Origin of the sequence: Candidatus Arthromitus sp. SFB-mouse-Japan (genome assembly GCF_000270205.1) — a bacterium.
GTDB lineage: Bacteria > Bacillota > Clostridia > Clostridiales > Clostridiaceae > Dwaynesavagella.
The window spans coordinates 1,153,431-1,268,773 of record NC_015913.1; the positions used below are offsets into that span (position 1 = coordinate 1,153,431).

At 29.0% G+C, this 115,343-nt stretch carries 106 protein-coding genes, 1 tRNA gene and 2 pseudogenes (2 of these 109 cut by a window edge); 15 read left to right on the plus strand and 94 right to left on the minus strand.

Features of this window, described 5'->3' with window-relative positions; all coding sequences use genetic code 11:
• The 16 genes from SFBM_RS05540 to SFBM_RS05615 form a co-directional block, all read right to left on the minus strand.
• Nucleotides 1-507, minus strand: the beginning of a protein-coding gene (locus tag SFBM_RS05540) for a DUF4214 domain-containing protein (protein ID WP_007440116.1). Its footprint begins 3,792 nt before the window's first position; the window shows 507 of its 4,299 coding nt (coding positions 1-507); its start codon is at nt 505-507; the stop codon falls past the left edge of the window.
• A gap of 130 nt (nt 508-637) precedes the next feature.
• Entirely contained in the window at nt 638-2,095 is a 1,458-nt protein-coding gene (locus SFBM_RS05545) for an ABC transporter substrate-binding protein (RefSeq protein WP_005805690.1), read from the minus strand.
• A gap of 53 nt (nt 2,096-2,148) precedes the next feature.
• Nucleotides 2,149-4,128 carry an NAD-dependent DNA ligase LigA gene (gene ligA / locus SFBM_RS05550; protein WP_014018008.1) on the minus strand — a complete coding sequence of 660 codons (1,980 nt, stop codon included), beginning with the start codon at nt 4,126-4,128 and terminating at the stop codon, nt 2,149-2,151.
• A gap of 17 nt (nt 4,129-4,145) precedes the next feature.
• A complete protein-coding gene (locus tag SFBM_RS05555) occupies nt 4,146-6,341 on the minus strand; it encodes an ATP-dependent helicase (RefSeq protein ID WP_005805686.1) in 2,196 nt (731 codons plus the stop codon).
• 12 nt (nt 6,342-6,353) lie between these two features.
• On the minus strand, nt 6,354-7,070 hold the full coding sequence (locus SFBM_RS05560; RefSeq protein ID WP_005805684.1) for a pseudouridine synthase: 717 nt from the start codon (nt 7,068-7,070) through the stop codon (nt 6,354-6,356).
• Nucleotides 7,071-7,164: 94 nt separating this feature from the next.
• Nucleotides 7,165-7,809, minus strand: a complete 645-nt coding sequence (locus SFBM_RS05565) for a lytic transglycosylase domain-containing protein (protein WP_005805682.1) — start codon at nt 7,807-7,809, stop codon at nt 7,165-7,167.
• A 68-nt stretch (nt 7,810-7,877) separates the two neighbouring features.
• Complete coding sequence (locus tag SFBM_RS05570; protein ID WP_014018009.1) at nt 7,878-9,908, minus strand: triple tyrosine motif-containing protein; 2,031 nt, start codon at nt 9,906-9,908, stop codon at nt 7,878-7,880.
• A gap of 175 nt (nt 9,909-10,083) precedes the next feature.
• Nucleotides 10,084-13,551 carry a BREX-1 system adenine-specific DNA-methyltransferase PglX gene (gene pglX / locus SFBM_RS05575; protein WP_014018010.1) on the minus strand — a complete coding sequence of 1,156 codons (3,468 nt, stop codon included), beginning with the start codon at nt 13,549-13,551 and terminating at the stop codon, nt 10,084-10,086.
• A complete protein-coding gene (gene brxC / locus SFBM_RS05580) occupies nt 13,544-16,723 on the minus strand; it encodes a BREX system P-loop protein BrxC (protein ID WP_005805677.1) in 3,180 nt (1,059 codons plus the stop codon). Before brxC ends, pglX begins: the two co-directional genes overlap by 8 nt.
• 71 nt (nt 16,724-16,794) lie before the next feature.
• Nucleotides 16,795-18,147: a glucose-6-phosphate isomerase gene (locus SFBM_RS05585; protein WP_005805675.1), complete on the minus strand. Its 1,353-nt coding sequence runs from the start codon at nt 18,145-18,147 to the stop codon at nt 16,795-16,797.
• Between the two features lie 55 nt (nt 18,148-18,202).
• The gene (locus SFBM_RS05590) at nt 18,203-18,391 is read right to left on the minus strand and encodes a hypothetical protein (RefSeq protein WP_005805673.1); all 189 of its coding nucleotides are present in this window, start codon (nt 18,389-18,391) and stop codon (nt 18,203-18,205) included.
• A 109-nt stretch (nt 18,392-18,500) separates the two neighbouring features.
• Nucleotides 18,501-19,142, minus strand: coding sequence for a hypothetical protein (locus SFBM_RS05595; protein WP_005805671.1), 642 nt, complete (start codon nt 19,140-19,142; stop codon nt 18,501-18,503).
• Between the two features lie 29 nt (nt 19,143-19,171).
• Complete coding sequence (locus SFBM_RS05600; RefSeq protein ID WP_005805670.1) at nt 19,172-20,353, minus strand: ABC transporter permease; 1,182 nt, start codon at nt 20,351-20,353, stop codon at nt 19,172-19,174.
• Complete coding sequence (locus SFBM_RS05605; RefSeq protein WP_005805669.1) at nt 20,354-21,244, minus strand: ABC transporter ATP-binding protein; 891 nt, start codon at nt 21,242-21,244, stop codon at nt 20,354-20,356.
• Between the two features lie 3 nt (nt 21,245-21,247).
• On the minus strand, nt 21,248-21,802 hold the full coding sequence (locus SFBM_RS05610; RefSeq protein ID WP_005805668.1) for a hypothetical protein: 555 nt from the start codon (nt 21,800-21,802) through the stop codon (nt 21,248-21,250).
• A 4-nt stretch (nt 21,803-21,806) separates the two neighbouring features.
• Nucleotides 21,807-22,283 (minus strand): hypothetical protein, encoded by a 477-nt coding sequence (locus tag SFBM_RS05615; RefSeq protein ID WP_005805666.1) that lies wholly within the window; start codon nt 22,281-22,283, stop codon nt 21,807-21,809.
• 161 nt (nt 22,284-22,444) lie between these two features.
• On the opposite strand from SFBM_RS05615, the gene SFBM_RS05620 reads away from it, so the two are divergent.
• Complete coding sequence (locus SFBM_RS05620) at nt 22,445-23,245, plus strand: hypothetical protein (RefSeq protein WP_014018012.1); 801 nt, start codon at nt 22,445-22,447, stop codon at nt 23,243-23,245.
• Nucleotides 23,246-23,308: 63 nt separating this feature from the next.
• Here SFBM_RS05620 and SFBM_RS05625 read toward each other — a convergent pair whose 3' ends face one another.
• The 31 genes from SFBM_RS05625 to SFBM_RS05770 all read right to left on the minus strand — a co-directional run bounded on the left by SFBM_RS05625 (nt 23,309) and on the right by SFBM_RS05770 (nt 51,505).
• Entirely contained in the window at nt 23,309-23,545 is a 237-nt protein-coding gene (locus SFBM_RS05625; RefSeq protein WP_005805663.1) for a hypothetical protein, read from the minus strand.
• Nucleotides 23,546-23,660: 115 nt separating this feature from the next.
• Nucleotides 23,661-24,206, minus strand: coding sequence for a DJ-1 family glyoxalase III (locus SFBM_RS05630; protein ID WP_005805661.1), 546 nt, complete (start codon nt 24,204-24,206; stop codon nt 23,661-23,663).
• Between the two features lie 157 nt (nt 24,207-24,363).
• Entirely contained in the window at nt 24,364-24,801 is a 438-nt protein-coding gene (dut, locus tag SFBM_RS05635; protein ID WP_005805659.1) for a dUTP diphosphatase, read from the minus strand.
• A gap of 78 nt (nt 24,802-24,879) precedes the next feature.
• Entirely contained in the window at nt 24,880-25,782 is a 903-nt protein-coding gene (locus SFBM_RS05640; RefSeq protein WP_005805658.1) for a hypothetical protein, read from the minus strand.
• 91 nt (nt 25,783-25,873) lie between these two features.
• Entirely contained in the window at nt 25,874-28,756 is a 2,883-nt protein-coding gene (locus SFBM_RS05645; protein WP_007441064.1) for a hypothetical protein, read from the minus strand.
• Between the two features lie 139 nt (nt 28,757-28,895).
• Nucleotides 28,896-29,573 (minus strand): peptidoglycan recognition protein family protein, encoded by a 678-nt coding sequence (locus tag SFBM_RS05650; RefSeq protein ID WP_005805655.1) that lies wholly within the window; start codon nt 29,571-29,573, stop codon nt 28,896-28,898.
• Nucleotides 29,574-29,647: 74 nt separating this feature from the next.
• On the minus strand, nt 29,648-30,952 hold the full coding sequence (locus SFBM_RS05655) for an MATE family efflux transporter (protein ID WP_005805653.1): 1,305 nt from the start codon (nt 30,950-30,952) through the stop codon (nt 29,648-29,650).
• 105 nt (nt 30,953-31,057) lie between these two features.
• Nucleotides 31,058-31,429 (minus strand): FtsX-like permease family protein, encoded by a 372-nt coding sequence (locus SFBM_RS08195; RefSeq protein WP_371137056.1) that lies wholly within the window; start codon nt 31,427-31,429, stop codon nt 31,058-31,060.
• Nucleotides 31,430-33,094, minus strand: a complete 1,665-nt coding sequence (locus SFBM_RS05660; RefSeq protein WP_242821622.1) for an FtsX-like permease family protein — start codon at nt 33,092-33,094, stop codon at nt 31,430-31,432.
• Complete coding sequence (locus tag SFBM_RS05665; protein WP_005805649.1) at nt 33,091-33,855, minus strand: ABC transporter ATP-binding protein; 765 nt, start codon at nt 33,853-33,855, stop codon at nt 33,091-33,093. The genes SFBM_RS05660 and SFBM_RS05665 overlap by 4 nt, the downstream gene beginning before the upstream one ends.
• Nucleotides 33,856-33,967: 112 nt before the next feature.
• A complete protein-coding gene (locus SFBM_RS05670) occupies nt 33,968-34,954 on the minus strand; it encodes a sensor histidine kinase (protein WP_007440217.1) in 987 nt (328 codons plus the stop codon).
• Between the two features lie 55 nt (nt 34,955-35,009).
• The gene (locus tag SFBM_RS05675; RefSeq protein ID WP_014018013.1) at nt 35,010-35,681 is read right to left on the minus strand and encodes a response regulator transcription factor; all 672 of its coding nucleotides are present in this window, start codon (nt 35,679-35,681) and stop codon (nt 35,010-35,012) included.
• A gap of 106 nt (nt 35,682-35,787) precedes the next feature.
• Nucleotides 35,788-35,864, minus strand: a tRNA-Arg gene (locus SFBM_RS05680).
• Between the two features lie 68 nt (nt 35,865-35,932).
• On the minus strand, nt 35,933-36,265 hold the full coding sequence (locus SFBM_RS05685) for a hypothetical protein (protein ID WP_005805643.1): 333 nt from the start codon (nt 36,263-36,265) through the stop codon (nt 35,933-35,935).
• A 66-nt stretch (nt 36,266-36,331) separates the two neighbouring features.
• Nucleotides 36,332-37,090: a flagellar hook-basal body complex protein gene (locus tag SFBM_RS05690; protein WP_007440219.1), complete on the minus strand. Its 759-nt coding sequence runs from the start codon at nt 37,088-37,090 to the stop codon at nt 36,332-36,334.
• Between the two features lie 32 nt (nt 37,091-37,122).
• Entirely contained in the window at nt 37,123-37,884 is a 762-nt protein-coding gene (locus tag SFBM_RS05695) for a flagellar hook-basal body complex protein (RefSeq protein WP_007441066.1), read from the minus strand.
• A gap of 12 nt (nt 37,885-37,896) precedes the next feature.
• The gene (locus tag SFBM_RS05700; protein WP_014018014.1) at nt 37,897-38,142 is read right to left on the minus strand and encodes a hypothetical protein; all 246 of its coding nucleotides are present in this window, start codon (nt 38,140-38,142) and stop codon (nt 37,897-37,899) included.
• A 49-nt stretch (nt 38,143-38,191) separates the two neighbouring features.
• Nucleotides 38,192-38,980, minus strand: a complete 789-nt coding sequence (locus SFBM_RS05705; RefSeq protein ID WP_005805639.1) for a FliA/WhiG family RNA polymerase sigma factor — start codon at nt 38,978-38,980, stop codon at nt 38,192-38,194.
• A 48-nt stretch (nt 38,981-39,028) separates the two neighbouring features.
• On the minus strand, nt 39,029-39,763 hold the full coding sequence (locus tag SFBM_RS05710; RefSeq protein ID WP_005805637.1) for a hypothetical protein: 735 nt from the start codon (nt 39,761-39,763) through the stop codon (nt 39,029-39,031).
• A gap of 7 nt (nt 39,764-39,770) precedes the next feature.
• Nucleotides 39,771-41,309: a flagellar biosynthesis protein FlhF gene (gene flhF, locus SFBM_RS05715; protein WP_014018015.1), complete on the minus strand. Its 1,539-nt coding sequence runs from the start codon at nt 41,307-41,309 to the stop codon at nt 39,771-39,773.
• Nucleotides 41,299-43,389 (minus strand): flagellar biosynthesis protein FlhA, encoded by a 2,091-nt coding sequence (gene flhA, locus SFBM_RS05720; RefSeq protein WP_005805633.1) that lies wholly within the window; start codon nt 43,387-43,389, stop codon nt 41,299-41,301. Before flhA ends, flhF begins: the two co-directional genes overlap by 11 nt.
• A 21-nt stretch (nt 43,390-43,410) precedes the next feature.
• Complete coding sequence (locus SFBM_RS05725; RefSeq protein ID WP_005805631.1) at nt 43,411-45,255, minus strand: EscU/YscU/HrcU family type III secretion system export apparatus switch protein; 1,845 nt, start codon at nt 45,253-45,255, stop codon at nt 43,411-43,413.
• Nucleotides 45,256-45,528, minus strand: coding sequence for a flagellar biosynthetic protein FliQ (locus SFBM_RS05730; RefSeq protein WP_005805629.1), 273 nt, complete (start codon nt 45,526-45,528; stop codon nt 45,256-45,258). It abuts the gene before it with no gap.
• Nucleotides 45,528-46,265: a flagellar type III secretion system pore protein FliP gene (gene fliP / locus SFBM_RS05735; RefSeq protein ID WP_014018016.1), complete on the minus strand. Its 738-nt coding sequence runs from the start codon at nt 46,263-46,265 to the stop codon at nt 45,528-45,530. Before fliP ends, SFBM_RS05730 begins: the two co-directional genes overlap by 1 nt.
• Nucleotides 46,266-46,271: 6 nt before the next feature.
• Entirely contained in the window at nt 46,272-46,559 is a 288-nt protein-coding gene (locus tag SFBM_RS05740) for a flagellar biosynthetic protein FliO (RefSeq protein WP_005805625.1), read from the minus strand.
• Between the two features lie 8 nt (nt 46,560-46,567).
• Nucleotides 46,568-47,017 (minus strand): flagellar basal body-associated FliL family protein, encoded by a 450-nt coding sequence (locus tag SFBM_RS05745; RefSeq protein WP_005805624.1) that lies wholly within the window; start codon nt 47,015-47,017, stop codon nt 46,568-46,570.
• 4 nt (nt 47,018-47,021) lie between these two features.
• Entirely contained in the window at nt 47,022-47,732 is a 711-nt protein-coding gene (locus SFBM_RS05750) for an OmpA/MotB family protein (RefSeq protein ID WP_005805622.1), read from the minus strand.
• Between the two features lie 25 nt (nt 47,733-47,757).
• Nucleotides 47,758-48,549 carry a motility protein A gene (locus SFBM_RS05755; RefSeq protein WP_005805620.1) on the minus strand — a complete coding sequence of 264 codons (792 nt, stop codon included), beginning with the start codon at nt 48,547-48,549 and terminating at the stop codon, nt 47,758-47,760.
• A gap of 166 nt (nt 48,550-48,715) precedes the next feature.
• Nucleotides 48,716-49,132, minus strand: a complete 417-nt coding sequence (locus SFBM_RS05760; RefSeq protein WP_005805618.1) for an acyl-CoA thioesterase — start codon at nt 49,130-49,132, stop codon at nt 48,716-48,718.
• 19 nt (nt 49,133-49,151) lie between these two features.
• Entirely contained in the window at nt 49,152-50,450 is a 1,299-nt protein-coding gene (gene purB / locus SFBM_RS05765) for an adenylosuccinate lyase (RefSeq protein WP_014018017.1), read from the minus strand.
• A complete protein-coding gene (locus SFBM_RS05770; RefSeq protein ID WP_014018018.1) occupies nt 50,447-51,505 on the minus strand; it encodes a Gfo/Idh/MocA family oxidoreductase in 1,059 nt (352 codons plus the stop codon). The genes purB and SFBM_RS05770 overlap by 4 nt, the downstream gene beginning before the upstream one ends.
• 135 nt (nt 51,506-51,640) lie before the next feature.
• Between SFBM_RS05770 and SFBM_RS05775 the strand changes: the two genes are divergently transcribed.
• Nucleotides 51,641-52,909 (plus strand): adenylosuccinate synthase, encoded by a 1,269-nt coding sequence (locus SFBM_RS05775; protein WP_005805612.1) that lies wholly within the window; start codon nt 51,641-51,643, stop codon nt 52,907-52,909.
• Between the two features lie 31 nt (nt 52,910-52,940).
• On the plus strand, nt 52,941-53,219 hold the full coding sequence (locus SFBM_RS05780) for a glutaredoxin domain-containing protein (protein ID WP_005805610.1): 279 nt from the start codon (nt 52,941-52,943) through the stop codon (nt 53,217-53,219).
• A gap of 315 nt (nt 53,220-53,534) precedes the next feature.
• On the opposite strand, the gene scpB is transcribed toward SFBM_RS05780, so the two are convergent.
• The 8 genes from scpB to SFBM_RS05820 all read right to left on the minus strand — a co-directional run bounded on the left by scpB (nt 53,535) and on the right by SFBM_RS05820 (nt 61,342).
• Complete coding sequence (gene scpB, locus SFBM_RS05785; protein ID WP_007439932.1) at nt 53,535-54,086, minus strand: SMC-Scp complex subunit ScpB; 552 nt, start codon at nt 54,084-54,086, stop codon at nt 53,535-53,537.
• A complete protein-coding gene (locus tag SFBM_RS05790) occupies nt 54,079-54,840 on the minus strand; it encodes a segregation and condensation protein A (RefSeq protein ID WP_005805605.1) in 762 nt (253 codons plus the stop codon). The genes scpB and SFBM_RS05790 overlap by 8 nt, the downstream gene beginning before the upstream one ends.
• An 85-nt stretch (nt 54,841-54,925) precedes the next feature.
• Nucleotides 54,926-56,161 carry a restriction endonuclease subunit S gene (locus tag SFBM_RS05795; RefSeq protein ID WP_005805603.1) on the minus strand — a complete coding sequence of 412 codons (1,236 nt, stop codon included), beginning with the start codon at nt 56,159-56,161 and terminating at the stop codon, nt 54,926-54,928.
• 137 nt (nt 56,162-56,298) lie between these two features.
• Entirely contained in the window at nt 56,299-57,510 is a 1,212-nt protein-coding gene (locus SFBM_RS05800; protein WP_005805602.1) for a D-alanyl-D-alanine carboxypeptidase family protein, read from the minus strand.
• 90 nt (nt 57,511-57,600) lie between these two features.
• Nucleotides 57,601-58,905: a pyrimidine-nucleoside phosphorylase gene (locus tag SFBM_RS05805; RefSeq protein ID WP_005805600.1), complete on the minus strand. Its 1,305-nt coding sequence runs from the start codon at nt 58,903-58,905 to the stop codon at nt 57,601-57,603.
• 8 nt (nt 58,906-58,913) lie between these two features.
• Nucleotides 58,914-60,086: a phosphopentomutase gene (locus tag SFBM_RS05810; RefSeq protein WP_005805598.1), complete on the minus strand. Its 1,173-nt coding sequence runs from the start codon at nt 60,084-60,086 to the stop codon at nt 58,914-58,916.
• Between the two features lie 21 nt (nt 60,087-60,107).
• The gene (locus SFBM_RS05815; RefSeq protein WP_005805596.1) at nt 60,108-60,725 is read right to left on the minus strand and encodes a hypothetical protein; all 618 of its coding nucleotides are present in this window, start codon (nt 60,723-60,725) and stop codon (nt 60,108-60,110) included.
• 83 nt (nt 60,726-60,808) lie between these two features.
• A complete protein-coding gene (locus SFBM_RS05820) occupies nt 60,809-61,342 on the minus strand; it encodes an NUDIX hydrolase (protein ID WP_005805594.1) in 534 nt (177 codons plus the stop codon).
• A 302-nt stretch (nt 61,343-61,644) separates the two neighbouring features.
• On the opposite strand from SFBM_RS05820, the gene SFBM_RS05825 reads away from it, so the two are divergent.
• Both SFBM_RS05825 and SFBM_RS05830 read left to right on the plus strand, forming a co-directional pair.
• Nucleotides 61,645-61,944: a hypothetical protein gene (locus SFBM_RS05825; RefSeq protein WP_005805592.1), complete on the plus strand. Its 300-nt coding sequence runs from the start codon at nt 61,645-61,647 to the stop codon at nt 61,942-61,944.
• A 181-nt stretch (nt 61,945-62,125) separates the two neighbouring features.
• Nucleotides 62,126-62,914, plus strand: coding sequence for a hypothetical protein (locus tag SFBM_RS05830; RefSeq protein ID WP_014518763.1), 789 nt, complete (start codon nt 62,126-62,128; stop codon nt 62,912-62,914).
• Between the two features lie 341 nt (nt 62,915-63,255).
• Here SFBM_RS05830 and SFBM_RS05835 read toward each other — a convergent pair whose 3' ends face one another.
• From SFBM_RS05835 to SFBM_RS05895, 13 genes are all read right to left on the minus strand, one after another.
• A complete protein-coding gene (locus SFBM_RS05835) occupies nt 63,256-66,336 on the minus strand; it encodes an AAA family ATPase (protein ID WP_005805587.1) in 3,081 nt (1,026 codons plus the stop codon).
• Between the two features lie 16 nt (nt 66,337-66,352).
• Nucleotides 66,353-67,513 (minus strand): exonuclease SbcCD subunit D, encoded by a 1,161-nt coding sequence (locus tag SFBM_RS05840; RefSeq protein WP_005805585.1) that lies wholly within the window; start codon nt 67,511-67,513, stop codon nt 66,353-66,355.
• Nucleotides 67,514-67,523: 10 nt separating this feature from the next.
• Nucleotides 67,524-68,768 (minus strand): competence/damage-inducible protein A, encoded by a 1,245-nt coding sequence (locus tag SFBM_RS05845; RefSeq protein ID WP_005805583.1) that lies wholly within the window; start codon nt 68,766-68,768, stop codon nt 67,524-67,526.
• Nucleotides 68,769-68,851: 83 nt separating this feature from the next.
• A complete protein-coding gene (locus SFBM_RS05850; protein ID WP_005805581.1) occupies nt 68,852-70,210 on the minus strand; it encodes a sensor histidine kinase in 1,359 nt (452 codons plus the stop codon).
• Between the two features lies 1 nt (nt 70,211).
• Entirely contained in the window at nt 70,212-70,874 is a 663-nt protein-coding gene (locus SFBM_RS05855; RefSeq protein WP_005805579.1) for a response regulator transcription factor, read from the minus strand.
• A gap of 152 nt (nt 70,875-71,026) precedes the next feature.
• Nucleotides 71,027-71,911, minus strand: coding sequence for a PepSY domain-containing protein (locus tag SFBM_RS05860; RefSeq protein WP_007439718.1), 885 nt, complete (start codon nt 71,909-71,911; stop codon nt 71,027-71,029).
• A gap of 148 nt (nt 71,912-72,059) precedes the next feature.
• On the minus strand, nt 72,060-73,259 hold the full coding sequence (locus SFBM_RS05865) for a glucoamylase family protein (RefSeq protein WP_005805576.1): 1,200 nt from the start codon (nt 73,257-73,259) through the stop codon (nt 72,060-72,062).
• A 103-nt stretch (nt 73,260-73,362) separates the two neighbouring features.
• Nucleotides 73,363-76,689, minus strand: a complete 3,327-nt coding sequence (locus tag SFBM_RS05870; RefSeq protein ID WP_014018019.1) for a GH36-type glycosyl hydrolase domain-containing protein — start codon at nt 76,687-76,689, stop codon at nt 73,363-73,365.
• A 110-nt stretch (nt 76,690-76,799) separates the two neighbouring features.
• Complete coding sequence (locus tag SFBM_RS05875; protein ID WP_005805573.1) at nt 76,800-78,506, minus strand: ABC transporter ATP-binding protein; 1,707 nt, start codon at nt 78,504-78,506, stop codon at nt 76,800-76,802.
• A gap of 121 nt (nt 78,507-78,627) precedes the next feature.
• Entirely contained in the window at nt 78,628-79,596 is a 969-nt protein-coding gene (locus tag SFBM_RS05880; RefSeq protein WP_014018020.1) for a siderophore ABC transporter substrate-binding protein, read from the minus strand.
• Between the two features lie 22 nt (nt 79,597-79,618).
• Nucleotides 79,619-80,374: an iron ABC transporter ATP-binding protein gene (locus SFBM_RS05885; RefSeq protein WP_005805569.1), complete on the minus strand. Its 756-nt coding sequence runs from the start codon at nt 80,372-80,374 to the stop codon at nt 79,619-79,621.
• Nucleotides 80,368-81,348, minus strand: coding sequence for an iron chelate uptake ABC transporter family permease subunit (locus SFBM_RS05890; protein WP_005805567.1), 981 nt, complete (start codon nt 81,346-81,348; stop codon nt 80,368-80,370). The genes SFBM_RS05885 and SFBM_RS05890 overlap by 7 nt, the downstream gene beginning before the upstream one ends.
• Entirely contained in the window at nt 81,338-82,297 is a 960-nt protein-coding gene (locus tag SFBM_RS05895; RefSeq protein WP_014018021.1) for an ABC transporter permease, read from the minus strand. Before SFBM_RS05895 ends, SFBM_RS05890 begins: the two co-directional genes overlap by 11 nt.
• 163 nt (nt 82,298-82,460) lie before the next feature.
• Between SFBM_RS05895 and SFBM_RS05900 the strand changes: the two genes are divergently transcribed.
• The 5 genes from SFBM_RS05900 to SFBM_RS05920 are packed head-to-tail and all read left to right on the plus strand — an operon-like array spanning nt 82,461 to nt 87,427.
• Nucleotides 82,461-83,420, plus strand: a complete 960-nt coding sequence (locus tag SFBM_RS05900; RefSeq protein WP_005805563.1) for an ABC transporter substrate-binding protein — start codon at nt 82,461-82,463, stop codon at nt 83,418-83,420.
• A gap of 2 nt (nt 83,421-83,422) precedes the next feature.
• Nucleotides 83,423-84,406, plus strand: a complete 984-nt coding sequence (locus SFBM_RS05905) for a FecCD family ABC transporter permease (RefSeq protein WP_005805561.1) — start codon at nt 83,423-83,425, stop codon at nt 84,404-84,406.
• Complete coding sequence (locus SFBM_RS05910; protein WP_005805559.1) at nt 84,407-85,417, plus strand: FecCD family ABC transporter permease; 1,011 nt, start codon at nt 84,407-84,409, stop codon at nt 85,415-85,417. It begins immediately after the preceding gene.
• On the plus strand, nt 85,417-86,205 hold the full coding sequence (locus SFBM_RS05915) for an ABC transporter ATP-binding protein (protein ID WP_005805558.1): 789 nt from the start codon (nt 85,417-85,419) through the stop codon (nt 86,203-86,205). The genes SFBM_RS05910 and SFBM_RS05915 overlap by 1 nt, the downstream gene beginning before the upstream one ends.
• A complete protein-coding gene (locus SFBM_RS05920; protein WP_005805557.1) occupies nt 86,195-87,427 on the plus strand; it encodes an MFS transporter in 1,233 nt (410 codons plus the stop codon). Before SFBM_RS05915 ends, SFBM_RS05920 begins: the two co-directional genes overlap by 11 nt.
• A 14-nt stretch (nt 87,428-87,441) precedes the next feature.
• Here SFBM_RS05920 and SFBM_RS05925 read toward each other — a convergent pair whose 3' ends face one another.
• The 5 genes from SFBM_RS05925 to SFBM_RS05945 form a co-directional block, all read right to left on the minus strand.
• Nucleotides 87,442-88,143, minus strand: coding sequence for a queuosine precursor transporter (locus tag SFBM_RS05925; protein ID WP_005805555.1), 702 nt, complete (start codon nt 88,141-88,143; stop codon nt 87,442-87,444).
• Nucleotide 88,144: 1 nt separating this feature from the next.
• Nucleotides 88,145-88,840, minus strand: coding sequence for a hypothetical protein (locus SFBM_RS05930; protein ID WP_005805552.1), 696 nt, complete (start codon nt 88,838-88,840; stop codon nt 88,145-88,147).
• 115 nt (nt 88,841-88,955) lie between these two features.
• The gene (locus SFBM_RS05935) at nt 88,956-91,031 is read right to left on the minus strand and encodes a DUF262 domain-containing protein (RefSeq protein ID WP_005805550.1); all 2,076 of its coding nucleotides are present in this window, start codon (nt 91,029-91,031) and stop codon (nt 88,956-88,958) included.
• Between the two features lie 115 nt (nt 91,032-91,146).
• Entirely contained in the window at nt 91,147-91,536 is a 390-nt protein-coding gene (locus SFBM_RS05940) for a cupin domain-containing protein (RefSeq protein WP_005805548.1), read from the minus strand.
• A gap of 173 nt (nt 91,537-91,709) precedes the next feature.
• Nucleotides 91,710-92,252 (minus strand): ADP-ribosyltransferase, encoded by a 543-nt coding sequence (locus SFBM_RS05945; RefSeq protein WP_005805546.1) that lies wholly within the window; start codon nt 92,250-92,252, stop codon nt 91,710-91,712.
• Between the two features lie 346 nt (nt 92,253-92,598).
• Here SFBM_RS05945 and SFBM_RS05955 point away from each other — a divergent pair, with 346 nt between their 5' ends.
• Nucleotides 92,599-93,267, plus strand: coding sequence for a manganese catalase family protein (locus SFBM_RS05955; protein WP_005805543.1), 669 nt, complete (start codon nt 92,599-92,601; stop codon nt 93,265-93,267).
• A gap of 59 nt (nt 93,268-93,326) precedes the next feature.
• On the opposite strand, the gene rbr is transcribed toward SFBM_RS05955, so the two are convergent.
• From rbr to SFBM_RS08065, 18 genes and pseudogenes are all read right to left on the minus strand, one after another.
• The gene (gene rbr / locus SFBM_RS08305; protein WP_438825413.1) at nt 93,327-93,983 is read right to left on the minus strand and encodes a rubrerythrin; all 657 of its coding nucleotides are present in this window, start codon (nt 93,981-93,983) and stop codon (nt 93,327-93,329) included.
• 120 nt (nt 93,984-94,103) lie between these two features.
• Nucleotides 94,104-94,505, minus strand: a pseudogene (locus SFBM_RS08310) (flavin reductase family protein); the annotation flags it as partial.
• 290 nt (nt 94,506-94,795) lie between these two features.
• Nucleotides 94,796-96,130, minus strand: a complete 1,335-nt coding sequence (locus SFBM_RS05965) for an MATE family efflux transporter (RefSeq protein ID WP_014018022.1) — start codon at nt 96,128-96,130, stop codon at nt 94,796-94,798.
• Between the two features lies 1 nt (nt 96,131).
• Nucleotides 96,132-96,563, minus strand: a complete 432-nt coding sequence (locus tag SFBM_RS05970) for a MarR family winged helix-turn-helix transcriptional regulator (protein WP_007440908.1) — start codon at nt 96,561-96,563, stop codon at nt 96,132-96,134.
• A 314-nt stretch (nt 96,564-96,877) separates the two neighbouring features.
• Nucleotides 96,878-98,344, minus strand: coding sequence for a catalase (locus tag SFBM_RS05975; protein WP_005805537.1), 1,467 nt, complete (start codon nt 98,342-98,344; stop codon nt 96,878-96,880).
• Nucleotides 98,345-98,421: 77 nt separating this feature from the next.
• The gene (locus SFBM_RS05980) at nt 98,422-98,850 is read right to left on the minus strand and encodes a Fur family transcriptional regulator (protein WP_005805536.1); all 429 of its coding nucleotides are present in this window, start codon (nt 98,848-98,850) and stop codon (nt 98,422-98,424) included.
• A gap of 496 nt (nt 98,851-99,346) precedes the next feature.
• On the minus strand, nt 99,347-99,880 hold the full coding sequence (locus tag SFBM_RS05985) for a biotin transporter BioY (protein WP_005805534.1): 534 nt from the start codon (nt 99,878-99,880) through the stop codon (nt 99,347-99,349).
• A gap of 508 nt (nt 99,881-100,388) precedes the next feature.
• Nucleotides 100,389-100,601, minus strand: a complete 213-nt coding sequence (locus SFBM_RS05990; RefSeq protein WP_014018023.1) for a hypothetical protein — start codon at nt 100,599-100,601, stop codon at nt 100,389-100,391.
• A 288-nt stretch (nt 100,602-100,889) separates the two neighbouring features.
• On the minus strand, nt 100,890-101,198 hold the full coding sequence (locus tag SFBM_RS06000; RefSeq protein WP_005805531.1) for an alpha/beta hydrolase: 309 nt from the start codon (nt 101,196-101,198) through the stop codon (nt 100,890-100,892).
• A 165-nt stretch (nt 101,199-101,363) separates the two neighbouring features.
• Nucleotides 101,364-101,816, minus strand: a complete 453-nt coding sequence (locus SFBM_RS06005; RefSeq protein WP_041568924.1) for a hypothetical protein — start codon at nt 101,814-101,816, stop codon at nt 101,364-101,366.
• A gap of 273 nt (nt 101,817-102,089) precedes the next feature.
• Complete coding sequence (locus SFBM_RS06010) at nt 102,090-102,656, minus strand: DNA-3-methyladenine glycosylase I (RefSeq protein WP_014018024.1); 567 nt, start codon at nt 102,654-102,656, stop codon at nt 102,090-102,092.
• 213 nt (nt 102,657-102,869) lie between these two features.
• Nucleotides 102,870-103,763, minus strand: coding sequence for an NAD(P)/FAD-dependent oxidoreductase (locus SFBM_RS06015; RefSeq protein ID WP_014018025.1), 894 nt, complete (start codon nt 103,761-103,763; stop codon nt 102,870-102,872).
• A gap of 575 nt (nt 103,764-104,338) precedes the next feature.
• Complete coding sequence (locus tag SFBM_RS06020) at nt 104,339-104,824, minus strand: CPBP family intramembrane glutamic endopeptidase (protein ID WP_014018026.1); 486 nt, start codon at nt 104,822-104,824, stop codon at nt 104,339-104,341.
• Nucleotides 104,825-104,852: 28 nt separating this feature from the next.
• A pseudogene (locus tag SFBM_RS06025) lies at nt 104,853-105,290 on the minus strand (hypothetical protein); the annotation flags it as partial.
• Entirely contained in the window at nt 105,287-105,721 is a 435-nt protein-coding gene (locus tag SFBM_RS06030) for a DUF7768 domain-containing protein (RefSeq protein WP_014018027.1), read from the minus strand. The pseudogene SFBM_RS06025 and the gene SFBM_RS06030, both read right to left, overlap by 4 nt.
• Nucleotide 105,722: 1 nt before the next feature.
• A complete protein-coding gene (locus tag SFBM_RS06035; protein ID WP_014018028.1) occupies nt 105,723-106,502 on the minus strand; it encodes a phage antirepressor KilAC domain-containing protein in 780 nt (259 codons plus the stop codon).
• A gap of 63 nt (nt 106,503-106,565) precedes the next feature.
• Entirely contained in the window at nt 106,566-107,108 is a 543-nt protein-coding gene (locus SFBM_RS06040) for an RNA polymerase sigma factor (protein ID WP_014018029.1), read from the minus strand.
• A 303-nt stretch (nt 107,109-107,411) separates the two neighbouring features.
• On the minus strand, nt 107,412-107,555 hold the full coding sequence (locus SFBM_RS08065) for a hypothetical protein (RefSeq protein ID WP_014018030.1): 144 nt from the start codon (nt 107,553-107,555) through the stop codon (nt 107,412-107,414).
• Nucleotides 107,556-107,913: 358 nt separating this feature from the next.
• Between SFBM_RS08065 and SFBM_RS06045 the strand changes: the two genes are divergently transcribed.
• The 4 genes from SFBM_RS06045 to SFBM_RS06060 all read left to right on the plus strand — a co-directional run bounded on the left by SFBM_RS06045 (nt 107,914) and on the right by SFBM_RS06060 (nt 112,950).
• The gene (locus SFBM_RS06045; RefSeq protein WP_014018031.1) at nt 107,914-108,747 is read left to right on the plus strand and encodes a hypothetical protein; all 834 of its coding nucleotides are present in this window, start codon (nt 107,914-107,916) and stop codon (nt 108,745-108,747) included.
• Nucleotides 108,748-108,767: 20 nt separating this feature from the next.
• The gene (locus SFBM_RS08210; RefSeq protein ID WP_014018032.1) at nt 108,768-111,578 is read left to right on the plus strand and encodes an ATP-dependent DNA helicase; all 2,811 of its coding nucleotides are present in this window, start codon (nt 108,768-108,770) and stop codon (nt 111,576-111,578) included.
• Complete coding sequence (locus SFBM_RS06055) at nt 111,562-111,774, plus strand: helix-turn-helix domain-containing protein (RefSeq protein WP_014018033.1); 213 nt, start codon at nt 111,562-111,564, stop codon at nt 111,772-111,774. The genes SFBM_RS08210 and SFBM_RS06055 overlap by 17 nt, the downstream gene beginning before the upstream one ends.
• 132 nt (nt 111,775-111,906) lie before the next feature.
• On the plus strand, nt 111,907-112,950 hold the full coding sequence (locus SFBM_RS06060) for a restriction endonuclease PLD domain-containing protein (protein ID WP_014018034.1): 1,044 nt from the start codon (nt 111,907-111,909) through the stop codon (nt 112,948-112,950).
• 21 nt (nt 112,951-112,971) lie between these two features.
• Here the strand turns inward: SFBM_RS06060 and SFBM_RS06065 are convergent, their stop codons facing one another.
• The 3 genes in view from SFBM_RS06065 to SFBM_RS06075 are tightly spaced (each overlapping or abutting the next) and all read right to left on the minus strand, a layout consistent with a single transcriptional unit that may run on beyond the window.
• A complete protein-coding gene (locus SFBM_RS06065; protein ID WP_014018035.1) occupies nt 112,972-114,210 on the minus strand; it encodes a DNA cytosine methyltransferase in 1,239 nt (412 codons plus the stop codon).
• On the minus strand, nt 114,188-115,315 hold the full coding sequence (locus tag SFBM_RS06070) for a DNA cytosine methyltransferase (RefSeq protein ID WP_014018036.1): 1,128 nt from the start codon (nt 115,313-115,315) through the stop codon (nt 114,188-114,190). The genes SFBM_RS06065 and SFBM_RS06070 overlap by 23 nt, the downstream gene beginning before the upstream one ends.
• On the minus strand, nt 115,308-115,343 hold the 3' end of the coding sequence (locus SFBM_RS06075) for a helix-turn-helix domain-containing protein (RefSeq protein ID WP_014018037.1). It continues 186 nt past the right edge of the window; the window shows 36 of its 222 coding nt (coding positions 187-222); the start codon falls outside the window, past its right edge — the gene reads right to left on this strand; its stop codon occupies nt 115,308-115,310. Before SFBM_RS06075 ends, SFBM_RS06070 begins: the two co-directional genes overlap by 8 nt.

Sequence of the window (115,343 nt, forward strand, 5' to 3'; positions counted from 1 at the left end):
AAATTTTCCTTTCTCATCATTTTCCAATCTTTTACCATAAATTTCAATTCCATCTATAAAAATTAAATTCTTTCTATCATACCTAAATATAACATCGCAAGAATTAATTCCAATATCATGAACTCCAAAACTATTTTCCAAATATTTAAACTTCGATATTTGACTAGTTATTTCATGTGATGATATATCAATTAGTGAAACTTTTAATTCGTACCCAACATTATTTTGCAATTCATCATATATAAAAAATTGTTTATCAATTTTATTAATTTTAACCTCATCTCCAGAGATCAAATTTTTCAAACTCACATTATCTATTTCATATCTATCATTACCCGATACAATTTGCAAAAAATTTCCACCATTAACTATGTAAATAGGAACACCTATATTATCTGATGCATAACTCAGTTTAACACTTAAATTAAAACAGGACATCATAAATAAAAAAACGAACAATCCAAAATATATCATAAATTTCATTGTTGTCTTAAATAAATTATTCACCCAAATTAACCCCCCACCGAATTTATTAAAACCATAGATATTAGTTTTAAAAATTTTTTAATAATTTATTCATATTAACAAAAAAGAGATCCTTAAACCAAATGGCTAAAGATCCCTGTCAATATTAATTTTATGTTATATTATTTATTACAATTGTTCCATTACCATCAATGTTATCGCTCAAAGTTATATTTGATAATATCAAATTCGGCTTATCAAAATTTATACTCTTTACATCTGATACGATATCTTCCTTAGAAATTAAAATATCATAGCTATCTTCAGTTAAATTATTTTTTATATATTCATCATCAAATGCAATAACATTGCTTGACAAATTAAACTCCTCATACAAAAAGTTTTTCAAACTCCTAGCAAGCTCTATATAATTATCATCAGAATACGTAACTATTTTTAAAGTCGTCTTCTCTTCAAAATTATATTTCTCAAGTTCCTTCCTCAAATACTCAACATTAAATTTATATTTATTTAAACTATCTCCATTAATTCCATTTATGTGTCTTATATCCTTAACATCAACTATAAAATTCAAGAAATTTCCTTTTTCAATCTTCTCTTCCTCATTTTTAATTACATTGCCATCTTCATCTTTTTGCTCATCTTCAATATTTTTTGATACCTCTGCTATACTTTCATCACTTATATATTTATCCAAATCAAAAATCATTTTAGAATCCTCATTATGTACATAATAAATTTGGTCAGAATCAAAATAATCAGAAATAGAATTGTACGCCGTATCAAGTACAAAATTCAGTTTACCAGATTTATAAGATTCAAGTGCAAACTCTCGAGTTGGAAACGCTTCAATTACTACATCTTTATCTCTTGAAATAGAATACAATTTTCCATCCGATGTCTTGTAATTATTTAAATAATAATATTCATTCGGACTTAAGACTATTTTTAAATTCCCATTATGATCATTCTTAACAGAGGATATCTTATACGCACCTGAATAAGATATGTACTCATAGAAATCTTTATAATTATACAAATATTTAAAATTTTCCCTCAAAGAAAATTTATCCTTTGTTAAATTTTTCAAAAATAATTCATCCATCTGTTTAAGCTTAATAACAAGAACATTATCTTTTAAAGACTCAATTCCAACATGCTCAAAAAGTATTTCACCTTTATAGTATTCATCCACGCCAACAATAAATTTTAATTCATCATAATAAAATTTATCTTTATCCTTATCTAAAATATCCTTAAAGAAATTCAAAAAATCCTGTGATGTTATTTGCTTACCCGTACTCATATAAGCATCATTTCTTATATAAAATCTATACTCAAGTCCATCACTAGAAATTGTATATCTCTCTGCAAGTCCAGATGAAATATCCCCATCGGGTGTAAGATTCACAAGCCCCTCAAATAAATTCCCAAGCATAACATTACTCACATAATTATTATCAGATAGATATACTAAATTTTCAGGAAGATTAACAACTCCAATAGATAAACCTGTCTTATCTAATATTAAATCTTTCTTCTGAAAAACATTAAACGCTAAATTAAAAATCAAAAAAACTATTAACAAAATTACTTTTATTATCCTCATAAAACACCCACTAAAACTTTAAGATATATAAGGATAATTCCATATTTCAAATTTTATATTCCTATTTTTTCAATGATCTCATTAAATTCATCTTCAGAAATCATATTTAAATTTAATGATTTTGCTTTAGATAATTTACTTCCCGCATTCTCACCAAAAATTACATAATCAGTTTTCTTACTAACAGATTCTGAAATTCTCGCACCTAATTTCTCCAAAAGTTCTTTAATATCTTTTCTAGATAAATTTTTAATCGTTCCTGTAACAACAACTATTTTCCCATTAAATAAATTATCTTGAACTTCAACTTCTTCCTCATATTTAAATTTAACTCCAAGCTCAATTAGCCTTCTAATTTCTTCTCTAACTCCCTCATTATTTAAAAATTTAAATATGTCATCCAAAATAACATCACCAATTCCATATATTTTATCTAGCTCTTCTCTTGTTACACTCATTATTCTATCAAGTGTCTTATATTCCTTAACTATATCTTTTGAAGTTTTAAGCCCAACATTTTTAATCCCAAGTGCATAAATAAAATTATATAAATTACATTCCTTACTCTTCTCAATCGATCTTAAAATATTATTTGCTTTCTTCTCTTTAACTTTATCAAGAGTCAATAGATCATCAAATGTTATTTCATAAAGATTTGAAATTCTTTTAACACACAATTTCTCATAAAATTGATCAGCAAGTTTCTCACTAAATCCTTCAATATTCATTGCATCTCTTGAGGCAAAATGAACAATAGATTTAACAATTTGAGGTCTACAAGAAATAGTATTCGTACAATAAAGATGAACTCCATCACGACTAAGAGGAGATTTACAAGACGGACAAATCGTTGGTATTTCTATTTCCTCCAAACCTTCTCTGCCTAATCCTTTAATAATCTCTGGAATAACATCATTTGATCTTCTTATTAATACATCACAATTAAGTTTTACATTTTTCCTTACAATATCATCTATATTATTCAAGGTTGCACGCTTTATTGTGATTCCAGAAACATCAGTAGGCTCAAGTATGGCAGTGGGCGAAACCCTCCCACTACGTCCAACATTCCATTCAACTCCAATAAGCTTAGTCATAACCTCTTCAGCCTCAAACTTGTACGCTATAGAAAATTTCGGATGCTTAACTGTATATCCAAGTATACTTCGAAGATCCAATTCATTTACGGAAACTACAACACCATCAATATCATAATTTAGATTATCCTTCAAAGACTCAATCCTTTTTATTTCTTCCTTTACCTCATCAAGAGTCTTACATAATTTAAATTCAGGATGCTTAAACTTATTGTCCTTTAAAAAGTTTAGTATCTCAAAATATGTAGAAAATTTCCCCTCATCATAATAAGCAACATCATAAATAAATGTATCTAATTTCCTTTTCTTTGTTTCATTAACGTCTAAATTCCTCAAAGCTCCTGATGCACCATTTCTTAAATTCTTAAGAGGTATATTAGCAACCCTATTGTATTTTTCAAACTCTTCTTTTGTCATAATAACTTCTCCACGAATCTCAAAAGACCCCATATCATTTATTGATAATGGAATACTTTTTATAGTTTTCGCTTGTTCAGTTACATTTTCTCCGATTTCACCATTTCCTCTCGTAGACGCCTTTATAAATTCTCCATTTTCATAAATAAGATTTATACTTACCCCATCAAATTTTTGTACAACTATATAAGAAGGACTCCCCAAATTATTTTCATTTGATGCCTTAAGGTTCTTATTGTGCCAAAGCTCCAAACTTTCAAATGATGTAACCTTATCAAGACTCCACATTTTTGCTTTATGTACTGACTTTTCAAATTTATCTAGAACAACATCTCCTACTCTTTGCGTGGGAGAATTTTTTAAAATATACTTAGTTTCATTTTCAAGTTCTCTGAGTTCATCATAGAGCTTATCATATTCACTATCCTCAATTTTAGGATCATCAAGCACATAGTACGCATAGGAACTTTCATTTAAATATAAAACAAGTTCATGTATCCTCTCTATTTTATTTTTCAAAATCTCCTCTCCCAATCCTAAACAAATTCAATCGGTGCATTATTTAATGCAAGTTTCTTAATTCCATTATTATCGAAAGCAACTATAACTTTTGGACTTTCTGGATCATCTTCAACCTTGACAACCATACCCAATCCAAAATTTTTATGTTTAATTTTCATCCCTATCTTAACATCATCTTTTGAGACATCATTACATTTTTTTGAAATATCATTATCAAGTGGATTATAACTAAATTTCCCAAAACTTCTTGATGGCATAGACTGAGAAAGAGTAATCTCTTCACCTTTAAAATTAATATTCAACATCAAATCACTCGGAACTTCTCCTAAAAATTTAGATTTAGTTCTAAATCCAGTTTCACCATAAACCATTCTCATATTCGCATATGTAAAATAAAGTATATCTTTAGCTCTCGTTATACCAACATAACAGAGTCTTCTTGATTCCTCCATCTCATCAATTTCATCAAAACACTTATTACTTGGAAAAATTCCATTTTCCATACCAACCATAAACACAACGGGAAACTCTAATCCTTTTGATGAGTGAATCGTCATAAGCGTAATTGAAGAGGATTTTTCATCATATTTATCGGTTTCACTAACAAGTGAAATATTCTCAAGAAAATCTTCAATATTACTTCCAATATTCAATTGTTCAAAATTTACAGAAGCATTTATAAACTCCTGAATATTTTCAAAACGAGTATCTATATCAGAATCTTTCGACTTCTTCAAAGCATCAATGTAACCAATTTTATCAAGCATTAAACGAATAAATTCCGACGGATTTAAATCAATATATTTTCTAATTTCTTCAATAGATTTAGCAAAATTCTTTATAATATCTTGTGTTCTAAGGCTAATAGTTTCAATATCAGCACATGCAACCATTGAATCAAACAAACTAATACCATTTCTCTCAGCATATTCTAATAATTTGGACAAAGTTGTATCACCAATACCTCTTTTCGGTTCATTTATAATTCTCCTAAGACTTATCTCATCACTAGGATTAACTATTGTTTTTATGTACGCAATTACATCTTTAATTTCTTTTCTTTCATAAAAACGCATAACTCCTACAAGCTTATAGGGTATTTGATTCTTAACACATATTTCTTCAAACATTCTTGATTGTGAATTTGTTCTATACAAAATTCCAAAATCACGATATTCATATCCTCTTGAATTAATAATCCTAAAAATTTCATTAATAACAAATAAAGCTTCTTCTTCTGCACTACTTGCTTTAAATAATTTAATCTTCTCTCCCTCGTTATTTGTCGCCTTTAAAATTTTCTTCTTCCTTTTAATATTATTTAAAATTACTTTATTCGCAGCATCTAATATATTTGACTTCGATCTATAGTTTTTTTCAAGCTTAATTATCTTAGTATTCTTGTAATCTTTTTCAAAATCCAAGATATTATTTATATCTGCACCCCTCCACTGATAAATACATTGATCATCATCCCCAACAACACAAATATTCTTATTCATATCTGCAAGCATCTTAACTAAATAATATTGAGCATAATTTGTATCCTGATACTCGTCAACCATAATATATTTAAATTTGGACTGATAAAAACTCAGAATTTCGGGAAACCTTTCAAATAATTCAATCGTTTTAAAAATCAAATTATCAAAATCTAATGAATTATTTTCGAATAATTTTTTCTCATAAATTTCATAAATTTGTGCAATTAATTTCTCTCTGTAATTATCTGTATTAGAAATAGCTTCAATTGGTTTTATAAATTGATTTTTGTAATTAGAAATCCTTCTCAAAACTTCTGATGGTTCAATATTCTCCTGATTAATCTTAAGAATATCCATACACTGTTTAACAAGAGTTTTTTGATCTGAAAAATCATAAATAGTAAATGAACTTGTATAACCAAGCTTATCAATTTCTCTTCTTAAAATACGAACACACAAAGAATGAAAAGTTGATATCCACATATTATCAGAAATTTCACCAATCAATGATCTAACTCTGTCCTTCATTTCCTTTGCTGCCTTATTTGTAAAAGTGATAGCAAGTATTTGATAACTATTAATTCCTAAATTTTTTACCATATGAGCAATTCTATATGTAATTGTTCTAGTCTTACCTGAACCTGCACCGGCTAAAATAAGTAATGGCCCATCTATAGTTGTAACAGCACTATATTGCTCCTCATTTAATAACTCCCTTAACTCCATAACTCTACTCTCCTAAACCATTTTTAATAGATTAATCTCTTCAATCGTTAAATGCCTATACTCTCCTTCTTTTAAATTTTCATCAAGCCTTATTCCACCAAACTCTATTCTCTTCAAATATGTAACCATGAATCCAAAAACTCCAAACATCCTCTTAATTTGATGAAACTTACCCTCAATCAAAATAAGTTCACACTCTGACTCACCCTCATAAACTTTAAGTATTTTTAACTTCGATGATTTACACTTTATACCATCTTCTAAAACTATACCATCACTAAATATTCCAACAAATGAATCGTTTAAACATCCATTTACCCTTACAAAATATTTCTTTTCAACATGACGTTTAGGAGATAAAACCCTATGACACATATCTCCATCATTTGAAATAATTAAAAGTCCAACTGTATCCTTATCGAGTCTTCCTATTGGATAAGGATCTAGAATCTTATCTCTTTCATCTATAATTTCCAAAACTGTCCTATCAAATTTATCGTAAACTGCTGAAACAAATCCAGAAGGTTTATTCATCATCAAATAAACAAACTCTTTATACAAAACCTCTTCACCTAGCACACAAACCTTATCATTATCTACATCAATATGTACAGATGGCTTATTTACAATTTCTCCATTAACACTAACACTATTTTGATGTATCAACTTTTTAACTTCTTTCCTACTGCCATAACCATTATTAACAAGAAAATTATCTAATCTCTTCATAAATCCATTACTCCTATTTATTTCTAGAGAATATTTTACTACAACAGAAGTAAATTTTTAATAAAAAATTAAAAGTAGCCTTTATAAGGCTACTTTAAAAACCATTATTATAATAGTGAATAATATTTGTAACATGTATACGAGTTTCCTTAGGAAGCATAGAAACATCTTCCAAAGACCTAAATCCACTTTTATCTAGAGCATTTCCACCACAATTATAGGCTGCAACTGCTCTAACTATATCCCCACTATACCTCTCTATCATTCCTTTTAAATGCTTAGTACCTGCATCAATATTCTCATAAATATCATACGGATCTTGAACATTAAATTTTTTTATAGTATTTGGCATAATTTGCATAAGTCCGATAGCCCCAGCATGTGAAACGCATCTGGGATTAAAATTTGATTCTTGCTTAATAAGAGATCTTATAAGTTTATCATCAACACCATATTTCTTAGAAGCTATCATTATCGCACTATCTACCTCATTATATATCGTGTTTTTATCATTCTCCTGATATGAATCACAATCAATCTCAACACATTCAAAATTCTTAGTTATATTAACCCTATAAAATTTTTTTGATAAATAAGATTGGCTCACCTCATCATTTGCCTCAACTACAACACTATTATAAGTCATATCTGATGCTGAAGTATTATGTACATTATTAAAAGCCACTTGTGATATTAAAAGTCCCACGGCACAAGCTACTTCAATGCTCTTCGCACCCATATATAGAAAATTCCTCCTAAATAATTTATATTAGTTTAGTCATTTAGGAAGAATTTATTCATTTATTTTTAAGTTACATTAAATTCATATATATCATAATCTTCATAGTTGCAATTCTTATACTCACTCTTTGTGAGAACAAGTAACTTATATTGACCTTCTTTAAACGGAATAAAACTATAAGTATTCTTCCTACTATAGGTCTGTACTCTCCTCCACATGCCTTGTTCCATTAAATAAAATTCATATCCAATATCACGTCCACCCTTTGTATTTACAACAAAGAATATAGAATTATTGACAAGTAAATAATCATCTTTGGCCTCACAAATAATTTTTGTATTAGTAATTGGAAATGAATCCTGAACATATATACGAGCTTCTTTTAATGTATCGTACTCTAACTTTGAACTTTTATTTTTAGCCATAACAGAAAGCGTATACTTTCCTTTAACTGTAGGAACATAATCAAAAGATATATCATCTTTAAATTGAGTTTCAACTATTACTTGATCATCAATAGACAAAACATATTTAAATAAAGTTTGTTTAGTATTCTGAGCGATTACATTAAATATTATCGGTTCTCCTACAACGTAGCACTCCTGATTTTTATAGAGAATATAATCTATCTTCGCAGGATAATAATCCCATACCTTAAAGTGAAGTATTGTAGATACATCATACTCCTGAACTGAGAACATATCCTTAACCCTTATTTCAAGCTCATAATACCCTTGCTCTTGGGGCATAAAAGTCAAAAAGTTTTTATCACTATACTCTATATATCCAACTTCTCTATTCTCTTTTGTAATTATAAAACTATATTGTAATTTCAACCCGCCCTCAGCTTTAACAATAATACCTATAGGTTTATTCTTCACGTGCTTATTATACGAATCTATTTGTACATCCAAAATTTTCACTACTTGAGAAATGTATGGCAATACCTCAAAATTCATTTCAGTATACACATCATAACCTTGTGGTGTACTTTCATCTCTTACATAAACCTTAACATTGTAATTACCCGAAATTTTTGGTACCCATTGATAAAAATTTTCTCTTAAATAACCACTTTCTTCAATAAAAGGTTCATCATCACTGCTTGGCCCATTTATTACATACTTGTACAATAAATTCTTTCCACCTTCAACCTGAATATTAAAAGTTATAGGATGCCCTGTATAGTGTGGAGAACTTAAATTAGCAGATAGTTCTATTATTTTTATCTCATTATAGGGTTTAACATCATATATAATAATTGCCCTATCATCGTAATTATTTATGGAGTAAAGATCCTTTACAAGCACAAGCAATCTAAACTTACCGTACCCATTTTCAATAAATGAAACTATACTTTTAGTGGAATAATCCTGTACTACTTCTGCTTTACCTTCTTCATTAACCACTAAAAATTTGTATAAAACAGTTTTATTCTCTTCATTACTTACATCACACTGAAAGATTAGTTCTTCACCCGAAATAAGTTCCTTGCTTAAACTTTTCAAAGACTGTATCTCAATCTTACCGACATCATTAACATAAAACTTTACAGTTGCAAAATCATCAAAATTATTTTCAGAATCCTGCTTCCTACACTGCACAAGTATCTCTTTTTCTCCTACCTCATTCAGAGTCAAAATAAGCTTATCATCATGTGTATATTCTTTTAATAATTCCCATCCATATTGACCATTTATCCAAAATTTATAAAGACTTGGTGAGTATGACGAGTCAACACTCAAAACTAATTGTTCACCAACTGAATAAATATCTTTATCCAAATGTAGTGATTTTATTATTTTTTCATCTTCAAAATCTTTACCAATTATATAATTTTCTCTAGCTATATAATCAAATGCTTTCTTACTTGAAATATTTTTAGCCTGAACCATAACTATATAATTTCCATACTCTGAAGGAATCCACACGGCCTCTTGTTTCGTAGAAAAATCCTGTATAGTATACCAAACACCATTAATTCCCACACAAAACCTGTATACTAATTCCTCATCTAATCCCGAAACCTTTATATTTATTGACACATTCTTATCTTGTGGAGACGCTAAGCTAAAATCTATCAATAATTCATTCACAGTTTATCCCCCTTGCAGCACGTAAGCATAAATATAACCATCATATATTTCGTATTTCTTAAAATTTTCAAATTTATTTTACTAAAACTATAATATATTTAAGTCAATTATACTTTATTTAATATTATGTATTCAACTAAAAACATAGTAAATTTACCAAAATTTAGCATTATAATTATTTAAATATATTTTGATTATAAAAATCACCCTCCTTTTGTAATTTTTCGTAAATATTTGAGATCCCATCCTCCAAATTTATCTCTATAAATTTTTCACTTATACATTTAATTATTTGATTATATTTCTTACATTCTTCAAGTTTTAAAATTAAAGTTTCTTTATATTTCTTAGATTTCAAAAATTTCTCATTTTCATATATATTTTCAAATCTTAATATTTCCTCTTCATACTTATGTTCTATAATATCTAAGTAATTTATCTTAAATTTTAGAAAATCTTCGCTCGAAAACCTATGAATATAAGTTAAAGCATTAATACCATTATTTTTACCTGAACAAAATTCAAAATAAATCGGACATTTGTTATAAATCTTTGAATGATTTTTAAAAAAATCCTTTAAGAAATACTGAACAATATTTTCTCTATAACTTCCACCCTTAAATCCAAGAGAGCTACAAACAAATCTTAAATTCTCATCAATAAACTCCTTATCAAATACAATTTCTAAAAACTTCAAAAATAAATTGTAAATATCATTTTTAAAATATTCCTCTGTAGAAATTATTAAAATATTATCTTTTTCTGGGTAAAATTTTTCATAATCCCTTTTAAAAATATTATCTACATTATCTATAACCTTCTCATAATCAAGCGAATATCTTCCAAACACACATCCAACAAAATAACTCAAGAAACTCTCAACAAATTTTTTCTCATCAATCTTTCTTATAGATACATTTCCATCTTCAACTTCGTAAGAAACCTCATCTGAAAATCCATAAATTTCTTTGAAAATAAAATTTATTCTCTCCTCATTTCTCTTAACCTCCTCGAACATGGTTTCAACTTCTCTATAAAAATTATCATAAGAATCTTTAAGTCTTCCACTTATCTTAAATTCAATTGATGGATGAACTTTAAAATCCCAAGATGTTTCATAAAAATCCCATTCTTTTTTGCACAAATAAATATTTCTATTAGCAAGCTTTGTTATATCATCTAAATATGAATCATCCATTATAATCGGAAGATCTCCAATATTACCTATTTGAAAATTAACTGTCGGTGCTATAGAAGATAATAGATAAAAACAAACATTTGAACACAAAAAAGCTAAAATATATTTTTCATACTTTTTATCTGGAAAAAGAGAAGATCCAGAAACATCAAAAATAAATCCATAATCTTTATACCTAACACCAAAATTTTTAAAACCAAATAAAGACCATGTAATTCCTTTTTTGAAATAATACTTTCTATTTTTAATCACAAACTCTGGATCAGTTATTCGAGGATATTTCGCCTTCACAAAATTTATAAGATTTTCTCCAGAATTCTCATATTTAATTATGTACTCATTATTTCCATACCATTTCCTATAGTCCCCACCTTTGTTATATGGAAACCATTTCTTATCTATATTCTTCACATCATTATGATTTTTAGAGCAAAATTCTATATCACTTTTGTTAAGTTCATACCAATATCTAACAAAAGTTTTATTATCAGTTGTTGCCATACCTTGTTTTGGCTCAAAATATTCTTTAAGAGGTTTAAACTCTCTAAAAATTTCTCTTGCCCTCTCACTTATCCAATAATTTATTGGAGATCCTGGAACATCATCAAATGATTTCAATTTTATCCTTGAGTTCCTATTATGCGATATTGGAAAATTAGTAGGCTCACCACTTGCATTAATATCTTCATATTTAACATAGTTGTATATTCCTTCATAATCTTCAATCGATTTCTTCTTAAATATGGTAGCACTCGTTCCAAAAGCAATTGACATTACATTATTGTCCATATGTAAAAGTGAAACTATCGTATTACTTTCTGATATAGATTTTCTAAGTTTCTCAAATTTATAAAGAAACATCCAAGATTGCATAGTGAGCATTACATTAAATCCATTATCATGTGTTAACTCAAATCCCCTCTCAATAAATACGGAAAATAAATCCATTTTACTATTTGGATAATTCTCTTTTAAATAAAGTGCAAGTTTTTCCCCCATTCCACGACTACTCATGTATGGAGGATTTGTTACAACAATGTGATACTTACTACTCAAAAGTCTTGAGAGATTAATTAAGTTTTTCATACAATAAAGCTCTTCTTCATTTAAATAAGGATATATAGCATCTTCTATTGAATCAAAATCAAGTTTCTTCACAGATAAAAGAGAACCATATTCCTTTGAATCTCTAAATGAATCCAATATATATTTAACATCATAAAATTTATCATGCTCAAGAATACTTGCCTTCGCAAGTACACTATCATATATTTCATTACTCTCAATAATCGGATAAAGATTGAACTTAATATTATTATTCCTTAAAAATTTCCTAAATCTACTTCTACCTTTCATCATAAGAGCAAAGTATGCAAGTTCATACGCCCTATCATCAATATCAATTCCAAACAAATTATTTTCAAATATTAAATACGGAATCTCACTCTCTAAATATCCGTACTCCTTATAGATCTCAAAAAGAAGATCGAATGCATAAACCAAAATATGGCCACTACCCATACATGGATCAATTATTTTTATATCTTCTGGTGAAATATTTTTAAAGTCAGGTTCCCCAATCTCTGCATCAACAAAATATTTAAGTTTTACTGGAAATTCACTTTCTCCACTATTTTCTATGTAGAATCTCCCAAGAGAATTTTCGACCATATACTTAACAATCCATTTAGGTGTAAAAATTTGAGTTACAGAAGGTATATTTTCTTTAGATATCTTTATATTTTGCTTAAGTCTCCTAAAAATTTCATCCTTCTTTTCTGTTATGTAGTATTGATAAAGCCAACCAATAATTTCAACGTTATTGAAAAAATATTTTTCATCAATTTCCTCTATAATTTTTCTAATAAAACTATTCTCATTAGAAAGATTAACTGGAAAAAGTAAATTTCTATAATCATTTGTCTTTTTAAAAATTCCAGGAAGAATTTCATTTAAAGCATTGCATTGCTCAATAAACAAATACTTAAATAATTCATCAATTTTATTCTCGCTTTTAAGCTTAAGAATATATTCTCTATCGACATAAAAATCCAAATCATCAAAATATGTAACTATATCAGGATCAATCTTATTCTTATTTAAAGACGACAAAACCCTAATACCAGATGGAAGATAATTATTAATTTCCATAAATCTTATAGCAATTACACGATTGAACCAAGTATAAGCAGCTTCCTCAACAATAGAATCAAATCCTCTTTCACTAATTTTCTTAACTAAAATTTCTCTTTTCTCTATATCTTGTCCAAAAATTCTATATACCCTATCTGCTCCTATTTTATACTCCTCATACTCATTCCCATCTCTTACACCTTCTTGTACATGATCTTTCGTAATACCAAGTAAAAGAAGCTTATCAGTTACTTCCTTTATTAAACTTTTCCTCGCCCAAACAGCAAAATTTTTAATTACATTCTTATTCATCAATAATCCCTCTATCTTTTAAAAATATGCCCTCCATTTTAATTCCATAAATATCAAACAAACTAGAACAACCATTAAGCTTATCTTTCAACTCATACAATAAATCTTCACATATAAAATCAGCAATCTCTTTATCCAAAAATTCATCAACATACTTAATATTTTGATCCAAATATAAACTATGTATCTCAAAAAAAGAATTAACATATCCTTTTAATTTTGAAATACTACGATATGGATCATCACTATGTAAAACTTCTTTAATTTTTAATGCACACTCATATACACCATTTTTATTAGGAATAAAATTCTTATCTTTATTAAAAATTTCTATAGAAACAATAGCCCTCTTAAATATTTCAAACTGAACACTCGTATAAAAATTATGAACAAGTTCAAATTTTTCAAATTTTGATAATATTAGATTTTCATCTAAATCACATAAATTAGCATCCTTAAACTCGAATATAAAATTCTCAAATTCATTTACAAAATCAATATTCAAATAAACATTATTACTTTTTGAAATATTTTTAATCAAATTAATACGCTCTAAAATCTCATTAAAATCATCAGATGAAGTCACCTTAAGTTCATCAATACTATTAACAAAATATTTCTTACCAAATATCTCTTCAAATAATTTTTTATAAATATTGAATTTATGTTTTCCTCCATTATCCAAAAATTCAACGTAAATTTTATTTAAACTTCCTTTAACCTCTACAAACTCCTTAAGCTTATCAAAACTATAATCACAAAATAATTTTCCTTCTTTTACAAAACACAAAATCCCAAATAAAACATCATGTCTATTAAATCCATAAGGTATTTGTTTAAAATGAGAAATGATGTCAGAAATTTTTATCTTCCCAACATTGCTCAAAAAATTAAAAAGTTCTTTCATAAATAAAGAATTACAAATCAATATTTCATTTAACATTTTATCATCATTCAAAGCTACAAGCATATCTTTTGTGGAATCCAAAACCCTTTCAATATAAAAAAACTTATTAAATCTACATGAAATAATATCATTTAAAGCTATTCTAAAAATCTCCCCTACACTTGAAAATTTTTTACATAAAATTTCTCCATTTACAAATATCTTTGCACTCTTAATATTATCAAGTATTAAAACCTTAACTCTCTCTAAACGATTATTATGTTCAACTTCCTTTTGCTTAATAATTTCATAGAATGAATCCTTATAAGAATCCTTATTATACTTTAAAAATTTATCTAACTTTAGATATAAATTTATCTCCTCGACTAAACTTTTATCATTATCCAAATAAACGATAACATTGTTCTCTATACTAGATATAACCCTTATCAAATCCAAATTAAAATTCTCATCGTAATTGGTCATAAGAACTTTAATTCCAATAAGATTTGCCTTTGAAACCCTATATTCTCCGTTATCAAAAAATTGGTTAATACCGAAGTAACCCTTTCCTTGATACTTAAACTTGACAATCCCTATAACTTCATCAAATATTTCCCTGCATAACAAGTTATTTATATCATGTGAATTAACATTACTCCTAATTATTTTATAATTTATATCTCTCTCATTCTTTGACAAAAAATAAAATTTATCGCCATCTCTACTAACAAATCCTTCGTTAATAAGCTTAGATAAAGAATTCTTAATTTTATTTATTATATTACTCTCTAAACTAATATTGGAAATAATTAATGATAATATAGTATCCATGTTCCCAACCATATTCGGAACATACTTAATCAAAAATAATACCTTCAATATGTTAATATCAAATTCATCAAGCATCGTATAATCTTTTAAAATCAAAAATATGTACTGATGATTATAATCAATAAAATCACTAATCGCATCATAGAACATATAAAACGGAACAATACAGTTAATATCATAATCCTTAAAATTAATTAAAACCTTTTGAAAACAATTAATAATACTTCTTTCACCTTTTGATATATCCCTACTTATAACATTGTTCTTAATCATATAAAATATAATTTCCCTTAAAAGCTCAAGCTGATAAGGAAGAAAAGGATAATAATTTACAAATTGATCTCTATTTATACTATTTTGATGATTACTTATAACTAGATCTGATCCAAACTTCGTCTTTATAAAAAACTTTTTCTCATCATAAAACTCTCCTATCAGATCTATGAACTCATCCTTTTTAAGTAACAATCTCCTATTCAAAACTTCTCCAATATTAATGCTCGATAAATGAAACTTATTTTTAAATCTACTTTGAATTTTTGAAAAATCATAGCTTTTATCATTTACCATATTTAAAATATCAACATGACTTGTAACAATAACAAACGCCCTTCCTAAACATTTAATAGAAAGTTCCTCAACAATCGTCTGAAGATTTAAAATCTTATTCACATCATCAGCTATAAATTGAGAAACTTCATCTATCATAAACACAATACTATGGTCCTTACCTTTTTTCTCTATATACTCGTTAACTTTACGAGCAAAAATATCAACATTCATTTTATAATTCTTTTCAATATTAACAAAATAATCTTGTGCTACATCTAAACTAAAATTCTTACACACACTCAACGCCTTAATTAAATGCTCTTTATAAAAATAAAACTTCTCTCTTCCTTCTTCCCAACTAATATTAGAAATATCTAAAAACTCTCGTCTAAAATCATCAAAAATATTTTCATCAGATAGTTGTTCCTCAAGTTCACATACAAATCCATGACAAGATGAAAATCCCCTCATAGAATTAAACTCATTAACAAATACATCAAGCATTAATTCTTCTTTAATATTTTTTGAATCTATATTAAAGATGATAACATCCTTGGAGATACCTGCTACAAATTCAAGATCGTTTTTAATTTTAAGCAGACAATCATTATTTTTAATTAATAAATCCAAATTAATTTGCCTAAGTATGTAATATAAAATCTTAAGAAAATGCGATTTACCACTACCAAAAAAACCTGAAATCCAAAATCCGATTTCATCATTTCTAGTAACAAAAGTATTTTTATACGCTTCAATAAATTTACTTATGTAATTAAAAATCTCATGAGTAATAACATACTCGTCTATCTCAACTATCTCTCTCCCCATATTTTCTGAAACTTTAACTACACTTTGTATATCTCTCTCAACATCTTTTAAAAAAATATCTTTGATAAACATATTACACCTCAAAAAATAACAACTTATAATTCAAAAAACCAAATTATAAGTTGCTATAAAATCATTTTAAATTATAATCTTTTTTCAAGTTCATTCTTCAAACTTTCAAATCCTTTTTTACCAAGAAGTGCAAACATATTTCTCTTATAATTTTCAACACCCTCCTGATTGAATGGATTCACAGCAGCCAAGTGACCACTTATACCACAAGCTTTTTCAAAGAAATAGATCATATATCCAATATGATAAGCATCAATCTTAGGTATAGTAACAACCATATTAGGAACTCCGCCATCTAAATGAGCAAGAAGCGTCCCTGCAAAAGCTTTTTTATTAACAAAATCAACTGTCTTACCATTTAAATAATTAAGACCATCAATATCTCCATCCATGTTCTTAATTGTAAGATCTTTTAATGGATTTTCTACATTTATAACAGTCTCCATAATATTTCTCATTCCATCTTGTATATACTGACCAAGTGAATGCAAATCTGTAGACAAATTAACAGAAGACGGATAAATTCCTTTTTTATCCTTTCCTTCACTTTCTCCATATAATTGTTTCCACCATTCAGCAAAGAAAGTAAGTGATGGCTCATATGATGCTAAAATTTCTGTACTATAACCCTTTCTATAAAGAATATTTCTTGTTGCAGCATATCTGTAACAAGCATTTTCATCTAAATTGTCGCTTCCAAAATCTTTTATAGCATCTCTAGCACCCTGCATGAGAGCATCAATATCTGCACCAGAAACAGCTATAGGTAAAAGTCCAACTGGAGTTAATACAGAAAATCTTCCTCCAACGTCATCTGGTATTACAAAAGTTTCATATCCCTCACTATCAGCAAGACCTTTCAATGCCCCTCTTGCCTTATCAGTTGTGGCTATTATTCTATCCCTCGCACCATCTTTTCCATATTTTTCTTCCAAAAAACTTTTGAAAAATCTAAATGCAAGAGCTGGTTCTGTAGTAGTTCCAGATTTAGATATAACATTCACATAAACACTTTTATCTTTAATTAACTCTAATAAATCAATTAAATAAGTAGAGCTTATACTATTTCCTGCAAAAAATATCTGAGGGGCTTTTCTATCTTCTGGACTTAAATAATTAAAGAAAGTACTATTTAAAGATTCGATACAAGCTTTAGCTCCTAAATATGAACCTCCTATACCTATAACTATTAAAACATCCGCATTATCCCTTATTTTCTGTGCTGTAATCTTAATTCTATTATACTCTTCTCTATCATAATCATTTGGCAGGTTTATCCAACCCAAAAAGTCACTTCCAGCTCCCGTATTACTTTTAAGTAATTCATGAGCAAGCTTAACCTGAGGTGTTATCAAAGCCAACTCTTCACTATTTATATAATTTCCTAATTTTGAATCATCAAATTTCAACTTACATGTAGACATTAAATACCCTCCTTAAGATTTTTTTAAATTTATGAAAAAACAAATCTCTATAAAATTATTTTAAAATAACTTTAGTTAAAAATAAAGTAAATAAAAAATAAACCAAAATTATAATAAATACAAAAGGCAAAATAGCCTTATATGCACTCTTAACTAATAACCAAAAATCTTGCTTGTCTATTTCTATCTTTTTATTAATTTCATCTTTACCATCATCTTTTTTATTATTCCTATTAAACAACATATTTCAACTTTATCCTTCTAACATAACTGATACCTTAATTATAAATTTTGAGCATAAAAAAAACAATAAAAAGCGTTAACAAATTCGCTTATTTATTGTTTCCTAAAAATTATATAATATCTATAACACTTAAAATATTTTTACATGTAATATTAATAGTCTTATATACTCCATCTACTCTCCTTATATATCTACCATTTAATATTACATTCCAAGATAAATCAGTATTTAAAACAATTTCACTCATATAGGAACTAATATTACAATCAACAATTTGATTATGCATAGTATCTGCATTAGAAAAATCTAAATTAAGATTAGATACAACCGCAACTACATTTACATTTAAAAGATTCTGTGAAACACCATTAATATGCAATGTAGAAAATACTTCTTTCACATAAACTTGATCTCTACTATCCTTAAATATTCCCTTTTTATTAGTAAATATCTGTGACTTTACACAAAGTAAATAAGCCCCATAAATTAAAAATACTAATGCTAATGTAAACTCCAAGCTAATTCCAGAAAATATAATAATTAAAGCTACGCCAACTATAATAAATATCTTACCCGCAGTCTTTGTATACCTATCCTTTAACAACGTAATACCATTATAAATAAGTAAGACAGATATGATATAAATCAAAACTCTAAAACTATTAAATATATTTACTCCTCCAATAAGGAAAATTAGTCCAAGAACTAAAAAGAGTAATCCCTTTAAAAAATTATGATTTTTTGTAAACATACAACACCCCCATAACTGTATAATCAAAATCACTTATTCTTCCTTAAATTTTTTCCTTTAAATTTAATCATTTGTCTACTAAACTTAATATTTATATACACCAATATTACTATCGTAACCATCATTATTAAAAAAGCAACAATATCTTTATATATAACAAAATTATTATCAGTAATCACTATAAACGGAGTAAAAAATGGAATACATACTAATAAATTTTTCAAATAATTAGCTGGAAACTGTAAATTAACCATTGAGAAAAAATATCCTATAGAAATCAAAAATACAATTGGAATTAATCCTATTGATAATTCCTCAATCTTATCAATCACACTCCCTATCAAAGTAAATAATAAACCATATATTATAAACCCTAATATAAAATACAGTACATATTTTAACATAAATACAGTGTCAAACACTATAATTTCTTTAATTATCGGAAAATACTTATCACTCATCAAACCCGTTATTAAAAACAAAATTCCTATGAAATATAACAACTGCATTAATGCAACCAATAAATAACCAAATAATTTCCCCAATATAATTACAGGTAATCTAACTTTAGTTATAAATATATCAATTATTTTTGAGCTCTTCTCTATATTTACATTCATAGCTATAAATTGTCCATATAATACAAAAATTGTATAGATGAATAGAAGCAACAAAAACGGATATGTATAATTTTTGATAACACCTATAACTTTATTTTTAGATAAACTCAATGATTCAAAATTGTAATTAGGATAACTTACACCATCTTCAAATTTCTTGCTTAAAATATATCTATCCAATATAAATTTGATTTCAGGATAATTCTCCCTTGTAAAGATATTAATCGTATTTTTAGAAATTACATTTATGTATCCATCGATATCCCCATTGTTTAATTTATCCATTAATTTATCTTCCGTAATTTCTCTTTCAACTAATTTAAAATAATACTTATTATCTAAATTATCTTCTATATTCCTTAAATATAAATTCAGCTCCAAATCATCATCAAATATATAATTCTTACCATCAGAGATATAAATCAAATATTCACTACTATCTCCTGATACGAAATTTAACTTCACAATTAAATCTGGTAAGATCAATATAACCATAATTAAAAGAGATATTACCAAAGTAGATATCTTAAAAAAATTTCTACTAATAATATCTCTGAAGTTATACGCAGCTATTATAAAAAATTTGTTCACCTATAAATCACCAGCCGTATTCAAAAAAATTTCATGTAATGATTTATATTTTAAACCAAAGTTAAAAATCTTAATCCTATTATTGTACAAAATATTTAATATATCACCTGCAACATTTTCATTTAATATCTCTATCTCATAAGTATTCTTATTTTTTACTATTCCTTTAACACCATATATTTTTAAATTCGGCAAATTCCCGTCTATCTCAAGAATTAATTTATTTCTGCCATAGGACTTTTTAATATTAAATAAATTTCCTTCAATGGTCTGAATTCCATTTTTAAAAATAGATATCTTATCACAAAATTCCTCTATATAATGCGTTTGATGAGTACAGAATATAATGTATTTACCACTATTAACAAGTTCAATTACTATATTTCTTAATGTTTCAGAATTTACTGGATCCAATCCACTAAATGGCTCATCAAATATTAAAATATCTGGATCATGAATTATAGTTGAAATTATTTGTACTTTCTGCTGATTACCCTTAGATAAGGTTTCTATTGGCTTATTGATATACTCTTCTAATTGAAACTTTTCTACCCAATAATTAATTTTAGTTTTTGATTCCTTAACATCAAGTCCAGATATTCTTGAAAAATAAAACAAATGATTCCATACCGTGCTCTTATAATAAAGGCTCTTTTCTTCTGGCAAATATCCTATTTTTTCACCAATAACATTTAACTCTTTATTTTTAAATAAAACCTGACCACTATCTTTACTTATTATATCCAAAATCATTTTAATGGTAGTAGTCTTACCTGCCCCATTTCTACCCAATATTCCATATGCTCTACCTGCTTCAACTTCAAAATTAACTCTATTTACGACTTTTTTATCACCATATGTCTTATTTAAGTTTATAATCTTCAAACTCATAATCTAATTTTTCTGCGTAATATCAATTCCATAATTTTCTTTATAATAATTAATTATGTAATCTTCTGCCTCTGGAATTTCAACATTTTGGAAATGATCTCTCTTTTCAGTTAAATCCTTCTGAACTTGCTCACTTTCATAAGCTTGTTCGTTTACCATTTCTCTAAATTTAGCTTGCTGTACAATACCTCCCACTACTCCTGTTACAAGCATAGCTCCAGATAATACTCCACTAGCTGCAACTAACTTATTAAATGGATGGTTTGGCCTTTGTTGTTCAACAGTCCTTTGAGTTTCTATTTCAGTTAACCTTTGATTCAAATTATTAATATCTAAAGTTGAATTAAGCTGGGAAGATCTAGATAAAGATGATGAGACTCTCCTAACGTTCTGAGATCTATTCGTAACATTCCCTATAGAACTAGCTACACTAGATACTCTTCTAATAATTGACGCATTTGCACTAACTAAACTTCCACTTAAAACACAAATATTAATTAAAGCAAATGTTAGCATTGACTTGTTCTTATTTAATTTAAATTTACATACATTACCCATATCTTTATCCCTCAGTTCCTATACTAAATCCAGGTTTTACCTCTGGAGTACTCTCTGGTTTAGCTATTGGATTCTTATATTTTTCAGGCATTGCTACTCCCCAACTATTAAAAAGATTTTGCATATATTTTTCACGTTCTTCGTAATACGCATCATACGTATTTTCAATTATGTCTTTCTGTACTTTTTCAGATTGATGGTATTGAGATTGAGTTAATCCTAATCCAACGGCTGTACCTACAGCACCAACTATTGAAACACTTAATCCAATACCTCCTAACGTCTTTTCTTGAGGGGTCAACCTATATCTAACATTTGTGACTAATGGTCTTTGTACTGTTCTTGATACTACACTCGCTGTTCCCCTAATAGATGCATTAGCTTTTTCACTCTGAGTCGCCAAAATATTAAATGCTATAGGCCCAGCAACCAATGTGCTAAGCATGCATTTTATCGCATTCACCTTCTTTTTATGTAACATATTCTCCTCCTAAATTACCATGTGCCATAACATATTTACAACAAAACAAATATGGCAAAAAAATTTCAATACATTTTGCTAAAAATATTTAAAATTAAGTATTACCCAACAATTATAAAAATAATATAAAGTGTTAACATTTTTAAAAGAGGTTTAATCTAATGGACACTTTAACAAATACTATTAACTCAAAAGTAAATTGTTTAAATCTAGATATTGAGGAATTGCTATATACGGAACTTTCATTTATAACAAATCAAATAAAATACGATTTTAGACAAAATTCTCTAAATAACCTTTCAAAATATATTGAAAAATTAGATGAAATCAAAACGCTTAAACACGGCATAACATCATATATAAATTCCTACGATTTTTCTGCAAATCTCGATTTTACAGAAACATCAAATGATATAGAAAATGCAATAGCTACATCTGGAAATGTGTATATAAAACCAAATATTCAGAAAATAAGCAATATCCCAACATCATACTCAAATATTCCAGATAATAATTACTATTTTTATAATTTTAATGCTGACTACGGGGAAACGGATAAAAGTCTAAATCTTGTCTATAAATTAATAAAGATTGAAGACTTCGACTTGTTTCCATTAAAAATAAGTGGATTAAAATTATTTGATAATATTTTTCTTGGACAAACCTTTAGAGATTCAATGAAAAAATTGTTCTCTTTTTTATTCATGCTAAATGAATTACCAATCATAGAAATTTGTAATAAACAATCAGAATATTTTTCAAACTCTGCTGCTAATATGAATAAGCCTATTATGCTCAAAGAAAATGAATGTTATTTCGAGTCAAATGTAGATGAAGATGAGGCTATAGAAATGATAAAAACATTTTTAAATCATATAGACATTGATTTATCAGCTTGCAAAGTTTTAATGAATTGTTCTATTGACAAGGAAAATGAACATTATATAACAATTGTTTTATAAAATAAAGGCAACATATACGTATATGTTGCCTTTAACTTTAAAGCTTATTATTTAATTACAAGCTTAATATTCAATATCTAATATACATATAGCATCGTCTTCCAAAAAGTAATAAACAAACTCAACCATGTATTCATTCTCTAAACGAATTCTTATTTTGTAATATATATTCCCTAAAAAGTCAAACACATCTCTATATATATATTCAATAATATCATAATTTAAAATATCCTGAACCTTCTCTAAAAATATATCTTCATCTTTAAACTTCTTACATAAAAGAGTGTCCAATACCTCCACTAAAACTTCCCCCTTATATCGATAATAATACAAGTCTAATTGCTAAATATGTAAATTTTAAATTATTATTAATAATAATTTCATTATAACATAATATTTAAAAATTTTCCATGTATTAGAATAAAATCATTTTATTTCTAACTTCCTCACTAACCTTATCGCCTCGCAACAATGACAATAACTTAAATCCAAAATCAAATATAGATCCAGCACAATTAGATGTTATTATCTTATTATTTATTACAACCTTCTCTTTCAAATATATACCATTCTTTACAAACTGCTCAAATCCTTCATAACAAGTAAATTTATTATTCTCAAGTAAACCAGCATCACCTAAAATTACAGGAGCTGCACAAATAGCTGATAAATATTTATTATTTGAATACATATATTCAATCAATTCGTATATTGGTTTAAATTTCCTTATTTCCTCAACTCCACCGACTCCGCCTGGAAATATTGCCATCTCATAATCTGCAAAATTAATATCAAAAAACAGCTTATCACATATAATTTTTATGTCATGTGCACCAAATACTTCTAAAGAATCCGTTATAGATACCATGTGCACATCAACATTTCCTCTCCTTAAAATATCTACAACACTAATAGACTCGAGTTCCTCAAATCCCTTTGCAATAAAAATACAAACCTTCATTAGTTAATCACCACTTTTAAATAAATTTTAATATATAAATAATTGCTTAACTATGATATAATTAAGTAAGTTACAAGTTATGTTTTAGGTAGCTTCCATATATTATTAATTAAAACATATTCTTCTCCTACTTTAACCTAAAACATATCGTGTAACTTTAATTTATTCCACTTGATCCAAATCCATTAGATCCTCTGTCAGTATCATTATTTATATAATCTACTTTACATATTTTAACATTATATGTAGGTTTTAATACTAGTTGTGCAACCTTCATTCCTTCTTTAATCATAAAATCTTGTTTCCCATGATTTATAATTACTATTTTAACCTCTCCTCTATATCCTTCATCTATAGTTCCCGGAGCATTTAATACAGTTATCTGATTATTTAGTGCAAGCCCACTCTTAGGTCTAACTTGAATTTCCGTGTTTTTAGGCAATTCTAATACTAGTCCAATAGATATCAATTCACTTTCTCCACTTTTAATCAATTTATCTTCTACAGAAAACACATCCATTCCAGCATCACCAGGATTTGCGAATTCTGGTAATTTAGAGTTTGGATATAATAGTTTAACTTTTAATTCATACATGTTCATCTACCTAACCTATGTTCTTTTTATTATATAGTAATCCTTAATCTTGTTTAAAACTACCCTTAATTAATAAATTTATTTTAAAAATACATTACTCCCACCTGATGATAATTTTCTCATATCCAAATTAAAATTGTTAATCCTAATCTCTATACAATCATCAATAAACCTGACGTTATTAATATCTAAATCTAAATCCAAATTTCCAAATGCTTTCAATAAATCCTTAACAAATATTTTTATAGGAACATGCTCTATATTAATCCCTGGAAAAACACAATTTATTATCTTTACTTGTATATATAATAAATTCTCTCTTAAGTCCTTTATATTTAAAGAAACATCCCCTAACTCAAATGAACCAATTATTATTCCTTTTAAATAAATAGCTTGACTCACATCTATGCCAGAAATCATAAAATTCCCGCTTTTTACAAAATCTCTTACAAAAGACATTATATCATCACCTGAAAGTCTCAATATCGTCTGCGTAAGCTTCAAAAATATCCCTCCATTTTTATTTAAATTCTTATTTTTAGAATTAATATTTATATTAATATCTTTTGAAATAATATGAATAAACCCTTTTTTAACAACTATATTTTTAAGATTAAACCTTAAATTTGAATTCTTCATCAAATTATTTAAATCTATAACAAAAGTATGTTTATCTAATTTATTTTCATCTATGAGGTCTGTATGGAAAAACCTTATAAAAATATCAACTATAGATTTTGGAATATATATACCCTTAAAACTTATTTTTGTTATTCTAATTTGAATTTTATTATTATAAACTCCATGTATTTTCAAATGTACACTTAAATTTCTAAATATTTTATAACTAATATTTTTTATTTGTATTTCATCAGTAATCTTAATTTCTTTTATAGAAATATTTTTATTTGCTATGAACCTCATTAAAATATCTGTTAAATCTCTTTCACTGACTAAAATAGAAATATCAGTTAATTTCATTGATCATCTCCTGAGTCAAAAAATAAAAAGCACATACCTTATATATTTAGATATATGCTTATCTTCTATATTCTTATTCTCTATATTAAAACTATTTTTCTTTTACTTCTCCCTTTAACTGTTTCTCTAAAGATTTAAACTTAACGTTTGTAAACATCTTTTCAATTATAATTCTTATAGATTTACTCATATCTTCTGTTTTTAAAATCTTATTAAAATCACTCAACCACAAATTAAGACTTTGGTCACTTGGACTATTTCCAAAAACTATATTATATATAATTTTTATTCTTTCTGGATTATCTATGTATTTCTTATCAAATTCTTCATCTTTAATTATGGTAAAAATAAAATTTCTAAGATCAACTTCTTCATTTTTTAATTTGTTATACCAAAGCCAAAACTCATCCTCACTTGGAAACTCAATACTGTTCTCATTCTTGTCTACTCCATTTTTTATATTTATGTAACTATATGAAATAAAATTTTTGATATCATCTTCAGATTTTTTACACTTAAATTCTGGTAAATTTATTTTAACACATTCATCTTTGTCATTTTTAAGTTCTATCTTTAAATCTTTGTAAGTCTTAAGCGGAACCAATTTATTAATCAAAATATGATCGCCTTCAACTTTAACTTCGAGTTTTGAAATTGCACACAATACTTGATTAATTTTAAAAGAATCATCGATATTATGCTTAAACTTTATATTTCCATCTCCAAATTCAATAGAATTTATATCTACAAAACTACCTTCTTCCTCATCATCCTTAATCTCTTCTTTATTTATAATCTTCTCAGCAATATCATATTGATTATCTTTATTTTCATTTTCTTTAATATTATTAAATTCTAATACAAGAGATTCCCGTGTTCCATCTTTTAAGTAATAATTTAAATATATAAAATATGAGTTATTTGGTTCAAAAGCTATTTGATCTGAAATAATTATTTCACCATTTTCATTTTTTACAATATTTAAAATTGGTTTGTTTAACAATTGATTTCCTGTCAATTTATTTTTTATTCCAACAATATCTATATTTCCATCAATATTTAAATGCTTAGAATCAAGAACTAAATTATTTTCATTTGTAAAATGTCCAGTAACAAATTTTATATCATTATTTTCTTCAACTAGTATTGGTATAATTTCATCAAACTTCACTCCGTTTATCTTAACTTTAATTCCATATTTATATTCGCTAACTATTGCACCCTTTAATTTTATAATTCCTTTTTTGGAATTTAATTTTGTTCCTTTATCCTTATCTATCAAATTAAAATTAATGTCATCTAAATTAAAAACACTATCTATCTCTATTAAATCATGATTACTAATGCAATCTATGTTTTTAAAACAAACTTCTACTTCATGACTTGTATTTTTACTTTTAGCAATTGCACCCTTAAAAGATATATTGTTGTTAACAGTTACTTTCAAAACATTATCAAGCTCGATATCATTAATTTTAAATCTCACAAAATAATTATTTTTTGTATCTAACGTTTGATTTATAAATATGCTCCCATTTAACCTTTCTATTGCAGTATTGTAATTAGACTTTAAAAGATTTTTTGCATCTCCTCCATCTCTAAAAACTCCAATTACCTTGACAATATCAGTTATTTTTAATCCCTTAGCATGATCTAAAGATATAAAAATTTTATTGCTTATAACATCTGTTAGTGCACTTGCATTTGATAAATCCACAGGAATAACTTCAACACCAAATCCATTCATAACAAATCCATTTATTTTAAGTATAAGTTCATATGCATTTCCTGCTTCAATTCTTCCAAGTATATCAATCGTATTAACTTTATTTGTTAATTTACATGGAGAAATCAAATTTTTCTCTTTATCTTTAATATCATGTAAAGATACAACTTCTATAACATCATCTTTACTTAAATTATTAATTCCACTTAAATCAACTCTTAAATCTTTTCCTATTTTCTCAATTGCAGTTGCCTTAATTTTTGAAGCATCAATATCCCTGATATTTACATCACAAGCATCATGCTGATCCAAATCAATACCATTAACTCTTAATCTTGCTTTATATTTTTTACCTTGACATAAAGTAGTTTTTAATATTATCTCTCCCTGAAGATTTTTAATTTGATTTTGAGTATAATCAAGATTTAACAACATATTTTCACTAGGATTTGATTCATCATAAACACTCACAACATAAACGTTATCATTTATACCAATTCCGCTATTTTTGTCTATACATACATTTAACTTGTTAGACACTTGAGAAATTATACTTAACTTTACATTATCCTTAACACTTATTTCTCTATATATTGGATTAATATGAAATGAATCTATTCCAACTATTTCAGAACCCTTTTTTAACAATACAGTATATGTAGATGTAGTTAAATCATTTATATCATTTACTTGTATACTTGCCTTACCTTCCCCATCCAATTTAGAATTACCAATCTTTGAATCATTTCTAAAAACACTTACTTCTGAACCAGATAAAGAATTGGTTGTATCCTGAACCTCTAAGACATTTTTTGAATCATTATATGTAACCTTAATATCTAAAACTCTGTAACCATAATCAGTTTTATTTACAACTTTATACACCTGCCCAAGCTCTTTCGTATTTAAAATAATCGTATATGTATCATCATTTAAATTAGAAACAGGAACACCTGATGAATCCAAAAGAATTCTTCCATCATTTGAGAAGGTATACGAAATTGATTTATTAATAAGTTTAATATCTAAAATATTTATATTGCTTGGAATATTAATCAATTTGTATACAGTTCCACCATTTGATTGACTTTCATCTCTAACTATGCTGAGTCCTAAAGCACTAGTGATTTCTAATTTGCTTACTATTTTTGAAATTGAACTTACATTTAATTTGTTACCTATTAACATCATGAAAACCATCATACAAAAAACAAATGAATTAATTATATGTCGATATTTTATCTTCATTTAAACTACTCCTTTAAAATGTGGTTTGTTTTAGTATTATAATTTTATTAGATTATAATGAGTTAAAATTTTTTCCATATATAGAAACAAAAAGGCAAGTTGTTAAAATAATTAAACAACTTGCCTTAAATTATTAATTCTATTCTTCTTTATTTTCAACAACAGTTCTTAAGGATTCTTCAAAATCATTCTCTCCAGATGAAATTGAATCATCAATATAAAAACTATTTAAATAAGTTTCTATAAATTTTTCACAATTATCACGGATTTGCATTTCTATATCTAAAATATCTCCTCCACCTTGTAACACATTAAAAATAAAACTCGTCAAATCATAAAATCCATTCCAAAGTTTCCAATCGTCTGAACTCATAAACTCAGGACAAACTTTTCTGCTTGCATCATAATGCCTAACAAGCTTATCCATTGTCAAATCATGCTTAATTAAAAGTTCAGCAGCTAATCTAGCCATACCCAAAATATTATTTTTATGATCAGAATCCTTATTAACACACATTCCTATTCCAATGCTGTTATCATTTGTTATTCCATATTTTCCTCGGCCATCACCACAATGCCAAGATCTATATTCTTCACCTACAAGATTATAAATTTTATATTCATTATCTTCGTTTCCAACTAAATAATGATAACTCGCATTATCAGATACATTTTCAAAAAAATTATAATGCCTATCTAATCCAGCACCTTCGTCCCAATTACCTGTATCATGAACTACTATATATTCAATCTTCTTATTTTCTCTGTTTGAAAAATTATTAGATATTAATTTTTCCTTCAATAAATATTGTTTCATAATTCAACCTAAAAAAATTATTATTGTATATCATTAATATTTATAAAATATTTTTGATATTCATTTAATCTCCGTTAATTAAAAATTAGTTTCTCAGTAATCCTCTTCACCCTCACAACAAAATTTATAAATAATAGAGATAACCCTTCAGAAAATATTAAACTCATCCATATTCCAGTTAATCCAAATAATCTTGATAAAATTAACAGACTTATAGGGAGAAATATGAAAGATCTAAATATACAAATTACATTTGAATATCTCGGGATTTCCATCGCTTGATAATAAATACTTGTAGTCAAATTTATCCCTAAAATAAAAAATGCTAAATTTGACACATTAAGTCCAAAATACGCAATCCTTATAATTTCTAAATCAGATGTGAATATTTTAATTAAGTTATTTCCCCATATTAAACATATTAAGACATAAATAAAAGTCAACGAAAATCCAAATCTTTTTGAAAATCCATAAAACTTAAGCATATCCTTTCCATTCTTTTCACCAAAAGAATAACTTATAAGAGGTTGAACTCCAAAATTCATACCAAGAAGTACCATATAAATATTTGAATTTATATAATTTATAACACTAAAAGCCGTTAATGCCTTGCTACCAACAAAAAATATAAGAGCAATATTATAGAAAAATATAATCATAGAAAATGTTATTTCAGCAAGGAAAGATGGAAAACCAATCATTACTATGCTTTTTAAAACATCTGAGTTAAATGAAGCTCTTTTAAATCTCAATGCTCCCTTCTTAAAAATAAAATGGTTCATCAAAATTATTATAGTCATGATTTGTCCAATTCCAGTTGCTAAAGCTGCACCTTGTATTCCCCATTTGAATTTAAAAATAAAAATATAATCGAGCACTATATTTGTTATTGCTCCAAATATATTTGCAATCATTCCAAGTTTTGGATTACCATCATTCCTAACAAAACTATTTATAACAATCCCTATTAGATTAAAACTACAAAACAAAGAATAATATTTCAAATACTCTGATGAATAATATAAAATTTCATCTCGTGCCCCAACTAAATACATTATTTTATGACACCCAAATAAAGCAATTACACTTAAAAATAAACTTAACAGCACAATAAGTCTTATAGTTTGTCCAAAAATATTTTGTGCCTTAATCTCATTATTTTCCCCAAAACTTTTAGAAACAAGAGAACCTCCTCCAACTGCTATCATGGTAGCCAATCCAAAATACATTATAGTAATTGGCAAAACCATATTTACAGCAGCAAGTCCAGTATCTCCTATTCCTCTTCCAACAAAAATACCATCCATTATCGTATAAAGAGATGTCACTAACATAGCTATCATAGATGAAATTGAATATTTGAAAAATATTTTTACCATAATCTATCTCCAAATAAATAAATTTAAAACATCAATTTTCAAAGATAGTTTGTACAAATCATAAAATAAAATCCACTAAATTTTAAATAATTTAGTGGATTGAATCTACTTTGTTGTTTCACTTACTATTCTGTAATACGAATTTGATGTAATTTTGTATATAATCATATAAAATACAGCAAATACAATAAAACTACTTACTGTTGTTATAGCAAATAGTACCACATTATTAATACTAACTGTTAAAAGTAATCTACAAATAATTGGAAAAGCAAATACCAAATGTATAAATGCAATAATTAGTGGAAGAAAAAATACGGTTAAAAGTTGCGAATTAATACTCTTTCTAATTTCTTTCTTGGTCATACCAACTTTTTGCATAATTTCAAAGCGTGATTGATCCTCATATCCTTCTGAAATTTGCTTATAATAAATAATTAATACTGCTGCTGTGATAAATACAATACTTAAAATAATTCATATATAAAATACTGCTCCAAAAAGACTATTAAAACTTTCACGTTCAAATTCCTGACTTACTAAATAAACAGTTTTATATCTAAAATTTTCCTTAATTGATTCATCTGTAAAAATATTTAAAAAACTATTGTAAACTTCTATCTGTTTATTAACTTCTATTCCAGTATCAAAATTGTAAATAAAACTCATCCTAGCTAATTTTTCTCCATAAAAATCTGATAAATTATCAAAACTTTTAATAACACTTTCTATATCTGGCACAATTAATATTATATTGAATAACATATCAATTGCACTATCGCCAGTTTTAACAAAATTATCAATGTTCCTTTTAATATTAAATGTTTTCCCATTATTAAAAGAAATTTTATCATTCTTATAGCTATTTCTATACGAGTATAATAAAGCTTCTCCATCATTCAATGTTTCGTTTGTATTCATAACCTCATTGTAATCATCAAGTGAGACAAAGTTGATTGAATATGTACTTGTCCCATCTGATAAATTATAATTTCTTAAAGTCGTTTCAACATCACTACCATTAACTATTCCATAGATAGCAACATTGCGATAAAAATATCTATTTTCTGGTATAATATTACGATCTCTTAACTCAGTTGATAATTTATCTTTTAATTTCTTAATATTTTCATCTGAAAAACTATCTAATTCATCAAAACTAAACTCTAAATTAATGTCACGTGGATATCTTGTATTTATTGCATCTTCTTTTCCAAAATAAAGACAAGCTGTAGAAGCCATCATAACCAGAACCATTGTAGCTAAAATACAAATAGACGCAAGACCTGCTCCATTTCTTTTCATACGATAAATCATTGAAGAAACAGATATAAAATGATTTGTCTTATAATAGTACCTCCTTCTCTTTTTCAAAATACGCAAAAATACAACAGATCCTGAAATCATCGTAAAATATGTACCTATAATTACCATGATTACAGCAATGGAAAATATAAGAATTGCTTGAATAGGCTCTTGAATCGTAACTGATATATAATAAGCAACCACCAAAATTAAAATTCCCATGATACCAATGAACCAATTACCTTTTGGAGGTTTTTCTCCAACATTCTCACTTCGCATAAGATTAATTGCACTCGAAAATTGCACTTGACGGATTGAATTAATCAAAATCAAAATAAATATAATTCCAAAAACTTGAATAGTTCTTTCAATTGAAATAATTGAGATTGAAAAAGTATAATTTACAATACTACCCATAAGATTAACAAGTACAAGCTCAGCTAACTTCGAAAATATAATTCCTGCCAAAAGTCCAATACCAATTGATATAATTCCAATAATCAAAGTTTCCCAAAATAATATAATCCCTATATTTCCTTTTCCCATCCCAAGAATGTTATAAAGACCAAACTCCTTTTTTCTACGTCGTGCTAAAAAAGAATTTGTATAAAATAAAAAAATTCCAGAAAAAACTGCAATAACTTGACTGCCAAGGGAAAGAACTATTCTAATTGTTTCCCCACCTCTTAAATTATTCAGTATATCGCTCACTCCTAAAAACATAACAATATAAAACATCATTATCATGCCAATACAAGTAAAAATATATGGAACAAACATCCTCTTATTTTTTAGAATACTGCTTACAGCAAGTTTAGGGTAAAAACTCATTTTCATTTTCTTGTTCCTCCTGTTATGAGTAAAGTCAATGTATCTGAAATTTTTTGGTAAAATTGATCATCTGTATCATTACCACGATAAATCTGGTGAAATACTTCTCCATCTTTAATAAATAAAACACGATTTGCTACACTTGCAGCTCTAACTGAATGTGTTACCATTAGAATTGTTTGACCTATCTTGTTAACTTCTACAAAAAGACGAAGCAACTCATCGGTAGCTCTGGAATCTAATGCACCTGTCGGTTCATCAGCAAGAATTATTTTAGGATTGTTTATCATTGCTCGTGCAACAGCAGCTCTTTGCTTTTGACCTCCAGATACTTCATAGGGATACTTTTTAAGAAGATTATAAATTCCAAGTCGTTCTGAAATTGGTAACAAACGATCATGCATTTCCATGTAAGATTTCCCTGCAAGTACAAGAGGTAAATAAATATTATCCTCTAAAGTAAAAGTATCCAGCAAATTAAAATCCTGAAATACGAATCCAAGATTATCTCTCCGAAAATTTGCAATTAATGATTCTTTGATTTTAGAGATATCATTACCATCTAAAATAACATTTCCACTTGTTGGCTTATCAATTGCTGCCATAATATTCAAAAGAGTAGTCTTACCTGATCCAGATTCACCCATAATAGAAACAAACTCACCCTTCTCCACACTGAAATTTACATTTTTTAACACCTCAATTTTATTCCCTCCAAAACGAGTACTGTATACCTTTTTTAAACTATTTACTTCCAAAATACTCATAGATGTTGTTCCTCCACTCAATTTTATGATGTTATTTTAACAAAAAAGGGAAATGACTCACCATCGATTTGGCTTACATTTCCCAAGTTAGGTCTTACATTCTTGTAAGATGCTAATCATTTTTTAAATTATTCTGTTCTAGATTAATATGTACTGTTGTCCCTCTATAAAGTTCAGATGTAACATAGATATCAATCTCAAGATTATTACAAATTCGCTTACAAAGGTAAAGTCCAATCCCACTAGCCTTTTTATAAATCCTACCATTATATCCTGTATATCCTTTCTCAAAAATACGAGATAAGTCTTCTGATGCTATACCAATCCCAGTATCCTCAATACAAAGTATTGTATCTTTCATATAAATTTTAATACTCCCCTTACGAGTATACTTCAAAGCATTAGATAAGAGCTGATCAATTACAAAAGAAAACCATTTCTCATCTGTTACAATAATCTTTTCTATAGGTTCATATTCAATCCCAATCTTCCGATCAATAAACTCAGAAGCAAATCTCGTAATTGAATTCTTTATAATATTACCAACATCATGTTTCTTAAAAACATAGTCACTATAATCTGATTCAAGTCTCATAAATGCTAAAACCATTTCAACATATTGACTTATTTGTGATAAATCTGAGGATAATTTCCTAAAAATTGGAGTATCTTCATTTTGTAAAGTAAGTTGCATCGAAGTAATAGGTATCTTGATTTGATGTACCCATAAAGTATAATACTCCATAAGATTTTTGTAACGTTCAGTTGTAGATGCACTTAAATTCAAAACTTCATCTTTCAAAGATTCTATAACTTCTTGGTAATCATTATCTTCAATACATTCAATAGGTGGCATATAAGAAATCATATCAGCTGTTATTTTTTTCATTGTGACAATCTGATTATGTTTACGCACTTTATTTAAAAACCCTATACAAATAAATATAACACCAAAAATTAAACATATTAATGCTGGATATATAACAGCCTTAAGTGGAAGACGATATAAAATAAAACTAATAATGAACAATAAACAAAATAAAATCCAAATAAATATTCCTTTTTTATGTTGCTTTATGTATAGCAAAAATAATTTCATTGAAACCTCTCTCATTTTAATATCTTAATTATTTGTTTTGATAATTTTCCCAATTTCACTCAACAATATATCCAACACCAACTTTAGTAGTAATAAAATTTTCAAGTCCTGAAGAATCTAATTTCTTTCGTAATCTATTAACATTAACTGTTAATGTATTTTCATCAATAAAAGATTCTGTTTTCCATAACCTTTCCATAAGTTTTTCCCTACTCACAACCTTGCCTTTATTCTCCATAAGACATAAAAGGATTCGATATTCATTTTTTGTAAGAGTTATCGTGTTATTATTAATCATAAGCGTATTATCCTCCATATTTAAAAATGCACCCCTATGTTCTAACATTAAAATATTCGATGTAAAATCATAAGCTCTACGTAACATAGCTTGCACCTTTGCCACCAACACATTCATATCAAAAGGTTTAGCAATAAAATCATCTGCTCCCATATTCATTGCCATTACAATATTCATGTTATCAGATGCAGAAGATATAAATATAATCGGAACCTTTGAAATTTTTCGAATTTCCCCGCACCAATGATATCCATCAAAAAATGGAAGAGAAATATCAAGCAAAACAATATGTGGATTATAAAATTTAAAATCATTAAGAACAGTCCTAAAATCTTCTACAATATGTAAATCTAAATCCCACATCTTCATTTTATCTTTAATTGCATCAGCAATCCTAAAATCATCTTCAACAATTAATATCCTATACATTTTTTGAATACCATCTCCCACCAGAAATTTTCCCAAAAACATAATAAATTTAAGTTTAAAAATAAAAATACCGCAACTGACACATCACATCAATTACGGTATATTATGGCGCACCTAGCAGGGTTCGAACCTGCGACCTTTGGATTCGAAGTCCAACACTCTATCCAGCTGAGCTATAGATGCAAAGTATAAGTAATTATACTAAAATTTCATTATTAAATTCAATACATTACAATCATAAAAATTTAATTTTACAATTCTTCCAAATCTATAAGTGGTATTATATTAATTAGTGGTTCATCATATGGATGAATATTTTTTATTTGCTCAATCACCATCTTTAAATCTTCTTTATTACAAATAGCTTCAACCTTATTTTCAAGTACTTCACACAACTTATTCTCGAGTCCTAAATATGGATTTGATCCCTCAAGAGGCCTAAATACACCTTTAACTTCAGACACACAAACGCAATTATCATAGTTCCCTACTTTACCAACTCCTGTAGAATTTAAAAGTTCACGTATCTTATCTGTGAAATTATATGGTATATATACCTCAATTTTAAATCTGTTAAAATGCATAAAAAACTCCTTAAAATATTTAAGAAAACTCGTATAAAAACAGCTTTCTCTGATTTATATTTATTTTTATCTAACATTATTAAGCATTGACCACATTTCATCCGCCGTACTTATTCCTTTTGTTGCCATTTGGTATGCTCTTTGTGCAAGGATCATCTCCGTCATCTCTTGTGCAATATCAACATTTGACATTTCAAGATGACCTTGATAAAAATCTGATTGCACTTGAAACATTATAACATTTTCTCCCGAAGGAACAAAGCTATTCTCACCTTTAGATATAAGCGTACCATTTCCAACTGTATCATAAAGATTTATTTTGCAAATCCATTGACCATCAGATGTAGACACTAGTCCGTTCCTATCTATAATCATGTTGCTTGCTGTAAGTCCTGTATTCATTAAATCTACTCCATCAAAATAAGAAACTTCAACTAAGTTTCCATTCTTATCAGTAATTCTCCCGAATGTATCAACATTCATGGCTCCACTTCTCGTATAAAATACTTGTCCGTTTCCATCAGTTATTTTAAAAAGTCCATTGCCATCTATAGCAATATCAGTATTTATTCCTGTTGGTTGAAGTGATCCTTGAGATTTATTTTTACCAATACCTGTTAATTTAACTCCATTTCCAACTGATGAATTAAAATCACTGGTCGGCACTCCCTTTATATTTAAATCTTTGTGAAATAAACTAGCAAATGAGCTATCAATCTTCTTATATCCATGGGTATTTACGTTCACCATGTTATTAGAAATTATATCCAACTTTTGTTGCTGTGCTATCATTCCACTTTTACTATTATTAAGGATATAAAACATACTTTTACACCTCTTACTCTAATAATTTTTTATTAAACTTTACCAATATCATTTGCAGAAATACGTAAGCTTTCATCTAGATACCCAAGTACCTTCATTGTGCTTTCGAAACTCCTAAGAGTATTTGTTAAATTCACCATCTCAATTGCTGGATCAACCTCAGAAACCTCAATGCTATTATTACGAACTCTTGAAGTTAATATCTCTGTAGCACCTTCTCCTCTATACAGATTGTTCCCAACCTTTTCTATAACCTGCTTATCTTGAAAATTTGAGATTCTAATTCTATAATACGACTGTCCATCCACAATTAAATTGTTATATCCTTCTACAGAAATATTTGTTGCAAGTCCAACATTAATTGGTTCATAATTTCCGTCTCTTAAATTTATTCCCATAACTGAAGCTCCTGTTGATGTCTTTAAATTTCCAGCTTCATCGAGGACAAAAGCACCATCTCTTGTATAATACTCTTGCCCTCCTTGAGTAACTGTAAAAAATCCATCTCCTATGAGAGCAAAATCTGTAAATTTATCTGTTTGCTTTAAACTACCTTGATCAAACTTTATCCTAGTAGAATCTATTTTTGATCCAATAGACATTCCTCCTAAAGTTTTGAAACTACTAAATCCATTATCTTTATTAGCCATCATAACTTTATCAAACTGAGAAATAATTAAATCATCAGGCTTAAATCCAGGCGTGCTTATATTAGTTAAATTATTAGTTATAACAGCTTGCTTAGCTTCAAGAGTTATAAGTCCAGAAATTGCTGTATACATACCCCTAATCATAGATTCACCTCATCAACTGCTATTATTTTGTTTACGCAAACTTTCCAAAGATGTCTTAATCTGCTCAATCTCTTTTTGAATTTCAAAAATTGTTTCTCCCATTTCATGCCTAAATGAAACTAAATCAGACTTTGTGACATCATCTCCAAAATCTGATTTATTCATAAGATTATCAAATTTATTTTTATTCTTAACACAGGCAATTCTTTCTATAACAAAGAAACATACTATTAATCCAAAACATAAAAATATCAACACTAGGTCTTTCCCCTCCTCATAAGCTGACTAATTGTAAATAATACTTGTATCAATAATATTTTTCCATAATAGTCTTCAAATTTTTAAGAGCCCTATTATGGATTTGGCAAACTCTAGACTCAGATACTTTTAATATTTTTCCAATTTCTTTAAGAGTCATACCTTTTACATAATAATAATAAATAACTTTTCTGTCTTTCTCTCTTAAACTATCTATAGCACGTTCCAAATATTCTATAAGCTCCTTATCCTCAAGAGCACTCTCAGGATTTGGACTATTACTATCCTTTATTGTATTTATTAAAGAAATACTATCGTCCTCCGAAAATATCATGCTCTCTAAAGATACCTTTGAAACATAATTAACATAGTTTTCAATAGTTCCTATCTCATCGACAGACAATTCAAGATAGTTTGCTATATCTAGTACCCCCGGTTCTCTCATTAAAGTGTTTCTCAAAATTTCTACCGCTTTGTTATACCTATTAAGCTTGTCCGCAACTCCCTTAGAGACAGGACTATTTTTTCGTATTTCATCAATCATAGCTCCTTTAATTCTAATAGAAGCATAAGTTGAAAACTTCATTCCCTTACTCTTATCAAACTTGCTAATAGCATCCATAAGTCCTATCATACCATATCCTACAAGGTCATCAAACTCCATATATTTCGATTTACCCGTTATAACTTTTGATGCTATATACATAACAATGGGAATATAATTTTCAACAATTATTTCTCCATTATCTATTTTTTCAGTGCTTGTACTACTTTCCGAGTCATCATTATAGTCATTTCCTTTTTTACTGTCATCTACTTTAGTTACATCTGCTATCATAATAATTTCCTCCTAAGTTCTCCAATCATTCCCCCATTTTGAAAATTTTTAATCTAAAACATTAATAATAAAATCTAAAAAATTAGAATTTTTGCTCCCATCACCTCTAACTGTATTTAAATAAATTTTTTCAGCTATTTTATATAGCTCTATATTTAAAAATTCCTTATTTATCAAATCTAGTATCTTAAAATTTACACCGCATTTCTCTGAAATAATCTTTATAAAGTCCTCAAAATAATTTTGCCAATCCAAATCATGTCCATCATTTACCAAAATAATTTGGACTTCTTGTCCACTCAATTTCCCATAACCAATTTTTTCGATAATTTCATTTAAGCTGTCTTGGGTAGTATTTGCTAAAATCAAAATATTATCACTAATTTTTGAAATTTTAGAATGAACCTCTTGAAATATATCTGTAGCATCTATAAGAATAAGATCTAAATTTTTAAATTGTTGTTCATTCATCAATCCACTAATTTTTAAAATTTCTTGATTATATTTACTTTTAAAAATATCATCCAAAAAAATGTTTCTACCAATCAATTTTTTAACATCTTTTTCAATAAATTTAATAGACTTCCCTTCATAACTATCATCACGCAAATCCTTAAATATCACAGTTTCCCTGCTCTGTAAAAGACTCCTATTAATTACATCTAAAACAGTTTCGTTATCATTATCTGAACAATTTATAAACCCTATAACTCGTAAAGTCTTTTGAAGAGCACTAAGGCTCCTTAAAAGACTAACAAGTGAGTTTGCTTGATCTCCAATCATAACTTTATTATTCTCCTAAAATCATATTTAAAATTTCCTCTTTATCCGCTTGCTTTATATCTAATGGAACATCTTGACCAACCGTAACAAAACTTATAGGTAAAGAAGTTTTGTAACAAATATTTACAAACATCCCAAAACTATTTGTCTCATCTAATTTTGTAACAATAACATTTTTGAATTTGATTCCTTTAAATGAATTTATAAATCCATTTAGATCTTGTTGTTTCATTCCCGCACTAACAACCAATGTCACTTCATCTGATTGAATGGATTGAACGAACATATTAAGTTCGTTTAAATGTATAATATTTTTATTGCTTCTGCCTATTGTATCTACCAAAATAACTTCACATGATTTCATATAATCAAATACAGTTCTTATATCATCCAAAGTCGTAACATATTTATACGGTACATTCATAATATCTGCATACATTTTAAGCTGTTCAACTGCTCCAACTCTAAAAGTATCTATCGTAACCAAACCTACACTTTTATTTAAATTTAGAGAAAGCATCCCTGCAAGTTTTGCAATCGTTGTTGTCTTACCAGAACCCGTTGGTCCAACTACTACTATTTTGTTTGAAATATTGGAATCATAAATCTTAATTATGTTTGAAAAAACTCCTCTTAAATATTTCTTAACGATTGTTTTATTCATAAGCTCATCTTTTGTTAATGTACAATTAGCTTTAATTTCATCGCAAAGTTCCCTGCATATATCCTGACTGTACAAAATTTCATCCAAATAACTTGATGATGGCTTAAAAGTCGCAATCTCTCCCACAATACTCTTAATTTCATGTATCTCTTTTTTTAGTTCATCAAGTGTAGAATTTTTATTCTCCCCAATATTGTTCTGTTTTATTAAATCAGCGTAGCTATTTATTATTTCATTTTGATTTTCATTGATTCGATCTGAAATTGCATTATTATTAAGATTTCCCGATTCATAATTTGAATCCACATTTAAATCCATAATAGATGAGGTTGGTTTCATATTGTAATTCTCTAACCTATTCTTACTTTCCATATTAAATGGACTTAAATTATTGTTTTGATTTAACTGATATGAGCCATCTTTCATTTGATTTGAAAATATGTTTTCTGAATAACCATTAAGTTCTTTATGTTTCTCCTCGAACAATTTATTGTAATAACTCATAGATTGAGTTTGTTCTTGGGATTTGTACTTATTAGGCTGAAAAGAATTTGCTAAAGATGAATTTGGATTTAAATTTTTCAAATTCGATAAATTATTTAAACTATTTACATCAATCTGCGATTGTGTTTGAGTAACAGGTATTGAACTAAAGTTAACATTCTTATCTAATTCATCTCCAGTTAATAATTTATTTTCATTGGCATTCCCTGGATTTACAACTCCTACTGTAACTTCCAACTTTTTATTTGTAAAAAGCCCTTTTATTCCTGGTTGTCTAACTTGTTTCTTACTTATGATATAAGCTTCATCTCCAAGCTCATGTTTAATACAAAATAAAGCCTCATTTATGTCATCTACTAGATACTTTCTAATTATCATCTATCTCTACCATCCTACTATTTATTATTTGTACATCGGGTACAATCTCATTTAAGGAAATAATAAACAAATCCCCAAACACCAGTTCCGTAAATCTCTTAAATGCTGGTCTAATTCGTGGTGAAACAAGAATAACAGGCTGACTATAATTAAATTGAACTCTCTTAATTGCATGACTTATTGCCTCAAATACCTTCCTTGATAAATTTGGTTCTAAAGCAATAAAGCTTCCTTGTGTTGACTTTTGTATACTTTTTGTTAAAAGTTCTTCAAGTTTTGGACTCAAAGTAACAACAACAATTTTTTTATCTTCATCAACAAACATGTTAGAAATAACTCTACTGAGAGCAAATCTCACATGTTCTGTTAAAACTTCAATATCTTTTATAGTTCTTGAATTATCAGCCAAGCTCTCAAAAATTGTTACAAGATCCTTAATAGGAATTCTCTCTTTAAGAAGATTTTGTAAAACTTTTTGGATATCTCCAATATTCATAAGATCAGGCACAAGTTCTTCCACAACAGTTGGATACTTTTCTTTTATTGTATCTACAATCTCTTTTGTTTCTTGTCGTCCAATCAATTCAAATGCCTTAACCTTTATCATCTCAGTTATATGTGTAACAATTATTGTTGTTGGATCAACAACCGTAAATCCTAAAAGCTCAGCCTCTTCTCTTTGAGATTTTTCTATCCACTTAGCATCAAGACCAAAGGTTGGATCTTTTGTCATAAATCCTTGTATACCATCAAGCTCTTCATTAGATGTCGAAATAGCCATTAACATATTGGGAATAACTTCTACTTTAACCACTATTGTTCCCCAAATTTTTAACACATATTCATTACTCTTAAGTTGCAAATTATCTCTGATCCTTATCGGTTTTAAAATGAGTCCAAGTTCTAATGCAATTTGTCTTCGTATTGATGCAATTCTACTTAAAAGATCTCCTCCACTTTTCTCATCAGCTAAAGGAATAAGTCCATATCCAATTTCGAGTTCAATCGGCTCAATTAATATAAGTTTGTTTACATTTTCAGGCTCAGTCTTAACTTCTTCTCTAGAATCATGATCTTGTTGTAAATTTTCTTCTGTTGAAACTTCCTTAACCTTATCTTGATTTTTCAAAATCAAAAATCCTCCCACACCTGTAGTAACTGCTAAAAGTAAAAATGGAACTGTTGGAAGTCCTGGGATTATTGCAAGAAATCCAAGTATTCCTGCAGATGTCAAAAGTACAATTGGAAACGATGAAAATTGCTCTGAAATTGCACGACTTAAATTTCTTCCATCTCCTGATCTAGTTACAATTACACCAGAAGCAGTTGATATTAAAAGAGCAGGTATTTGTGAAACCAATCCATCCCCAACGGTTAACCTAACATATGTAGATGCTGCCTCTCCTACTTCCATTCCCATCATCATCGTACCTATAATTATCCCTGCAACAATATTAATCATAGTAACAATTATCCCTGCTATGGCATCACCTTTAACAAACTTTGATGCACCATCCATTGATCCATAAAAATCTGCCTCAAGTTGGAGATTCCTTCTTCTCTTTTTTGCTTCTTCCTCAGATATAATTCCGGAATTTAAATCAGCATCAATACTCATTTGCTTACCTGGCATAGCATCAAGTGTAAATCTCGCTGAAACTTCTGATACACGTCCAGAACCATTTGTTATGACAAGAAACTGAATTATAACAATGATTAAAAAGATAATTACTCCTACTATATAATTTCCTCCTATAACAAACTCTCCAAAAGCTTTTATAATACTTCCACCATCAGCTTTGGAAAGAATAAGTCTTGTTGAAGATACATTTAATGCAAGCCTAAAAAGAGTTGTAATAAGTAGAATACTCGGAAATATTGAAAACTGTAAAACCTCTGTAGAAAATATAGTAATCAGAAGTATCATTACTGAAATCGTTATATTAACAGCAATGAGTATATCCAAAATAAAAGGTGGCATTGGAATAATAATCATAAGTACAATACAAATTATCCCAGCTGCCACTCCAATATCTATTAAATCTTTTTTACTTAATCCTAGGGCTTTTGTGTTTTCCAACCAAACAACACCCCTCTCTCACTAATACTTTTTACTTTTGTTATTAAGTTTAAATATGTACGTTAAAATATCAGCCACTGCCTTATATATATCTTGTGGTATCTCTTGCTCTAATTCCACATTATTATAAATAAATCTAGCAAGTTGTTTATCTTCAACAATAGGCACATTATTTTCTTGAGCAATTTCTTTTATCCTATATGCAACATGATTTATACCCTTTGCCATTAGTTTAGGAGCCATATCCTCCCCCTGCTTATATCGAAGTGCAACTGCTATATGTGTTGGATTCGTTATAATAACAGATGAGTCTTTAACGTTAGACATCATGTTCTGCATAATTATCTGTTTACCTTTTTGCCTAATTTGAGATTTAACTTGTTGATCTCCTTCCATTTGTTTGAATTCTTCTTTAACCTCTTGCTTCGTCATTCTAAGTTTTTTCTTGTGGCGAAACTTCTCAATCGTAAAATCAACAACTCCTATTACTCCAACTACAACAAAAATTTTAATAAAAATGGATATAAAAAGTGGTACAATAAATGAAAAAGATTGACTCACTTTAAAATTACCTATCCTTAAAAAAGTTTCCACATTATCAATGATAAATTGATACGATAAATAACAAAGAACCACAACAATAATAAGATCCCTAAACAAATCAAATAATGATTTAATGCTAAAAATACTTTTGATTGTATTCAATGGATTTAAATCTTTAAAATTCGGTTTTAAAAGTTTTGAAGTAACTAAAAAACCCGTTTGAATTATATTTGATACAATAGAAAGTCCTATAAAAATAACTCCAGGTATAAGTATCATAATTAAAATCTTTGGTAATACAAGTTTAAAAATATAAACGACATCATATCCACCATAATTGTAAGCAATCCCATCACCAAGAAAATATGCCATTATTTTTTTGAGTTCCCTTAAAATAAATTTCCCAAGTATAATCACTCCAACAACTCCAAGAATAGAAATCGCTGAAACTAGAAATGTAGATTTAGCAACATTCCCTTCCTCTTTTGCCTTCTTTTTCTTATGGGGTGTTGCCTCCTCTGTCTTATCATCAGAAAATACAAAAAGCACTGGTGAAAAAGAAAATACTTTGAAAATTAAATTATTAAAATCTACATAGATGTCTGTAAACCTTGTAAATATAATTTTTATCGATATAATTAAAAGAGATATAGTTACAGCTATCTTAAATGGAAAACTCACAAGTATCATATTTATCTTCGGGATTATTTTTGATATTATTCCTAAGATAATATCAACAAATATCAAAATTATAACGATAGGAATTATTATCATAAATGATGTTTTAAGGATCGTAAGCATTGAAAAAATAAAACTATTTAAAAAGTCCGAAGAAATATTCAGGTTACCAATCCCTATCTTTTCATAGCTAAATATAAATGCCCGTATAAAATAATGGTGACCATTTAAAATTATAAATACGCTAAGTGAAATCCAATAAAAAATCTTCTCTATTACACTCGAATTATTATTAGTCATAGGGTCAAATACCTGTGCAGATGAAAATCCACCCTGAGAATCTAAAATAGATCCAATTCCACTAAAAAGTTGAAAAAGTAAATTAACAAAAATCCCAATCAACAACCCTATTAATGTTTCCGATAGAATTAAAAATATGTACTGTTCATCTCCACGAAGATTAATCTCAATATTCTGATAAATGATTGGAAACAGCATAAATGCAAATATAACTGAAAATATAATCTTAAAAACATTGCTAATACCTCTTGGAAAAAATACTTGAGATACAACAATAAATGAACTGACCCTTATAATTATCAAGAAGAGAATCTTATAATCGATTTCAAAATTCAATGTAATCACCTAACCAGTTGTAATTTTTTGAACTATATTAAACATTTCATTTGTAAACTTAACCATCTGCTTAATAACAAAAGGTGCCATCATAAGTCCCATCAATGATAATATTAAAACCTTAGGAACAAAAGTTAAGCTCTGATCATTTAAATGCGTAATAGCTTGAACTATACTTATAACTATTCCAATAATCATTGTAATCAATAAGAATGGAATTGATATTTTAAATCCAGTAAACAAAGCCTTTCTTATTATCGCAATCGCTAAATTTTGACTCATCAAACACCTCCAAAACTTATAAATAATGATTTAATTACAAGTCTCCAACCATCCACGAGTACAATAAGAAGTATCTTAAACGGGAGCGATATTATAGCAGGTGAAACCATCATCATTCCCATGGCCATTAATATACTCGCAACAACCATATCAATTATCAAAAATGGAATAAATATTAAAAATCCAATCTGAAATGATGTCTTAAGTTCACTAAGTGCAAAAGATGACATAAGAGTTGTAATTGGAATATTCTCTGATGTTACTTCCCCTTCATATTTTGAGAGCTCTAGAAATAATTCCAAATCATCTTGCCTCGTCTGCTTAAACATAAATTCTTTGAGAGGTAGAAGTCCCCTATCATAAGCTTCCTTCCCACTGATATCTTTATTCATATATGGAATAATCGCATCATTGTTAATCCTTTCACCAATCGGCATCATTATAAAAAAAGTCAGTATTATTGAAAGTCCAACCAAAACTATACTAGGTATTGCATTTTGGAGCCCTGAGGCATTTTTTAAAAAAGCAAATGTAATAACTATTCTTGTAAAACTCGTCGTCATTATTATTAACATAGGTAAAAAAGTAAGAAGCGTAAAAAATATAAACAGCTCAATGTTCTTACTAATAAATCCTTCATTACTATCTGAAAAAATGCCTAATGCACTCACCCTACACTCAATAAGTAAAACCGCTAAAGTAACTAACATACATAACCTACAGAAAGCCTTCTTCATAAACAATTACCTTCCCTCTGAAAATGTACTCTTCCTATTATTCATACACTCCAAAACCTTGCTCTCATCTAAATGCTCAATAACATTAATTCCTCTCTGAGTTGAGGAACATAAATAATACTTGTCAATAACCCTTATAATCAAAATGTAATTGTCCTTTGAAATAGCCACTCTCGAAATTACCTTTATAAATAAATTCTGACTTTGAATACCTTTAAAATTTAATTTCACATAAATTAACATAAGGATTACTAAAATTAAAATTAATGAAAACACATTCATAACATTACTCATCTTAATCTTCAATTCACTAATAAATTTGTAAAGTAAATAGACAAAACCATTTCGCTTTCAAGAATCGAATTAATTGTATTTTTAATCTCAAGCTTAACCGATTCAATTCCCTCACTACTTTCAAGTTCATTAACTGATTTATCTTTAAATATCGTTATAATCGCATCCTTTATTTTATAAATATTTAAATTGATACTCTCAAGTGCTTTTTTATTCTTTGAATCATAGGTCATTGCCAGTGAAACCTTTACGTATTTTTTATTAGAAGGATCTTTTATATTAACTACAATATCATCTAATTGAATCACTTCTTCAACTATCTTCTTTGGTTGATCACTATTATTCATCTTCGAAATTATAAAAAATCCTCCAACTGCACCCAAAATAATCACCAAAAGTAAAATCACTACAACTATAATAATCCCCTTACCTGACTTCTTTTTTTCATCACTTGCCATAAAATCACCCTTCTACTTTATTCAAAATCAAAATATTAACCCTTCTATTTTTCGCCTTATTCTCAGCATTATCATTCAATGCAATCGGTCTAAACTCACCATAACCTTGAGCAGATATACGCGTAGGATTAACCTCTGCAGATTCAACTAAAAACCTAGTAACAACAACTGCTCTTGCGGTTGATAATTCCCAATTACTTGCAAACATATATGTGTTGATTGGAACATTGTCTGTATGTCCCTCAATAATTATCTGGTTATCAATTTCATTCAAAACTCCAGCAATATCTTTAAGAATATGTTTACTTTCTCCTTTCAAATCAGCTCTTCCTGATTGAAAAAGTAATGAATCAACAACCACAACAGAAACTCCTCTTTCAACTATTTCAACTGAAATAAAATCCTTAAGTCCTTTCTCAATAATCAACTCATTTAATATGTTTACTAAAGAATCCTGATGTTCCTCAATTTCCTCTTCCATACTTCCGTTATTTAAAGTTTCATCACCAACTCCTTCATCAACAATAGGATTGTTGCCTCCACCATTAAATATATTATTAAACGCCATACTAAGCTGAGCTTCCTTCTTTGCATCTATAGTTGACATTGAAAATAGTAGTATAAAAAACACCATAAGCAGAGTCATCGCATCAGAAAATGTAACCATCCACTCAGGAGCTCCACCGCCTTGTTCCTCATCTTTTTTCTTTCCCATAAACTTCTCACTCCAAACAAATTAATTATTTATTAGCCTTTATACTCTCCTCAAGTTTAACCTTTTCACTTTCTTCTAAATATGTACTTAAAATTTCTTGTATCATCTTTGGAGTATATCCAGACCTTATACACCTTATTGCCTTATACTCAAGCATAATAAAATCCATAACTTTACCAGAATTAAGTGATATTTTATCTGCAAGAGGTAACATGATTAAATTTGCCGCAATAGCCCCATAAAGTGTAGTTATAAGTGCAGTAGCCATACCTGAAACAAGCTTATTAATATCTTCCATATTACCGAGGAGCTGAATAAGTCCAATAAGAGTTCCTATCATTCCAAAAGCTGGTGCATATGCTCCCCACTGTTTAAAAAACTTGACTCCTCGCTTCATTCTTTCCTCGTAATTTTCCATTTCACTCTCTAAAATATTAACTATAGCATCTTCCTCAACGCCATCAACAATTAACTTAATACCTTGCTTTAAAAAAGCATCATCCATATTCTCAATCTCAGCTTCTAAAGATAACATTCCCTCTTTTCTAGCTTTCTTAGAAAGATTTATTATTTGTGTAATAAAGGCAATCTTATCTCTATTAGTATCCCTAAGTACAACATTCATGTAAGACCCAACAGACTTTATTTCATTCATTGAAAAACTAACTAATAAGGCAGCAAACGAACCAACTATAACAATTACAAACGACTTAATGTCTACAAATGCCATGAGCGAGGTTCCTGGTCCTAACATCCCATAGAGTAGCATGACAATACCAACTACAATCCCAATAATGCTTAAATTATCTTTTTTCACTGTGTTCACTTCCTCAAAAATCTAATTATTTGTATCTTTTATTATTCTTCTAACTGCTCATTATAATTCAATCTACAACAATGGAATTATTTCCAATATTATTAAAAAAAAAAGTACATACGAAACGTATGCACTTCAAATTAAATTTTAAATATATTATAAAGCCTCAGCTTTCTAAAAACTTCAAGCACCTATCATAAAATTCTTTTAACTCCCTATCAAATCTTGTAATCTTAAAATCATCTTTGGTTACACAAACAATAGTAACAAATGCTCTAGTCTTTTCTTCATTTTTATCATTTAAAATTCTTTGCTCATATACCATCTTAACTCTTGATAATTTATGTATGGATGTTTCTACATAAATTTTTTCATCATAACGAGTGGGACTTATAAACTTTATATCCATTTCGTAAACAGGAAATAAAAATCCATCTCTTTCAAAATCTACCATATTAAATCCAATATCTTTTATAAAATTTGTTCTCCCAATCTCCATCCAAACCAAATAATTAGAATGATAAACAACACCCATTTGATCTGTTTCAGAATATCTAACCTCTATATCCCTTATTGATTTCAAATTATTTCCTCCTTAAAAATTATTTCAAAATGCCAACTCTCCTTAAAATCACATCAACATTTTTCATATAATAATCAATTGTAAAACATTGCTCAATTTCATTTGGAGTTAAATGTTTCAAAATTGAAGAATCATTAAGCAACATTTCTTTGAAATCCAAATTATTTGTGAAACAATGCATCGCTAAAGTTTGAATAATATCATAGGAATCTTCTCTGGATAATCCCTTATTTATCAAACTGTTCATAACTCTTTGAGAAAAAATAATACCATATGTCCTATTTATATTCTCAAGCATATTATCTTTAAATATAACTAGATTATCCAAAATATTCTTCATCCTATTTAGCATATAATCAACTAAAATTGTAGCATCAGGAAGTATTATTCTTTCCGCACTCGAATGTGAAATATCTCTCTCATGCCAGAGCTGAATATTTTCAAAAGATGTAATCATATAACCTCTCAAAACACGAGCACAGCCCGATATATTTTCACTAGAAATTGGATTCCTTTTATGTGGCATAGCACTTGATCCTTTTTGTCCATTTGAAAATCTTTCCTCAACTTCTCGGACTTCTGTCCTCTGGAGATGCCTTATCTCTATTCCAATTTTTTCAAGTGTCGAACCAATTAAAGATATTGTCGAAATATAAAATGCATGTCTATCTCGTTGAAGTGTTTGAGTTGATATATTCGATGAATTAATTCCAAGCTTATCACACACATAATCTTGTATAAATGGATCAATGTTTGCATAATTTCCAACAGCACCACTTATCTTACCAATCTCAACACCCTGTGAAGACATCTTAAACCTCTCTAAATTTCTCCTCATTTCATCATACCATAGGGCAAATTTAAGACCAAATGAAGTTATGTCTGCGTGTACACCGTGGGTTCTTCCTATACAAGGAACCCCCTTGTACTCAATAGCCCTCCTGCTTAAAACTTCCAATATCTCCTCTATATCTCTAATTATAATTTCATTTGCTTGTTTCAAAATGTATCCATATGCTGTATCAACAACATCTGTACTTGTAAGACCATAATGAACCCACTTCTTCTCTTCTCCTAAATATTCACTAAGTGCCCTCGTAAACGCAACAACGTCATGTTTCATTTCCTTCTCAAGCTCAAGCATCCTATTAACATCAATTCTACAATTCTCCCAAAGTTTCTTGATATCATCTTTAGGTATAACTCCAAGTTTACTAAAAGCTTCACTAGATAATAATTCAACTTTCATCCAAGCATTAAATTTATTTTCATTAGACCACACATCTAACATTTCTTTACGTGAATATCTTTCAATCATAATACCCTAATCCTTCGTTTTTCGATACTGCTATTTTGTGCAGTTTCAATAATTCGCATGACATCAACAGCCTCTTCTGGTTTTATAAATAAATCATCACCATTATTTATAACACGATAAATATTATCATAATATCTCCCATAATCACCTAACTCTGTTACTATCTTCTCTTCTAAAAATCCATGATCAGTAATCCTACAAAGTGTTCCAAAATATTTTTCTTCATCACAACCTAAATCTGATTTATTAGGACGCATTCCAGAAATTAATCTACTCTCCTGTAAATCATTCCCATATTTTATAAAGCTTCCCTTAGATCCATGAATCATAAAATGAGGACCAGACATAGCAACAACTTCTCCAGCTGATAACGTAATTTTCTTATCTTTATAGTACAAATACACTTGAAAATTATCAATTCCAGAAGATTCGTCACGCTGTTTTCTTAAATCTGCATACACTTCATCTGGCATTCCAAAAATACTATAAGCCTGATCAATCAAATGAACCCCAATATCATATAAGAGATCTATTCCTTTTCCACCATCAGCCTTCCATTGTTTTTTACTCTTTCCAGTTACAAATCGATCAAAATGACATTCATAGTCCAAAATTTCACCAATCAAATTTTCATCTATTATTTTCTTAACAGTTAAAAAATCTCCATCAAACCTTCTATTTTGGTAAACAGAAAGTAAAACCTTCTCATTCTTTGCAATTTCGCATAACTCTCTCGCTTCTTTGCTCGTTGATGCAATAGGTTTCTCTACAACAACATGCTTTCCAGCCTTCATAGCTTGAGATGCCATAGAAACATGATAAGGATTTGGAGTTGAAATTACAACGAGATCAATATCAGTCGTCAATAACTCTTCAAAACTCCTTACAATTTCAACTTCTGGATACTCTTGTTTTGAATTATTTGAAGTCCTTTCATAGACTTTTTTAAGATTAAATCTAGTATCTGAATGAAGAAATGGAGCCTGAAAAAACCTCCCCGATAATCCAAATCCCGCAAGACCTACACATATCCTATCATTATTAATTTTTTCCATACTACCCTCCTTAATGAACATAGATAATATTTCCTTAACTCTACGATAATTTTAACAAAAAACAAACTTAAATTCTATAATTTCTGATATACTTGACTTGAAACTAATCTTTATTTTGTGTTAGGAGTTGTTTACATGAATTCATTAGTTGTTGTTGGAACAGGATGGGGAGATGAAGGTAAAGGTAAAATTACTGATTATCTCTCAAATAAGTTTGATGTTTGTGTTAGATACCAAGGTGGAAATAATGCAGGACATACAATAAAATTCGATAATAAACATTTTGCTCTTAATTTAATACCATCTGGCATTTTTAATCCAAAAACTATTAACATATTATCAAATGGAATGGTTATAGATCTCAGCGTTCTTGTGAAAGAAATAAATTCTCTAATAGATCAAGGTATAAATTGTCAAAATCTCTACATATCAAATCGAGCACACATACTATTTCCATATCACATTGAACTTGATGAAGCATTTGAAAACTTAAAGGGAGATAACAGGGTTGGAACAACAAAGAGAGGAATCGGGCCATGCTATATTGATAAATATATGAGAATAGGTATTAGATTCGGAGATTTATTAAACAAAGACTCATTCTACGAAAAACTTTCTTTAAACGTTGATTATGCAAACAAAATACTATCTCTATTTGGAAATAAAATTTTTGATAAAGATAAAATTTTTAATAAATACACATCTTATATAGATACAATAAAATCAAAAATAATAGATACCTCTGTATTTATAACAAACTCTTTAAATGAAAATAAAAATGTCATATTCGAAGGTGCCCAAGGTATAATGCTGTGCCTAGACCATGGAACTTATCCATACGTTACAAGCTCATCACCTTCAGCATCATCTGTTGCTCTCAACTGTGGAATCTCCCCACAATATATTCAAAAAGTTTTAGGTATAACAAAAGCATACTCAACTCGTGTTGGTGAAGGAGCACTCCCAACAGAAATATTCTGTGAAACTTCAAAAAAAATACGTAAGATTGGAAATGAATATGGAACAACAACTGGACGTGAAAGAAGAATTGGATGGCTGGATACTGTGATCTTAAAACACGGGAAAAGAGTTTCCGGAATTACAAATTTAGCAGTAACACTACTAGATGTTTTAACAGGATTTGATAAATTAAAAATCTGTGTAGCATACAACCTAGACGGTAAAAAAATAGAATTTATTCCATCAACAATAGAGGAGTTTTCTAGATGTGAGCCCATCTACATTGAATTAGACGGATGGATGGAGGATATAACACAAATAAAATCATTTGATGATTTACCAGATAACGCTAAGAAATATATAAAAACAATTGAGCTCACTACAGGAATTAAAATTTCGATAATATCTGTTGGACCAAACAGAAATCAGACTATAGAAATATAGTTTTAGATATAAACATTAGGAGGATGATTTTATGAAAAATATAAAAGTATATGGAAATGAACAATGCCCAGATTGCTCAGCATTGAAAAAAGAACTCTCAGATAAGGAAATCAAATTTGAATTTATAAACATAATAGAAAGTCTTGAAAACCTCAAAAAATTTCTACACTTTCGTGATAACTATGAAGACATATTTAATGATTGTAAATTAAATGGTAAACTAGGTATACCTTTAATTGTACTAGAAATTGATAATAAAATAAAATTATTTACTAAAAATACTAAAGAAGACTTTCTAAATCAACTCTAGCACACATTTTATTGAATAAGTTTTAAATATAAAGGACAATATAACAACAGGGCCATTTAAGATTATAAGAATTAAGTTTTATATAATGTTATACAACATTTTATAAATATAAAATTTAAGCACGTTGATTATATATTTAAACTGCAACTTATATCTTAAATGGCCCTGTTAATTTTTTATTGACTTCAATACTAAATTAGTATAATAATATCTCCATAAGGAGGAGATTATTATGTCAAAATCTAACGTATTTTTTATTAGAAGATTATTATTCGCAATCATTTTCTTTTTACTTGGTTGCCTTATAGGATTTATTTAATCATCAATTTGTACATCTTCAAGAGCTGGAAGTTCTTCTAATCTTTCAATCCCAAATTGCTTTAAAAAATTATCGGTTGTTCCATATAAAATAGGACGACCTATAACTTCGAGTCTTCCAGATTCTTTTATAAGATCTTTATCTAATAAGGTTTGTATTGCCTTATCACTTCTTACACCTCTTATTTCTTCAATCTCAACTCGTGTTACAGGTTGTTTGTATGAAATTATTGACAATGTTTCTATCGCTGCCTGAGATAAAGATTGACGCTGATTAGTTTTGAGCAATTTAACTATATATTTCTCATTTTCAGGTTTTGTTCCAAACTGATATTTATCATCTATCTTAAATAATTTTAATCCCCTATTAGAATTTTCATATAACAATTCAAATTCATCCATAAGAAGTCTTACAAAGTCGACTTCCTCCCCAAGTACAACACTTATATCTTTTAAAGAAATTGGATCTCCATGTACAAATAATAATGATTCTATAGCAGAGAAAAATTTATCTTTAATCGCTTTATTCAAAATAAACCTGTCATTCATCTTCATATTCTCCATATTCCATACTATTTTTTTCCAATATGATATCAGTAAATTTACCAACTTGTATAATTTTAAAATAATTTTGTTTAACTAGTTCCAGTATTGCAATGAAAATAATAATTATCTCCACTTTATCGATACATGGCTTAATTATTTCATTAAACCTTAAAACAACCCCAGAAGTGTTTTTCAAATCCCGTATTTTATCCTCAACTCTAAACTTATCCAAATAAATATTATTTTGTATAGGATTAATATTGTTTTGCTTCTCTATATAAGAGTTAATCAGTTTCTTATACTTCTCATAAAAATACAATATATCTATATCTTTAAATATTTGATTTAAATCAACGACTTCATCTTTTGGTTGATCTATTATTTCAGGCTTTTTAAAATATGCATTCCCTTTATCCTGATATCTAGATAGCAATATCTCCGATACCCTTTTAAATTTTTTATATTCTATTAGCCTATCAAATAATAAATCTGTTGATACTTCCTCATTCTCTTCTTCATTCACTTTGTTTAACTTTTGTGGAACAAGATGACGAGACTTCATTTCAATAAGTGTTGCGGCCATAACAATAAACTCTGATGCAATATCAAGATCAAGTTCCTTCATTTCATTTATGTAATCTATGTATTGGATGGTTATATCATAGATATTTATATTATAAATACTCATCTTATTTTTTTTTATAAGATGTAACAACAGGTCAAATGGACCTTCAAAGTTTTCAATTTTTATATCCATTACTTAATACCCAATATTTTTTAAATTTTACTTAATTAAATACTATCACATATCCTCATATCGAGTAAATTCTTCAAAAGATAAACTAACTCTTTTTAAGTTCTTCAAAATTCAAAAGCTTGTCCCTATAATACTCATATTGTTTCTTTCTAGCCTCAATTTCTGCCGGAAGTCCTTCGGATATATCATTACATAATTTGTCAAATTTATCGAGTATTGAAACTATTCTTTCTTGTTCTGAGAGTGGTGGGATTGGAATAATTAATTGTTTCACTATTTTTGAATTGATATTTGTTTGACTACCTTGTCCCAAAGATTTTATATATCCATATTGATTGCTTAACCAATAAAAAACATATCTATATACCGCAATATCTCCATTAATTTCTAAATTGCAACAAGCTTGGTTAGTAGTTAATGGGATTTTATTTATTGCAACTTTTCCAACAGTAGCTCCATACATAGCAATAATTACGCAGTTTTTATGTATATACTTTGCTGATGAATTTTTCAATCCCAATTCAGTTATTTTAATTTCAGTATCATGTATATCATTAAAATTAATTTCCTGTGTTCTTAACCAAGGGATCTCACCACCATAGTAATCAGATTTTCCACTCGGTGGTGTCCCTCCAGAACATACATTATTACAAACCTCTCCCAACTCTTTCCACTCAACCTCATCACCAAAAGTAAGCAAACTATCTCTATAGAATTCATATTGTTTTCTTCTTGCTGTAAGCTCTGCTGTAAGCTCTGCTGTAAGCTCTGTAAACGAATCTAAAATATGTACAATCTCTTCTTGTATTTCTAATGGTGGAATTGGGGTTTTTATTTGTTTCATTTTCTCTCTAGAAACGTTAAATCTAGTGACTCCACTTGATGTTTTTATAATTTGTTTCCTCATAAAATTTGATCTAAATAAATACTTAGAGAATTTTGGTAGCATAATATTCCCATCATAAAATCTAAAACCAAAACAAAAACTATTCAAAAATAATTTTTCAAAAGTTTGTTTAATTAATACTGAAGACATTCCACATTCTTCTCTAATTTCAGAAGACCCTGTAAATATAATATCTCCACATGATAATGAATTTTGTTTTTCATTTTCTGATATAAATACCTTGTCTACAATATCAGTATCCAATTCTAAATTTGAAAAAACATTCATGTAAGTTATAAATTTTTCATTTCCATTTTCAAAATCTTTTTTGCTCTTCCCATTTAATCCACTAAAAAAATTCCCTAACTCTCCTAACTCTTTCCATTCAACACCATTAGGACAAAGTTTCTCTATTAACTCTTCAATTTTGCTCATCCTCTTTTACTCCTCATACAATTAAGTACATTACATTATAACTATAAACTATCAAAAATGTAAAATTAATAACTAAATCACAAAAAAGGGATAGCTTAATTAGCTATCCCTTTTTTACTTAACTTTACTCTAAGGTCTTATTTATTATTTTCTTCCTGCTTACTTGAATTTTCCTCAACGTTTGAATTATCTTCTACCTTATCGCCTTTCTTAAAAATTGAAAATAATTTATCAAATACACTACTATTTTTCATATCACGATCACTATATACTTCCACTCTTCCAGCTTCTTTCCCATCAATTAAAAATATAGCTGTTCCCATAATATCTCCCTGCTTAATGTTCTTTTTACTCTTATCCACATCAAGCTTAGTTGTTATTTTGAGCTCATTTGCCTTCTCTACAACCAGACTCAATGGTTGAGCTGCTTTTAAAATTATAAAATTATCTTTATTATTTCCTAATTGAAGTTTAGAAATTTCAGAATCTTGTTGTATTACTTCTTTTCTTTCAAACAATGAAAATCCATAATTTAAAAGCATACTTGCATCTCTATTTCTTATTTTATAAGTTGGAGCTCCCATTATTATACATAACATTCTAACACCATTTCTTTGTGCTGTAGCAGAAATACAATACTTAGCTTCATTAGTAAATCCAGTTTTTAACCCATCACATCCATTAAAAAATCTAACGAGTTTATTATGATTAACAAGCTCTATTGGAGTTTTTCTATTTGTAGAAATTGTTTCCATATATGTACCACTATACTTCAATATAGTTTCATGCTTTAATAACTCTCTAGACATAATTGAAATATCGTAAGCTGTTGTCAAATGATTCTCTGTAGGCAGTCCTGTAGGGTTTTGAAATGTTGTATCTTTCATTCCAAGCTCTCTTGCCCTATCATTCATCTTCTTAACAAAATTTTCAACCGATCCACCTAGATATTCAGCAAGTGCAACAGCTGCATCATTACCAGATGCTATTGCAACACCTTTCAATAAATCTTCAACAGTTCTCAACTCACCTGCTTCTAATAGCATAGTGCTTCCACCCATCCTCTGGGCATTTTCTGTAACTGTTACGACATCATCCAATTTTATTTTTCCACTATCAACAGCCTCCATTGTCAAAAGCATTGTCATTACTTTTGTAACTGAAGCTGGGGCAAACTTTTCTTTTGAATTTTTATCAAATACAATCTTTCCCGTTTCAACTTCCATTAATATAGCCGAACGTGCTTCTACATCCGTTCCATTACTTGTATCATTTATAGCATGAACTGGCAAACAACCAACTATAAAGGAAAATAACACACCAAATAAAACCGATTTAAATATTCTCATGAATATCCTCCCTTTGATATAAAAAAATAACCATACAAATATAATCACCAATTTTTGTGAAAATATTTAATATGGTTATAATGTTAAATATTATTTTATAATTTTATATATTAATTCACTCTTCGTTTGTTTTTGTTTAGAAATATTAATATTTTTATTAAGATGCTCCATTATCATGTCAATATTTCCATAATTATTATGATGAATTTGGCATATTACATCTCCAGCTCTAACATAATCAGAAACCTTTTTCTCAAAAATCAATCCAACAGATGGATCAATAATACTTTCCTTAGTTTCTCTTCCAGCACCTAAAAGCATTGCGACTTTTCCTATTTCCTGTGCATTTATTGAACTTATATATCCTTCCTCTTTCGCAACAAATATATCAATATTGCTCGCTTTTCTATATTCAGAAATATTATCTATTACTGATAATTTCCCTTTTTGACACTCTATCCACTCTCTAAACTTTTTATAGGCACTTCCATCATTTATACTTTTTAAAACAATCTCTCTCGCCTCTTCTATTGAATTCGACTTCTTACCCAAATAAACCATAATAGAAGATATAGTTAAACAAACCTCTACTAAATCCTTTGGTCCATTTCCCTTTAATACTTCGATGGCTTCTCTAACCTCAATAATATTTCCAATTCCAAATCCGAGTGGCTCATCCATACTAGAAATTATACAAATCGTTGTCCTATTTAAACTATTTCCAATACTAACCATAGTTTTCGCAAGAATTTCAGCATCTTCAATAGTTTTCATAAAAGCTCCACTTCCAACTTTTATATCGAGAACTATCGCATCAGCACCCGATGCTATTTTCTTACTCATTATACTGGCTGCAATTAGAGAGATATCATCAACAGTTGATGTTACATCTCGAAGAGCATATATTTTTTTATCTGCTGGAGCTAATTCATCCGTTTGCCCAGATATAACAATTCCATGGTTTTTAACATAAGATTTAAACTCATCAATTGTCATATCAGTCTTAAATCCTTCAATAGATTCGAGCTTATCAATTGTTCCTCCTGTAAAACCAAGTCCCCTTCCACTCATCTTGGCAACTGGTATACCACAAGATGCAACTATAGGAGCAACAACTAAAGAAACTTTATCTCCAACTCCACCAGTTGAATGCTTATCAACTTTCACTCCTTCTATATCGCTCAAATCTAAAGTTTGACCAGAATATGCCATAGCAAGAGTTAAATTAGCAGTTTCATTAGGCGTCATCTTGTTTATGAACATTGCCATAAGAAGTGCAGATGCCTGATAGTCTGGAATATTACCATTTGTGTATTCATTTACAAAATAATGTATTTCTTCTTTTGATAGCTCTAATCCTTTCTTCTTCTTATCAATAATATCTATAATTTTCATACTGTCACCTAACAATCACTTATAATATCACATTTAAAACTCTTACCATGTAGATCATTACCTATCCCAAACACATCTAAAATTGTCTTCCCTATATCAGAAAAGCTTTCTCTTAAACCAAGATTTGAAACTTTTATATTTTTACCATAGACAATTAATGGAATTTGCTCTCTTGTATGATCAGTCCCAGGTGTTGTTGGATCACATCCATGATCTGCTGTTAATATTAACAAATCTTCTTCTTTCATATTATCTATTATTTCTGGCAATTTTGAATCAAATTCTGATATAGCATTTGCATATCCCTCAACATCATTCCTGTGACCATACATCATATCAAAATCAACCAAATTCGTAAATATCAGACCATTAAAATCCTTCCTCATTAACTCAATTGTTTTATTGATGCCATCAAGATTATTCACAGTTTTAAATTTATCAGTAATACCAGATCCATTAAATATATCATATATCTTACCAATGCTTATAACATCTTTTCCATTCTCTTTCATATAATCAAGCATTGTCTTCCCTGGGGGATCTATAGCATAATCATGCCTGTTAGCAGTTCTCTTAAATGCACCAACTTCTCCAATAAAAGGTCTAGCTATTACCCTTCCTACCAAATTATCTCCAACGAGCATATCTCTCGCAATTTCACACATTTTATAAAGTTCATCTACAGATATAATTTCTTCATGAGCTGCAATTTGAAAAACAGAATCTGCAGAAGTATACAAAATAGGACTTCCTGTTTTCATATGCTCTTCTCCAAGTCTTTCTATAATTTCAGTGCCTGAAGCAACACAATTACCTATAACTTTTCTCCCTATTTTACTCTCAAATTCATCTATAATTTCTTTAGGAAATCCATTTGGAAAAGTCCTAAGAGGAGTTGTTGTTAAAACACCTGCTATTTCTAAATGTCCTGTAATAGTATCCTTACCGCATGATAATTCATTACATACACCGACAGATGCAATTTGTCCACCTTCGCTGCTCAAATTTAAAGATCCTATCCTACCCAAACCTAATTTCTTAAAATTTTCTATAGATATGTTACTCGCCTTTTCTATTATGTGTCGAAATGTATTACATCCTTTATCTCCGTATTCATGAGAATCATGCATCTCCCCAACGCCTAAACTATCTAAAATTATTAAAATAACCCTTTTGATCACAAATTTTCACCTCGTATTCGTTTAAAATATCAATTTTATTATAAATGGTGTTAATAAACATTTAAACAACAAAGCAATTAAAACACTAAATATTATGAACAAAATCAGAAATCTTAATGTAATTGAGTTATCATTTGAAGAAAATCTTCCCTTAAATCTAGTTCTCGATATTCCCCTCGATATACTCTTAACACACAACAATATGTAAAGAAAAATAATCAACACATTAGGCACTATTATCGTAAAAATCGTTAACAATATACCTTTAAACTCAAAATTTGTTAATAAAAACGTAGTCGTAAATCCTAAAGTAAATCCTTTTAAAGACAAAGTAACTAAACTTATTGGTGAAAACATAATGCTCGTACTAAATAACACAAAAATAGCTATAGGCACAATAAGCACAAGCGAGCTAAATCTAAGATTATTTAAAAAACTAAATTCTCCTTCTTTAACCACTTTCATATACTCTATAAAATCATTTCTAATACACGAAACAAGTTCGGAATCTAAATAGGTAAATAAATAAACTCCAATCAAAAATCCACATAGTAAAAATAATAAAACCATCATATAAATAATAAAATTTTTACTATAATTCTCCTTTAATCCAACTGTCAGTGTTCTACTTTTTACCATATCTTCTCATCCCCCTTTGTTAAATAAGTATGAGAAAAATATTTTTTATATTCTAAATAAAAAAATAAATTTTTGATTGTTTTTTATTTTTTCATAATTTCAAATAATTTTATTCCACTTATAGTTTTACTATCTAATATTTCACCTCTTGATATCATAAGATTTACTTCATCAAGTGTAAACTCACAGACATTTATAAATTCATCTTCATCTCCACCCTTCACTCCAACATTTAAATTTTTCGCAAAATAGAAATGCATAACTTCATCACAAAATCCTGGAGTCATAGCAACCTTCCCTAAAAACTCAACATCACTTGATGTATATCCCGTTTCTTCTTCAAGTTCTCTAATCGCACATCTTAAAGGATCTTCATTTAGCTCAAGTTTCCCTGCAGGAATTTCAAGCAAAACTTTATCAACTGGTTTTCTAAATTGTTCAACAAATAGTATTTTTTCATCTTGCGTAACTGCAATAATTGCTACAGCCCCACAATGCCTTACAATATCTCTTGTCGATGTATTTCCATCTGGAAGTAATACGCTCAGCTTTTCAACTGTAAAAAAATTCCCATTATATATTTCTTTCTTAAATAGAGTTTTTTCAAATAAATCCATAACCTTTCCTCCTTACAAATTTTATTAAATAAAAATGGCATAGTCAAAAACTACACCATAGTCAAAACACAATTATAAAATTAAAATGCTTAAAAAATTCAAATATTTAAACCTATATTATTTCTAACAAAAGCTACACCATTTAATTAAAAATTAAAACCCTATCGTCACAGTAACATTCCTAATAATTATTTGTCAATATCTAAATTTATTATTTTATTAATTATAAATAATCTAATTGAATAGTATTCATCTATATAATATAATTTGTTAACATTTATTTTTAAATTTAGTAGTAGATAATGTTGAAAATATTTTTAAAAAATTTTTTAAAATACCTTTCATTTTCACTACTAATAATATTTGTATTATCAGGATGTGCTAGCAATAATTCCCAAAATAATAATAGCGCCGTATCTAATAACACTGAACAACAAAACAAACAATCTGAATCTGCAATTATAAATATCGATGAAACATTAAATAAATTTCTTAATGGACTTGAAGAAAAGATAGTGAAAAATTGGCCTAAAATGAATGAAATTTGGCCAGGATTAGATTATACTAAAAATAATGCTATTAATAATGCTATCAGTAAATAAAAATAGTCTAAAGGATACGAATGGTACTCATAAATTCATAAATGATACTTATGGACTCATAACTCACGAATTAGTTCATTTTTACTATCAAAATGATTTAAGTGTAAAAGAAGGATCCCGTAATCAGTAATATCCTTTAAAATATGAACCAAGACTTTATAAAACCATGATATATAGAAACTTGGCAAATGCTATTATATCAAATGATGATGCAACTTCTCAAAATTACATACAAAAGGCAGCTTACTGGTACAATAAATGGAAAAATGAATACGAAGATGAATTCAATTATATTAGAAGTACAGATATTATTGAAGGACATGCAGAATATATTGGCGTCCTTAGTAATTTTACAAGTGATGCTATTACTAAAGATGATATTATCAAAACAGTATATCCAGATGCTATTTTAAAAACTTTAGGAACAGATAGCTATAGCTTAGGTTTTATTTCTCTTACATTATTAGATAAATATAACCCTAACTTCAAAAATACTTTCTTTGAAACTAAAAAATCTCCTATAGAATTATTATTAGATGGCGTTACTGAAATTGAAGATACTATAGATAATAAATTAGTAGATGAATTAAAAAAACAACTTGATTCATTAAATGATCAGGTTAAAATACAAATTGAAAATATTATTACCTCATTAGATGATAAAAATATACCTTATTTAAAAATTGATCCAGAATACATAGTAGGTAGTATTGCTTTAAGTGGATTTTTCTCATATAATAAAAATGATATTTACGCTGAATTTTCTGCAAATTATGAGCAAGACTCATCCAATACCTTAAATGTTGATAATCTTAGCATTTTAAGTAAAGATGGTTTTGATATTATTCCTCTAACTGAAGAATTTGAAATAAAAGATGACATAATAATTCTAAAAAGTGATAAGTTAAAAGGAACCTTAAAAATAACTACTTCCACTGAAGATGGAAGGACGGTTTATACCTCTAAATAATTTTGACTATTTACCAAATTATTTGGTAAATAGTCATTTTTTCTATATTTAAAAATTTAATTAACTATAACCTAACTGTTATTTTTAATATACAATAAATATCATTTAAAAAAACTTCAAATACAAATAAAAAAATATAATAATTCCCTAAGAAATTATTATATTTTTTACAAATGCTATCTTAAGTTTATCATTAAAAATGGTGCTATTAATTAATAAAATAAACCCTTAAAATTAAGAGGATAAGAAAATTAATTAATATATTTTTTAAAAGGAGTTCATTATTATTATTACACATTTTAAGTAATTTATACATATTAATTTGAACTTTCCTATTCCCCCTATAGATCCGTTTTTATTCTACTACCATTGCTTGAATCTATCACTTCTATTTTAGATCTTATAAAATCTTTTAGTTCCTGAACGTGTGAAATTATTCCAATAAGTTTTGACTCATCATTAGCTTCGATTAAACACTCAAGAGCATTTTGTAGTGAATCAGAATCTAAAGATCCAAATCCCTCATCAATAAATAAAGTATCTATTGAAACTCCTCCCGAATATCTTTGTATAACATCTGATAATCCTAAAGCCAAAGCAAGTGATGCTTGAAAACTTTCTCCCCCAGAAATTGCATTAACTTTCCTCTCTTGAGATGTCCTATTATCAAATACACTTATCTCTAAACCCTGTTGAGATCTCATATCTGTATTCTCTTTTAAATGTCTAAATAAAAATCTTCCATTTGTTAATTTTAAAAGTCTAATATTAGCGGTATATATTATCTCTTTGAAATAAATACCCAGTATGTATCTCTCAAAACTAATTTTATATTTATTAATTCCATTTGCAATTTTGTTTAACTCGTTTAAATTTATCCTTAAATTTTCAAAATTTGATATATCTTTATTTATTGATAAAATGCTTCCATATACATTTTCAAGTAAAGATTTATTCTGACAATATTTTATCTCCAATTCCTCAACTTCTTTTAATTTATCATTCAAATCTTTTAAATGTGTTGATAACTCTTCTTTAGTTTTATATGGTGAAGATGATATGTCTTTCTCTAGTTGTATTATTTTTAAATTAATATTTCTAAACTCTTCTCTTTTATCTTCTATAAATTTAGTTCTCTCATTAAATTCACTCTCTGATATCTTAAATTTTTTATATTCATCTATATCCTTAAATCCATTTTCTTTAAGTGACTCCATAAATATTTCATAACTTGTCTTAATTCTAAAATTTAAATCTTCTATGTCTCTGTTCTTTATATCAAATTTAGATTGAAATTTTAATATCTCATTATTACATTTAGTTATATTTGAATTTATGACTTCCCTCTTGTTTATTAAACTTTTCAAATAGTTGTTTGTTTGTTCTAATGTATCTAGATAATCATTTATTGATGAAATATTATACTTCAATAATCTTGATGTTTTATCATTTAAAATTATTTTTAGTGCTGATATATTACTCTGCTTTTGTATATAATCTTTTTCAATCTGATCAAAATTTAATTTTCCCTCTTTGATTTTACTTTCTATATTTGTAATTTCTTCTTGAAGTTCAACTAACTTATTATTTATATCTCTACTATTATTCAGTGAATTTCTCAATGAAAGCACTTTTAACTTAACTCTTGATATAGTATCCTCACATAATTCAAACTCTTTGAAACTTATAAACTCATCAGTTTTATCCTTCTTTAAAACGTCCTCATATATTTCTCTTATCCTATCTTCTTTAGATTTAACATCCTTGTTTAAGTTGATTTTTAGAGTTACTGTCTCCTCAAGTTCTTTTTTTATCATTAAAATTTCATTCCTTAATTCTTTCAATGATTCTTCATTTACGCTGACATCAACGAGATTTGCTTTATTAGGATGAATCGTTGATCCACAAACAATACAAGGACATCCATCTTCAAGTTTATTCGCAAGGAATCCAGCCTGATTTCTAAAATAAATATCTTCGCTTAATGAAAGTTCTCTTGTCTTATTTCCATATAAGTCAAAAATCTTATTATACTTACTTTCACATTTTTCACATTCAATATTCAATTTTTCATAAATCTTAAGTTCACTCTCATACTTAAGAAGTCCTTCTTTAATTCCTTCTAAATTTAATAAATCACTTTCTATGTATAAAATTTTCTCTTTTATATCCTTATGCTCTATACTAAAACTTAAAATTTGATTATACCTACGATCAAATATTTCTAATTCTTTTTTTATAGATTCCTTGTTATCATCAAGATCTAACAATTCTTTCTCTAAATCTTTAATTTTAAATTCATGTTTTTGTTTCTCTTCTACAGTATTCTTTAAAGATTCAAGATCTATTATTTTACTTTTAAGATTTTCAATCTCAATATCATAAGATTTAGTTTCTTCAAACTCTTTATTTAAAACATCTAGATTATTTTTATGGAAATTGAGATCAAAAATTATTTTCTCAATCTCTTTTTCATATCCGTCTCGTGTATCTTTAAAATTTTCTAAAACTTTCTCTTTATCTCTTATTAAAAATGTTTTTTTAACCTTATCTAAAAAATTTCCCTCATCCTTTAATGAACTAATATCAAATGATGATAACTCATTTTTTCTAGCTATCAAAGAATTAAAACTATCAAAAAAATTATTATTACGTAAAATTTCATTTTTGTAATATTCTTTCTTAGGTTTTAATTCCTTTAATTTATTGTCATAAATTTCTACTTCTTTACTTAAAACGTCTAATACCTGATTTATTGTTAAATCTTCATAAGATATTAATTTTATAGAATTGATTGAATCCAAAAGTCCTCTTATCCTTTGATCAAAATTATCAAACTTTTTTTCATATTCAGATGCTCTCTCTTTTAAAGTATTTTGAATATTTTCAAACTCCATCGTATTAAATATCTTTCTGTATATACTTTCCCTATTCCTCGAATCTGCAGATACAAGGTCTCTAAATTCACCTTGAGCAATCATAACAATTTGTTTAAATTGTGAATGATCAATACCTAAAATATTTTTGATTTCTTGATTAACATTCTTAATCCCACTTACTACTTCATTACCTATTAAAATTTCTGCCTTAGCTCTTTGTAAAATCTCTTTTCCTCGTGAAATTTTAAATTGTTCAGGTGATCTCGTTATTATATAATCTTTATTTCTATGAGAAAATTCAAACTTAACATATGTAATATCCTCTCTACTCGCAAATTGGCTTCTTAGTGTATCAATCTCTCTATATTGACCACTTACATCTCCGAATAAAGCATAGCATATTGCATCAAATATCATAGTTTTCCCACTACCTGTATTCCCAGTAATCAAAAATAACCTATTATCAAAAAATTTCCTAAAATCTATTGTTTCTTTTCCTTTATATGGTCCAAATGCTTGTACAGTTAACTTTATTGGAATCATAAAAATTCCCTCCTAGTTATTCATCTAAGATATTTACTTTCTTTATAACATCTTTCAAAATATCTCTTTGAACATGATTGAGTTCCTTATCTGTCATGCTCTTATAAAACATTTCGAATAATTCAAAAGGAGATTTTAATATAATATCTGAATTACTTATCTCCTCATCATTCCCATCACCAAAACTACTATCTCTAAATTTAATCTCCATAAAATTTTTATAAATCTTTCTAATTCTAGTTGCGGGATCTCTAACCCCAATAGAATCATGAAGAATTATTCTAAAGTAATCATCAAGATTATAATTCTTATAAAATTCTTCACTCGTTATAGTATCAATATATCCTTCTATTTCTCTCATGTCATGTTTAAGTCTAAGTTCAACTTGATTTATTCTAACATCACCTTTATCTCCCAAGTCAACAATTGTTACACTCTTTTTATGATTCATCTCTGAAAATGAATACTTCACTATAGAACCTGAATACCTTATATGATCCAAAATAACTTTTTGATTTGCATGAAGATGTCCAAGTGCTACATAATCAAAATTTTTAAGTATAGATGCATCCATAACATCTTGTCCACCTATCGATAATCTTCTTTCGGAATCACTTTCAATCATCTTATCTCCATCTTTATTAGAAAAATATCCATGAGCTATAAATATATTCCTCTTGCTGTAATCAACATCCATACCTTCTATTATCCTAATTAAAGCATCATTAGATGTCTTAATTGAAGAATCATTAAATAAGTGCTTTATATGAACCTCATCAAAATATGAAATAGGATAAAAGTTAACATCTCCAAACACATCCTTTAAAGATATTTTGCTAACCTTACCCTCAAATTTTCCTTCTATATAAATTCCTGAATTAACTAAAAATTCCTTAACAAAAGATATTCTATCTGCACTATCATGATTTCCCGCTATCAAAATCACTTTAGCTCCACATTCATTCACTATTTTAACCAATACATCATTTAAAAGTTTAATAGCATGTGTATCCACAATGGCTTTATCATACAAATCTCCTGCAATAATTACAACATCAATTTTTTCTCTCTTTATAATGTTACAAATTTGATCTAAAACATATCTTTGGTCATCAAGCATATTAAAATCATTGACCTTTTTCCCAATATGCCAATCTGAAGTATGTAATATCTTCATAGTTTCCTCCTTAAAGTTCCATATTTTTCAAGATATCATATGCAAAAACAAGTGCATCAAAAGTCGTTCTCTCACGAATTCTCATTCTATCTCCTATAATATTAAGCTCCTTTACATACACTTCTCCGAGAACACAAACAGCTATATAAACAAGTCCTGGCTTTTTTCCTTCACTTTCGCTTGGCCCTGCAACTCCTGTCGTTGAAATACTAACATGACATCCCGTATTATTTAAAACTCCAAGAGCCATCTCTCTTGCAGTATTACTACTCACTGCTCCAAATTTCTCAAGAGTTTCATATTTTACAAAAAGATTCTTCATTTTAGACTCATTAGAATAAGTAACAAAAGATTCTCCAAAAAACTCAGATGCTCCACTCAAATTTACAAATCTTGAAGATAGCATTCCCCCTGTTAAGGATTCTCCAAATGAAATCCTAAAATTTCTTTTTTTAAGTTCTGAGCAAAGAAGCTCTTCTATATTAGATTCTCCCTCTGCATATATAAATTGCCCAACTCTTTTATAAATCTCATCTTTTAATTCAGATATAAGCCTTCTTCCTTCATCATCATCTTTACACTTAGTTGTAATTCTCAAAACTAAATCGTCTTCTTTAACATAAGGAGCAAGTGTTTGATCACTTCTATTAAATAAATCACTTAAAATTCCATTTATATCTCCTTCATTTACCCCATACAATCTTAAAAATTCTGAATAATACTTATATCCTGACTTTTTTCCCAAATATGGTTTAACCGAATCATTAAACATCTCATAAAGTTCACTAGGAGGCCCTGGAAGGTTAATTATAATTTTATCTTCATTCTCTATTATGATTCCAGGAGCTGTGCCTTTTGAATTTTTCATAACTATCGATTCTTCTGGAACATAGCTCTGCTTTAAGTTTGCTTCTGTGAGATTCTCCCTAGAAGACTTAACAAATTTTTCAATATTTTTCAAACTCTCCTCATGGGATACAAGTTTACGGTTAAAATACTCAGATGTACATTCCTTTGTAATATCATCATCTGTAGGTCCAAGCCCACCAGATGTTATTATCAAATTCATTCCCCTATTAAAAGAGTTCTCTATAGCAAGAGTAAGTCTTTCAAAATTATCTCCTACAACTGTATGATAATAAACATCAATTCCAATTTCTGCTAAAGACTTGGTGATAAAATGAGAATTAGTATTTACAATATCACCAAGTAAAAGTTCAGTACCAACGCAAATAATTTCACATTTCAAATCCATAATATACCCCCGAGATAAAATTTAATTTTATTATATCATCAATTTATAACAAAAAAATAATGGTCTATAAAACATAGACCATTTTATTTCTTAAACGAAACTATAACCTCTGTAAAAAGGCCAAACTCGCTTATTATTTTTAACTTACCTTTATAAAGTCTAACTAATTGAGTCGCTATAGATAATCCAATTCCAAAACTATTGTTATATTTTCTAGATTCATCAACTCTATAAAACTTATCAGTAACTTTAAGTATATGCTCTTTCTTTATTCCAATACCGTTGTCTCTTATAGATATATAAACATTATCCTGATCTTCATACGATCTTATATTAATAAACTTTTTCTCTTTATCACAATACTTTATCGCATTATCCACAAAAATTATCAGCAATTGTTTCAAATGCTCCCTCAATATTTTTAAATAAATATTATTTGACTTATCAAAATTAAACTCTATATCTTCAGATAAAATATCAAATCCATATATAACTTCTTCTATTATCTGATTAACATCAATGTATTCATCAACCTTAAATGAAGAATATGTTTCCATTTTATTTAAATTAAGAAGATCATTTACAAGTTTTATTAATCTCTCTAATTCTTCGGAAGCAATCTTAAGTGATTTATCTAAAGTTTCTGGATCATTTTTACCCCATCTATTTAACATCTGAAGATGTCCTTTTAATATCGTTAAAGGAGTTCTAAGTTCATGAGACGCATCTTGAACAAATTGTTTCTGTTGATTAAACAATTTTTCAAGTTCATCCATCATTGAATTAAATACAATACCTATCTTATAAAACTCATCATTTCGATTTAATATCTCAACACGATTAGATATTCCCTTCTCTTTAACATTCTCCATTGTAACTTTTAAAAATTTGAGTCTATTTACAAATTTCCTCGATATAAACATACCAGCAATCAAACTTATTATCACTATTATAATAATAGATAGTATAACTATAGGTACTAAACTATCTATAAAATCTTCGAATATTTCAATTTCTTTCTCTATATAAACATAAAATGTTTTGCCATTTAAATAGATAGGACTATTTAATACTATCTTATCTTCCCCATCTACTCGATTCAAATAAATAATCTTTTTTGATGGAAAATTGCTATATGAAATTTTGTTCGGAACATCATCTGTTGCCAAATAAATATTCTTCTCTGCATCATATATCCAAAAATCAACATCCTCAAACTCAAAAAATTTAAGATGTGTTGCCTTTTCAACACTATGATAATCAAAAAACGATTCTATTTGTTTAAATGTATTTTTAATACTATCTTTCTCATAATCAATTATCCATATCCTAATTATAAAAAACTGAAATATATAACTAATAGATACAATAACTATCATAACGGAAAATATCATTATAGACATTTGCCAAAAAGTTGATAATCTACCCAAAATTTTTTTCATATCACCTTACCACATACCCAACACCACGAACAGTTTGAATATAATCATTGTTATTTAATTTTGACCTTAAATGTCTTATATATACATCAACAACATTATTTTCTCCATCATAATCATATCCCCAAATATTCTCTATTAAGAAGTCCCTCGATAGAACTTTATTTTTATTTTTTATAAGATACACAAGTAACTCATACTCTTTTGTAGTTAAATTTACTTCTTCTCCTGCACATTCAACAGTTCGAGATTCTATATTAATTACAATATCTTTGAACTCAATAATATTTAATACTTCTGTAGAATTCTGTACACGTCTTAAAAGTGCTTCAATCCTTGCAAGAAGTTCCTCTATGGCAAATGGTTTTACTAAATAATCATCGGCTCCCATTTGAAATCCAGAAACCTTATCCATAACGCTATCTCTTGCAGTTAACATTATTATAGGAGTTTTCTTGCTCTTTCGAATTCTTCTACAAACCTCTAGTCCATTTAAATATGGTATCATAAGATCCAAAATTATCAAATTAAATTCAGCACTTAATGCCTTCTCTAATCCTTCCTTACCATCATAAGAATTTTCAACTTCATACCCTTCATATTCCAATTCCATTTTTAAAAAAGAAGCTATATTCTTTTCATCCTCTATAACAAGAATCCTAACCATTTACTGCACTCTCCTAAACTTTTACTCCACTATATTATAACACACATAAACGCTTTCTTTTATAAAAAAAGAGGCTAGCATAAAACTAACCCCTTCATAATCTCTCTGTCTAATTAATCTTCGTAGAAAATTCCGTTAACGTATTTTCCCTCCTAGTCTATATCTTTTATCCAATTATTAACAACTTCTACATCATAAACAATTCCATCTTTTGTCTTAATTGTAAATTCATATTCCATAACTCCGTCATCCCAGTCTTGCTTAATTTTCAAGAAAGTTGCTCCAGGAAATTTCTTTAAAACTACATTTTTTGCTGTTTCTAATCCATTGTTAGTTGATGCTACTTGTTGAACTTGTGGAGTTTGAACTGGTTGCTGTACTGTAGTTTGTTGAGTAGATGATACTTGAGTATATTTATAAAAATCAAAATCATCTTCTAATTCTACTTTTGTAACTGTTCCATTTTCAGTCTCAACATCTACTTCATAAAAAAGTCCATTAGATCCCTTAACTATAAACTCATAAATAAATTTTCCTTTATCAGCATCTTGCTTATGAGCTATAACTTGTCCTCCTTGTATTTGTGCAGCAGCAACTTGTTGACACTGTTCAAATGTTTTATTTACAGTAAAAAGACTTTGATTTATAAATCTATTCCCATTTGCATCAATATCATAATCTATATCCCAAACTCTTCCATTTGAAGTTACTAGATCTAAATCTCTTTTTCTTCCATTATTATCTCTAATTTCAAATTCTACTATTTGTACACCATCTTCATAATCATATTCATACTTAACTACAGTTCCTGGAATTATGCTTAATGCCTTTTGTTTTAATTGATCAAAACTTAATCTAGCTGTTGTAGATGTATTAACAACATTAACCTGATTTGTAACTGGTATGCTAGCAACTGATGCTTCAGTAACTGCATTCACCTCAGTTACATCACTCCTTTGACTAATCACAGAACCTGCTGCTACTAATAAAGCTGCAGAAAAGATACTTGCTACTATTTTCATTCTATTTTTCTTCACTTTAAACCACCCTCCAAAATAAATAAAAAACCATACCATAATAATACGATTCTTATTCTAACTAACATTACATTTAGATTATAATCTAGTAACAATAAGATAAACTTAAATATAAATTAATCTTACATAAATTATTAATTAAAATTTTTTAATAATTCGAGAACTCAAGTATCTCAAATGCTCTCTTTATATATTTATTTCTATTTACAAGATCCCATATAAGGCCTGTCCTATAATTCTCAATCATGATCATAGTTATTCCCTTATCGATACCTATTTCATAATCACAATACCAATTCTCATCTAAATTATAAGAATCTTTAAACCCATATTTACCCCACACACCATCCTTCAAATTATTATACATATATTCTATAGCCCCAATGCTCTCGTCTGGAGTAAATACCAAAGATGAAATCGCTCCATATATAGCTATTGTTCCATCGTTCGTTGAAAGATTAAGACATGGTTTCGTTCCAAGCGTTCCTACATATCCTCTTGGAGTTTCACATGGAGTTATTCCCCAAGAATTTTCCCCATAAGATTTAAATTTTTCAGAATTATCAATACAATGCTTTCTATTTAAAATAGTTGCTATCTTAGAATTCAAAAAGAAATCCATTCCCTCCCTATCCTTTTTACCTCTAAAATCAATAAATCCATGAGAAAATTGATGGGTAAATAATGAACCAAATGGTGAAAACATAAATTCATCACCACTGACATGCACCTTGTGTCTATCAAAATCATAAAACATTTCCTTATTTATACTATAAAAGGGAGAGGATACCCCTAAAAAATACATAATAAGTTGCTCAGCATAGCTATCCCATTCACCAAAATGAGTATTTGTTCTGTCATCATAACCCATATAAAATCTATTGCTCCCTTTATTTCTAAAAAACCCCCAGTCAATCCTACTGTAAATTTTTTCAAAATACTCACTAACTTCAAGACCAAAATATTCAGAAGATACCAATGCTCCCATAACAAATAATGCTGTATCTATAATAGAAACTTCAGAATTCCAAGCTGTCTTACCCGTTTCCATATTCAAGAAATGATTAAAAAATCCTTTTGTATTAGATGCATTAAAATAAACACTCTTAAGCGTATTCAGACTTCTTTCATATGCAGACTTGTAATCAATATATCCTCTAAATGCACCTATAACTATTGCACATAGCCCAAACCCCGTTGAAGATATTGAAGAAACATTTTTGTGACTATCAAATTTGGCTGTGGAATCTTTAACAAGTCCATATCCATCACCAGTTTTACTTACTTCATTCCAAAAAAAGTCAAAGCATCCTCTATTCTCGAGTTCCAAAATACGATCAATACTCAATTATCAATCCCTCATTTCATAACTCTCATTAATATAATTTTCGTAATTCTTATTCAATACTTCATAAAAAATAATAAAACCTTATAGAAAATTTCTATAAGGCTTACAGTATAAACACTTCAATTATATTTTTATCATGTCTAAGTCTCTCATTTAAAATTTGTTTTTGAATAGATATAAATTCTCTTCCATAAATATTCTTTTCACGTACAAAATCTATATCTTCTCCATTCAATTTTATATTTAACTCCTTATCTCTTCTATATAAAATCTCACTACCATTTCCTAAAATTTTATAACTACACTTTAATTCTTCAAATGTTCTTGATATTATAGGATCAAAAATAATTCTATCTTTAACTTCCCGTATTCCTATAATATTTGAAATGAGTTGATTTATATATATCCCTGGTCCACTTGAATATATTCTCCATCCCCCTTTAACTTCCACATTTCCATGCTTTAATTCATTAAATCTATCTTGAAAATCATAACGATTATTAAATGCACCATCAGAACTTGAAAAATATACATTACTTTGCCTAAAATTTGCATTTTCTACATAATCATTAAGTTTTATTGGAATTATTTTGTATAAGGACTCCCAAACTTTCTCTTCACGTCCAAGCTTGCACATACTCTCAATAAATCTAATATGTGCATGAACATATTGAAGGGATATCTCCCTTCCAACATTTGATGCTTGCTCTGCACGCTTAAATATCTCAGGAATTCCCCCGTTATATCTAGGAGTATTATTCATAAGCCGTACTCCATCATTAAAAGTCAAATGATCATCTATTATTTTTTCATTGATCATTGCTTGCTCTAAATCAATTATTTCTGAAATTATACTCCTCGTAAGTGGGAGAAGTCTATAATTTATCCCCGTTATTTTATCAAAAGGATGAAGAAGATATTCTATTTCATCATCTTCATTGAAATATAAAAATCCACTTACTACATCATCTTTTATTGCGTATTTCAAAAAACATTCTCTAATTCCTATATACATCTTACGTATATTTTCTTTAAAATCATTGTCAGGTATAACATTATATAAATCCTTTAAGGTTTCATAAGAAAGTGCCATAGTCCAGGTTGAAACTAATCTCTCTTTAAAATTTTCATTAATTGGTTGGAGTGTATCATCCCAGTCTCCACCAGCATAACTTATCAAATAACTATCTTTTATAAATCTACCTTCAATTGAACGCACTGCTCTCTTAACATGATTCAATATACTCTCTTTATGAGTTATATCACATGATGGAAAACTTCTATATACAATTTCCTCACTAAAAATAGAATCATCGCCAGTATTCAAAACATATTCACTAAGAGCCTTAAGTGGCCAAAATATGATATCACCATGTGAATCATCTTGTTGCATATTATATTTATCAAACATAAACCACTGAGGGAATTCGCCATTTTCTATAAATTGATGGGAAAATAATTCAAGAAGTACCTCTTTAATTATTTTATAATTATTAGTACAAGTGAAAAATTCAATAGGTCCCTGACAAACATCTCGAGTACCCCAAGCAGCACCTGAAGATTGCTCTAAACCATGAGGAGAAGAAAAATGTATTAATGCATCATGAGTATAGAAATATATTATTTCATTGAGCTTATCAACATCATATTTGGAACTTTTTCCTTCAAGTTTAAACCCATTTAATAATTCTAAATAAAATTCATTAAATTTTTCTCTCTCATGATCAAGAGAACTTAAATCAGAAAATGAAATATTTTCTTCAAATGATCCATCTATTGAAATAGAAAATTCTTTACTCTTTTCAATTTTAAAAGTTATTATACTTTTATCTCTTCCTAAATTATCTTTAAAAAAAATTCCATCATCACCTAAATTAAATTTACAATTAAAAAAATTAATTTGATAATTTATATTCTTATATGTATTACTTAGAAAAGATCCTTCAAGAGGCTTAATCATAACTCTATCTAATTCCCTATTTAAATAAAATCCATTACTATACTCTCTATCACCCATAACAATTTGATTTGTAATAATAAACTCATACTCGATCTTTTTCTGAGATCTTACATTTAAAACAATCTTTGTTTGATCCCTCAAAACATAATTTTCAATTATAATAACATCATCATTAAATTTATAATACCATCTAGAGAAGTTCGTACCAATCTCATAAATACCTGAAAGTGTAAGCATCCTAAATTTATCATTTATTTTTATATAAATCCTTTGACCTGAATTTTTGATAACATTTAAAAGACCTCTATTACACGACATCATTTTATTTAAACTAGTATTCCCAAGAGCAATCTGTGAATTAAAAAGTCCAAACATATAATTTGTAGAAGTTATAATATTTGTATTTATCTTCTCATTATCAATTTTATTTATAATAATATTACCATGTGGCCGCTCACATAAAATTTCCTTATCTTGAAGAACAACATGAGTATGATAATTTGTAAAAAACGAAAGTAATTCATTATCCTTATACTCTTCAAACTTCCTCTCGTTATATATAGAACATATTTCATTATGTGTAAACTTTTTAGAAGAAATTTCTGCTCCAAATTCTTCCTTCATCTGAACTCTTTTAAGTTTTTCGAAATTGTTTCTAAGCCTTAAAACTTTTAAATACTCAATAACAACATCCTCTTCATATTTAAGAGTTTCAATTGAAGTTTTATAATCTTCTCTGAAAAGTCCATAAAAGCAAATATTTTTATTATCATCCACTCTCATTTTCTCAGTTTGAAGAACAATATATGCGAGCTCAAATTGATAGTTTTCCTTAGGAAGATCTTTGTCAATAAGATATGGTACACCACTTTTTTTATACTCTAATGAAAAAAATTGTGTTTGATCAGTTGAATAAGAAATAATATTCCCATTTATACATCCGTGCTCAACATATGGGAATTTCCCTCCTTGATCTTGATTCTGTCTTGAACAAACAACAAATCCATTTGAAGATTTTATAGCTTTATGGTCTATATATTGACTCGTATAAAGTTCATTATTTAAACAAGCATTCTTATTTGAAATTGAAATATCTTGGCAATACAAAAGATCAACCTCAAAATTTTTCCCATTTAAATAAACTTCATAAAACCAAATAAGATGATTCGAAAGAGTAAACCTCACACGATATGAAATTCCAAAAGCATCGCCTTCAAACATCATAGAATTTGAATCAAAATAAATTTCTCCATTCGACTTTCCTCCTATAAGTGGAACAACTTTAACTCCATCATGCTCATATATTCTCAAATAAATATTGTTGAGTGACCCATCTCTAAACGTCCCGTTAAACATATTAATCATAATGTCTTTATGTAAAATTTCAAAAATATCTCCACTTTTTAAAAATTTAAAAACCATATCCTCCTTCTCAAAAGTTAGGAATTCAAAATCTGGTTTAACTATCATCAAAAGTCCCCCTACAGCACAAAATCTTTAAAATTATTTTCTCTCACTTAAATAATAAATATGTAAATAAAAAGGTGGATCTAACAAGATCCACCTAATACTTAAACCTTTTAAACTGTACTATACAAACTTTTATAAACTCCACCCTTATCTATTAATTCATTATGAGTTCCTCTCTCAACAATTCCACTCTTACCTATTAATAATATCTCATCAGCATTTTGAATTGTTGAAAGTCTATGAGCAACAATTATATTTGTTCTACCTCTTGATAACTCTTCTAAAGATTCTTGAATCTCACGTTCTGTTATATTATCAAGAGCTGATGTTGCTTCATCCAATATCATAATTTTGGGATCCTTCAAAAAAACTCTCGCAATAGATATCCTTTGCTTCTGTCCACCTGAAAGCTTAAGACCTCTTTCCCCAACAAAAGTATCATATCCATCCTTAAGACTCATTATAAAATCATGAATTCTTGCCTTAATACATGCATCCATAACTTCCTCATCAGTCGCATCAGGTTTACCTATGATTATATTATCCCTTATACTCCCCGTAAACAAAAAAACTTCTTGAGAAACAATCCCAATATTTCTTCTCAAAGAATCCAAAGTAACCTCTCTTATATCAATCCCATCAATCTTTATACTTCCATCACACACATCATAAAACCTTGGGATCAAACTACATATAGTTGTCTTCCCTCCCCCTGATGGGCCAACAAGAGCAACAGTTTTGCCCGCATCTATCTTAAGATTAAATCCATTAAACACTTCCTCATTGTTGCTTTCATATCTAAATGTCACATTATCTATAATAATTTCTCCATTAACATTTTTAAGTTCCTTCGCATCTTTTGACTCTTTCTCTGTTTCAACTTTCAAAAGCTCCTCAAATCTTTGAAAACCACTCATACCATTTTGAAATTGATCGGAGAAATTTATAAGTTTCCTTATTGGTTGAATAAACATCTTAACATATAGTACATAAGCAACAAAATCACCTATAGTAATATATCCATTAAATGTAAAGACAGCAGATGCTATAAGTGCAATAAGTTCAAGCATATCAACTAAGAAAAAAGTTCCTGAAAAAAACTCTCCCATTTTCTTATACGCATATTCTCTTGCTTCTCTAAACATATCATTTGAATTATCAAACTTATTAAGTTCACTCTTCTCATTTACAAATGACCTCGTAACTCTGATTCCTGAAATAGAATTTTCAATAACAGCATTTACATCTCCTGTCTTAATTCTAGTTTCCCTAAACGCACTACTCATTTTTCTACGCTTAATTATTGAAAATACAACTATCACGGGAACAAAGGCAAATATAATAATAGCAAGAAGTACATTTATTCTACAAAGCAAAGTAAATGAACCAACAAACATTACAAGAGAAACAAACACATCTTCTGGACCATGATGTGCAAGCTCAGATATTTCCATAAGATCATTTACAATTCTAGACATAATAGCACCAGTTTTATTATTGCTAAAATATTCATTAGGCAATTTTTGAAGATGTTTAAATACCTTTCTTCTCATATCACCTTGCATTCTAACTCCTACAACATGTCCATAATACTGAATAAAATAATTGAGTCCAGCCTTAATAATAAAAATAACAAGTAAAATTATACAAAACACAAATATCATTCTTATATTTCTATTTGGAACAGCATCATTTATTATATTGCGTGTTATCATTGGATAAACAAGATCTATTATAGCCACCATAAACGCTGCCAACATATCCATAAAAAACAATTTTTTATATGGAGCATAGTAACTTATAAAACTCTTTAACATATCTAAATCCTTTCTTAAAATATCAATTTAATTATCAAATAAAAAAACTACATCATAATGACGCAGTTTTTTTATTTCATTCTAATTATACAATTAGTTACAAATATTTTTATATCATTCACTAGAATTTACTCATAAAATTTTCAATTTCAGCTATCATACTATTTGTTGAATTAAATCCACCAGAAACCAAATACCAAACTTGAGCATCTAAATACACAATATTTTCATTTTTATATGAATCTGTTGATTTTATAAGATCATTATCTAAAACTGTCTCAGCAGCTCCTTCCCCAGAAGTAGCCACTCCTCTATCTATAACAAACAATACGTTTGGATTCTTATCTACTACATATTCAAAAGATACTTGCTGTCCATGTGTTGAATCCTGAAGAGTCTCATCAACATTCTTGAAACCAAAACTATTATATAAAATACCGAATCTTGACTTATCACCATAAGCACTTAAATTTCCTTCATTAACTAATAATGTTAATGCATTTAAGTTCTTTGAAGTTACTAAAGTATTTAATTCACTTATCTTAGATTGAATTTCGTTTAATTTTGTTGCAACAATATCCTCTTTGCCAAATATACTTCCCAAAACATTTGCATTATTAGTTAAGTCTTCCATATATTTTGAACCATCTATACTCAAAAGTATAGTTGGAGCTATTTGAGAAAATTTATCATACATATCAGATTGTCTACCGCTTATTATTATAAGTTCTGGATTAAGTGCATTGATTGCTTCAAAATCTGGTTCTTTTAATCCACCTAAATTTTCATATTTACTATCTTTATATTTTTCAAACATCTTTGGTAAAGTTTCTTTTGGAAGTCCAAGCACATCAATTCCCAAATTTTCTAAAATATCTAATGATCCATAATCAAATGTAACAACTCTTTGAGGATTTTTATTTACCTCTGTTTCACCTTTTGTATGTTTAACCATAATAGTTTCAATATTAACTCCTTGATATGCATTTTGATTATCGGTTTTATTTGTAGTATTTTCACCTACACAAGAAACTAAAAATCCAATAAGCAACATTGAACATGTTATAGATAATTTTTTAATAAACTTCATAATCTTAATTTTCCCTTTCTTATTAATAGTAAATACTGATCTTATTTCCATTTATGTTTTGGACATCAAATTTAATTTGATAGATCTCTTCTAAAACATTCTCATCTATTATATCACTTGTTTTTCCCTGCTTGTATATGACTCCATCTTTAAAAGCAACAACATAATCTGAATAACAAGAAGCAAAATTTATATCATGCATAACAATCACTATTGTTTTTCCTAAATCATCACAAAGTCTTCTTAAAACTTTCATCATTTGAACTGAATTGCTCATATCCAAATTATTCAAAGGCTCATCAAGAAAAATATATTCTGTCCCTTGAGCAATAACCATAGCAATAAAAGCCCTTTGCTTTTGTCCTCCACTTATTTCATCTAAAAATTTATCTTGTATATCACAAAGTTTCATATACTCAAGAGCTTCATCAACAAATATTTTATCTTCATTAGTTAATCTACCTTTAGAATATGGAAACCTTCCAAAACTAACTAAATCACGTATGGTCAATCTAATATTTAAATTATTTGATTGTCTAAGAATAGATATCTTTTTAGATAACTCATCTTTTTTATAGCTACTAATATCCCTGCCATCTAAATAAATTTCTCCGCTCTCTTTTTCAAGTAATCCAACTATTATTGATAAAAGAGTACTTTTACCCGCACCATTAGGTCCAACAAAAGAGGTAAGCTTCCCCTTTTTTATATCAAGAGATATATTGTTAACTACACGATTACTACCATAAGACTTAGAAACATCTTTAATCTTTAACATACCTTACTCTCCCTTAATAGCAAATACATAAAATAAATACCCCCAATTAAATTTATAACTACACTCACAGGAGTCGATATTTTCAAAACCCTCTCAAGCAATAACTGTCCAAATAACAATACAAATACCGATAATAAACTCCCTATAGTAACTATATTAGAATGTTTATAACTTTTCACAATTTGCTTAGTAGCATTAACAACCAGTAGTCCCAAAAATGTAATTGGTCCAACCAAAGCTGTAGATATAGATATTAAAATAGAAACTATAATGAATAATTTTTTAGTTAACCTATCATAATCCACTCCTAAACTTATCGCATGATCCCTACCCAAACTCATAACATCTAAATATTTGAAATCCTTTAACACAAATATCAATGTAATGACTATTATTATCACTGATATAAACAAAATATCTTCATTTATATTGTTAAAGCTTGCAAAAAGTTTATTTTGAAGCATTAAATACTCATTGGGATCAATCATTATTTGCATAAATTTTGAAAGACTACTGAAGAGAGTTCCCAATATAACACCAACTAGTACAATTAAAATAATATTAGCTCTATTCTTTTTCATCAAAGACGAATAAAGAAATGTAGATATAACAACCATCAACACTATACAAATCAAAAAATTAATTCTCTTATCACTAGTAAATATGTGTATTGATCCAAACACATAAACAATCACAGTTTGAATCAAAACATAAAACGAATCAAGTCCCATTACATTTGGAGTCAAAAGACGATTATTTGTAATAGTTTGAAATAATATTGTAGAAAAAGATATTAATGATCCCGTTAATACGATTGCAATTAATTTAGGTATACGCTGTGAAAGTGAGTACTCTAAGTTCCCTTTCCTAATACTCATGAACAAATAAAATAGAGAAACTATTACTATTAGGATCGCAAGAAACATCGTAATTTTTTCAAAAGACCTATCTTTATTAACACGTTTACTTCCCACAATTATTCCTCCTTAATACTATAAAAAGAAACAATATACTTCCAATTACTCCTACAGTAACTCCTATTGGAAATTCATATGGATAAATAACAACTCGTCCAATTATATCACAAATAAGTATAAACACAGAACCAACAAGCGCAATATCAAAAATACTTTTATTTACATTATCCCCTTTATACATAGCAACTAAATTAGGAACTATAAGTCCAATAAAAGGTATACTTCCAACTGTTACAACCACTATAACAGTTGCTAATGCAACTATAGAAACTCCAATATTAACCACTCTATCATAATTAAGTCCCAAATTTGTAGCAAAATCTTTTCCCATTCCAGCAACAGTAAACATATTTGCATAAACTATAGTAATTATAACAAGAGGAATGCTCAAATATAAAAGCTCATAATTTCCCTTCAGAATCATTGAAAAATTACCCTGCATCCACGAACTAACACTCTGCAATAAATCAAACTTATATCCCAAGAAAGTCGTTATGGATCCAATAATATTACCAAAAATAATTCCAACTAATGGTACAAATACCACGTTCTTTATCTTGAGATTTCTCAAAAATATTATAAAAATAAATGTACCAATCAATGCAAACACAAAAGATATAATTGTTTTTTGCATTATACTTGCACTAGGAAATATAATCATAGCTACCATTATTCCAAGCTGTGCTGAATCAATAGTTGCTCCAGTTGTTGGCGATACAAATTTATTTTGACTAATCTGTTGCATTATAAGTCCACATATACTCATAACAACTCCCGCAATCAAGATGCTTATGAGTCTCGGTAATCTACTCACCAAAAAAATCCTAATACTATCAATATCTCCATTTAAGATTTCCCATATCGTTATATTTTTAGCTCCTAAAAATAGTGAAATCAAAGATAAAACAACTAAAAGTAGTATTAAGATTAAATACCTCTTCTTCATTTAATTTCCCCACACCTAACTAACTTGACTTACTTTATAAATATGAGTAAAATGATACTTATTATCATTAATGATATCACCATTATAATATCTAAAATTAAACTTGTCTATCATTAAATGATAATTAATATTACTTTTTATTTTATAAAGGAGATATTTATAAATGAAACTATTGTCAATTTTAAAAACTACATTTATATGTTTTTTTGCTGTACTTATTGTTGGATGCACATCTTCAAACAATAATTCTAATGATAATAATTCTACAAATAATAAATCTGTCGAAATGATAACTGTTAAAGACTCAATTGGGGATGTTCAAATACCTAAAAATCCTAAGCGTATCGTAGACCTAAGTGGTAATAGCGATATACTTAGCATTCTTGGATATTCTGTTGTAGGTACAGCAAACTCTGATGCTTACGACTACACTAAATTCCCTTCTTATCTAGAAGAAACTTTAAAAGATGCTAAAATTTTAGGTTACAGTATGCAAGATACTGTAGATATTGAAGGTGTATTAAATCTTAATCCTGATTTAATTATAATTTCAAAAACACAAGAGAAAATGTACGAACAATTAAAAAGCATAGCACCAACAATAATGATAGAACTTGAACAAATAGATTGGAAAAAAGATATACTTAAAGTTGCCTCTATATTAAATAAAGAAGATGCTGCAAACAAATGGCTTGAAAATTATGAATCAAATGCTAAACAAAAAGGAAATGAAATTAAAGAAAAATATGGTAATGAAACAACCTATCTTTCAATACTTGCAAGTGGTGGACAAATATTTGTATTTGACTCTGCTGGGGTTGGTGGAATATTGTACGAAGATATGGGGCTAAACAAACCTGCTAAACTCCCTGTACAGGATACCATAAGTCTTCCTGTCGTAAATTACGAAGGATTATTAGAAATAGATTCAGATTATATGATTCTAATAGGAACTGATGAAGATATAAATGCTTTGAAACAAAGTCCTATTTATAATAACTTAAATGCAGTTAAAAATAATAATGTTATCGAATTACCATCAAGTCCATACTTCAATATGGTCTATAGTTCCATTGGAAGAGATATATTTGTAAATCAATTTGTTGATTTAATGGGGAATTAGTTATGAAGATAAGTAAAAGATTAATCTCAATTACTGGATTTATTTTACTTCTTATAGGGATCTTAGCCTCAATTAACATTGGGGCTAAAGATATTCCTCTAAAAAATGTGTTTAATTCCATATTTTTTTATGATGGGTCTGTGGAAGCACAGCTTATAAGAGATGTGAGACTCCCTCGAGTTATTTCTGCTCTATTAAATGGAGGCATTCTTTCTATATGTGGAGCAATGATTCAAGGAGTTATGCGTAATCCTTTAGCTGATCCATCTATAATCGGTATAACCCAAGGAGCTACTTTAGCTATAGCGCTATCTACAATTTTTCCTATAGGTCTTGGAATCTATGGAAATTTTTTTATGGCTCTTATAGGTTCTGCATTTAGTGGTATAATAGTTTTGATAATTATGAAAAATTCTTCATTAAACCATAACATATCTAAACTACTCCTTGCAAGCACTGCGATGAGTACACTTTTCATATCTATTGCATCGATGATTGCTCTAATTAAAAATAAATCTCAAGAATTAGCATTTTGGATTTCTGGAAGTTTAAATCAGAATGGATGGTTACAAGTTATTTCATTGATAATCATAGGTTCTATATTCTGTTTTCTATCTATCTTGATGATTAATGATCTTAATATTTTAAATCTCGGAGATGAAAATGCAATAGGTCTTGGAGTATCTCCATCTAAAGTGCGTTTAAAAATTATTTCCATAATAATCCCTCTTTGCTCTATTTGTGTCGCAACATCTGGTAATATTAGCTTTATTGGACTTCTTGTACCACATATAATAAAGAAATTAGTCGGAACTAATTATAAAGATGTATTGCCTCTATCTTTCTTATTTGGAAGTGCTCTACTTATCTTCAGTGATATAATTGCTAGAACAATTCTATCTCCATATGAACTTCCTATAGGAATATTTACATCATTTATTGGAATTCCTATATTTCTATTATTAATTAGAAAGGAGAATATATAAATGAAAAAAGCTTCATTAGTTTTTTTAATATCATCAATAATACTTGTCTTGTCTGTTCTCCTCTATTTAAATCTCGGTAGTTACAAAATGAGTATAGCCGATATATTTAAAACATTTTTAGGTAATGGAACAAATCCTCAAAATTTTGCTATATTTGAGTTAAGATTACCAAGAGTTATATTAGCTATTATTGTAGCTTTTGCTTTAAGCATATCCGGAGTGATATTCCAAACAATAACAAAAAATCCTTTATCAGAACCAGGCATAATCGGAATAAATTCTGGGGCAGCATTATTTGTTATTCTATTAATTTCATCTAACACAAGTACATATTATGCCAAACTTCCAATATCAACTGTCTTACTCATACCAATCGTTGCAATAATAGGTGCAATGTTTTCAATAATTTTGATTTATTTATTTGCATACAAAAAAAGATTTAAGCCAATAAAATTTATTTTAACTGGTATTGCTATAAATACAGGATTTTCTGCTATAATTTCATTTTATCAACTTAGCGTTTCTAAAGGCGATTATAATCAAGTTTTAACATGGACTAGTGGAAGCCTTTGGGGTAGCAACTGGAATTATATACTACTAACTCTTCCATTCATATTAATTTTAATAATTGTTACCCTAATTAAAAGTAAAACACTAGATATACTCACTCTTGGTGATGAATTGTCTTATGGAATTGGTGTAAATGTACAGAAAGAGTCAGTATTATTTATATTTATAGCATCATTCCTAGCTGCTATTGCCACATCAGTTGCTGGAAATATTGCTTTCTTAGGATTTATATCACCTCAAATATCAAAAAGTATAATTGGGTACTCTCACTGCAAAATAATTGTGTTATCTGGAATCATAGGTTCTATAATTTTGGTATTATCTGATGCTATAGCAAAAAACTTATTTTCTCCAATTGAAATTCCTGTTGGAATAATTGTATCAATCTTAGCTGTACCATATTTTATATTCTTAATTATAAGAGATAGGAGGTTTAAATAATGAGAATAAGAACTCAAAATCTTCAAGTTAATTATGATGAAAAAATTATAATTCCTTCTCTAAATCTTGAAATACCTGAAAATAAAGTAACCATATTAATTGGTCCAAACGGATGTGGTAAATCCACACTCTTAAAATCAATTATGAGAATTATACCAATAAAAAGTGGAAAAATTTTTCTGGACGATAAAGACATGAAATCCCTATCTCAAAGGGAAATTGCTAATAAAATATCGATATTACCTCAAACTCCAATTGTTCCTGAAGGCATAGACGTTAAAAATTTAATTTCATATGGTCGATTTCCTCATAAAAAATCACTTTCTGGTTTAAACAAGGAAGATTACGAGATAATTAACTGGGCAATGGAAAAAACAGGTATACTAGATATAAAAGATAGGATTGTATCAAACTTATCAGGCGGACAACGTCAACGTGTTTGGATATCATTAGCACTTGCCCAAAAAACGAATACAATAATATTAGATGAACCAACAACATACTTAGATATGGCACATCAACTTGAAGTATTAGAGTTACTTCAAAAACTAAATAGAAATAATAAAACAACCATAATAATGGTAATTCATGAATTAAACCACGCAACAAAATTTGCTGATAATATTATTGGAATGAAAAATGGAAATGTACTTTTTCAAGGTGATCCTTCAAACGTGATAACTAAAGAAAATTTAAAATTACTTTATGAGATAGATGCTACCCTAGTAAAAAATGAAGAGAAAGGATATCCAATTTGCATGGATTACTCAATAATTAATGAAAACTAATAAAAATTTTAAATTAATTCTATTAGGTCAAATTATAAGTTTATTTGGAAACACAATACAAAGATTTGCATTATCTCTTTATATATTAGACATAACTGGTAATCCTGCTATATATGCTAATATTCTAGCATTATCAATCATTCCATACATAATTCTAGCACCAATTGCAGGTAATATAGCAGACAATTATAATAAAAAATATATGATGATATTTCTCGATATCATATCAGGAATTCTTATGGTAATTTGCTTTATATTTTTTATATTTAAAATGGAATCTATATTCCTCATAGGTCTTGTTATGATTTTATTATCTGCTATATCTGCATGCTATGGCCCCGTCGTAACAGCATCTATACCTCAAACTGTTAAAAATAATTATCTTCAAAGAGCAAATAGTTATATAAGTCAAGTAGGATCATTATCAAATATTCTAGGTCCAATACTTGGAGGTATACTCTATGGATTTTTAGGTATTAACATTATACTCATATTAAATGGATTAAGCTTTATTATATCTGCCATATTAGAATGCTTTATAATACTTCCAAAACAACAAAACACAATACATAAATCTTTAAACCTATTTATCTCATTTGCTCATATTACAAAAACATTTAAAATACTATCCAAAAATTATAAAACAGTATTGGGTATAATTTTATCATACGGATTATATAACATTTCAATAGTACCAATAAACTCTGTACTACTACCAACAATAATAAACTTAGATTTTAACTTACCATCTCAAATGTATGGAATAATAGAAAGTATAATAGCTAGTGGTTTACTCACAAGTGGGATTTTAATAAATTTAAAACCTAATTTATTTAAATTTAGTACCCACTATAAACTGAATTATTTAATGCCATTATCAATGTTACTTGTAGGCACACTATTAATAATAACAAATAATATAAACATAGGTGTACTTGGAATAACATTGGGAGGATTTATTATTATGTTTTGCCTCGGCATAGGAAATATTGTAACTCTTACATATATACAAACTTCTGTACCCCAAAATATATTAGGTAGTGTAAGTGCATTATCTACTGCAATTGCAACTGGATCAATTCCAATTGGACAGATATCTTTTGGCTACTTACTTCAAGGACGATTAAATAATGGATCCATTTTATTAATATCTGGTATAATAGCTATTTTGGTTTGCAATTTTGTCAGATCAAATATCAAAAATAATTTAATAAAAATATAAAAGGAAAGAGCACTCTAAACTTGAGCACTCTTTCCTTTTTTAATATTCTTTGCAATATAGACAAATGGTGTATCCATTATTGAAGTAACCACAAAAATTATATAACTTGATACAATCATAGAAATAAGTGTATTTACATCATATTCACCAACAAAAGCAAACAATGTAAAAAGTACTGTATTAAAAATTTGACTTATAAGCGTTGACCCATTATTCCTAATCCATAATAGCTTATCTTTACTTCCAAATTTCTTTGAAGTAAAATTCCACCATTTATGATAGAGCCAAACATCTAAAAACTGACTTATAGCATAAACACCTAATGATGAAAAAATCATTCTAGGAATATTTGTAAAAATATTCCTAATAGAATCCATCTTAACATCATTAATACTCGGAATATATCGTATCCAGCTTTGAGATAGAACTAAGAAAAATATCATCATAAGTATACTAATAAATACAGCCTTGTTAGCACTACTTTTACCTTCACATTCGGATAAAATATCTGTTATTAAAAATGTTGACGCAAACAGTATATTACCAAGAGTTTGTTCCATCCCGAAAGCATCTACAAGAAGTACAACTTCAATATTTGCAAGAATAGTCACAACTCCAATCATCGCATAAAGTCCACTTTTCCCATAATACCTATAAGTAATAAGTATCATTCCATATATAAAAAATAATGATAAAATAAGAAGTATCTCATTCATTCTAAGCACCTACCCCAAAATCAGTATTATTAATTAAAATGTCTACTCTATAATCATCTTTATATTTTGGGTATATACTCCTCATGAATTCATTTATAACATTTTTATCTGGAATCATTTCCGTACTATTCTCACACATTATATTTACACAAATTCTATCAAAGTTCTTAAGTCCTAATTTTATATCAGTTTCTATACTTTCTATAGTTTGTCCACTTATTCCAAAAAGAAAATTTGCTTCATCAAAATACTCTGATATAATCTCAGGATCCTTATCATGTATCCCTTTATTAAAAATACCTTCCCTAAGATCATAGTCAAATGTTTCAAGTCCAAGTTTCATTTTTATATCAAAATCAGAAAACTCTTCCTTAAGTTCAGGAATTCGTTTCTTATAAAGGTAATGACTTTCAAAATGAATAATTGAAATACCTTTTTCTTTACATACACTCTTAATAAGATCTATCGTTGTCTTATCAAGTTCAAACACCGATCCAGAATTAATAACTTCTAAAGTTCCATGTTCTCCAGTAATATTATCAATTACAGATTTGTTTAATAAATAATTTTCATAAGAGTCCTTAGACATATCCAAATAATAATCACAAAATGTACATTTTTTATAAATACATCCAGACCCTCGAAGAAGAACTATCTCCCTCTTGTTCTTCTCATTAATGACACTGTATCTTTTCATAATTTCATTGTAAAGGCGAACACCCTTTACTACCTCCTAGTTTTGATTTAGATAAAACTTTTTATCCGAGCAGGATGATTTCGAACTGCTCTTTTGAAAATATATACAAATTAATTTATTTTTCTTTATTAGTATAGAAAATTAAGTCGTTAAAATAAACATCATATGCTTTAAATATATTTCTTAATATAAATAATTTTCTCTCTGTACTTGTACATGAATTTACATGTATCCCATCATAAATCTCAACACTATTAATAAAGTCAGATTTATTAAAACTAAAATAAGATGCAATACCAAAATATGAAGATGTTGCAAATTTTGTTATAACACTCCTATCTTCAATATAAAGTATTTGCAATACTTTTTGAAACATTTCTATCCATGATGTTACTGCATACTCTGCATTCCTAAAACTAAAACACTTGATTTTCTTCCCACTAAAATCAATATCTTCATCAATAAGCGAATAAACATCTACTTGCTTCTTCTCAGGTTCAAACCCACTTGATGGTAACATCCATATTTTAATAGCTTGGTTAATAAGATATTTACTACGCTCTTCAATTTCTGTACTTGTCCACTTTTCATTTTTTGCAATATAATTATTCATACGAATACCACTATCTTCAAAACCATTTTCCATAGTTTTCTTTTCTTTAAAAGTCTTATTACTATATCTTGAATTATAAGCAGTTAATGTAAGATTCCCAATTCTATGTAACCACGTTTCATGAATTTCTCTATAATTATCTCCTAAATCTTTTATCCATGCTGGTGTTAACTCTCTAGGCATAATATGTTCAATTGAATAAATTCCTTTATCATATTTTTCATATACATCCTTACATTCTTTTGTTTTATAATTTTCAAAACGCTCTAGAATATAGATTTTATTTTTAGGAGTCATATTATAAACTTGTTTTTCCATAAATTTTTTCTTAAATTCTCGGTTACTTGGAAAAGATGCCCTTCCATTTTTAGATAAAAGTACATATTTAAATTTCTCGAGATAATTTTCACAAGAACTATCATTATATCTCATAATTTCACGATGAAGATTTGAAAACATTCCATTTAAAACATTGGTTTGCATATCACAAATTATCCTTCTAAACAAGTAACTCTCAGTAATCAAAAATATATCTGTTACTTGAGAAATACTTAATTCTCCCTCATCATATAAACGCAATACTTCAAGAAAAAATGGTCTAGTAACACTCTTCTCCAATCTATTTAATCTATCAATGCAACTGTATAAACTATCATTTTTATTATCTCCATTTAAAAGTACACCATATCTCTTTGCATAGTCTAATAAATCTTTAAATAAATCCTCAACAGTCAAAGATAAATCTTCAACATATTGTTTAAAATTAGTATAAATTTTTTTACTACTACACACTTCCCCATTTTTAATAGTAAGATAATCTCTTAAAAATGAAGTTACATCGTAGTTTGTAAATTTTTCTATTCTATTCCAATATTTTGTATAATAATCATCTTGTAAATCTGCAGGTAGTCCCATAAGAATAAAATTTCTTATCTTATCTCCTTCACTTAAAGCAAGTCCAGTTGAGTTAAGACTCTCAAAAATAAGTTGTGGATTATCTTCTCCACTTAAAGTAATGTTAATTATTTCAAGTCTACATATAGCATCATATAATTCATCAATTGTAATTTCATTTTTCTGAATTCTATTATAAAAATATTGATAATTTATCGTTAAATTAGATTCTCTAACATACTCATATACATCACCATCAAAAAGTTTTTCAAATGCTACACGATCATCTTTAACAGGTCTTAACTTTATACGTTCAGCATCTGTTTGATATTTATCAACAAGAAACTCTTCATAAATTTGAATCCCGAGGGAACCATCTATAGGTTTAATAATTCCTTTAAAAATCAAATTATACATAGCTAAAAAAAGTAATGAAATAGTAGTTACCCTCTGTTGACCATCTATTATAACGTATTCTGTATTTCTTCCAGAACCTTCGTGAACAGATACAATACTCCCAAAAAAGTGACTCCTTCTTTTACCTCTTACAATTTTTATAAGATCATCAAAAAGCTGTTCACAATTCTTTTCTTTCCAATCATAATTACGTTGATAAACTGGAATAATAAATCGTGTTTTAGAACCTTCTATATATTTTATTAATTTACCTTCTCGTCCCTCCATTGATTCCTCCAAAAATTACAATATAATTAACAACATATCTTGATTTAAATATATCAAAATTACTATAAATAAAACACATATTTAATCTCTAATATTATGACTCTACTTAAAAAAACTACTTGTGAATTATCCCATCCTCCATAGTATATCCCTCTAAAGAATTTTCTTTAACCTGGATACAAATAAATTTCATTGCCTCATCTTCTGATGCAAAAAATTGACGCTGCCCCTTTGGAGCGACACGAATCCAATCTCCAGCTGAAAGATCTATATTTTCTCCATCTATAATCGCTCTACCTTTCCCCGATAAAATTGCAAAAATTTCTTCATTTTGTTTATGTGAATGAACAAACGGTATACAAACACCTGATGGAATAATATTTATACTTACTTCAGCTCCTGTCAAAGAAAGTACATCATGAAGTTCTGCCCTTTTTATAGGAAGTTCATTGCTAAACTCTTTTAAATCTTCATTTGTTAAATGTGTTTTGCTATAATTTTTCATATTTATTATATAACTCCTTTTTAAACTTTCACTATAATCCTAAATATCACACTAAAATTATATACATCCCATATTTTAATGTCAATTCATCTACCTAAAAACAAAAAACCCTAGATTTAAACTAGGGATATAATTTTTTATTAAGTATCATTAATTTTCCATTGTAAATTAAATTAATTATCATTAATAACTTCTAATTCCAATTTATCTCCATTAAAACTTAAAACCTTATATTTAGTAGTTCTATCTAATATTATTTCCTTATGGTTTAACCATCCTGAATCTTCTCCAACATAAACAGCCTTACTCCCACTTGGAACTTTAATCTCTATCATTAAAGAATCATCTTTATTCCTTTTATTTTGCGCAAAACTCTCAGCCACATTTTTATCAACAGAAGTGCTAAAATAATAATTTGGTTTAAAAATTTGACCAACTTTTAAATCCTTAAAATATCGTCTATTTGCACCCTTAAAAACCAAGATATCATCCTCTAATTTGAATTTAAGCAATACTCCATCTAAATTCTTAACCATATCATCAATATTTTCATAAAAAACTTGCTTAATATGATCTTCACCTGACAACTTTCTATTTATATCGCGACTCCTATATGTATACATCAATAAAGATTGTTGTTCATCAAAATTAAGATTATTAAAAAAAGTCTTACCAAGTAAATTATATTTTTTAACTTGAACTTGAGATAAAGGCATTATATTTTATACTAGAATTTTTAGTAATTGAAGAGCTACCCCCCCCCCCCCCATCAATTTAGCATTATTCACAGAAACTACTCCATTTGATGGCAAACTAATACGAAAAAATGATTGAACATCTACTATACTACAAAAACTTAAATAATAAGTTGTAACTATTGATGTAAACAGTACTATGTTTTTTATCATAATAACTCCTTAAAAACACAAACATACTCTAATTATTCGGTTAATCAGATGATATATTTATATACTTTTTAATATAAGTGCTGTCTTAATTGTTATTAGTATTTTTTTAACTATTTTAGATAAAGCTAATATAAAAACTTAGAGGAGTGTTTATATGTTCAAACATGAAAAACAACTGTTATGTAATGTTGAAGTAGAAAAACCAAATCCACATTATGCAGCTCTTTTACAAGAACAATTAGGTGGTGCAAATGGTGAATTAAAAGCAGCACTACAATATATGTCACAAAGCTTCAGAATAAAAGATCAAGAGATAAAGGACTTATTTCTTGATATAGCAGCAGAAGAATTAGGACATTTAGAAATCATATCTCAAACTATAATGTTACTAAATGGTCATGATGTAAATGCAGAGTCAACTCAAAGTGGCGAAATCCAATCTCAAGTATTATTTGGACTAAACCCTGGCTTAGTCAATTCATCTGGATATTCTTGGACTGGTGACTACGTTTCAGTTACTGGTGATTTATGTGCCGATCTATTATCAAACATAGCTTCAGAACAGCGTGCAAAAGTTGTATATGAATATCTATATAGACAAATCCATGATAAAAAAGTTAAACAAACGATTGACTTCTTATTAAATCGAGAAGAAGCTCATAATGCTATGTTTAGAAAAGCATTCAATAAAATACAAGAAAGCGGATCAAATAAAGATTTTGGAACAACTCCTGATGCTCAAATGTATCTCAATTTATCATCACCTTCACCATCTGACAATAAATTCTCTAATATAAATATTGACCCACCTTCATTTAAATAATAAAAGTCCCTCACCAATAATGATGAGGGACTTTTACTTCATTATAAAAAATTATTTTACTAATAATTTTCAGCGTGAATCTCAAAATAACTCTTAGGATGTGCACATACAAGACATACCTCTGGTGCTTTTGTTCCAACTACAATATGACCACAGTTACGACACTCCCAAACCTTTACACTACTTTTTTCAAATACTTGTGCTGTTTCAATATTTTGAAGAAGCTTACGATATCTTTCCTCGTGATGTTTTTCAATCTTACCAACTTCTCTAAATTTTACAGCAAGATCGTGGAATCCTTCTTCTTCTGCAGTCTTTGCAAATTCTTCATACATGTCGGTCCACTCATAATTTTCTCCATCTGCAGCAGCCTTAAGGTTTTGTTTTGTATCTCCAATTCCTCCCAATTCCTTAAACCATAACTTCGCATGTTCTCTCTCATTCTCAGCAGTCTTCATAAATAATTCAGCCATTTGCTGATATCCTTCTTTCCTAGCTACAGATGCAAAGTAGGTATATTTATTTCTTGCCTGAGATTCCCCAGCAAAAGCTTCCATGAGATTTTTCTCTGTTTTTGTTCCTGCGTACTTATTTATTATAGTTTTTTTATCTGATTGATTAGATACTTTTTCAAAATCTGATGCAGGATGTTTACATATAGGACAGATAAAATCATGCGGTAATTCTTCGCCAACATATTCATATCCACAAATCATACAACGCCATATAGTTTGTCCATCTTTAGTTAACCCAACAGCTTCAGGTTTTGGTTTAATATTATTAAAATAATATTCATATGTTAATGACGGTGCAGAACTTAAAACTTCCATATCAGTAACCTCACCGATAAACATAGTATGAGTTCCTAAATCTTGAGTTTTAGTTACTTTTACTGATATATAAGCATTAGTCCCCTCTGTGATGTAATAAATACCATTAGAACCTCTTGTACAATTTTTATAATCTTCAAATTTATTAACTGTTTTTCCTGTTTGGAATCCAAAATGTTTAATTAAACTAAATTTTGCATCTTGACTCAAAACTGACACTGTAAATTCTCCAGTTCTTTCAATCATACCATGAGTATAATTCAATTTATTTAAACAAATACTTATCTGTTTTGGCGAATCAGTAACTTGAATAGCTGTATTTAAAATACACCCATTATCCTTATCTGCTTCTCTTGCAGTTAAAACAAATAATCCATAACTTAATTTAAATATTGCTCTTTGATCCATACTTATTAACCCTCCTACTACAATAATTTAAACAATCGTCTCTAAAAATACTCCATAATAAAACAAGCAGAAGGGCAAAATTCTTCGAAAAAATTAGATTTCTCGCAAAATTTAAAGTAGCGTAACTACAAACCCTTCTGCTATCCTCACGATAGTATTTATATCGTTAATTCTATTTATTTAATAATACCATAAATTAAATTATTCGTAAATTAAATAATTTGCTTATTTTCAAAGTATCTATTAAGATCTCAATCCTCTAGATTTAAAACTTGCCTTCCACTACATTTTTATAAATACCTATACTTGCTCCTCTTTCCAATAATAAATAAAACTGTTATCAATACAGCAACAATCTCAGCAGCTATAACTGAAAACCATATACCATCAATTCCAAAAATTAATGGTAGAACAATAACTGCTACAATTTGAAATACCAAACTACGTAAAAACGAAATTAATGCAGAAGTCACACCATCATTTAGTGCGGTGAAAAAGGAGGAACCATAAATAGCAAATCCTGAAAACAAGAATGAAATAGAGTAAATCTTAAATGCCCTCTCTGTCATACCCATAAGCTCCATATCATACCCTACAAAAATACTTGCCAACGTTCCTGCTAAACTTTCTGCTAATCCAAACATAATAAGTGCAAAAATACAAATAATAATACAACTCTTTCTCAATAATCCTTTTAACTCTGAATAATTCTTTGCTCCATAATGATATCCAATTACTGGAGCTACCCCTGTAGAATATCCAATAAAAATGGAAAGAAAAATCATATTAACATACATAAGTACCCCATAAACAGCAATTCCATTTTCTCCTGCATATTTCATAAGCTGAAAATTATATAACATACTTACAATTGATAAAGAAATGTTACTCATAAGTTCAGAAGAACCATTTGTGCACGTCTTTAACAAAGCCTTTGCATTCATTTTTGTCTTTGTTAATCTTAATACACCAGCATTTGGCCTACAAAAATACAAAACTGAAATTGTAGCCCCAAGTATTTGACTTATTGTTGTAGCAACAGCTGCACCAACAATTCCCCATGAAAAAACTGCCATAAACAATGCATCTAAAATCATATTTGTAACTCCACATACTACTGTAGTAATAAGACCCATATGTGGTTTGCCAGCTGTAATAAAAAAGCTTTGAAACTCAAACTGAATCATATAAAAAGGCAACGCTACCAATATAATTTTACCATAAATAATACAATTCTCTAACATTTCTCCATCTGCACCCATAAAAGATACAATAGGCTCAATAAAAATAAAACTTACAATAAAAATAATAATTCCACAAATAATCGTACTATATACAATCAAAGAAAAAAGGCGTCTTGCCTTATCCTGATCGCCTTCCCCCAAAATCTTAGAAACAAGAGCACTACCACCTGAACCAAACATAAAACCAATAGATGCCAAAATAATAAGTACTGGCATAATAAAATTAACAGCAGCAAATGGAACCTTCCCAACAAAATTAGAAACAAAGAATCCATCTACCACCATATAGAGAGAAGTAAATACCATCATAATCATAGATGGAAATGTAAATCTTAATAACTTTTTATAATTAAATTTATCCGAAAGTTGTATAGTACCCATATTAAAACTCCTTTACTTTTTTCTTAAAATCTCTCAAATATCGCTGTGTTAATCCTATGTAAATTTTCCTTTCTTCATCAGACCATGATGAAAATATATCATTCTCTACTTTAATTACACGAAGAACTGTATCTTTTACAAATTCCTTTCCTTTTTCAGTGAGATATACTTTCTTTTTTCTACCATTAAAAGTTTCTAAATATATTATCTTATCTGCTTCCAGTTTGCGAAGTGCCGAATTAATAGTCTGCTTACTAGCCCCAGATATAATATCTCCAAGCATACACTCTCCATTATTAGAACAAAGTGCATAAAGAATTAGCATAGAACTATCAGTAATACCCAGTCTAAGTGCTACTTCATGATAAACTACATCTATTTTTGACATTAAAAAATTAAATGATCCTATTTCTTCATTAAAACAAAATTCCATACCCACTCCTTATTGTACGATTTCGTACATACACAACGACCAGTATACTGTGATTTCACATTTTTGTCAAATAATCTTTATTATCTAAATTCTTAAACATAAGATACTCAAATAAAAAACACTACTAACTCTTATAGCAGTGCTCAAATTTTTGATTACGATTTAAAACATATATAAGATTATCTATATTTCATTAAATAATTAAAAATTTATGAATTACTGATAAATCCAAATAAATATATTCATAATTGTCTAAATATCATACAAAAAAATAAATGGACAATGAAATCTCATTATCCATTTAAAAAATTATATTATTTTATTTCATCCATAGAAATTCCTAAAACATTAGCAAGACCTTGTCCATATTCTGGATCTGCTTTATAACAATTTGATATATGTCTTATCTTAATCTCTTTTGGAATATCTCCCATGGAACGAGCAGTGTTTTCAAATAAAACTTTTCTCTGCTCTGGCGACATCAATCTAAAAAGCTTTCCTGGTTGTGTATAGTAATCATTATCATCTTCCCTAAAATTCCAGTGATCAGCGCTACCACTTAGTGATAATGATGGTTCCCTGTATTCTGGCTGCTCTTGCCATTTACCATAACTATTAGGCTCATAACCTAAAGTACTTCCCGAGTTACCATCTACTCTCATTTTACCATCTCTATGATAACTATTAATTGGGCATTTTGGCGCATTAACAGGAATCTGATTAATATTTACACCCAATCTATAACGTTGAGCATCACCATAAGCAAATAATCTTCCTTGAAGCATTTTATCAGGTGAAAAACTTATTCCAGGTACCACACTCGCTGGATTAAATGCTGCTTGTTCTACTTCTGCAAAATAATTGTCTGGATTACGATTAAGTTCTAAATATCCAACTTCAATCAACGGAAACTCATCTTTATACCAAACTTTTGTTAAATCAAAAGGATTATACGGCATCTTTGATGCTTGTTCTTCAGTCATTACCTGAATATACATCTTCCAACGTGGATAATCTCCTTTTTCAATACTTTCATATAAATCACGTTGATGTGCCTCACGATCTTTCCCTGTTATTATTTCAGCTTCCTCATCTGTTAAATTCTTAATTCCTTGTTGAGTAATAAAATGAAATTTAACCCAAACACGTTCATTTTTATCATTTATCATACTAAAAGTATGACTACCAAATCCATGCATATGTCTATATGATAATGGTATACCTCTATCACTCATTGTAATTGTAACTTGATGGAGTGCTTCTGGAAGTGATGTCCAAAAATCCCAGTTATTTTTTGCACTTCTCATATTTGTTCTTGGATCTCTTTTAACAGCATGGTTTAAGTCTGGAAATTTTAGTGGATCCCTAAGAAAAAATACTGGAGTATTATTCCCAGCTAAATCCCAGTTTCCCTCTTCTGTATAAAACTTTATAGCAAATCCCCTAATATCACGTTCCACATCTGCAGCACCACGTTCACCTGCAACTGTTGAAAATCTTAAAAATAAATCTGTCTTCTTACCAATTTCTGAAAATATTTTAGCCTTAGTATATTTTGTAATATCATGAGTAACAACAAAAGTTCCATATGCCCCAGAACCCTTTGCATGCATTCTTCTCTCTGGAATTACTTCCCTATCAAAATGTGCAAGTTTTTCTAAGAACCATACATCTTGCAATAACATAGGTCCTCTTGGCCCAGCTGTCATAGCATTTTGATTATCTGATACTGGAGCTCCAAAAGCAGTTGTGAGCTTTTTCTTATTATCTTCTGAATTCATTTACACTACCTCCTTCAATTATCAATATTCAAAAATTTTTTAATGATTTATGATAATTAAATGAAATTACATGATTCTCACACGCTATCTAATACCTGAATACATTCTGAACATAAACCCTTAAAATATACATCTTTTTCCTGAATTTGGAATTGATTTAAAGAATCATTATAAATTTTATCAACATCAATTTCAAAATCATATATCCTATCACACTGTTTGCACTTAAAGTGACCATGGCTAAATGTCATAGCATCATATCTTAACTCATTTTCTTCAATGTAAACACCCTTTAATATATTTGCTTCAATAAAAACATTAATTGTATTATATACGGTAGACTTTGACAAAGTTGGAATCTCCTCCAAAACCTTATTATAAACTTCATCTGCCGTTGGATGATCGTTATACTTTATTAAACTTTCAAGTATCTTTATCCGTTGAAAAGATGGCTTTATATTATGTTTAACTAAATACTCAGTCAAATTTTCAATTTTATCAATCACGAGAAATCACTCTTTCTTAATAATAATTATCATTTTATATTTATTATGATTTAATTATAATTATATTTTGATAATATGTCAATAAAAAAACAATGTCGTAATAACAATAAACCACTTATATGTTAAACCACAAAATTAATATTATCTACCTTATCTTAAAATCTAAAAATACAAACCACTTCTTTCCCCAATCTAACAACATAAACTACATAAATAAATAATATAAATGTGTGATTATTAGGTACTAATAATAAAATCGTAAGTTATTATTATACATTTAGTTAAATTAATTTCTTTCTATCTAACCACTCTTCGGTTTTAAAACATATTAACCTGGAAATCATTGTTATCAGTACAAAATAAAATTATTCATAGAATACATTTAAATCATAAATATGTCCATTTTATTTATACTAGTAGAACAATATCAGAAATTAACATTGCTAAAAAGAATCTTCTGTAAAAGGAGATGCTAAAATTATATTAGTAAATTATTTTAAACATTTGGAATCACTCTACGTATCCTATTACACACTATAAAAGCTAATGCAAGCTTTAACAAATCTGGAACTATGTATGGAAATACACACATTGACAATATTTTTATAACTGAATGTTCTAATCCTTGAACTTCATATATTATCTGAAACCATAGAGTACCCACCACATAACATAAAAATAATCCAATCAAGAGAACAAATGCTTTAATTCTTGGATGCTTTAAAATCAACGACTCAAATAAACAATAACAAAGTGCAGTAAATATAAATCCTATAATATACCCCCCTGTAGGTCCTATAATATGACCAACACCCCCCTTAAAACCAGCAAATACAGGCAATCCTATACATCCTATAAAAATATATAAAAAAATCGCCAAAAGACCATCTTGTCCACCCAACAATAATAATGCACAAAAAACTGCAAAAGTTTGCATGGTAAAAGGTAGTGCAGAAGGTATATTGATCCATGAACAAATTGATATAAGACATGTCATCATAGCTATTAAAATAATTCTTTTTGTAGGCATTATCCTTCCTCCTCAAATTAACATTTATCTTTATAAAATTATTTTTATAAATAGCATACTCCTTTACATAAAAATATCATCAACCAAACTAATTAATATTTTTCTCCATCAAATAATTTATTAATGTAATTCTCTCCCTCGCTTACTTAATCACTTTATATCCCCTTTCCTAAAAAAGATTTTGAAATAATGAGTACATGTACCGTTATCATATCAACATTAATTTCACATTCCAATTTATTATAAATAACAGTGGCAATTCCTCTATTCTGATAATCATGACGAATAATTAACTAATCAATCAGTATCTCCGAATCCAACAATAATTCCATTATAAACTGCAACCAAACTATAATTTTCTTTTAAATACTCATCCCATTTTCTAAAATCTATTTGTTCTATCTCTCAAACATATAATTGATCTTTTAAATAAACTTCTACGTTTATTGTATAAACTGTATTATAAAAAAGTCTGACAATTTAATTACAATAATATGGTGTATATTTTCTAACACTCATAATCAGAAATCTTATTAATAGTAAGAGAAAGAATAGTCTGAAAATAAACATTATCCCCTTTATTACTCCCATACATAAAAACTTTTAATGTCTTACTTATATATTTCAAACAATCTTCATAATTTAGCACAATATTATTACATCTTATCTCATACTGTACTGTTGCAATAAAATCCAAATCAGATTGAATATCTCTAATCAATAATTCATAACTACTGACAACTGCAACTTATGTATTATTTTCCTTAATAACTTACATCTTCACTATCCAACACCTCTTTTTTATATAAATACCAAAAAATACACAAATTCGGAGACCTAAATTTTTATTCAAGCCTCCGAATTTTATATTATTTTGAATCCAATTTTCAATATCATTTGCAATTACATCATTATTAAGATCCTGAAACATCATATGGTCGTTACCGTATATTCCCTTATATGGTAAATTTATAATTTCATAAACCCCTCCATCACCTTTATACACTTGCTAAAAATCGTAAGCCATAGATTTCATCATTGCCCACATTTCAGAAACAGGTACATCACTAAATTCTTCTCCTATATAATCACCATAGTAAAATACCACAGGAATATTATTTTGAAGCATTGCTTGATAATCCTCGCTTCCTACAACTGGTGCCGCTCCTGATTCAATAGCTACAATAGCTGCAATATTATCTGTATATTTTACTGTTTCCCATCCAGGATTACCTCCTTGAGAGTGTGTAACAAGAATAAATTTCTTACCAGTTTTTTGATATGCTTCATCAATAGTAGCTGCAACAGCTTTAGCCACAACAGTTACATCAATACTTTAATCGCCATTCGCAGAATCCATTGCAGTATCTGGTGTCATTTGACGGAAAAATTGATCTAATAATTCTTCTCCTTTTGGAAATTGTGAATTATTATTATAAGTAAAAGCATTATCTATATACGTTCCTATACGAAACTGTGTATATCATGTTTGATCGGAAGGCTCTGTACTTATTGTTCCAGCTACTGAAGTTTGTCCAGCTTCTCCTCGTCTTGGTTGATCAATTAAAAATACACTATGTTCCTTTTTTAAAAACATATCATAGCAACCTTCCCTTCCATCTGGTGTGGTCATAAATCCTACTCTAGATTGTCCATATCCATGCAAAAACACCATAGGAAGTCCAATTTCTTCTAACGGTATTTGATAAAATACATTAGCATGATCGACATGAGATGTAGATCCATCTCTTGATATATAATAATTTGAAATATCAAATGTCCCTTCAGATAAAGTTACTGTACCCTCCCCCGCCGAAAAAACTCCCTGTTCTTTGATCGATAATACACTGTCATTCTTACTTAACACTTCATTTTCTGCTACTCTATTTATACTAACTGTGTTATCCCCACAAGAAACAAACGTCATTAATACCATAAGACACTGCACCTATAAAATCACCTATTTTTTTATTCATTATTGTACTATTCCCCCTAAATTGCAAAATCAAAAATATCCGTCCGTCGTTATATCATAAAACAAATAAAATATCAACTTTGAAATATACCTACCAACAAATTCATATTCAGAAAACTATAGGCACTAAAAAATATATCTTACTTTCAAATATTATATAAGTAACTCAATATATATGTAAAAAATTATCTTCTTAATTGTCTCTATGTATTTGTTATACCTTTCATATAAACATCATTCTATATGTTCCAAGAAACAATCTTTCTCATGGGAATAAATTACTCCTACTGCCTGCATATAAGAATAGATAATAATAGTACCTACAAATTTCATTCCACGCTTTTTTAAATCTTTCGATACAGAATCCGAAATTGGGGAACTAATCACATCATTTTCATAAATCACTCTTTCTCCCGTCCAATTCCAAAGATAATTTGAAAAATTGCCATATTCTCTACATATTTCCTGAAACACATTAGCATTATTTACAGCAGCTTTTATTTTTAGACGATTTCTTATAATCTCTTTATCCTCACACAATTCTTCTATCTTTTTATCACCATATGCACAAACTTTCTCCAACTCAAATTCATCAAATGCTACACGAAATGCTTCCCGTTTATTCAATATACATTCCCAGCTCAGTCCTGCTTGAAAACATTCTAAAATCAACATTTCAAATAATTTATGGTCATCATAAATAGGAATTCCCCACTCTTCATCATGATAACGCAAATAAATATCATTGCTTGGATTTGCCCATTTACACCTTATCCTTCCATCTTTCCACTTTATTTCCATAACTTCTCCTAAAAATTTTCTTGTGACTTTTTAACATTATCATTAATTAGATTCCATTTATGTAAATAATCTCACTGAAAAATTTCAAAAAAATAAAACTTTCTACATGGTTCTGATTATACATTTTAACATTAACCATCGAGAAAGTCTTATACATTCAGTTATATATTTTTAAATAAACATTTATAATTTTTTACAGTAACTGCATATAAATTAGCACATAGATGCTGCCTGAATCCCTGCAATTGCCCCATCAGCAACAGCTGTAGCTACCTGTCTTATATTTTTTACACAAATATCTCCCGCTGCAAAAACACCAGAAATTTCTGTACGCATCGCATTATCTACCGGAATATATCCACCATCTAGCTTTAATTCCCCATACATCTGTGTATTTGGAACAATACCAGCATAAACAAATACACCACACGTTTTATCCTTTACAATATGCTTTTCACCCGTTTTGTTGTCAGTAAATTCTAATTCCTCAATTGATTCATTTCCATATACTGCAGTAAGACTAGAATGAGGAATGATTTCAATATTATTACAAGTATTTATCTTATCCTTAAATTCCTGTATACACGACAACGCATCTTCCACACATACAATAACAACTTTAGATGCAGTTTTAGCAAGATAAAGAGCTTCTTTAATCGCACCATCTGCTCCTCCTATAACATAGACTGTTTTCCCATGATAATTTGGACCATCCTTTGGTGCATTTAAGCGAACACCATTCAAATTTTCACCTGGTATACCAAGCATACGTCCTGATCCGCCATTTGCCAAAATCATAGTTTTAGTTTTATAAGATCCTTTATCTGTTACAACCTTTTTAATTTCACCTCTAAGTGTAACATCAGTTACAGTTTCATATCGAATTTCCACACCTATATTAAATACCTGTTCTTCCATACGTTTAGCAAAAGTTTTTCCAGTCTCTTCCTTAACGATTGCAGTATAGTGCGTGACAGTAGACACGCTTCCAATCAAACCACCAACCCTGTTTTTCTCCAAAACTAAAACACTTTTTCCTCTGCTTTTACCGTAAATCGCCGCACTAATACCTGCAGGTCCCGCTCCAATAATAATGATATCATACATCTATATTTCCTCCTTTACATAATTACACATATTACGCCTAACATACACTACTCCTAGTCTTGTAATTCTATCAAAAGACTAAAACAAACAAAATTACTTTGAGATGACAAAATTAAATGAATAAATATCTTAATACAAAAACTCAATATACAATTACTACCATTTAACATTTACTAATTTTGATGTTTTCATCTATAATTATAACATATTGTAAATTGAATAATTACATCATAATTTTCTTTCACTTCATCTATTATTTAGTAATCTATCAAAATCCTTTTATATTAATCACTATTACACTTTATTTTTCAGATTTTGACATCAATACTATGCACTCAACGTGTTTTGAGAGGAAGGCATAGCTGTCAAAAATTAGTAACCTGAAGACTATTGTGTTTGAGGGAAGATATCCACTGAGAGCTTGCGTATGTGGGAATATATCCATTACTTAATATTTATGCGAATAGTTAGCTCTTTAAAGTTGGAATTTTTGTTCCTTTAACATTCACTCCTAGAATTGCATTTAGTCAAAACATCGAAACTATTCATCCACATTCTCCTCTGTTATATACCATTTATAATATTGAAACCCACAATACAATCATTGCATCATATATACCATGAGCAATGATTAAGGAGATTAAAGTGCATCCTTTTATTTTTTCTCTAAATACACAGTAGAGAAATCCAATAAATGCTGTCATAAAAATCTGAATAATATTCCCATTAAATATATGAAATAATCCAAACAACACAGATGATATTATTATTGCAAACCATTTCGAGTCCTTGATTTCTAAAAGTTTATTAAATATGTAACCTCTAAAAATCAATTCTTCTGCAAGGGCTACTCCCAATATTGCATAAACAAATTGATAGACAATTTTCCATGTTTGGGTATACGTTATATTTCCAACCATATCTTTAAACCCCAACAAAATTGGCACGACAGTTAAAACTAATGACATGGCAAAAGCAAGTAACACTCCAATGCCTATTTGTTGCAGAATCTTGTCCTTTCTGAAGCCGATATCTGCAAAGTTTTCTTTATTCACAATCATTAATATCCCTGGAACGATGAATAGTACCGTCTATGCCTATTTCTTTTGCGACCATGCGACTAACAGCTGCATACTCTTCCTCTCCCACATCACGGAAGAGAGGAATGATCAGCCTTAGTCTTGGATTTTCTGGAATATGCTTATGAGTAGAATAGATGCAACACTGATAAGGGAAGAAGGTAGAGATTTCTTCCCAGATAGTACTTGTGCCATAATCCATATCAAGAGTGAGCATGGAGCGTGATAGAACATTCCCTTTTTTACGTCTGCCATCTTTTAAATATCCGCCAACAAAACCGCCGACATCTTTAATGGAATCCTGACCACCTTTTCTCATTTTTCGATATTCTTCTACGGTTTCAGTGGTACGCTGCGTGGTCTTAACACGAGAGCAGAAGTCCTCCCAGCTGATGTCTGTGTTTTTCCATTTCTTATCCATTCGGCTGTTGCCGTATGCAATTTTCATAGAGACTCTACCTCCTTGAAATCTTTATTAAAGTATCTGACCGGCTGTCTGCGTTTCTTTGCTTTTTCGATTTCAATACTCATACCTCTTGAAATCACATCACCTAAAACCCAGACTTCTTGACATTTGCCCATCAGGATAATATCCATGAAAATAGCGAGATCGCGCTCTTTCTCATTGCTGTCATCCATAAACTGTGGAAACAGAAGGTGAGGAGCAAGTGGGATATTGCCCTTATCTAAAGCAAAACGGCAAAATGCTCGTGTGCGCTTATTGTTGTTTTCAATATCACCACTAAAGGGAGAGCAAATATAGACAAGGGGCTTAAAGGCAGCTTTTGCTGCTGCCTTTTCCTCACGGGTGATATTGCTAAGTGCTTTATGGGGAGTTGGGTCATGATACCCTTCTGGATTTTTCATATTGATTCCCATATCACACCTCCATCTCAATCTGCGGATAAACACCATCCGCCTTTAGCTGTTCATAGATAAAGAGCCTTCCTTTTTGTGTCCACTTGGTATGCACTTTCGTATGTTGGATACCTTTACTATCTTCATAAATGTGAGTATTGGTTTTGGTATATCCGTTTGGAGCATACTTTTGATAGAGAAGCCAAATATCACCTTGTTTAAACTGAATCCCTTTTTCATGAAGGTATTCGTTCATGCGCATGGCACTCCATCCATAATCTTTGGCAATCACAGAAATATTGACTGCATCCCTGCATTTAAGAACCACATCATAGTAAGTAGCCTTTGGTTTCATCTCAGCAATCTGCTGCTGACCAATCGCAACGGCTGCCATCAATTCCCTGTTCTTTTCACGTTCCTCTTTCAGTGCAGTAAAAGCAGCAATGGCAAGGTCAGGATTTGCGATTAAATCATCCGTAGCATATAGTCCGTGTTTACGAATAGCAGGGAGGACTACACTAGTGACCCAGCGCTTAAACTTTTTAGCATTTGGCATCTTGCTTGAGAGGATGAGGCTGTAGAGACCGGATTCATTGATGATAATCAAATCCTGTTTTCCACCAAGGGTGTCACATTTCGTTACTCCCTTGTCCTCTTCATCAATGTGGTCAATTAAAGCTTTGCGAGTATTTGAGTAACCAAGAATACCAGCTACATCCTTACCGACAAAATAAGGTTGACCGCCAATCGTTGTAGTACGTACAGAGCCGAACTCTGCATTTTTGTAAACTTGTAATTCCATTCAAATTACCTCCTTGTATTTTTTGGAGGTCTTGACCTCCTACCTAGTAGCCTTGGGAGAAGGTCAAATCTGACGGTTTTTATATTCTTGTTCTAATTTCTTTGTTGCCCGCTTTAATTTCTGAGTAATGTTGTTTTCACTTACACCGATGGAACTGGCATATTCTCGAATCGACATACCGTCAATGCGTACTGCAATGAACATATCTGCCCAGTCCTGTTTTTTACCAAGAGCGGTACGTATCCATTTGCAGACAGATTCGTACTCATCTTGGTGATTGCGTTCTATCTCTTGAGAGTTATCAGCGAAAGTATCCATGACATCTATTTCAACTTCATCATCTTTTCGATAAGGTGTCTTGGGATTGCCAAGGTGCCTATGGTAGCGACGCCAATGCTTATATTCCTTGTTGTTCATGAGGTCGAACATTTCTTGTAGAGTCTCGCAGCGTTTCACCTCTGCCTTCTTTTCAGGCTTTGCCTCTGCAAGACGTTGCTCATAGTCGATATCCAGCATGACGCTGTAATCTCCATCTGGAATTTCAATCGTGGTATAGTTCTTGTGACCATTTTTGATGTTGTCTTCATATAAAACTCGAATCTTCATAAAGTATTCCTTTCCGCCTAGTCATTGGGCGGCGGAATACAAAAAGAGCCTGTGATGAAGATGACCACAGACTCCGCTTGTCCTAAAAAAGGGCGCACGAAATAACGGTGGGTGCATCTTCATTCCAAACACAGTCTTTATCACTGCGTTCTGAACTCTTTATGCATCCCGCCGTCCGTATGCGCACTAGGACTTTGAGATTGATTTTGTTGAGCGATAATCGCTCTAGATAAACTTCTCCTTTAGGGAGGATAGGTAGGCTGATTATTCAAATCTGTCTCTACATATCATTTGTTTTGAAAATTACTTTTTCTTGCTTGGTCTTGTTTGACTTAAAGCACTGCCAGCAACCGACTTGGCTTTCTTACTGTAGCGTCCATCACTAAGGATTTTGCTTGCTTTTGATGCAATTCTTTTTGATGTTTGCTTCGAATTACGTTTTGTCATTCAGACACCTCCTTTCCTCATTCACAATCTCAGCGTAAGAAATCATATTTTTACTTTCGCAAATTTTTTTAGTGCTTACGTCACTTAGTTGAATCCACTGTATGAACTCAACTAAAAGCAAGAAGAGAATCGCAATTGTACGTTTTTATAAATTTTCTCTGCAAATGCATATTAATAAGATGTGAAAGTGTAGATTTTTGTATCTTTTTCTGATATAATATAATTTAGAGTAATTTCTTAATACAGCTTCACAAGTATCAAGCATTCGCTGTTTGCTTTTTACAATTCTCATTATAGATTGTTGGGTCGGTAGAACTTGGTAGTGACAGGTAGGCTTCAATATAAGGAGATAGAATAGATGAACTTTGTAGAATTTGTAAACATAACACGACCAATAATCGGTGGGAAAAGTGGTGTTCATACTTATGTAAAAACACTCTTTGATACCATACTTACCGAAAGTGGAAAAGACATTCTCAATGATTACAAAGATTCAACTTTCAAAGCTTATTCCAATGGTTCAACAAGCATCAGCAAAATATCAAAGGCGATGGTTCCATACATCGATCCTGTTGAGTTTTCCTCTTTTATCTTTGATACAGAAGAAGCAGTTCAGATAGCCCTATGCCAGCGTTTTGTTCAATATTTGCCAAATATTAATATTAATAACGTTGGTGATGAAATTGCCGAACTATTTGCAACCATAATAAGGAATGCTGCTGAGACAAAAAGAAAAAAACCGGCATCCAAAAAGGATACCGGTACAGAGTTCATTGAGCTCCCTGAAGAACAACCTTCCGAGGAATATCCTTATTCTTCAGAGGATAAAATGCTACTTCAAGAGTTTACAACAGATTATGATGAAATTATGTTTACACTGATAGGTGAAAACTATGCTACCTCATTAATCGATATGACACTGCCTAGCAAAATACAAGAATTGTATGAATTAAAATGGAATTCAAAAGCAGATGCTTTTCTTGATCTAACTTTAAAGTCATATGTTTTTAGTTTGCTCGGAGAATTAAACAATGTAAGTAACAGCTTTTTTACTGTTAACCATAAATCGTCCTTTTTCAAAAGCACAAGAACAAAAATACGAAATTTATATGTAAAGCTTCATCCAGACTTATTTGCCAGAGCGTTTCCATATGAAGCTTTTATAGATGACTGGGATGAGGGAGAATTTTAACATACAGAGAGGAGGATACAATGCCATCAATTGATGATTCCATTAGAAAAATAGATAACGTAATATGTAGACACCTTGATAGTATTGAGGACTCATCTCGCGGTGCTATGTCTCAGGATATTTTGGAACAGTTAATGAAGTTCGTGAATCATATAATGCTTAAGTTTTATGCGAATGGTTCGGATATCCCTATTAACGAAGAAAATATAGCAAAGGCAGTTGAGTTTGCTCAAATAAACAGTGAACTATATACTTTATATAGATTTCGCAACTATTTGCAAATTGTAACTACACAATATACTTTAGATGAAGATGGCTCAGAACGACTGATGCTGAAGTATTACCAATACTTGTTAGAGGCAAAGAATCTTCTTAGCCACTACTACGGTATTGAGGTATTACACAACATAGAAAAATTTCCTCTGCATTTGGATGATACTCTGCAGAAATACTATAAAAAGATTTCCGAAAAAATAGAACGACATCCTGCGGCATTACATACTGATAGCAAGGATAAATATTATATTCAAAAGATAAAACCACTGTTTGTAAACAGAAAAATATATTATGAAATCACATTTACTCCTATAGATGATAGGAAGAATAAATCTAAATCTAACAGAGTAATTGCTTTTACCAAACTGCCAATCAAAAGCAACTACGCATCGAAGTTTCATCTCATACAAGAAACTATCGAAATATTAGGAAAAACTATGCCTATCATTATTATTGATGGTTGGGAAGTTTCCATCCGCGATTGTGAATTTCAAAATTTTATTTCGCTAATAAAAGGTGAGAAAAAAAGAGTACCTTACCCAGAACAACGATTAATCTGTGAGTTTCTTACTAAAAAGAAATTTACTCTGACTGATCTAATGGACTTCCCAGATAAGGCATATGATAGGATTACTCTCGAATGGAAAAATAACCTTAAATCTTCGGCATTTATTCCAATTTTAGATTATTGCAGAAATCTTATACGAAATGGTCGTAATGGACAAAATGTGCTGCGATATCTTCTTTATAATATGAACAATGTTATAATTAAAAACCAATATTCATCTGGCTACTATAGCAAATATTATGAAGAGTGGATAAATGCTGGTAATAGTCATCTTTCTGGTTTGTATTTAGCAAATGGTTGCAAGCAGTTTGATTCTTTACCGTTTAACAGATCCCCTGTTGGACATAATCCAAAATTAGGAGCAGTATTCGATTGTATTCCTTGTAAGGATAAACGTCCTGAATTGTTCGCTAGATTTATAAGGAATAATACAGAAGGTAAAGGTCAGCTATTTACCGATATTGATGAACTAAGTAACTTCTCCGATTATAAAAGACTCATAGAAAAATATAACGATAGTCTCTGGCTGGGGCACAGACCTACAAGTGATTTGATGCTTGAACACAATCAAGTATTTATAAACGATTACAAGCTTGATACTTGCAAGGTAATTGAGAAATTACAGGAGTTGGCTGAATCAGGCATTGAAAATTACAGTGACGATGTTGATTTTTGGCTACTATTTGATGATTACGAAATTGACTGTGACGAAAAGAAGGATATCATCAGGCGTATATTTTCAGAATCAAGAGTTGGGGTAATATATGGTTCTGCGGGTGTAGGTAAATCAACGCTGATAAACCATGTTTCACACTATTTAAATGATGCAGAAAAATTATACCTAACTCAGACAAATCCTGCAAAAGAGAACCTAATGAGAAAGATTGATGCTGAAAAAACAACTTTTTCAACAATTGAAAGTTTTAAACACCAAGGCTCTCCTTTTGCAGAATACAAATTATTAGTTATCGATGAATGTAGTACCGTTAGCAATAAAGATATGGTTGAGATATTGCTAAAAGCAAATTTCGAAATGCTTTTACTAGTCGGAGATACTTATCAGATAGATGCAATTCAATTTGGCAATTGGTTCTCGGTACTAAAATCATTCTTGCCTGAATGTGCTGTTTTTGAACTTACCAAGCCTCACCGTACACAGGATCCGTACTTACTTGAACTTTGGGATAAAGTAAGACACATGGAGGAAACTGCAAAAGAAACCATCGAGAGAGAAAGTTACTCATTAAAAGTTGATGAAACCCTACTCTCTTCACTTGAATCAGGCGAGGCTATCCTCTGCCTAAATTATGATGGCTTATATGGAATCAACAACATCAACAGATTCTTGCAAGAAAGCAATCCTAACCCTGCTGTCACTTGGGATATCCAACAGTACAAAATTGGAGACCCTATTCTCTTCCTTGACTCTGACAGATTTCGCCCCGACATACACAACAACATGAAAGGCATCATCCAAGGAGTAGAAATCATTGATGCAGGAACTATCGAAGAACGCATACAGTTTGATGTTGAGATTCCAAAAGAAATAGACGAAAGCGATGCTATGTTCCGTGATTTTCAATTGCTTGAATGCTACGAGGGCGAAGAAAAATCATTAATCAGGTTTTATGTACACAAATTAAAAAGCGTTGATGAAGATGGAGATGACCAAAATTCCAGAACAATAGTTCCGTTTCAAGTTGCATATGCAGTATCCATTCATAAAGCACAGGGATTAGAATACAACTCTGTAAAGATTGTTATTACCGACGAGGTAGAAGAACTTGTAACACACAATATATTCTATACTGCTATCACAAGAACTAGAGAAAAGTTGCGAATTTATTGGACACCCGAGGTTGAAGAAAAGGTAATTAAAAGAATAAAACCGCGAGATATAAGTAAAGATGTGAAACTCTTGAAAAAGTATTTAACTGGAAAATCCAGCGAAGGAATAAGGAGATTAGAAAATGAGAATCAGTTATAACAAACTTTGGAAAATGTTAATTGATAAAAATATGAACAAACAAGATTTAAAGAATGCCACCGGAATAAGTGCCGCATCCATAGCAAAGCTTGGTAAAGGCGAGAATATCACTACGGATATTCTGCTTAAAATATGCGAATCGCTTGATTGTAAGCTAGAAGATATAATGGAAACTATAAATGACAGAAGCAAATAATATAGTTTCGTTGCTTGTTCATTTGCTCATCTATATTTAAATTCACAGATTAAAAATGATCAAAGAAATGTATTAAAAATTGTTGTTATATTACGAGTATGACAACAATACAAATCATGAAAGGAGTTAAATATGTTATATTATACAGGATTAGAAGAGGTTGTTTTCTCAAAACACGAGCTGTTATCAGAAGAACCCGATGAATTGATTATTATTAGTGGATATTTAGGTCCTGCCCCCGTTGAAAGATTATCAGAATTATCAAAAATGAAAACTACTGTTATCGGAGGGATGTATCCCTCGGGTATCGATGTACGTTTACTCAATTCTTTAGAAAAAATCAAAGAGCAGAATTCATCACTAACTATAAAGTACGCAGAACAAGAAATTCATTCGAAAATTTATATCTGGAAGCGAAACGGAAAAACCTTATCTGCATTAATAGGATCAGCTAATTTTTCTTCAAACGGGCTACGTACGGACTACCGAGAGTCTCTCGCAGATGCAACGCGTGATACATTTAACCCACTTGAAATATACTACAATTTTATATTAGAACATTCATCTGAAGTCCCTATAATTAATAGAAATCAAGAAGTAATTGATTTTTCTAATATTCCAGGTTCAGAACTTCCTGTTGATGTACATAAGAAATTTAGTGCTGATATACCTCTTTATTCTGTCCGAAATAATATAAAAGAAGTTCCAACCTCAAGTGGATTAAACTGGGGTCTTGCTCGACTAAGTAGTAGTTCTCACGTTGCACCCGGAGATGCTTATATTCGTCTTCCTAAAAAAATAATTAAAACAAACCCATCATTATTTAAAGCGTTCGATCCTGAATTTACCACACCTGATGGCAGACGAAAAAGGAATTCAGACCCGATTGAGCTAATTTGGGATGACGGAACTATAATGGAAGCCTCCTTAGAAGGTGTTCAAAAATATAATGAAAAAAAATATCCTAAACAACTTGCTTCATTTTCTTCAAAACAGCCTTTCTTAAATGGAGAGCGCATATCAAAGAAAAGTATACTAGGACGATACATCAGACGACGCTTAAACGTTGACATTGACGAAGTGATAAAAATGAGTACTCTTGAAGACTATGGTAGAACCACAATTACTCTGTCATTAATTGAAGAGGGTGTTTATTATGCTGATTTTTCAGTCTAAAACAAAAAGAGTTTGTCATAATCATGACTCACTCTTTTTTTCTTGCTTTGCAACATCTGATATTAAGATTGGAATAAGTCTCCCTAACTTTTCTGCAAATAGCGGAGGAACTGCATTTCCTATCATTTCAAAATTTGCCATTTGTGATTCATTGAATTCAAAATCATCATCGAAAGTTTGTAATCTTGCAGCTTCTCTCACAGTAATTGAACGTTTTTGATTGGGGTCAGGGTGTATATGTCGCAATCCATCCTTTTTTAAATGTGCCGGGATAGTATTGCTCGGCTCATCCCACCGTAACACATGATATTTGTGTACGTTTGTTCTGTTTCCAGTTTGCTCATAATATAGTTCTATTAGTTTTTCGGATGAATCATATTTAAATTCACCTTTCTCAATGTCTTTTGCCAGTCTATAAAAAATTTCTTGATCGCGCTTGCTATGGAATCGAGCTGAATGACCATTTATACCATTAGAGTTGTCATATGCATTAAGTTTCATTGGTTCATCTAATGGATAAATCTGAGGTAAATCAGAAATTGCATCCCTTACAGTGGATACGACTTTTACTTTCTCTGAAATTAATGTATGCCCATAAAAATTTCTAAGTAACTCTTGATAGTTGACGTTTTTAACATCACGTCTTATACCAATTATTATAACTCGCTTTCTTTTTTGAGGAATTCCGTATTCTGTTAAGTCCAATAATGCGTATTTTCTTAAATCGTTTATTATTTCATATCCCAATTTATCAAAAGCATCACGAATTAAGTCAACTATTCTCTCACCTGTTGGAATGGCTGATAATATCCCCTCGACATTTTCAAAAACAATAATTTTGGGTCGAAAATGATTAACCACTCGAATATAAGCCTCAAAAAGAAAATTACGATAATCGTCTTTCATGCCATTTTCGTCACGAATTCTTCCTGCTACAGAGTATGCCTGACACGGTGGTCCACCGGAAATGACATCAACTTTTTCCCCTCCTACTAAGCTAACTAATCCTGGCCCATCTCCAAAATCTTTATCACCTTTCCAACCGTACAATAACTCATCAGTTCGTTGTATATCAAAGTTAAGAACCTTATATTTCGCATCTTCAATATGATATTTAGTTTCTAGTCTTCTTACTAAAGTACGTACTTGAGGTTTCATCCATTCAACAGCAGCAATAAGGTTGTAAGAATTTGTTTTTTCAAAACCATCTAGAAGCCCACCTACTCCGGCAAATAACTCAATATTGTTTAACTTCTTCATTTGCTACCTCCTTAGAAACTTTTTTTATTGAATCTAAGTGTTCCTTCATCTTCAATCCTACAGCTTGAGCCAAAAGTGGTGGAACTGCATTGCCAACTTGCTTATTTTGTTGTGTTTTCGTTCCTAAAAACTTAAACCTATCTGGAAATGACTGTAGTCTAGCATTTTCCCTTACAGTGGGCACTCGATTCCACTTATAATGGAAATGATTTCGATGTCCAGTGTCAATGGTTTTAGATGGTCTTTTACTATGATATCTTGTCCACGCTTCATTAAATTTTCTTGATTCTCCAACTCCAGGTGGTAAATCCTTATGGTTTCCACCCTCAGGAACTTGACTAATAACCCATTTAACTTCTTTAGTATGGTTCGTTCCAACATGATTAAAAATAACGTCAGAATCAATTCTCATTAGCTTTTGGTAATCGCTTTGAGGCTCATTTATATAATCCATAATCTCACTACCTAATTCATCAACCAATGAGGGTAAATCGGAAATTGCATCAGCAGTCCCAATATAATGTTCAGCATCGAGTAAAGGTTCTGGAAACTTAAAGTAGTCATATCCTAGATTTTTACGGTATCCAACAAAAAACATTCTTTTACGAAATTGTGGAACTCCATAGTCGGCAGCTAATAACGGTGAGTCAGTAACTGTTACTGCATAACCCATGTCCTCGAAAGTATTAATGATTTGTTGCTTTACAGCCCCTTTATATAAAGTTGCCATCCCTGGCACATTTTCAATCATAAATGCCTTAGGTCTAAAATGCTGCACGGCATGAACTACCGCAACATATAGTTTATTTCTTGAATCATTAATATCTCTACTACCTGTGAGGCTAAATCCTTGACAAGGAGGCCCTGCGATAATAACATCCACTTCGTTATTACTTATTGCTTTTTCAATATTTCTTATTGCGACTTCCTCATTAAACAAGTCTTCTTTCAGCGCTTTAGCACCCTTTATGTTATGAGCATATGTTTGTAATGCGGCATCATCAAAGTCAATACCCGCTAACAACTTATATCCTGCTTGCACAAATCCTTGGCTAAGTCCTCCTGCACCCGAAAACAAATCAATAACTGTATATTTTTCATTCATCTAATGACACCTTATCCTCTATAAATTC

Coding starts and splice junctions, on each gene's coding strand:
- SFBM_RS05545 (WP_005805690.1), bottom strand. CDS start 2,095: ATGAGGATAATAAAAGTAATTTTGTTAATAGTTTTTTTGATTTTTAAT.
- SFBM_RS05555 (WP_005805686.1), bottom strand. CDS start 6,341: ATGGAGTTAAGGGAGTTATTAAATGAGGAGCAATATAGTGCTGTTACA.
- SFBM_RS05560 (WP_005805684.1), bottom strand. CDS start 7,070: ATGAAGAGATTAGATAATTTTCTTGTTAATAATGGTTATGGCAGTAGG.
- SFBM_RS05565 (WP_005805682.1), bottom strand. CDS start 7,809: ATGGGTGCGAAGAGCATTGAAGTAGCTTGTGCCGTGGGACTTTTAATA.
- pglX (WP_014018010.1), bottom strand. CDS start 13,551: ATGAATAAGAATGTAATTAAAAATTTTGCTGTTTGGGCGAGGAAAAGT.
- brxC (WP_005805677.1), bottom strand. CDS start 16,723: ATGTTTATCAAAGATATTTTTTTAAAAGATGTTGAGAGAGATATACAA.
- SFBM_RS05585 (WP_005805675.1), bottom strand. CDS start 18,147: ATGTCTACATGTAAGTTGAAATTTGATGATTCAAAATTAGGAAATTAT.
- SFBM_RS05590 (WP_005805673.1), bottom strand. CDS start 18,391: ATGTTGTTTAATAGGAATAATAAAAAAGATGATGGTAAAGATGAAATT.
- SFBM_RS05595 (WP_005805671.1), bottom strand. CDS start 19,142: ATGTTTACAAAAAATCATAATTTTTTAAAGGGATTACTCTTTTTAGTT.
- SFBM_RS05605 (WP_005805669.1), bottom strand. CDS start 21,244: ATGAGTTTGAAGATTATAAACTTAAATAAGACATATGGTGATAAAAAA.
- SFBM_RS05610 (WP_005805668.1), bottom strand. CDS start 21,802: ATGGGTAATGTATGTAAATTTAAATTAAATAAGAACAAGTCAATGCTA.
- SFBM_RS05615 (WP_005805666.1), bottom strand. CDS start 22,283: ATGTTACATAAAAAGAAGGTGAATGCGATAAAATGCATGCTTAGCACA.
- SFBM_RS05620 (WP_014018012.1), top strand. CDS start 22,445: ATGGACACTTTAACAAATACTATTAACTCAAAAGTAAATTGTTTAAAT.
- SFBM_RS05630 (WP_005805661.1), bottom strand. CDS start 24,206: ATGAAGGTTTGTATTTTTATTGCAAAGGGATTTGAGGAACTCGAGTCT.
- dut (WP_005805659.1), bottom strand. CDS start 24,801: ATGTATGAATTAAAAGTTAAACTATTATATCCAAACTCTAAATTACCA.
- SFBM_RS05640 (WP_005805658.1), bottom strand. CDS start 25,782: ATGAAATTAACTGATATTTCTATTTTAGTCAGTGAAAGAGATTTAACA.
- SFBM_RS05645 (WP_007441064.1), bottom strand. CDS start 28,756: ATGAAGATAAAATATCGACATATAATTAATTCATTTGTTTTTTGTATG.
- SFBM_RS05650 (WP_005805655.1), bottom strand. CDS start 29,573: ATGAAACAATATTTATTGAAGGAAAAATTAATATCTAATAATTTTTCA.
- SFBM_RS05655 (WP_005805653.1), bottom strand. CDS start 30,952: ATGGTAAAAATATTTTTCAAATATTCAATTTCATCTATGATAGCTATG.
- SFBM_RS05660 (WP_242821622.1), bottom strand. CDS start 33,094: ATGAAAATGAGTTTTTACCCTAAACTTGCTGTAAGCAGTATTCTAAAA.
- SFBM_RS05665 (WP_005805649.1), bottom strand. CDS start 33,855: ATGAGTATTTTGGAAGTAAATAGTTTAAAAAAGGTATACAGTACTCGT.
- SFBM_RS05670 (WP_007440217.1), bottom strand. CDS start 34,954: ATGAAATTATTTTTGCTATACATAAAGCAACATAAAAAAGGAATATTT.
- SFBM_RS05675 (WP_014018013.1), bottom strand. CDS start 35,681: ATGTATAGGATATTAATTGTTGAAGATGATTTTAGGATTGCTGATGCA.
- SFBM_RS05685 (WP_005805643.1), bottom strand. CDS start 36,265: ATGCATTTTAACAGATTTAAAATTGAGGTATATATACCATATAATTTC.
- SFBM_RS05690 (WP_007440219.1), bottom strand. CDS start 37,090: ATGTTTTATATCCTTAATAATAGTAAAAGTGGAATGATAGCACAGCAA.
- SFBM_RS05695 (WP_007441066.1), bottom strand. CDS start 37,884: ATGATTAGGGGTATGTATACAGCAATTTCTGGACTTATAACTCTTGAA.
- SFBM_RS05705 (WP_005805639.1), bottom strand. CDS start 38,980: ATGATAGCAGATGTAACTAAAGTAGATGACAGTAAAAAAGGAAATGAC.
- SFBM_RS05710 (WP_005805637.1), bottom strand. CDS start 39,763: ATGATTGGAGATCAAGCAAACTCACTTGTTAGTCTTTTAAGGAGCCTT.
- flhF (WP_014018015.1), bottom strand. CDS start 41,309: ATGATAATTAGAAAGTATCTAGTAGATGACATAAATGAGGCTTTATTT.
- SFBM_RS05730 (WP_005805629.1), bottom strand. CDS start 45,528: ATGAGTCAAAATTTAGCGATTGCGATAATAAGAAAGGCTTTGTTTACT.
- fliP (WP_014018016.1), bottom strand. CDS start 46,265: ATGAAGAAGGCTTTCTGTAGGTTATGTATGTTAGTTACTTTAGCGGTT.
- SFBM_RS05740 (WP_005805625.1), bottom strand. CDS start 46,559: ATGAGTAATGTTATGAATGTGTTTTCATTAATTTTAATTTTAGTAATC.
- SFBM_RS05745 (WP_005805624.1), bottom strand. CDS start 47,017: ATGGCAAGTGATGAAAAAAAGAAGTCAGGTAAGGGGATTATTATAGTT.
- SFBM_RS05750 (WP_005805622.1), bottom strand. CDS start 47,732: ATGGGAAAGAAAAAAGATGAGGAACAAGGCGGTGGAGCTCCTGAGTGG.
- purB (WP_014018017.1), bottom strand. CDS start 50,450: ATGATTGAAAGATATTCACGTAAAGAAATGTTAGATGTGTGGTCTAAT.
- SFBM_RS05770 (WP_014018018.1), bottom strand. CDS start 51,505: ATGGAAAAAATTAATAATGATAGGATATGTGTAGGTCTTGCGGGATTT.
- SFBM_RS05775 (WP_005805612.1), top strand. CDS start 51,641: ATGAATTCATTAGTTGTTGTTGGAACAGGATGGGGAGATGAAGGTAAA.
- SFBM_RS05780 (WP_005805610.1), top strand. CDS start 52,941: ATGAAAAATATAAAAGTATATGGAAATGAACAATGCCCAGATTGCTCA.
- scpB (WP_007439932.1), bottom strand. CDS start 54,086: ATGAATGACAGGTTTATTTTGAATAAAGCGATTAAAGATAAATTTTTC.
- SFBM_RS05790 (WP_005805605.1), bottom strand. CDS start 54,840: ATGGATATAAAAATTGAAAACTTTGAAGGTCCATTTGACCTGTTGTTA.
- SFBM_RS05795 (WP_005805603.1), bottom strand. CDS start 56,161: ATGAGCAAAATTGAAGAGTTAATAGAGAAACTTTGTCCTAATGGTGTT.
- SFBM_RS05800 (WP_005805602.1), bottom strand. CDS start 57,510: ATGAGAATATTTAAATCGGTTTTATTTGGTGTGTTATTTTCCTTTATA.
- SFBM_RS05805 (WP_005805600.1), bottom strand. CDS start 58,905: ATGAAAATTATAGATATTATTGATAAGAAGAAGAAAGGATTAGAGCTA.
- SFBM_RS05815 (WP_005805596.1), bottom strand. CDS start 60,725: ATGGTAAAAAGTAGAACACTGACAGTTGGATTAAAGGAGAATTATAGT.
- SFBM_RS05820 (WP_005805594.1), bottom strand. CDS start 61,342: ATGGATTTATTTGAAAAAACTCTATTTAAGAAAGAAATATATAATGGG.
- SFBM_RS05825 (WP_005805592.1), top strand. CDS start 61,645: ATGTTGAAAATATTTTTAAAAAATTTTTTAAAATACCTTTCATTTTCA.
- SFBM_RS05835 (WP_005805587.1), bottom strand. CDS start 66,336: ATGATTCCAATAAAGTTAACTGTACAAGCATTTGGACCATATAAAGGA.
- SFBM_RS05840 (WP_005805585.1), bottom strand. CDS start 67,513: ATGAAGATATTACATACTTCAGATTGGCATATTGGGAAAAAGGTCAAT.
- SFBM_RS05845 (WP_005805583.1), bottom strand. CDS start 68,768: ATGGATTTGAAATGTGAAATTATTTGCGTTGGTACTGAACTTTTACTT.
- SFBM_RS05850 (WP_005805581.1), bottom strand. CDS start 70,210: ATGAAAAAAATTTTGGGTAGATTATCAACTTTTTGGCAAATGTCTATA.
- SFBM_RS05855 (WP_005805579.1), bottom strand. CDS start 70,874: ATGGTTAGGATTCTTGTTATAGAGGATGAAAAGAATATAGCTTCTTTT.
- SFBM_RS05870 (WP_014018019.1), bottom strand. CDS start 76,689: ATGATAGTTAAACCAGATTTTGAATTCCTAACTTTTGAGAAGGAGGAT.
- SFBM_RS05875 (WP_005805573.1), bottom strand. CDS start 78,506: ATGTTAAAGAGTTTTATAAGTTACTATGCTCCATATAAAAAATTGTTT.
- SFBM_RS05880 (WP_014018020.1), bottom strand. CDS start 79,596: ATGAAGTTTATTAAAAAATTATCTATAACATGTTCAATGTTGCTTATT.
- SFBM_RS05885 (WP_005805569.1), bottom strand. CDS start 80,374: ATGTTAAAGATTAAAGATGTTTCTAAGTCTTATGGTAGTAATCGTGTA.
- SFBM_RS05895 (WP_014018021.1), bottom strand. CDS start 82,297: ATGAAGAAGAGGTATTTAATCTTAATACTACTTTTAGTTGTTTTATCT.
- SFBM_RS05900 (WP_005805563.1), top strand. CDS start 82,461: ATGAAACTATTGTCAATTTTAAAAACTACATTTATATGTTTTTTTGCT.
- SFBM_RS05905 (WP_005805561.1), top strand. CDS start 83,423: ATGAAGATAAGTAAAAGATTAATCTCAATTACTGGATTTATTTTACTT.
- SFBM_RS05910 (WP_005805559.1), top strand. CDS start 84,407: ATGAAAAAAGCTTCATTAGTTTTTTTAATATCATCAATAATACTTGTC.
- SFBM_RS05915 (WP_005805558.1), top strand. CDS start 85,417: ATGAGAATAAGAACTCAAAATCTTCAAGTTAATTATGATGAAAAAATT.
- SFBM_RS05920 (WP_005805557.1), top strand. CDS start 86,195: ATGAAAACTAATAAAAATTTTAAATTAATTCTATTAGGTCAAATTATA.
- SFBM_RS05925 (WP_005805555.1), bottom strand. CDS start 88,143: ATGAATGAGATACTTCTTATTTTATCATTATTTTTTATATATGGAATG.
- SFBM_RS05930 (WP_005805552.1), bottom strand. CDS start 88,840: ATGAAAAGATACAGTGTCATTAATGAGAAGAACAAGAGGGAGATAGTT.
- SFBM_RS05935 (WP_005805550.1), bottom strand. CDS start 91,031: ATGGAGGGACGAGAAGGTAAATTAATAAAATATATAGAAGGTTCTAAA.
- SFBM_RS05940 (WP_005805548.1), bottom strand. CDS start 91,536: ATGAAAAATTATAGCAAAACACATTTAACAAATGAAGATTTAAAAGAG.
- SFBM_RS05945 (WP_005805546.1), bottom strand. CDS start 92,252: ATGCCTTTATCTCAAGTTCAAGTTAAAAAATATAATTTACTTGGTAAG.
- SFBM_RS05955 (WP_005805543.1), top strand. CDS start 92,599: ATGTTCAAACATGAAAAACAACTGTTATGTAATGTTGAAGTAGAAAAA.
- rbr (WP_438825413.1), bottom strand. CDS start 93,983: ATGATTTGTGGATATGAATATGTTGGCGAAGAATTACCGCATGATTTT.
- SFBM_RS05965 (WP_014018022.1), bottom strand. CDS start 96,130: ATGGGTACTATACAACTTTCGGATAAATTTAATTATAAAAAGTTATTA.
- SFBM_RS05970 (WP_007440908.1), bottom strand. CDS start 96,563: ATGGAATTTTGTTTTAATGAAGAAATAGGATCATTTAATTTTTTAATG.
- SFBM_RS05975 (WP_005805537.1), bottom strand. CDS start 98,344: ATGAATTCAGAAGATAATAAGAAAAAGCTCACAACTGCTTTTGGAGCT.
- SFBM_RS05985 (WP_005805534.1), bottom strand. CDS start 99,880: ATGCCTACAAAAAGAATTATTTTAATAGCTATGATGACATGTCTTATA.
- SFBM_RS06005 (WP_041568924.1), bottom strand. CDS start 101,816: ATGGTATTAATGACGTTTGTTTCTTGTGGGGATAACACAGTTAGTATA.
- SFBM_RS06010 (WP_014018024.1), bottom strand. CDS start 102,656: ATGGAAATAAAGTGGAAAGATGGAAGGATAAGGTGTAAATGGGCAAAT.
- SFBM_RS06015 (WP_014018025.1), bottom strand. CDS start 103,763: ATGTATGATATCATTATTATTGGAGCGGGACCTGCAGGTATTAGTGCG.
- SFBM_RS06020 (WP_014018026.1), bottom strand. CDS start 104,824: ATGATTGTGAATAAAGAAAACTTTGCAGATATCGGCTTCAGAAAGGAC.
- SFBM_RS06030 (WP_014018027.1), bottom strand. CDS start 105,721: ATGGGAATCAATATGAAAAATCCAGAAGGGTATCATGACCCAACTCCC.
- SFBM_RS06035 (WP_014018028.1), bottom strand. CDS start 106,502: ATGGAATTACAAGTTTACAAAAATGCAGAGTTCGGCTCTGTACGTACT.
- SFBM_RS06040 (WP_014018029.1), bottom strand. CDS start 107,108: ATGAAGATTCGAGTTTTATATGAAGACAACATCAAAAATGGTCACAAG.
- SFBM_RS08065 (WP_014018030.1), bottom strand. CDS start 107,555: ATGACAAAACGTAATTCGAAGCAAACATCAAAAAGAATTGCATCAAAA.
- SFBM_RS06045 (WP_014018031.1), top strand. CDS start 107,914: ATGAACTTTGTAGAATTTGTAAACATAACACGACCAATAATCGGTGGG.
- SFBM_RS08210 (WP_014018032.1), top strand. CDS start 108,768: ATGCCATCAATTGATGATTCCATTAGAAAAATAGATAACGTAATATGT.
- SFBM_RS06055 (WP_014018033.1), top strand. CDS start 111,562: ATGAGAATCAGTTATAACAAACTTTGGAAAATGTTAATTGATAAAAAT.
- SFBM_RS06060 (WP_014018034.1), top strand. CDS start 111,907: ATGTTATATTATACAGGATTAGAAGAGGTTGTTTTCTCAAAACACGAG.
- SFBM_RS06065 (WP_014018035.1), bottom strand. CDS start 114,210: ATGAAGAAGTTAAACAATATTGAGTTATTTGCCGGAGTAGGTGGGCTT.
- SFBM_RS06070 (WP_014018036.1), bottom strand. CDS start 115,315: ATGAATGAAAAATATACAGTTATTGATTTGTTTTCGGGTGCAGGAGGA.